This window comes from Shewanella sp. 0m-8, assembly GCF_052977265.1.
In genome coordinates, this window is sequence record NZ_JBRIMB010000002.1 from 115,344 (window position 1) to 230,686 (window position 115,343).

Annotated in this window: 91 protein-coding genes and 1 riboswitch (2 of these 92 cut by a window edge); of the genes, 39 read left to right on the forward strand and 52 right to left on the reverse strand. The window is 44.4% G+C overall.

Going from position 1 to position 115,343, the window contains the following annotated elements:
- Both pepN and ACVBIO_RS01720 read left to right on the forward strand, forming a co-directional pair.
- A protein-coding gene (gene pepN, locus ACVBIO_RS01715) for an aminopeptidase N (RefSeq protein WP_447171833.1) crosses the window boundary here: on the forward strand, window positions 1-2,620 show its 3' portion. 23 nt of this gene lie to the left of the window's left edge; only the last 2,620 of its 2,643 coding nucleotides appear in the window; its start codon lies beyond the left edge, outside the window; it ends in the stop codon at window positions 2,618-2,620.
- 189 nt (window positions 2,621-2,809) lie between these two features.
- Window positions 2,810-3,022, forward strand: coding sequence for a hypothetical protein (locus tag ACVBIO_RS01720; protein WP_447171834.1), 213 nt, complete (start codon window positions 2,810-2,812; stop codon window positions 3,020-3,022).
- Window positions 3,023-3,547: 525 nt separating this feature from the next.
- On the opposite strand, the gene ACVBIO_RS01725 is transcribed toward ACVBIO_RS01720, so the two are convergent.
- Window positions 3,548-4,108, reverse strand: a complete 561-nt coding sequence (locus ACVBIO_RS01725) for a phosphoribosyltransferase (RefSeq protein WP_447160223.1) — start codon at window positions 4,106-4,108, stop codon at window positions 3,548-3,550.
- Between the two features lie 494 nt (window positions 4,109-4,602).
- Window positions 4,603-6,366 (reverse strand): alkaline phosphatase D family protein, encoded by a 1,764-nt coding sequence (locus ACVBIO_RS01730; protein ID WP_447171835.1) that lies wholly within the window; start codon window positions 6,364-6,366, stop codon window positions 4,603-4,605.
- A gap of 228 nt (window positions 6,367-6,594) precedes the next feature.
- On the opposite strand from ACVBIO_RS01730, the gene ACVBIO_RS01735 reads away from it, so the two are divergent.
- Window positions 6,595-7,074, forward strand: coding sequence for a toxin-antitoxin system YwqK family antitoxin (locus tag ACVBIO_RS01735; protein ID WP_447160221.1), 480 nt, complete (start codon window positions 6,595-6,597; stop codon window positions 7,072-7,074).
- Between the two features lie 292 nt (window positions 7,075-7,366).
- On the opposite strand, the gene ACVBIO_RS01740 is transcribed toward ACVBIO_RS01735, so the two are convergent.
- Together ACVBIO_RS01740 and ACVBIO_RS01745 are read right to left on the reverse strand one after the other, a co-directional pair.
- Window positions 7,367-8,518, reverse strand: a complete 1,152-nt coding sequence (locus tag ACVBIO_RS01740; RefSeq protein ID WP_447171836.1) for an endonuclease/exonuclease/phosphatase family protein — start codon at window positions 8,516-8,518, stop codon at window positions 7,367-7,369.
- A gap of 68 nt (window positions 8,519-8,586) precedes the next feature.
- On the reverse strand, window positions 8,587-9,531 hold the full coding sequence (locus tag ACVBIO_RS01745; RefSeq protein ID WP_447163226.1) for a DUF808 domain-containing protein: 945 nt from the start codon (window positions 9,529-9,531) through the stop codon (window positions 8,587-8,589).
- A 288-nt stretch (window positions 9,532-9,819) separates the two neighbouring features.
- Here ACVBIO_RS01745 and rpiA point away from each other — a divergent pair, with 288 nt between their 5' ends.
- Together rpiA and ACVBIO_RS01755 are read left to right on the forward strand one after the other, a co-directional pair.
- Window positions 9,820-10,479 carry a ribose-5-phosphate isomerase RpiA gene (gene rpiA / locus ACVBIO_RS01750; RefSeq protein WP_447171837.1) on the forward strand — a complete coding sequence of 220 codons (660 nt, stop codon included), beginning with the start codon at window positions 9,820-9,822 and terminating at the stop codon, window positions 10,477-10,479.
- Between the two features lie 580 nt (window positions 10,480-11,059).
- A complete protein-coding gene (locus ACVBIO_RS01755) occupies window positions 11,060-11,491 on the forward strand; it encodes a hypothetical protein (RefSeq protein WP_447160217.1) in 432 nt (143 codons plus the stop codon).
- 521 nt (window positions 11,492-12,012) lie between these two features.
- Here ACVBIO_RS01755 and ACVBIO_RS01760 read toward each other — a convergent pair.
- Window positions 12,013-13,341 (reverse strand): hypothetical protein, encoded by a 1,329-nt coding sequence (locus tag ACVBIO_RS01760; RefSeq protein WP_447160215.1) that lies wholly within the window; start codon window positions 13,339-13,341, stop codon window positions 12,013-12,015.
- 908 nt (window positions 13,342-14,249) lie between these two features.
- Window positions 14,250-15,551: an L-cysteine desulfidase family protein gene (locus tag ACVBIO_RS01765; RefSeq protein ID WP_447160214.1), complete on the reverse strand. Its 1,302-nt coding sequence runs from the start codon at window positions 15,549-15,551 to the stop codon at window positions 14,250-14,252.
- Between the two features lie 207 nt (window positions 15,552-15,758).
- On the opposite strand from ACVBIO_RS01765, the gene ACVBIO_RS01770 reads away from it, so the two are divergent.
- Window positions 15,759-16,238 carry an Lrp/AsnC family transcriptional regulator gene (locus ACVBIO_RS01770; protein WP_345773631.1) on the forward strand — a complete coding sequence of 160 codons (480 nt, stop codon included), beginning with the start codon at window positions 15,759-15,761 and terminating at the stop codon, window positions 16,236-16,238.
- A 357-nt stretch (window positions 16,239-16,595) separates the two neighbouring features.
- On the opposite strand, the gene recJ is transcribed toward ACVBIO_RS01770, so the two are convergent.
- From recJ to brnQ, 4 genes are all read right to left on the reverse strand, one after another.
- On the reverse strand, window positions 16,596-18,320 hold the full coding sequence (recJ, locus tag ACVBIO_RS01775; protein WP_447160213.1) for a single-stranded-DNA-specific exonuclease RecJ: 1,725 nt from the start codon (window positions 18,318-18,320) through the stop codon (window positions 16,596-16,598).
- A gap of 139 nt (window positions 18,321-18,459) precedes the next feature.
- Entirely contained in the window at window positions 18,460-19,188 is a 729-nt protein-coding gene (gene dsbC, locus ACVBIO_RS01780; RefSeq protein ID WP_447171838.1) for a bifunctional protein-disulfide isomerase/oxidoreductase DsbC, read from the reverse strand.
- Window positions 19,189-19,534: 346 nt separating this feature from the next.
- Entirely contained in the window at window positions 19,535-20,437 is a 903-nt protein-coding gene (xerD, locus tag ACVBIO_RS01785) for a site-specific tyrosine recombinase XerD (protein ID WP_447171839.1), read from the reverse strand.
- 685 nt (window positions 20,438-21,122) lie between these two features.
- Window positions 21,123-22,466 carry a branched-chain amino acid transport system II carrier protein gene (gene brnQ, locus ACVBIO_RS01790; protein WP_447171840.1) on the reverse strand — a complete coding sequence of 448 codons (1,344 nt, stop codon included), beginning with the start codon at window positions 22,464-22,466 and terminating at the stop codon, window positions 21,123-21,125.
- Between the two features lie 518 nt (window positions 22,467-22,984).
- Here brnQ and ACVBIO_RS01795 point away from each other — a divergent pair.
- Complete coding sequence (locus ACVBIO_RS01795) at window positions 22,985-23,725, forward strand: tRNA1(Val) (adenine(37)-N6)-methyltransferase (protein ID WP_447171841.1); 741 nt, start codon at window positions 22,985-22,987, stop codon at window positions 23,723-23,725.
- A 78-nt stretch (window positions 23,726-23,803) separates the two neighbouring features.
- Window positions 23,804-25,030 carry an ATP-dependent RNA helicase SrmB gene (srmB, locus tag ACVBIO_RS01800; RefSeq protein WP_447160208.1) on the forward strand — a complete coding sequence of 409 codons (1,227 nt, stop codon included), beginning with the start codon at window positions 23,804-23,806 and terminating at the stop codon, window positions 25,028-25,030.
- A 71-nt stretch (window positions 25,031-25,101) separates the two neighbouring features.
- On the opposite strand, the gene ACVBIO_RS01805 is transcribed toward srmB, so the two are convergent.
- Window positions 25,102-25,680 (reverse strand): hypothetical protein, encoded by a 579-nt coding sequence (locus ACVBIO_RS01805; protein WP_447160207.1) that lies wholly within the window; start codon window positions 25,678-25,680, stop codon window positions 25,102-25,104.
- Window positions 25,681-26,036: 356 nt separating this feature from the next.
- Here ACVBIO_RS01805 and ACVBIO_RS01810 point away from each other — a divergent pair, with 356 nt between their 5' ends.
- The 4 genes from ACVBIO_RS01810 to ACVBIO_RS01825 all read left to right on the forward strand — a co-directional run bounded on the left by ACVBIO_RS01810 (window position 26,037) and on the right by ACVBIO_RS01825 (window position 33,653).
- A complete protein-coding gene (locus ACVBIO_RS01810) occupies window positions 26,037-27,266 on the forward strand; it encodes an efflux RND transporter periplasmic adaptor subunit (RefSeq protein ID WP_447169225.1) in 1,230 nt (409 codons plus the stop codon).
- Window positions 27,266-30,412: an efflux RND transporter permease subunit gene (locus tag ACVBIO_RS01815; RefSeq protein ID WP_447171842.1), complete on the forward strand. Its 3,147-nt coding sequence runs from the start codon at window positions 27,266-27,268 to the stop codon at window positions 30,410-30,412. The genes ACVBIO_RS01810 and ACVBIO_RS01815 overlap by 1 nt, the downstream gene beginning before the upstream one ends.
- 276 nt (window positions 30,413-30,688) lie before the next feature.
- The gene (locus tag ACVBIO_RS01820; protein WP_447160204.1) at window positions 30,689-31,297 is read left to right on the forward strand and encodes a TatD family nuclease-associated radical SAM protein; all 609 of its coding nucleotides are present in this window, start codon (window positions 30,689-30,691) and stop codon (window positions 31,295-31,297) included.
- A gap of 136 nt (window positions 31,298-31,433) precedes the next feature.
- Window positions 31,434-33,653: a PAS domain-containing protein gene (locus ACVBIO_RS01825; protein ID WP_447160203.1), complete on the forward strand. Its 2,220-nt coding sequence runs from the start codon at window positions 31,434-31,436 to the stop codon at window positions 33,651-33,653.
- A gap of 42 nt (window positions 33,654-33,695) precedes the next feature.
- Here ACVBIO_RS01825 and ACVBIO_RS01830 read toward each other — a convergent pair whose 3' ends face one another.
- The 8 genes from ACVBIO_RS01830 to tkt all read right to left on the reverse strand — a co-directional run bounded on the left by ACVBIO_RS01830 (window position 33,696) and on the right by tkt (window position 44,505).
- On the reverse strand, window positions 33,696-35,117 hold the full coding sequence (locus ACVBIO_RS01830; RefSeq protein ID WP_447160202.1) for a hypothetical protein: 1,422 nt from the start codon (window positions 35,115-35,117) through the stop codon (window positions 33,696-33,698).
- Window positions 35,118-35,519: 402 nt separating this feature from the next.
- Window positions 35,520-36,047, reverse strand: a complete 528-nt coding sequence (locus tag ACVBIO_RS01835; protein ID WP_447163199.1) for a hypothetical protein — start codon at window positions 36,045-36,047, stop codon at window positions 35,520-35,522.
- The gene (locus ACVBIO_RS01840; protein ID WP_447163198.1) at window positions 36,040-36,777 is read right to left on the reverse strand and encodes a winged helix-turn-helix domain-containing protein; all 738 of its coding nucleotides are present in this window, start codon (window positions 36,775-36,777) and stop codon (window positions 36,040-36,042) included. Before ACVBIO_RS01840 ends, ACVBIO_RS01835 begins: the two co-directional genes overlap by 8 nt.
- A gap of 327 nt (window positions 36,778-37,104) precedes the next feature.
- On the reverse strand, window positions 37,105-37,845 hold the full coding sequence (locus ACVBIO_RS01845) for a DUF481 domain-containing protein (protein ID WP_447160199.1): 741 nt from the start codon (window positions 37,843-37,845) through the stop codon (window positions 37,105-37,107).
- Between the two features lie 244 nt (window positions 37,846-38,089).
- Complete coding sequence (gene fba / locus ACVBIO_RS01850; RefSeq protein ID WP_447160198.1) at window positions 38,090-39,154, reverse strand: class II fructose-bisphosphate aldolase; 1,065 nt, start codon at window positions 39,152-39,154, stop codon at window positions 38,090-38,092.
- A gap of 292 nt (window positions 39,155-39,446) precedes the next feature.
- On the reverse strand, window positions 39,447-40,622 hold the full coding sequence (locus ACVBIO_RS01855; RefSeq protein WP_447163197.1) for a phosphoglycerate kinase: 1,176 nt from the start codon (window positions 40,620-40,622) through the stop codon (window positions 39,447-39,449).
- A 659-nt stretch (window positions 40,623-41,281) separates the two neighbouring features.
- Window positions 41,282-42,298, reverse strand: a complete 1,017-nt coding sequence (gene epd / locus ACVBIO_RS01860; RefSeq protein WP_447163196.1) for an erythrose-4-phosphate dehydrogenase — start codon at window positions 42,296-42,298, stop codon at window positions 41,282-41,284.
- A 215-nt stretch (window positions 42,299-42,513) separates the two neighbouring features.
- Window positions 42,514-44,505, reverse strand: a complete 1,992-nt coding sequence (gene tkt / locus ACVBIO_RS01865; RefSeq protein WP_447171843.1) for a transketolase — start codon at window positions 44,503-44,505, stop codon at window positions 42,514-42,516.
- Window positions 44,506-45,000: 495 nt separating this feature from the next.
- Between tkt and metK the strand changes: the two genes are divergently transcribed.
- The 5 genes from metK to ACVBIO_RS01890 all read left to right on the forward strand — a co-directional run bounded on the left by metK (window position 45,001) and on the right by ACVBIO_RS01890 (window position 49,516).
- The gene (metK, locus tag ACVBIO_RS01870) at window positions 45,001-46,155 is read left to right on the forward strand and encodes a methionine adenosyltransferase (protein ID WP_447162158.1); all 1,155 of its coding nucleotides are present in this window, start codon (window positions 45,001-45,003) and stop codon (window positions 46,153-46,155) included.
- Window positions 46,156-46,763: 608 nt separating this feature from the next.
- Window positions 46,764-47,243 carry a GNAT family N-acetyltransferase gene (locus ACVBIO_RS01875; RefSeq protein WP_447171844.1) on the forward strand — a complete coding sequence of 160 codons (480 nt, stop codon included), beginning with the start codon at window positions 46,764-46,766 and terminating at the stop codon, window positions 47,241-47,243.
- Window positions 47,244-47,822: 579 nt separating this feature from the next.
- A complete protein-coding gene (locus tag ACVBIO_RS01880; protein ID WP_447171845.1) occupies window positions 47,823-48,257 on the forward strand; it encodes a hypothetical protein in 435 nt (144 codons plus the stop codon).
- 79 nt (window positions 48,258-48,336) lie between these two features.
- Window positions 48,337-49,128: a hypothetical protein gene (locus ACVBIO_RS01885; protein ID WP_447171846.1), complete on the forward strand. Its 792-nt coding sequence runs from the start codon at window positions 48,337-48,339 to the stop codon at window positions 49,126-49,128.
- A 178-nt stretch (window positions 49,129-49,306) separates the two neighbouring features.
- A complete protein-coding gene (locus ACVBIO_RS01890) occupies window positions 49,307-49,516 on the forward strand; it encodes a hypothetical protein (protein ID WP_447171847.1) in 210 nt (69 codons plus the stop codon).
- Between the two features lie 80 nt (window positions 49,517-49,596).
- Here the strand turns inward: ACVBIO_RS01890 and ACVBIO_RS01895 are convergent, their stop codons facing one another.
- The 3 genes from ACVBIO_RS01895 to ACVBIO_RS01905 all read right to left on the reverse strand — a co-directional run bounded on the left by ACVBIO_RS01895 (window position 49,597) and on the right by ACVBIO_RS01905 (window position 51,611).
- Window positions 49,597-50,292 carry a VC0807 family protein gene (locus ACVBIO_RS01895; RefSeq protein WP_447171848.1) on the reverse strand — a complete coding sequence of 232 codons (696 nt, stop codon included), beginning with the start codon at window positions 50,290-50,292 and terminating at the stop codon, window positions 49,597-49,599.
- A 402-nt stretch (window positions 50,293-50,694) separates the two neighbouring features.
- Window positions 50,695-51,045 carry a hypothetical protein gene (locus ACVBIO_RS01900; protein WP_447171849.1) on the reverse strand — a complete coding sequence of 117 codons (351 nt, stop codon included), beginning with the start codon at window positions 51,043-51,045 and terminating at the stop codon, window positions 50,695-50,697.
- An 8-nt stretch (window positions 51,046-51,053) separates the two neighbouring features.
- Window positions 51,054-51,611, reverse strand: a complete 558-nt coding sequence (locus ACVBIO_RS01905; RefSeq protein ID WP_447162163.1) for an N-acetyltransferase family protein — start codon at window positions 51,609-51,611, stop codon at window positions 51,054-51,056.
- Between the two features lie 296 nt (window positions 51,612-51,907).
- Between ACVBIO_RS01905 and ACVBIO_RS01910 the strand changes: the two genes are divergently transcribed.
- The gene (locus ACVBIO_RS01910; RefSeq protein WP_447171850.1) at window positions 51,908-52,828 is read left to right on the forward strand and encodes a GGDEF domain-containing protein; all 921 of its coding nucleotides are present in this window, start codon (window positions 51,908-51,910) and stop codon (window positions 52,826-52,828) included.
- A 477-nt stretch (window positions 52,829-53,305) separates the two neighbouring features.
- Here ACVBIO_RS01910 and ACVBIO_RS01915 read toward each other — a convergent pair whose 3' ends face one another.
- Window positions 53,306-53,521 carry a hypothetical protein gene (locus ACVBIO_RS01915; RefSeq protein ID WP_447162165.1) on the reverse strand — a complete coding sequence of 72 codons (216 nt, stop codon included), beginning with the start codon at window positions 53,519-53,521 and terminating at the stop codon, window positions 53,306-53,308.
- Window positions 53,522-53,598: 77 nt separating this feature from the next.
- On the opposite strand from ACVBIO_RS01915, the gene ACVBIO_RS01920 reads away from it, so the two are divergent.
- Window positions 53,599-54,012, forward strand: coding sequence for an META domain-containing protein (locus ACVBIO_RS01920; protein ID WP_447162166.1), 414 nt, complete (start codon window positions 53,599-53,601; stop codon window positions 54,010-54,012).
- 215 nt (window positions 54,013-54,227) lie between these two features.
- On the opposite strand, the gene ACVBIO_RS01925 is transcribed toward ACVBIO_RS01920, so the two are convergent.
- Both ACVBIO_RS01925 and ACVBIO_RS01930 read right to left on the reverse strand, forming a co-directional pair.
- Complete coding sequence (locus tag ACVBIO_RS01925) at window positions 54,228-55,526, reverse strand: dicarboxylate/amino acid:cation symporter (RefSeq protein ID WP_447162167.1); 1,299 nt, start codon at window positions 55,524-55,526, stop codon at window positions 54,228-54,230.
- A 168-nt stretch (window positions 55,527-55,694) separates the two neighbouring features.
- Entirely contained in the window at window positions 55,695-55,928 is a 234-nt protein-coding gene (locus ACVBIO_RS01930; RefSeq protein ID WP_447162168.1) for a hypothetical protein, read from the reverse strand.
- 157 nt (window positions 55,929-56,085) lie between these two features.
- Here ACVBIO_RS01930 and ACVBIO_RS01935 point away from each other — a divergent pair, with 157 nt between their 5' ends.
- A complete protein-coding gene (locus ACVBIO_RS01935) occupies window positions 56,086-56,529 on the forward strand; it encodes an N-acetyltransferase family protein (protein WP_447162169.1) in 444 nt (147 codons plus the stop codon).
- Window positions 56,530-56,631: 102 nt separating this feature from the next.
- Here ACVBIO_RS01935 and ACVBIO_RS01940 read toward each other — a convergent pair whose 3' ends face one another.
- Entirely contained in the window at window positions 56,632-57,999 is a 1,368-nt protein-coding gene (locus tag ACVBIO_RS01940; RefSeq protein WP_447162170.1) for an L-serine ammonia-lyase, read from the reverse strand.
- 172 nt (window positions 58,000-58,171) lie between these two features.
- Window positions 58,172-59,458 carry an aromatic amino acid transport family protein gene (locus tag ACVBIO_RS01945; protein ID WP_447162171.1) on the reverse strand — a complete coding sequence of 429 codons (1,287 nt, stop codon included), beginning with the start codon at window positions 59,456-59,458 and terminating at the stop codon, window positions 58,172-58,174.
- Window positions 59,459-60,014: 556 nt separating this feature from the next.
- Between ACVBIO_RS01945 and yjjX the strand changes: the two genes are divergently transcribed.
- From yjjX to ACVBIO_RS01970, 5 genes are all read left to right on the forward strand, one after another.
- A complete protein-coding gene (gene yjjX / locus ACVBIO_RS01950) occupies window positions 60,015-60,554 on the forward strand; it encodes an inosine/xanthosine triphosphatase (protein WP_447162172.1) in 540 nt (179 codons plus the stop codon).
- A gap of 93 nt (window positions 60,555-60,647) precedes the next feature.
- Window positions 60,648-61,619: a bifunctional helix-turn-helix transcriptional regulator/GNAT family N-acetyltransferase gene (locus ACVBIO_RS01955; protein ID WP_447171851.1), complete on the forward strand. Its 972-nt coding sequence runs from the start codon at window positions 60,648-60,650 to the stop codon at window positions 61,617-61,619.
- Window positions 61,620-61,695: 76 nt separating this feature from the next.
- Window positions 61,696-62,739 (forward strand): NADP(H)-dependent aldo-keto reductase, encoded by a 1,044-nt coding sequence (locus ACVBIO_RS01960; protein ID WP_447162174.1) that lies wholly within the window; start codon window positions 61,696-61,698, stop codon window positions 62,737-62,739.
- 97 nt (window positions 62,740-62,836) lie between these two features.
- Complete coding sequence (locus ACVBIO_RS01965; RefSeq protein ID WP_447171852.1) at window positions 62,837-64,048, forward strand: aminotransferase class V-fold PLP-dependent enzyme; 1,212 nt, start codon at window positions 62,837-62,839, stop codon at window positions 64,046-64,048.
- A gap of 729 nt (window positions 64,049-64,777) precedes the next feature.
- Window positions 64,778-65,221, forward strand: a complete 444-nt coding sequence (locus ACVBIO_RS01970) for a SufE family protein (protein ID WP_447171853.1) — start codon at window positions 64,778-64,780, stop codon at window positions 65,219-65,221.
- An 11-nt stretch (window positions 65,222-65,232) separates the two neighbouring features.
- Here ACVBIO_RS01970 and ACVBIO_RS01975 read toward each other — a convergent pair whose 3' ends face one another.
- The 7 genes from ACVBIO_RS01975 to nagB all read right to left on the reverse strand — a co-directional run bounded on the left by ACVBIO_RS01975 (window position 65,233) and on the right by nagB (window position 71,197).
- Complete coding sequence (locus ACVBIO_RS01975) at window positions 65,233-65,655, reverse strand: HNH endonuclease (protein ID WP_447163187.1); 423 nt, start codon at window positions 65,653-65,655, stop codon at window positions 65,233-65,235.
- Between the two features lie 275 nt (window positions 65,656-65,930).
- The gene (locus ACVBIO_RS01980; protein ID WP_220759134.1) at window positions 65,931-66,305 is read right to left on the reverse strand and encodes a PH domain-containing protein; all 375 of its coding nucleotides are present in this window, start codon (window positions 66,303-66,305) and stop codon (window positions 65,931-65,933) included.
- 54 nt (window positions 66,306-66,359) lie between these two features.
- The gene (locus ACVBIO_RS01985; RefSeq protein ID WP_447171866.1) at window positions 66,360-68,231 is read right to left on the reverse strand and encodes a peptidase U32 family protein; all 1,872 of its coding nucleotides are present in this window, start codon (window positions 68,229-68,231) and stop codon (window positions 66,360-66,362) included.
- A gap of 275 nt (window positions 68,232-68,506) precedes the next feature.
- Entirely contained in the window at window positions 68,507-68,824 is a 318-nt protein-coding gene (locus tag ACVBIO_RS01990) for a cupin domain-containing protein (RefSeq protein WP_447162178.1), read from the reverse strand.
- 63 nt (window positions 68,825-68,887) lie between these two features.
- Window positions 68,888-69,559 carry a nitroreductase family protein gene (locus ACVBIO_RS01995; RefSeq protein ID WP_447170030.1) on the reverse strand — a complete coding sequence of 224 codons (672 nt, stop codon included), beginning with the start codon at window positions 69,557-69,559 and terminating at the stop codon, window positions 68,888-68,890.
- A gap of 43 nt (window positions 69,560-69,602) precedes the next feature.
- The gene (locus ACVBIO_RS02000; protein WP_447170029.1) at window positions 69,603-70,139 is read right to left on the reverse strand and encodes an SRPBCC family protein; all 537 of its coding nucleotides are present in this window, start codon (window positions 70,137-70,139) and stop codon (window positions 69,603-69,605) included.
- Between the two features lie 266 nt (window positions 70,140-70,405).
- On the reverse strand, window positions 70,406-71,197 hold the full coding sequence (nagB, locus tag ACVBIO_RS02005) for a glucosamine-6-phosphate deaminase (RefSeq protein WP_447162181.1): 792 nt from the start codon (window positions 71,195-71,197) through the stop codon (window positions 70,406-70,408).
- Window positions 71,198-71,372: 175 nt separating this feature from the next.
- Here nagB and ACVBIO_RS02010 point away from each other — a divergent pair, with 175 nt between their 5' ends.
- On the forward strand, window positions 71,373-71,978 hold the full coding sequence (locus tag ACVBIO_RS02010) for a pseudouridine synthase (RefSeq protein ID WP_447171854.1): 606 nt from the start codon (window positions 71,373-71,375) through the stop codon (window positions 71,976-71,978).
- 131 nt (window positions 71,979-72,109) lie between these two features.
- Here the strand turns inward: ACVBIO_RS02010 and ACVBIO_RS02015 are convergent, their stop codons facing one another.
- From ACVBIO_RS02015 to prfB, 3 genes are all read right to left on the reverse strand, one after another.
- Complete coding sequence (locus tag ACVBIO_RS02015; protein ID WP_447171855.1) at window positions 72,110-74,632, reverse strand: EAL domain-containing protein; 2,523 nt, start codon at window positions 74,630-74,632, stop codon at window positions 72,110-72,112.
- A 585-nt stretch (window positions 74,633-75,217) separates the two neighbouring features.
- Window positions 75,218-76,723: a lysine--tRNA ligase gene (lysS, locus tag ACVBIO_RS02020; RefSeq protein ID WP_447162184.1), complete on the reverse strand. Its 1,506-nt coding sequence runs from the start codon at window positions 76,721-76,723 to the stop codon at window positions 75,218-75,220.
- Window positions 76,724-76,735: 12 nt separating this feature from the next.
- Window positions 76,736-77,834 (reverse strand): peptide chain release factor 2 gene (prfB, locus tag ACVBIO_RS02025; RefSeq protein ID WP_447171856.1). Its coding sequence is split into 2 segments (ribosomal slippage): window positions 76,736-77,758 and window positions 77,760-77,834, totalling 1,098 coding nucleotides; the frame shifts between segments, so codons are not numbered across the junction.
- 733 nt (window positions 77,835-78,567) lie between these two features.
- On the opposite strand from prfB, the gene fdhF reads away from it, so the two are divergent.
- Window positions 78,568-82,887 (forward strand): formate dehydrogenase subunit alpha, encoded by a 4,320-nt coding sequence (gene fdhF, locus ACVBIO_RS02030; protein ID WP_447171857.1) that lies wholly within the window; start codon window positions 78,568-78,570, stop codon window positions 82,885-82,887.
- Window positions 82,888-82,965: 78 nt separating this feature from the next.
- Here the strand turns inward: fdhF and chrA are convergent, their stop codons facing one another.
- From chrA to ACVBIO_RS02045, 3 genes are all read right to left on the reverse strand, one after another.
- Window positions 82,966-84,144, reverse strand: a complete 1,179-nt coding sequence (gene chrA, locus ACVBIO_RS02035; protein ID WP_447170025.1) for a chromate efflux transporter — start codon at window positions 84,142-84,144, stop codon at window positions 82,966-82,968.
- 210 nt (window positions 84,145-84,354) lie between these two features.
- Complete coding sequence (locus ACVBIO_RS02040; protein WP_447163181.1) at window positions 84,355-85,530, reverse strand: glycerol-3-phosphate dehydrogenase/oxidase; 1,176 nt, start codon at window positions 85,528-85,530, stop codon at window positions 84,355-84,357.
- A 119-nt stretch (window positions 85,531-85,649) separates the two neighbouring features.
- Window positions 85,650-85,787 carry a hypothetical protein gene (locus ACVBIO_RS02045; protein ID WP_447171858.1) on the reverse strand — a complete coding sequence of 46 codons (138 nt, stop codon included), beginning with the start codon at window positions 85,785-85,787 and terminating at the stop codon, window positions 85,650-85,652.
- 434 nt (window positions 85,788-86,221) lie between these two features.
- Between ACVBIO_RS02045 and ACVBIO_RS02050 the strand changes: the two genes are divergently transcribed.
- From ACVBIO_RS02050 to ACVBIO_RS02060, 3 genes are all read left to right on the forward strand, one after another.
- Window positions 86,222-86,638, forward strand: a complete 417-nt coding sequence (locus tag ACVBIO_RS02050) for a hypothetical protein (RefSeq protein ID WP_447163180.1) — start codon at window positions 86,222-86,224, stop codon at window positions 86,636-86,638.
- 385 nt (window positions 86,639-87,023) lie between these two features.
- Window positions 87,024-88,475 (forward strand): cytochrome C biosynthesis protein, encoded by a 1,452-nt coding sequence (locus ACVBIO_RS02055; protein WP_447162192.1) that lies wholly within the window; start codon window positions 87,024-87,026, stop codon window positions 88,473-88,475.
- A gap of 1,406 nt (window positions 88,476-89,881) precedes the next feature.
- Window positions 89,882-90,079, forward strand: coding sequence for a hypothetical protein (locus ACVBIO_RS02060; RefSeq protein WP_439267985.1), 198 nt, complete (start codon window positions 89,882-89,884; stop codon window positions 90,077-90,079).
- On the opposite strand, the gene ACVBIO_RS02065 is transcribed toward ACVBIO_RS02060, so the two are convergent.
- The 4 genes from ACVBIO_RS02065 to ACVBIO_RS02080 form a co-directional block, all read right to left on the reverse strand.
- Entirely contained in the window at window positions 90,076-91,260 is a 1,185-nt protein-coding gene (locus ACVBIO_RS02065) for a GGDEF domain-containing protein (RefSeq protein ID WP_447162194.1), read from the reverse strand. The two genes, ACVBIO_RS02060 and ACVBIO_RS02065, sit on opposite strands and share 4 nt — an antisense overlap.
- An 81-nt stretch (window positions 91,261-91,341) precedes the next feature.
- Window positions 91,342-92,976, reverse strand: a complete 1,635-nt coding sequence (gene ahpF, locus ACVBIO_RS02070) for an alkyl hydroperoxide reductase subunit F (RefSeq protein WP_447171859.1) — start codon at window positions 92,974-92,976, stop codon at window positions 91,342-91,344.
- Between the two features lie 331 nt (window positions 92,977-93,307).
- A complete protein-coding gene (gene ahpC / locus ACVBIO_RS02075) occupies window positions 93,308-93,877 on the reverse strand; it encodes an alkyl hydroperoxide reductase subunit C (protein ID WP_447162195.1) in 570 nt (189 codons plus the stop codon).
- Window positions 93,878-94,272: 395 nt separating this feature from the next.
- Window positions 94,273-95,016: a spermidine synthase gene (locus ACVBIO_RS02080; RefSeq protein WP_447171860.1), complete on the reverse strand. Its 744-nt coding sequence runs from the start codon at window positions 95,014-95,016 to the stop codon at window positions 94,273-94,275.
- A 297-nt stretch (window positions 95,017-95,313) separates the two neighbouring features.
- Between ACVBIO_RS02080 and ACVBIO_RS02085 the strand changes: the two genes are divergently transcribed.
- Window positions 95,314-95,838 carry a DUF3332 domain-containing protein gene (locus tag ACVBIO_RS02085; protein WP_447171861.1) on the forward strand — a complete coding sequence of 175 codons (525 nt, stop codon included), beginning with the start codon at window positions 95,314-95,316 and terminating at the stop codon, window positions 95,836-95,838.
- A 133-nt stretch (window positions 95,839-95,971) separates the two neighbouring features.
- Here the strand turns inward: ACVBIO_RS02085 and ACVBIO_RS02090 are convergent, their stop codons facing one another.
- The gene (locus ACVBIO_RS02090) at window positions 95,972-96,709 is read right to left on the reverse strand and encodes a dienelactone hydrolase family protein (RefSeq protein ID WP_447163176.1); all 738 of its coding nucleotides are present in this window, start codon (window positions 96,707-96,709) and stop codon (window positions 95,972-95,974) included.
- Between the two features lie 60 nt (window positions 96,710-96,769).
- Window positions 96,770-97,759 (reverse strand): 2-hydroxyacid dehydrogenase, encoded by a 990-nt coding sequence (locus ACVBIO_RS02095; protein WP_447163175.1) that lies wholly within the window; start codon window positions 97,757-97,759, stop codon window positions 96,770-96,772.
- A 574-nt stretch (window positions 97,760-98,333) separates the two neighbouring features.
- On the opposite strand from ACVBIO_RS02095, the gene ACVBIO_RS02100 reads away from it, so the two are divergent.
- From ACVBIO_RS02100 to ACVBIO_RS02125, 6 genes are all read left to right on the forward strand, one after another.
- Window positions 98,334-98,744, forward strand: coding sequence for a hypothetical protein (locus tag ACVBIO_RS02100; protein WP_447160978.1), 411 nt, complete (start codon window positions 98,334-98,336; stop codon window positions 98,742-98,744).
- Entirely contained in the window at window positions 98,719-99,267 is a 549-nt protein-coding gene (locus ACVBIO_RS02105) for a class I SAM-dependent methyltransferase (protein WP_447163174.1), read from the forward strand. Before ACVBIO_RS02100 ends, ACVBIO_RS02105 begins: the two co-directional genes overlap by 26 nt.
- A gap of 23 nt (window positions 99,268-99,290) precedes the next feature.
- Window positions 99,291-99,581, forward strand: a complete 291-nt coding sequence (locus tag ACVBIO_RS02110) for a hypothetical protein (protein ID WP_447160976.1) — start codon at window positions 99,291-99,293, stop codon at window positions 99,579-99,581.
- A 148-nt stretch (window positions 99,582-99,729) separates the two neighbouring features.
- Window positions 99,730-100,407, forward strand: a complete 678-nt coding sequence (gene rluA / locus ACVBIO_RS02115; protein ID WP_447160975.1) for a bifunctional tRNA pseudouridine(32) synthase/23S rRNA pseudouridine(746) synthase RluA — start codon at window positions 99,730-99,732, stop codon at window positions 100,405-100,407.
- A 182-nt stretch (window positions 100,408-100,589) separates the two neighbouring features.
- Window positions 100,590-101,051 (forward strand): transcriptional regulator AsnC, encoded by a 462-nt coding sequence (gene asnC, locus ACVBIO_RS02120; protein WP_447160974.1) that lies wholly within the window; start codon window positions 100,590-100,592, stop codon window positions 101,049-101,051.
- Between the two features lie 214 nt (window positions 101,052-101,265).
- Window positions 101,266-105,198 (forward strand): rhombosortase-dependent M36 family metallopeptidase, encoded by a 3,933-nt coding sequence (locus ACVBIO_RS02125; protein WP_447171862.1) that lies wholly within the window; start codon window positions 101,266-101,268, stop codon window positions 105,196-105,198.
- A 98-nt stretch (window positions 105,199-105,296) separates the two neighbouring features.
- Here ACVBIO_RS02125 and ACVBIO_RS02130 read toward each other — a convergent pair whose 3' ends face one another.
- The 4 genes from ACVBIO_RS02130 to ACVBIO_RS02145 all read right to left on the reverse strand — a co-directional run bounded on the left by ACVBIO_RS02130 (window position 105,297) and on the right by ACVBIO_RS02145 (window position 109,391).
- Window positions 105,297-105,821, reverse strand: a complete 525-nt coding sequence (locus ACVBIO_RS02130) for a hypothetical protein (protein WP_447160972.1) — start codon at window positions 105,819-105,821, stop codon at window positions 105,297-105,299.
- A gap of 90 nt (window positions 105,822-105,911) precedes the next feature.
- On the reverse strand, window positions 105,912-107,018 hold the full coding sequence (locus ACVBIO_RS02135) for a succinylglutamate desuccinylase/aspartoacylase family protein (protein ID WP_447160971.1): 1,107 nt from the start codon (window positions 107,016-107,018) through the stop codon (window positions 105,912-105,914).
- A gap of 105 nt (window positions 107,019-107,123) precedes the next feature.
- Window positions 107,124-108,521: a lysine-sensitive aspartokinase 3 gene (gene lysC / locus ACVBIO_RS02140; protein WP_447171863.1), complete on the reverse strand. Its 1,398-nt coding sequence runs from the start codon at window positions 108,519-108,521 to the stop codon at window positions 107,124-107,126.
- Between the two features lie 145 nt (window positions 108,522-108,666).
- A riboswitch (Lysine riboswitch) is annotated at window positions 108,667-108,849 on the reverse strand.
- Between the two features lie 113 nt (window positions 108,850-108,962).
- Window positions 108,963-109,391, reverse strand: coding sequence for a DUF3293 domain-containing protein (locus ACVBIO_RS02145; RefSeq protein ID WP_447160969.1), 429 nt, complete (start codon window positions 109,389-109,391; stop codon window positions 108,963-108,965).
- Between the two features lie 562 nt (window positions 109,392-109,953).
- Between ACVBIO_RS02145 and arcA the strand changes: the two genes are divergently transcribed.
- Entirely contained in the window at window positions 109,954-110,670 is a 717-nt protein-coding gene (arcA, locus tag ACVBIO_RS02150; RefSeq protein WP_012153996.1) for a two-component system response regulator ArcA, read from the forward strand.
- A 405-nt stretch (window positions 110,671-111,075) separates the two neighbouring features.
- Here the strand turns inward: arcA and ACVBIO_RS02155 are convergent, their stop codons facing one another.
- Complete coding sequence (locus ACVBIO_RS02155) at window positions 111,076-113,316, reverse strand: DPP IV N-terminal domain-containing protein (protein WP_447171864.1); 2,241 nt, start codon at window positions 113,314-113,316, stop codon at window positions 111,076-111,078.
- Window positions 113,317-113,591: 275 nt separating this feature from the next.
- Here ACVBIO_RS02155 and ACVBIO_RS02160 point away from each other — a divergent pair, with 275 nt between their 5' ends.
- Window positions 113,592-114,581, forward strand: coding sequence for a class 1 fructose-bisphosphatase (locus ACVBIO_RS02160; RefSeq protein ID WP_447163168.1), 990 nt, complete (start codon window positions 113,592-113,594; stop codon window positions 114,579-114,581).
- Window positions 114,582-115,241: 660 nt separating this feature from the next.
- Here ACVBIO_RS02160 and ACVBIO_RS02165 read toward each other — a convergent pair.
- Window positions 115,242-115,343, reverse strand: part of the annotated coding region (locus ACVBIO_RS02165) for a transposase (RefSeq protein ID WP_447171865.1) (this coding region is incomplete at its 5' end). Its footprint extends 287 nt past the window's final position; 102 of its 389 annotated nt are in view.

The window sequence follows — 115,343 nt, forward strand, 5'->3', positions numbered from 1 at the left end:
AACCGCTTTATTTTGTTCTGTGATTGCCGGAAATGCCAGCAGTAAACAAGTCAATATCCCGCGGGATAATACGCCCTACATCAGCCAAGAGGTTGCTGCGCAGCGCTCTGCTGTCATATCTGATGTGCATTATGATCTCGATTTCACCTTAACCGATCAGCAAAGCTTTAGCGCTACAAGCAAAGTGAGTTTTGAGCTTAGCGATACAGATCAACCGCTGAGCTTAGATCTCAACCAAGCAACCATTAACAGCTTCATTATTAATGGTACTAAGGTCTACCCCAACTATAACAACAGCTACATCAGCCTAAATCCACGCTTACTCAACAGCGGTAGCAACACCATTGAAGTGGCATTCACGCGAGATTACAGCAGTAATGGCGAAGGCCTGCACCGCTTTGTCGACCCTGTCGATGGTCAGGTCTACCTCTATTCTCATTTTGAGCCCGCTGCTGCCCAGCAGATGTTTGCCGTTTTCGACCAGCCCGATCTTAAAGCCCGTTACACCTTAGCGGTGACAGCTCCAAAAGAGTGGACGGTGATCAGTGCGATGAGAGAAACCTCAGTTAGCGACCAAGGAAAGCTGCGCCGCTGGCTATTTCCAGAGTCTCCTAAACTTAGCCCCTATAACTTCTCCATGCACGCAGGCCCTTATCACGAATGGCAAGATAACTCAGGCAAGTATCCACTGCGCTTATTTGCTCGACAATCAGTGGCCAAACAAGTTGATGAAAAAGACTGGTTTACCTATACCCAGCAGGGACTCACTTTCTTTGATAACTACTTTGGGATCCCGTATCCATTTAAAAAATACGATCAAGTTTTAGTGCCAGATTTTCTTTATGGTGCAATGGAAAACGCCGCAGCAATTACCTTTAGTGAAAGTCGTTTTCTCACCGATGGTGAAATGAGCCGCGTGCAACAACAACGGCTAGCCAGCGTGATCATGCACGAAATGGCCCATCAATGGTTTGGTAATCTGGTCACCATGAAATGGTGGAACGGTTTATGGCTAAATGAAAGCTTTGCCTCATTTATGGGGACACTTGCCACCAGCCAAGCCACAGAATTTAGCCATGCCTGGCGCAGCTTTTACGCCAAAAACAAACAGAGTGCTTATCATCAAGATAGCTCTGCCAGCACCCACCCTATAGAAGTGCCCGTTGCATCGAGCCAAAACGCCTTCGATAATATCGACGCTATCACCTACTCCAAAGGCGCATCGACACTTAAGCAGCTCAACTACTTGTTAGGGGAAAAAACGTTCCAACAAGGGGTTCAACATTACTTAACTCAGTTCAGCTATCAAAATGCTGAGTTAAAAGACTTTATTACCAGCCTTGAACTGGCCGCTAAACGCGATCTTAGCCAATGGAGCCAAGATTGGTTGAATCATGCGGGAGTCAACACCCTGCAAGCTGAGTTTAGCTGCAACAATGGCCGCATTAGCCGTTTTAGCCTAAAACAAACGGCTCCGAGTGGATTACCCACCTTAAGAGAGCAAAAAGTGCTGCTTGGTCTATTTACCCAGGGCCGAGACCGCTTACACCACAACATTAGTGTTCCCGTGATCTACAGCGGTGAAACCACAGAGGTTAAACAGGTCATCGGCCTGCACTGCCCAGCTCTAGTTTATCCCAACTATCAAGACTGGGGCTTTGTCAAAGTCAGTCTTGATAAAACATCATTTAACACTTCGCGCACGAACTTATCATCCGTAGATGACCCATTACTTCGATCCATGTTGTGGCAAAGCCTATGGGACAGTGTTGAAAACGGCGACTTATCGCTAAAAGACTACATGGGCACGGTGCTCATCAACTTACCCGGCGAACGCGACCTGATCATCTTAGATCAAGTGTTAACAAGTCTGTCTGATACCCGAGTTTATCTTGATAAAATGGAGCCTAGCCACCAGCACTACGCCAAGATGGCCATACGAGCGATTGAACAGATGAGTCTGCGTAAAGTGATGGTCAATACAGGCAATCATGATATTCAGCGGCGCTGGCTTGATACCTACATCGAATTTAGCCGCAGCAACAGTGCCTTAAATCATATCGATTCACTATTAAAGCAAACCGCTAATATTAAAGGCATAAAGATAGACCAAGATCTTCGCTGGAAAATGGTCATCCACCTCAATCGCTATGGGCACCGTAACGCAGGCTATTGGCTCAACAAAGAACGCTCTGCCGATAACTCTGATAGCGGCCAAAAATCGGCAATCGCCGCAGAGGTCATTCGTCCAGAACCGGGGAGCAAGCAGCTATGGTTAAGCCGCACGCAAGGTGTTACCAACCTGCCTTTTGCTAAGGTGCGCAACGTTATGCAAAACCTATATCCAAGTGAGCAGAAACGCCTTAGCGCCACGACCGCAGAGCAGCGCTTAAGCGCACTTATAAAGCTCGACGTAAATAAAGGCCCAGTGTTTATGCGAAGCTATAGCGAGACACTGATCCCACAAGATTGTAGCTACGGCAATGTTGTCACATTAAAGCAGATTATCGAGTCTGAAACGTTACTGTCGGCGCTCGCTGTGCGGGCATTAAAAGATGCGGTGCAGCAAGAACAAACCTGTTTACGGATCAAAACTAAGTTAGCGTTGGACGGGAAATAAGGTTCTAGGGAAAGCTAAGACCAATCAGTATAAGACGATAAAAGCCGGAAAAGCCAAACGAAATCCAAGGCTAAGATGTAACGCTGATGGCTGCTATACCTAGGACCTGCTCTTCCAAAGTCCAAATCATACTAAGTCCTCTTTTAGCACTATAATTGAGTTGCACTATTACTCATCAAGGAGCGACATATGGGGCCCTTTACGGTTGCCGCGCTAGCTATTATAGGTGTTTTTTCTTTCGCCGCATTTAAGGAATACAACAAAAATAAAGGGCGGGTCGAACTCGATGAATTAACGATCGTTAAAGCCGAACTTATCGAGCTTAAAGAGCGAGTTGTCACCCTAGAAAAGATTGTCACCGATAAGTCTTATCAACTTAAAGATGAGATAGATAAGCTTTAGGTTTAGGAAAAGCAGGAGAATAAAGTCCTAGGTCCTAGGTCCTAGGAAAATGCTAAGACGGGATAAGCAGGAAAAACAAAAAAACCATCTATCCAGCTCAGCGAGTAACACTTTTGCCCTTTTTTACTCCTAGAACCTGCTTTCCTAAGGCCTTTTTTATAATGTAGGTCGGCATTTATGCCGTCATCTTTGATGGGCTAAAGCCCAACCTACATTAAAAAACACAATACCCTCTTTTGATTTTATAGCAGGACGAAGTCCACTCTCAACGCAAACCGTGCTAGGTGCTAGGTGCTAGGTGCTAGGAAAGTAAAAAATGGGAAAAACGGCAAAGCAAAAGATAACAGCTTGGCTTTTGCTGTACCTAGCAGGGCGAAGCCCGTCCTCGCAGCGAAGCGCCCTAGGATCTAGGTCCTTCTTTTAAAATAACAAAGCCACCTGTCGGTGGCTTTTTACTACTTATTCAAGCTAATGCAGCTCAGTTCAGTCCTGCTCAAGCTCTAGTGAACTGACACTGAAACAAGCTTAAACGAATAGGTGTTTAATGTTCTTTAAGTCACCCTTGCCTTCGGCAAGTTCTTCTGCCGACAGACCAGAGACTTCATGCGGGAATACCAACCATTCATCTGACTCATGAATGAAGTAGTCAGGCTTTAAAGGTACGGCGGTATTTTGAGGCTTATAGTATGGGCAGGCAATACGCACATCTTTTGGCATATTTAAGCGCATAAGGTCGCTCAAGTTTTCCATTAGTGCATGGATACTACGACCCGAATCAAACACATCATCAACAATCAATAGGCCATCACCGGCATTAGCGTTTTCTACAATGTAATGTAGGCCGTGCACCTTGATCTGCTTACTCTGCTTATTAATGCCATAGTAAGATGAAGTACGTACAGCAATATGGTCAGTTTCAACTTCCTTGAAATCGAAAAACTCTTGCACCGCAATACCGATTGGAGCACCACCACGCCAAATACCCACGATGAACTGTGGACGGAAGCCACTCTCGTAAACTTGTGCCGCTAAGCGAAAAGAATCTTCTAGCAACTCTTGCGCAGTAATAAAGCATTTCTCTGACATCTTACCGTCCCCATCTTGTTATTAATATCTAAATTAGGTCTTATACCTTTCATAACATCAATTGATCTATTTACAGCAACACTCTGACGAGGAGAGTTACAAATTAGATTATAAAAACAATAAGTTAATTTAAATAGTGTATTTCCACTAACTCACTGTCATCCAATAAGAATAGATCAAAAGTAGTTTAGCTGATTAGTACAAAAAGGCAGGTGATGACATCTATTCCAAGATCTGGAATGGGGCCTGTTAATCGTCAAAACGAATTAACCGCTCAAAGTCTAAGCACCCACCGGATTTTGGAGGCAAATTTTATACTAAATTAATCTGTATTGCTGCAAAAAAGCAGAAAACTTATATCGTTATCACTAAAAAAGGCCACCTTAAAAGGTTGGCCTTTTGTTTATCATTACAATTAAGACTCAATCAAATGCGAATGTTGACAGACTGAGCTCATAACGATTAACACCTTATCGCGTTAATGCTCAGCTCTGTTAAGCGTTAACCACTTCAAGTGCATGGCTACCCGCTTTCGTTACCATAGAGAAGTTTCGCTCGGTGTCTTCTGTAAAGTCGCGAGTATAGATCGTATCCACATAACGCCAATCGCTACGCACCTCTTCATGAGTAAAGGTCAGGGTCATTAAGCCTCGATTCATTAGATTCGCATAAGCAAGGTTATCGACTAAATCGATAATCGCCGCTTCAGTCGCTGGAATATCTTTAGCATCGATGCCAAGGTAATACTCAAGCCCAGGTGACGATACAGAACTTGTCGCGAACTCAACCCCCACACCATCTCCAGCGGCATCTTTTAGCTCATTCGCCCAGGCATTATGAGTATCACCAGCTATCACCACTAGGTTTTTGGCTTGTGACTTCGCGGTCGCCAAAATAACTTCACGCTCATAGGCATAACCGTCCCATGCATCGAGGTTATAAGGGATTGATGGCAGCTGTAACAGTGCCATCGCCTGCGGCGTTAACTTATCGCCGTAAAAGGCTAAGTACTTCAACTCATCTTCAGTCAGAGTCGGATCGCCCGCCGCTTTTCTGGCTGCAAACTGGGCTAATGCGGCTAACTGACCAAACTCAGGAATAGACAACTGCTGAGTCGCAATCGCCGCAGGTAGCATCATCTTCCCCATCAATACCTGTTGCCCCAAGACCTGCCATGTGGCCGTCGACGTCAGTAGCGCCGTTTGCAGCCAAGCCTGCTGTTCTTGGCCTAGCATAGTTCGATTTGTATCTGTGATATCTGCCATAAAGCGTGCGCTATCTAAGCCACCAGCACCATTCATATATTCAACGTAATCGAGCGGTTTATCACGGCCTATCAGGCGCGTATCTAGCATATGTAAATCGACTAAGTCGCCAAACTGGAATGAGCGGTAGATCTCTTCATGATTGCCTTCTCGCCACGGACGAATAGGCAGCCACTCGAAATAGGCTTGCAATGCCGCCTCTTTGCGCGCATCGAAATCCCCTTCGCCATCATTGTGATTTTCAGCGCCGTCACGCCAGCTATCATTCGCCACTTCATGGTCATCCCACACCGTAATAAACGGCGTTTTACCATGCAGCTTTTGCAAGCTAATATCACTACGGTATTGGCCATAACGAGTGCGATAGTCAGACAGACTCATAAGCTCGCCTTCAGGTAAGACTTCGCGTCCTAATGCCGCTTCGCGCTCGCTAGCATATTCACCACGGGCATACTCGTAAATGTAATCGCCAAGATGAATAACCGCATCAAGATCATCCATTCTTGAAGCCATCTCGTAGACATTAAAATAACCAGCTGGGAAGTTGGCGCAAGACACCACGGCAAACTTAGCACTATCGATAGCGCCCTGTGGTAAGGTTTTAGTCATTCCTGCTTGTGAAGTTTTATTGCCGGTTTTAAAGCGGTAAAAATACTGAGTACCAGCCTCGAGCCCCATGGCGTCGACCTTAACCGTATAGTCTCTATCGCTGTTAGTGATGGTTTCGCCATTACTCACTAACTGGGTAAATGCGGCATCGGTCGCCACCTCCCACGACACCTTAATGTCACCATCACTTTCTGGCGTAACGCGGGTCCAAAGTATCACCGCATCATGGCTAGGATCGCCACTAGCAAGGCCATGGAGAAACTCGGCATAGATGTCATTGTCATCATCGCTGCTACAGCCCATCAGGCCATAAGATACAACTGCAGCGCCCACACCTTTAGCAGACATGGCTAAAAAATATCTACGAGTAACTGGTCGTTTCATTGTTATTATTCCTTTAATATTACGTTCTAGTTCTACTTATGTGGTACGAGGTCTAATCAGATGGAATGCTAAAGCACCACCATGACACGAAGAAGACAAAGATGTAAACCGATTGTTAAATATCAATTAATTTAATCGGCAGGTTATTGCTGTCAGCAAAGCATCAAAAAAATTTAGTGGTCTTCCACCTAAAAAGAACAAAGGATAATGTGTAGGGCTATTTCAGTATTGGCAGTATTAATTACGTTACTTAGCGGCTGTAGCAGCACAGAGCAAAGCGTGATCTTTGACGAGTTAGAGCAAAGAGGTGGTGTTATCTACTATCAAGACGCTCTCTATACTGGGATATTTTTAGATAAGGACAGCCAGCAAAGAGTTAGGGCTAAAGGTTACCTTATCGACGGTCTACTCCAAGGAGAAGTCATAAGCTATGACATCTATGCCAGAGTAACAAGAACCGAACACTTTAAAGATGGCAAACCGCATGGGATCATAACCAAGTTTTATGAAGATGGCACAGTAGAAGAACAAGGCCAATTTGAGGCGGGCGAAGCAGTCGGGAAATGGCTGCTTTATTATGAAAGTGGCGCCTTAGCTCGTGAATCTTTTCACAAAAATGACCGACCTACTGGACAGTGGACATATTTTAATGAAGATGGAAAAATCAAAGAAACACGAGTCTATAAAGACGGTCAGTGGATAGAATAATACCAATAAGTATAAAGATTTGGTCGCTCAGCGAGAATTTAGCGGTTCTGATGCAAGGCAACGAGTGAAGAGCATAGTTGTTCTACGGTTTAGCTCGTTAACACAGCAGCTGAGCCGCTAAAACTCGCCATTCTGGAGCGTTTTTGGCTGCCTACTTCAGCGTTGAACAGCTTTACAAGGGAATAGCCATTCTTACAGCTATTCGCCTTGAATTAGTTTGCCAAAAACCGCTCTGAGTAGATCAACTTCTTATACTGATTGGTATAACATCTCTACAAAGCCAGCTTTAGCATTAGCGCCTAATGCGTAAGGTGCAAATAACCGGCGCGTGGTCGCTACTTTGGCTATCACGCTCAAAGCTTGGGTTCACTAAGTGCCTGTCTTCGGTGTGATAGTCACAAACTTCGGCAACACTATTATCAAAGCTTGGGTCAAAGTCTGCCGAAAGTAATATGTAATCCAGCACATTACCTGTAGCGCCGTAGTAATGAGTCGGCGCTCTCGATGCCCGTGCTTTAGCCAGCATTAACTCTTCCTCTACAGCGACATCAACAAGACTTTTATCTGCAGTCTCCACGCCAAATAGATCCTGCAAACCTTGTTGAAACAGTTTGTAAGCATCCGTCAGCGGGAAATTCGCTAGCTCGCCCAGCCCCTCTTTTTCAAAACGTAGTTCGCGGTTAGTTAATGGCGATAATACCGAGCTTGTGAGCTCTTCATTAAAATCGCCCATTAACACCATTGGCTGATTGGTCTCAATCCGTCTTTGTAGCATGGCATGCAACAGTAACGCTGCTTCACTGCCTCGCTGAATGCTCGATGCCCACTGACCTAGACTGTTACGCCCTAATAACTCACCAAAGTTAACCAAAGGTGCGCTAGAGCCAGCCTTCTGCAGTGAAAGCTTAGGTTCTGAAAGTTTTGGTTCTGAAAGTTTTGGTTCTGAAAATTTTGGCTGGGGCAATTCATCCAGGTGCGGGCGCTTAGATTTAAAGTGCACCACGTAAATGTCGCAAAGGCCAATCTGCGGCAACTGCACTGTCGCGCGAAGGGGTTTACGGCTAAATGCAAAGTTAGGGGTTAGCCCAAGCGCATGAATATACTCAGGCTCAGCTTCAATCGCGGTCACTTCTGTGAAAGGATATTTTGAGGCAAGAGCGACAACCGGATCGCGGCAAATATAATCGTCAATCACGGTTGGTTCACCCACTGTGGCAAAATGCGCATAGCCCACAGCTCGCATCTGCTCAGCCAAGGCTTGAGCCGAAAACACCTCTTGCAAGCCAATAATATCGGGCTGATGCTGCGCTAAAAACTCAGCTAACCAGCCCTGCTTTTTATGCCATTGTTCTTTGCTATAGATATTCTCAAAATCGTAATAAGCCAAAGGTGGCTCAATATAATTAAACAGGTTAAAGCTGGCGAGTTTGAGCCTGTTACTCATATTACTTGACCTACTCTTTGACATTGGGTTTTGTACCTAAAAATTACGTTATTTATCTGAGACACCCTCTATTTAACGGTTTTTTTATCGCCTTTTAGCTTCATAAACAGTTCCATCAGCAATACCGCTAACGCGCCAGCGATGACACCAAAAATCGCGTTTAAAATACTTGGTGTGATGAAGGCAACCACAGGTCCTACAAATTCAAAAGCCGCGATCCACTGCGCCGCATGAGTGATCTGCCCACCCACCCAATGCCAGCCATGGGTTAAGATCCCGCCGCCCACCATAAACATGGCAATAGTGCCGACAACCGATAAGGTTTTCATTAAGTAAGGGGCTGAATTTAATAACATCATGCCAAAGCGACGCTTAAAGCGTGCCCATACCCCCTCGCCAGGACGCTGACTTAAATAAAGCCCCGCATCATCGAGCTTAACAATCCCAGCCACTAAACCATAAACACCAATGGTCATAACTATCGCGATAAAGCTCAAGGTGAAAAACTGCGTACTTAGACTCTTTTCAGCCACAATACCTAAAGTAATCGCAATAATTTCGGCAGATAACACAAAGTCAGTGCGTATCGCGCCCTTAACCTTATTGGCTTCATATTCCTTGAGATCGACAATCTCCTCTGCACTTGCCTCGGCTTCATCTATTTGATGGTGTTTTTTGGCGTGATAGCTGTGGTAAATTTTTTCGAAACCTTCATAGCAAAGGTACAGACCGCCAAACATAAGCAGCGGAGTAACAGCCCACGGAATAAACGCACTGATCAGCATCGCCGCTGGCACTAAGATACACTTGTTTTTAAACGAGCCGACTGCCACAGCCCAAACAACCGGTAGCTCCCGGTCGGCACTCACGCCTGTCACCTGCTGTGCATTTAGTGCCAGGTCATCACCAAGCACACCAGCCGTTTTGCGGGCTGCAATTTTACTCATTGCGGCGACATCATCTAAAATCGTCGCGATATCATCTAACAAGGTTAATAAACTCGCCCCTGCCATATCGACTCCTTTAATTACCCAAGACACTCCAAGAATGCCAAAATTCCGTCTAATACCAATCTAAATCACACTCATACTCATACTATAGCGGCTATTGTGAATAAGCTCATGACAATAAACTGTTAACTGCATCGAAAACTGCCGTTTTATCCACGGCAAATAAACGCCTTACCAATTATGCGTCACTTTTAAAGTAAATTTCAGGCACGTTCAGTGGCTTAAACGAGTATACTATCAGCAATATTTTTAACCTTTTCTTTAACATTTTCTTTAACAAGGGATTTCATAATGACTCAAGATGAAATGAAAAAAGCCGCCGGATGGGCAGCACTACAGTATGTAGAGAAAGACAGTATTGTTGGTGTAGGTACTGGCTCAACGGTTAATCACTTTATCGATGCACTCGCCACCATGAAGTATGATATCCAAGGTGCGGTATCAAGCTCTGAAGCATCAACAGAGAAAATGAAAGCCTTAGGCATTGAGGTTTTTGATCTTAACAGTGTTAATGAGCTATCTGTATACGTTGACGGTGCAGATGAAATCAACAGCCAAATGCACATGATCAAAGGCGGTGGCGCTGCGCTGACTCGTGAGAAAATTGTAGCAGCAGTTGCTGAAAGGTTTATCTGCATTGTTGATAACACTAAGCAAGTTAGTATCTTAGGTGAGTTCCCACTGCCAGTCGAAGTGATCCCTATGGCACGTTCATACGTGGCTCGCCAAATTGTTAAGCTTGGCGGCGATCCTGTTTACCGCGAAGGCTGTGTGACCGATAACGGTAACATCATCTTAGATGTATACAACATGAAGATCATGAAGCCAACTGAGTTAGAACAGCAAATCGACGGTATTGTTGGTGTTGTCACTAACGGTCTATTCGCTAAGCGCCCTGCAGACGTATTGCTAGTCGGCACCCCTGAGGGCGTTAAAACCGTTACTTACTAACGGTTATATTAATACCTGAGGCATCAATACTTGGAACATTAATATCAACGATATTAATGTTCCAGACATGCAGCCCAGTTTAAAGCCACTCGATTGAGTGGCTTTTTTTCATTCTTAAACCGACATCAATCGCAACTCTATTAGCTAGCCTGCATGGCGCTTGGCTCGGTATTTATGCCTTAGAGCCGGTAACGCCTCAAGTGAGCACAGCAGTAATCCGGTCCAGATCAGCGCCAAGCTCATCGCTTTTATTTGGACAAAATACTCGTTAAACACCATAAAAAAACGAAAAATCAGCAAGCGCATAGCCTTTAAATGAAAGCGTAGCATGGGTAGCTGTTGAGGGTTGCAAAGAAAATTTACAAGAATGGATAGAAAATTAGAGTGGGACTATTGTCGCATTTCAGCGGCAATAAAGCGTGATATATCATCCTATTTACCTGATTAACTCAAAGTAGTCATATATCATTCCAACACTTTATTGTTCGCCTGCAACGAACAGTGATAGGTTAGAACAGTCTCTTACAAAGAGAGCAACACGGAAGATTTTATTTAAAGAAATCACTTAAAGGAGTAAACAGTGAAGCAGATTATTATTGGGCTCAGTATCGTCCTAGCAACAGCATTTACATCGACACAAGTGTCAGCCCACACCTATGAAGGTAATTGGTATTTTGTTGAGGGTGAATACAAAAAACCAGATGGCACCATTCTCAAAGCCGACAACAGCACTTTAGTCGCAGTCAAATCAATCAAGGGCGATATCTTCTCGCTAACCAACACCGAAGACGGCGTGTTTCTAGGTTACCTAGCAGGTGATTTCATAGTCGATGGCGACAACTACACCGAAGCGGTAAAAACCGGCACTCGCGCCAAGCACCACGGTAAAAACTACCACTTTAAAGGCTGGCTAGAAACCCGTGAAGAGAATGGCAAAACAGTCACCTACTGGCACCATGAAGGCGAAGTAGAAGGCATCAAAGAATACGAAGTATGGCGCAAGCTGCTCTAACCTATTCGCCGCGAGAGATATTAGATTTTATCTGAGCAAGCTAAAAGCTTGCTCTATTAGATGGTAAAGCCGCGTTGTTAAGCGTGTGCAATTTAGCCCTCTGACTCCATTAACAAGCTGTTGCGACTCAAGCCAGCCCATACAACATCATGTGCTTTTTATAGCCACTAATTTAGTGATGACCTCGGCGTAATGCAGAACTTATAGATGCCACAACTCCCCATCGAAGTTGCCGAAGTACGCAGATGAAAATGCCGTAGAACCATCATGGATGATGGTTCAGGCTCGGGGGGACATGGATGTCCCATCTGAGCCGTTAGGCGATTTTTATTGGAGTATGAGGCCCGTATTCAACGCATGTAACTTCGTCGGGGCGTCATGGTGGATGCAAGGAGGATAAGGACGAGCAGTCCTCCTTGCCCGGGTGTGGGATGGAATCCCACGACTTTAGTTGTTAGACGCAGTCTAACTCAGCCTTAAATAATTAAATTAAATCATTAATCCGTGATTTACCAAATCAATTACATAAATGCCAACAACGGTGAGATACACAACAAAACACCCGTCACAATAATCAGGTTAGTTGCCCAGCCCTTATATTTGTTCAAGTGTGGCACCTTGTACACCAAGTAAGCCGGAATTAAACAACCCACCAAACCAAAAATTGGGCTACAAATAGAGGTGAATGAAAGGATTGGCGCGTTTAACGCAATTGCAGACCAAGCCAGTAAAATAATGAACACAGTGATTAATTTATTCACTAGCTCTTTATTAATCTGTGACTCTTTACGGCTACGCAGTAGCACGTTCATCGCTAAACCGCGGCAAGCCTCTTGAAACGCTAAGAACACACCAAAGAATGATGTAACCACCGCAAAGATGTTAATCACAATACCGGTCACTGTCGCCCATGACCCAGGGAAGTACTGCGCAATAATCGCCAGTGCTGAGATATTTTGATTCATCGCCTCAGTTGCTTGCGCTTGGCTAATGGCAAAAGTAAACGATATCGCAAAGAAGAACACCACGACAAACAGAATAGAGAAAGCAATTTTCATTGCGCGCTCAGCCTTGTAACGTGCGACCTCAATCGATTTTTCGTGTGAGCGATATGAGATCACCATTGGGCTTAACGACTGGATAAACAGAATAGAGGTTAAGGTAAATGGCAGGGTAATAATGGCATTTTTCAGCATTGGGCCAAACTCACCCATGCTTGGAATATTCGCCATATCCCAACGAGCCATCAGTAACACAGCCATTACCGCCACCAGTGTCAGCACGGTCACCGCCATAAAACCTGACAGTTTAAATAGCAGCTTTTCGCCTTTTGAGCCGATAAAGGCTAGTACGCAGATTAAGCCTAAACCGTAGAATACGTTGTCACTTAGCTTGCCCTCTGTTACGCCAAATGAATGCAGGTAAGAGGCACTGTCGTTAGTCACGGCTAACGAATAAACCAGCACCCAAATAACCAACATCAAGAAGTACAGCACACCTAATGCAATACCCCAGTTTTTGCCAAGATAGTTTTCAATCACGCCTGGATAATCGGTACACTTTTTTGACTCAGCTAAGGTATTAATGAATAACTTTTGGAATAAATACATTGCTGGGTAGCCAATGATAGATGACAGCAAAAATACCCATAATCCCATTACGCCAACCTGAACAGGTAAAAATACAATACCGGCACCGATAGCCATACCTATGCTCATCACTATCCAGCCAAGGTCAACACTGTCAAACTTGGTTGCTTGCTGCCATTCGGCCTTAGTCATATTGGCGCGTTGGTGTAGGGGTTGCGCTTGAATATCACCACTTGGTGTGCCTTGAATTACTTCACTCATTAGTCAATTCCATTAAATTTGGCCATAGCCACTGACATGAAAAAATTATAATTATGTTTATAGGAAAACAGCATTTTTATAGTGTTTACTTGGCCTGAGCATACCCAAGGATGGAGAGAATATTTTTATTTAAATTCATCGCTATTGGCGTCGATTTAGCAAAAAATACTCTCAATCTAGCGATTTTTTCACATCGTTTTTTCGTACTGATCCAGATCAAGAGTTAATCACTTTTAAACGCTCAATAGTTTGATGTCCTTCACCTTATTAGTCATTAATCATCCGCTAACAAGCCTTTAAAAGTGTGATTTATTTCAATGTTTTAGATTTTAACTTAGAGAGGTGTGGCGCACATTTCTCGAATTAAAGTGATAACCACAACTAAATTAAATCGATGTGTGAGCTAAATCACTAGCCAGCAAACCATATAAATAAGTATAAAAATCAACCTACTAGATGAGTATTTAGTCTGATTATTTAAAGCGAGAGAGAGTTTGAGGCCCGTAGATGACGAAATGCTGACTTGATGAGCAGTTCAATCTATAGGGATAACATGTACAGATAAATAATCAAAAACAGAGAAGTTGAAAGGGAAAGAGAAAATCTTACGAGTGCTGCTAGCAATGATTGAGGTGAGCATTCTCTTGAAACTAGCGGTCTTAAAAATAGCCATCTTGAAAATGGCTTTCGTGTGTTGCTTTATCGCATAGAGAAACTAAAAAGCCAAATCGGCATTCTTAATTAAGAACCGATTTGGCTTGAATTTTTTACTTTAAGTTTAAGCTTCAGGCTTATGCTTTAGGTTTATGCTTTAAGCTTGAGCTTATTGATAAGGGCTATTGATAAGAGCCATTTCTAAGCGCTATTACTAAGCTTCATCGAATACTAGGCTTTATCAAAATCTTGTCTTATTTGTGCATCATAATCTCTAAGATTTGCACATCGGTTTGGGTCATAGAGCCATTGGCTAATGCTGCAAGATTTCGGATGGTTTGATCAACATCATCAGCAACTATACCTTCAGTGCCCGTTACCCGAATACCATCAATGGCCATTAAGGCAGATTTTACCGCAGCTCCTGCCGATGAAGACACTTTCATTGCACAGGCTGTCTTTGCACCATCACAAATAACACCACTCACATCACCAATCATGCTGCAAATGGCTGCACTGACTTGCTCAATCTCACCATCAAGCAAATAGGTTATACCTGCTGCGGCCCCCATAGCTGCAGTTGTTGCGCCGCATAAGGCTGAAAGCTTGTTTTGATAGCTTTTAATATAGATAGCCGTTAAGTGCGACAACATGAGTGCGCGGATGGTTTGCTCCTCAGTTGATTTAAGAAAATCTGCACTGACAACAACAGGCATGGTTGCCGCAATACCTTGGTTGCCAGAGCCTGAATTACTCATCGCAGGCATCATAGCGCCATCCATACGCGCATCAGACGCCCCAGCGGTACGAGTTAATACGTCGGTCAGTAAGCCACCAGATAATAGGCCTTTCTCTTGGTTTTTAACGAATGTCGCCCCAATTTTCAAACCATAATTACCACTTAGGCCTTCAATGGATAAAGCATCATTTAGGCTTTTAGCCTGCATAATAAAACGTATGTCATCCAAAGGTATATGCATGGAAAAATCATAAATATCTTGCAGTTTTGCCTCGGTAAACGGGTTAGTTTTATCGCTATTATCATTAACAGTCGCCACCTGTGGAACAGATAAACACTGCTTACCATTTATTTCTATCGCGACAACCTTGGTGTGGCTATCGGCAATGGTGACACTCGCCGTTTGCTGCTGATAATAAACCGTGACTTTGGCGTATAAGACATTAGCCACATCAGCGACACCGACTGTCACTTGATTGTTTTCAAGCATCAATTTAGCAACTTGAACGTCGCCATTGGTGAGATTTTTTAATACTTCAAGACCGGCATGACGTTCACCTGCTACCGCGCCAATTGCGGCCGCAATTGGCAGGCCAACCATCCCCGTACCCGGGATCCCCACACCCATGCCGTTTTTCATTAAGTTGGCAGAAACAGCAACCTCTAGCTTAATGCTACTGGCTTGGTCTTTTATCCCTAGCTCATCAATAGCAATTGCGGCAGCTAATGCCACAGAAATTGGCTCGGTACAGCCAAGGGCTGGGACGACATCGCGTTTAACTGCTTCAAGGAATAAAGGCCATAAGTGTTGTTTCATCGTTGTACTCACTTCTAGTAATCGACACTATTTGGAAAATAGTCATTGCAATCTTTGATTCATTGTAATGGATTAACTGAAGAATTATTTTTCCATTTTTTCTACCAACAAGGCAGAAAAGAGAAAGTTTTTCTATTAAAGTGCAATTGTAAACTATAAGAATGCTTAAATAAGCAACAGCAGATAATCTCAGTAAGGAATGACCTTGTGGTTGAAAAAGTAAAACTAGATAAAGTAGACCGACAGCTGCTCACCATGCTACAGCACGATGTCACCTTATCGCTTAACGAGTTAGCCAAAGCCGTTAATTTAACGACCACGCCTTGCTGGAAACGCTTAAAGCGTTTAGAAGAAGAGGGGGTTATTAACAAGCGAGTCGCCCTGCTCAACCCAAGTAAGATAGGCGTTGATTTCACCGCATTTGTGCAGGTTAAGACCTGTGACCACTCCCATGCTTGGTATGAGACATTTATTGAAGCGGTTTATGCCATGCCTGAAGTGATGGAGTTTTACCGCATGGCTGGGGAGTATGATTATATGATGCGGGTACAAGTTGAAGATATGGCGGCATTTGATCACTTTTATAAACGCTTGGTCAATCAAGTGGCAGGCTTAACCAATGTCACTTCAACCTTTGCGATGGAATCATTGAAATTCAGCACCGTTTTACCATTAAAGCCTGCGTAACTAGCGCTCATTGCCTACCCGCTTATTTAAACAAGTAAAGAGCCAGCCTTCGGAAGAAGGTGGTTCTCCTCTCAGTTGTGGCTCGGACTCACAGAAGGAATCTTTCCTACCGTGCTTTAGCAAGACGTCGTAAATATATCCCTATTGGCTCTGCTAAATCGTCCCTGATTTAGAAGCTTGCAAAGTACTTAAAGCAAACCTTCCATTAAACCCACTTAAGGTAAACCTACTCAAGACAAACCTACTCAAGGTAAACCTAATTAACGATACTGCCCTACAAAAGTTGAGGGTTAGGGCTAAAAACAAAAAGAATGCAACCAGTGCATCCTTTTTGTTCGGCTAGATAAGGGCAACTGCCTACTTAGGCTCTATCTGCTCAACCATCAGCTGCAAAGTCTGATTGCCTCTAAACTCATTCACATCAAGTTTGTACACCACCTGAGCATACTGAATCGTCGCATCGGGCCAGGTCTTCAAGTCCACATTAAACGCTATCGCATCGAGCATCACCCGGCCGCATTCGGTTTCTAGGATCAATTTTAAGTGCTTCTCACCCACAATGCGCTGTTGAATAACCCTAAAATAGCCATCAAATAACGGCTCCTGAAATGACTGCCCCCAAGGACCGGCATTTCTAAGCTCAGTGGCAAGCTCCAGCTTAAACTGCTCGGGAACCAGTTCGCCATCTGATACTAACTCACCGGTTAACAATTCTGGAGCTAAGATTTCACGTACAGCTTTATCATAAGCATCGGCAAACAAAGCAAACTGACCCGCTTGAATCGATAATCCTGCAGCCATAGCATGGCCACCGAACTTAATAATTAACCCTGGATGACGGCTATTAATTAGTTCTAACAGATCACGCATATGCAGACCTTTAATCGAGCGCGCCGAGCCTTTTATCTCGCCCTCGCCCGCTTCAGCAAAGGCGATCACTGGGCGGTGATATTTATCTTTAATGCGTGAGGCCAAGATACCAATCACGCCTTGATGCCAATCGGCTTGAAAAATAGCAATTCCCCACGGCAGCTCGGCTTCATTGAGCTCAATACTCTCTAAGCTCTTAAGCGCTTCTTGCTGCATATCGGCTTCTAAATCACGGCGCTCGGCATTGAGACCATCGAGCTCTGATGCCATACGACGAGCGAGCGAGATGTCGTCACACAATAAGGTTTCGACACCGAGTGCCATCTCATCGAGCCGGCCTGCGGCGTTAAGTCTTGGACCAACGGCAAAGCCAAAATCTGATGCGACAATACGTGACGGTGTTCGCTTAGCCACTTCCAGTAAAGCGGTAATACCAACGCGGCAGCGGCCAGCTTTAACTCGCTGCAGACCCGCCTCGACTAAAATACGGTTATTCGTGTCCAGCGATACCACATCGGCAACGGTACCCAACGCCACAATATCCAGTAGTTGAGCAAGATTAGGTTCGCTAATGCCTTGTTCTTGATACCAGTTACGGCGCCTTAGCTCAGCTCTCAGCGCCGACATCAAATAAAAAGCCACACCAACACCTGCGATGGATTTACTCGCAAAACCACAGCCATCTTGATTCGGGTTCACGATAGCGTCGGCATCCGGCAAGGTATGGCCCGGTAGATGATGGTCGGTGATAACAACTGTCATGCCCAGCGCTTTGGCTGCGGCGACACCTTCGATAGATGAAATGCCGTTATCAACGGTGATCAGCAGCTCTGCATTTCTACTGGCCGCAACCGCTACAATTTCAGGGCTTAAGCCGTAGCCATAGTCGAAGCGGTTTGGGATCAGGTAATCCACCTTTTGGGCGCCCATCATTCTCAGCGCAAGCACGCACACGCTGGTAGAGGTTGCGCCATCGGCATCGAAGTCACCCATAATGAGAATCGATTTTTGCGTCGCTATACCGTCAGCAATAATGTTAGCGGCCTGCTCAAGCCCAGCCATAGTGTCGGGGCGGAGTAATTTAGCTAAGCTTAATTCGCACTCAGATGCACTTACACCGCGGCTGGCATAGATCTGTTTTAAGATTGGCGAAAACGTATCAGGAAGGTGACTATCATCCACTCTCGGGCGGCGAACTATCTTATGGATCACGTTGGATTAAACCCTCATATAAATAATGTCAGCATATAAACCCTGCCAGCATAACAAAGACTGCTGCCAAAGGGGCACAAAAAAGGTGAGCCTAGACTCACCTTTTTGACTATAACTTTTTACACTCGCGGCTTTGAGATTACTGTGCCGACTCAAGCGTACGCAATAGTGCCTTAGGTGGCTGGTAACCTGGAATTAAGGTACCATCTTCAAGAATAATTGCAGGCGTACCATTAATCCCAAAGGCTTGTCCTAACTCATACTGCTCTTTGATTTTGGCGTCACATGAAGCTTGTTTAACCGCTTTGCCATTTTTCGCTGCGCCCATGGCTTTTAATGGGTCAGCTGCGCACCATACTGATTCCATTTCATCAGCATTGGCTGAGGGAATACCTGCACGTGGGAAAGCTAAGTAACGTACAGTAATACCTAGATCGTTATACTCTTGCATCTCGTTATGTAACTTACGGCAATAGCCACAGCTAACATCGGTAAAAATAGTCACCACGTGTTTTTCATTCTTAGCTTTATAAATCAACATGTTTTCTTCAAGAGGCTTCATCATACCAACGCGAGGACCAGCCATAGCCGCTTCAGTTAGGTTCTTCATGCCCTTATCAAGATCATAAAGATTACCGTGAAACAGTTTTGAGCCATCTTTAGTAATGTAAAGCACACCACGATCGGTAAAGGCTTCATAAAGCTCTGAGATAGGTGATTGCTTAATAGAGATCACTTCAACGCTTAGCGTGTCACTTAGTTTTTGCTTTAACGCAGCGGTTTCGTCACCAGCGCTGTTTGATGCTGCAAATGCAGCAGGCGCAATCATCATTGCAATCATCAAAGAAAATGTTCGGGTGAACTTCATTGGTATTCCTACTCTCTGTAAGGGTCAGACTTATGGGTATAAACGATTAGACCTAGTTTGGAGCTGAAAAGTTACAGACTCAGCCAAGTTAAAGCAAATTATTTGCTGTAACTAAATCATTCAGACGTGAAACCCATCATATATTTTAGGAAAGTTTAGAATTGTTGAAACAATTTAACCAGTCAACAACTCTCAGCCTCAGCTTAAATCCGATTGAACTTAACCCTTGATTTAAGTGTGTTACGGCGAAGATTTATGCACATGCTATTTAAAAAAATTACAACACTAATCCTGAAAACTAAGCCTGAAACTAAACCTGAAACTAAGCCTGAAACTAGGTCAGAAACTAGCCCCTTGGGTGATGCTCGCTATGAAGCGTCGCTAGCCTTGCCGTTGCCACATGGGTATAAATTTGCGTGGTCGACAAGTCGCTATGACCAAGTAGTAGCTGCACCACACGTAGATCTGCCCCATGATTAAGCAGATGGGTAGCAAATGCGTGTCTTAAGGTATGTGGCGATAGATCTGTACTAATTCCAGCCCTTAAGGCATATAGCTTGATGCGGTGCCAAAAGGTTTGTCGTGTCATCTGCTGCGCCCGTTTTGAGGGAAATAACACATCGCTTTGCTTGCCTTTTAATAGCTCGGCTCTGGTAAATTTAAGGTAGGCCTCAATCTCAGTCACGGCCAGCTCTCCAAGCGGCACTAAACGTTCCTTGCCACCTTTACCGGTAATGCGCACTAGCCCTTGGCGTAAACTTAACTGCTCCATGGTCAAACCCACCAACTCAGAGACACGAAGCCCTGTGGCGTATAACAGCTCTAGCATCGCTTTATCACGGCATTCGATTGGATCGTCATCAACGGGCTCAGCCAGTAAGCGGTCGATATCCTCTTCGCTTAATGAGTCCGGCAGTTTACGTGCCAGTTTAGGCGACTCTATTAATGCCATAGGATCGGTATCGATGCGCTTTTTGACGATAAGGTAACCATAGAAGCGTCTAAGGCTGCTCATCATGCGCGCGCTACTGGTTTTAGCGCAGCCCTTATCGAAACGCTCAGCAAGATAGTCTCGCACCTCAAGTTGCGAGCAAGTGAGTAACTCTGCGCCCTGTTTTTGTAAGTATCGGTCGAGGTGGCGCAGGTCGGTGCGATAAGCGCTTAAGGTATTATCGCTAAGCCCTTTGGTTGACCAAATGTCGTCTAAAAACAGATCGATTAAACTATCGGGCGTGTACTTATCGGCCACTTATTATTCCTATTTAAACCTAACTCGATATTATGTTTTTTATTGTAGGTTGGGCTTTAGCCCATCAAAGATGACGGCATAAGCGCATTATCGTTGCATTTCCGTCTTTTGTCTTTCTGGCTCTACCGTCTTAGCTTTTCCTTGCTCCTAGACCTAGATCCTAGGGCGCTCGCATACTCGCTGCGAGGACGCTTCGCGGCTAGAGCGGACTTCGTCCTGCTATACAGTCAAAAGACGGCATTGTGTATTTAATGTAAGTTGGGCTTTACCCATCATCAATGACGGTATAAATGTCGACCTATTTTTAGCAAAAGGGCCTAGATCCTAGCTCGCTTCGCTGCGAGGACGGGCTACGCCCTACTAGGAACAACAAAAGCGACGCTGTGTTTTATGTAAGTTGGGTTTTATGTAAGTTGGGTTTTACCCATCATCAATGACGGCATAAATGCCAACCTACAAAAGCATTATGCTGTGGCATTTCCGTCTTTTGCCTTTCAGCTTTACCCGTCTTGCATCGTCTCAGCTTGTACCGTCTCTGCTTTTCCTAGAACCTGCTTTTCCTAGAACCTTCTTTTAAACCTTCTTGCCATAAAAAAGGCGATGCTTCTTAGAAACATCGCCTCAATATTATGTCATCGAACCATTTTGCGCTATACGCAGTCGCTCGACAATCTGCTTTCTCGCTTTAATTAACCGCAAGCTGCTCAGCAGGCTTTTTTACAAACATACAAGCAATAATCACGATAGCTGTAGGCAGTAACCATGCCATACCTTCGTTGTGTAAAGGCATGAAATTAAAAATGCTTACATCAACTTTAGCCGCTTTAAAGCCATCAATAATACCGAAGAACAGCGCCACACTAACGACCAGGCGATGCGCGGTTTTTGGATAAGCAAAACGTTCAGTTAAGAAAGTTACTGCAACCAATGCAATTGCGACAGGGTAAACCGTCATCAATACTGGGACACTAATGTCGATTAACTGCGCTAAACCAACGTTAGCAACGGTTGCACAAACAACGCTCACCAATACAACAAAGCGGCGATAAGATACCTTGGGGGCTAACTCATTAAAGTACTCACCACAGGCACTGATAAGGCCTACTGAAGTTGTTAAACAAGCAAGAGTAACAACTGATGACAACAATACCATGCCGCTCGCGCCAAATTTAGCGATAACGTAGTTAGTTAAGATCACGCCACCATTTTCAGCACCGGCAGCTAAGTCACCCGCTGTCGCACCTAGATAGAATAATGATACATAAACAAATGCCAAACCACTTGCTGCAATCAAGGCCGCTTTAATCAAATAGTTAGTCTGTGCTTTTGGCTCTATAATGCCTTTCTTGCGTAGAATGTCGATGATCAACATACCGAAGATTAACGAAGCCAAGGTATCCATGGTGTTGTAGCCTTCCAAGATCCCTTTCGTTAGCGGGTTACTTTGATATTCACCAACCGCAGCGCCAATGTCGCTACCTGGGATCACAATAACTGAAACCGCTAGACCCATTAATAGTAAAATAAGGATCGGGGTTAATACTTTACCAACACTATCTAGTAGCTTACCAGGGAACAGTGCCAGCACCATTGAAAGCCCAAAAAACGCCAGCGTATAGAATAGTTGCGTGATGTTTAACGTTAAGCCTGCAAGCATAAAGGTTGCCGACGTATCTTCTAAAAATGGCTTAAAGCCAACTTCATAAGCAACTAGGCCGGTTCTTGGTGCTGCAAACGCAGGCCCTATAATGATGAAAATCGACACGGCGAGTGCAGTTGCTGCGATGGGAGGCAGCAACTGCATAATTTTACCGTTTGCTTTAGCGACAGCAATCAAAGTGATCAGTGGTAGGCCGACAGCTGTAATAAGGAAACCGAACATGGCAAGGGTGAGATTTTCACCAGCCATAAAGCCCGCTAAAGGCGGAAAAATTAGGTTGCCCGCGCCTAAGAAGAACGCGAAGGTCATGAAACCTAACCCTAACGTATCTGCGATACTCATTTGATTGTTTTGCACTTTATGCCCCATCTAGATTTTATTTTAGTTAACTATTTCATGCCATCACGCCACTAAGGCACCATATTTGGATGACAACAAAAATGCGTAATGATTAGTTTACACGGCTCCGTGGTAAATACGGCCTATACATGGCGAGTTTATGAACAGCAGCGGAAATATTATCGCTTAAATTGCTTTAAAACTGTTTTACCTTCTCTAAAACTGGGCTTTTACCGAGTAAAGAGGGGCATACTATTATCAGAGTAACTTCTAATAAACAAGCTGGCATACCTAATAAAACCCAATCTCGATACAGATGGCAACAAGGGGTTAACAGTTGATTTTCATAACTTACATTCACCCTATTAGCACCCACAAGCAGACACATTCGCGTTAATACCCAGCAAGCACTCTAAAGCTAGTAACCACTTACCAGCATGAATTCGCAACACATCCAAAAACATTAACAACAGATCACTTTTAGTAGATTACCGCAGAGGTTTGATTAGCGTACAATTAAGTTAACTGTTCAAACTGACCCTGTTGCAATGCCATTTACCTTTAAACAATTTCATATTGATGACAATCGCTGTGGTATGCCAGTAAGTACCGATGGAGTATTACTTGGTGCTTGGGCGCCCTTAAGTCAGGCACAGACTATTTTGGATATTGGGGCTGGCAGTGGCCTATTAAGTCTGATGGCCGCTCAGCGCAGCCAAGCTAAAATCACTGCAATTGAACTTGACGACCAAGCAGCACTCGACTGTCAGCACAATTTTAATGCCTCAGCCTGGTCAGATCGCTTAGAACTTATCTGTTGTGATATCCAGGCCTATTGCCAAAACGGCCACAGCAAGCAGTTTGAGCATATCATCTGCAATCCGCCCTATTTCGCTAACGGACCGCAGTCGAGTAACGCTTCGAGAGCGACGGCGCGCCATACTGACAGTTTAAGTTTTGAGGCTTTATTAGCAGCGATTAAGCAGCTATTAGCGCCCGAGGGGCAAGCTAGCCTCATATTACCGACTGAGTCAGTCAGTCTGCTGGAAGCCATTTTGGCGACGCATAACTTGAGGTTGTGCCACAAACTGCTAGCAGCCAGCGTTGAAGGTAAAGCGCCGAATCGTCAAATACTGGTGCTTACCCATGATTTAACAGCAAAAAATATTATCGATTGCGATACAGATATACAGACGGCTTCTCAACAGCAGCTTTATATCCGAGAGAAAAATGGTCAGTACAGCAAAGCCTTTAGTCAACTGAGTCAGGATTTTTATTTAAAGCTTTAAGGATCTGGCGATCTAATCGTTTAAAGTCTCTGCTATAAGCTTTATAATGTCCGGCTATTATTTATTGAGATGCCACGCATGCAATTTGAAGATCTCCAGCTTGACCCTCGTTTGTTAGAGTCACTGAAAGCAATGGGTCATAACAAGCCCACTACCATACAACAACAAACAATCCCAGTTGCCATGGAGCAAAGAGATATCTTAGCTCGTGCGCCAACGGGTACTGGCAAGACTGCAAGCTTTCTTCTGCCTGCGTTGCAACACCTTCTCGACTTTCCACGTCGATATGGCGGCCGCGCACGTGTATTGATCCTGACACCGACTCGTGAGCTTGCTAGCCAAATTCATCGCTATGCCAGCCACCTTGCTACAGGCCTAGGTTTAGACAGCGTCATCATCACAGGTGGTGTCCCTTACGGTCCTCAAGAAGAAGCGCTACAGAAGAACGTTGATATTTTAGTCGCCACTCCTGGCCGTTTAATGGAATACCTAGACAAAGGTCATTTCAACGCGGAAGAAGTAGAAGTACTGATTATTGATGAAGCCGACCGCATGCTAGATATGGGCTTCTCTGCCGTTGTTGAAACCATTGCAATCGAATCGGTCGGTCGTAAGCAAACCATGCTGTTTTCTGCCACGCTTGAAGGCAGTGACGTAGGTCGTTTCTCGCATCAGCTGTTAACGAATCCCGTTAAGCTTGAAGCTGAAGCACCACGTAGCGAAAAAGCCAAAATTCATCAGTGGATCCACTTAGCCGATGACAAAGCCCATAAATTTGCCCTGCTGTGCGCACTGTTAAAACAAGAAGATGTGCAACGCACCATCGTCTTCGTCAAGACACGTGAAGCGGTCGCTAGCCTTGAAGGCTTACTACAAAAAGAAGGGATTACTTGTGCATTTATGCGCGGTGATATGGAGCAAAAAGCGCGTTTCCAAGCACTGGGCCGTTTCACCAAAGGTGAAGTGAATATCTTGCTAGCAACAGACGTTGCTGCACGCGGTATCGACGTTGACGATATAACCCATGTTATTAACTTCGATATGCCACGCTCAGCAGATACTTACGTTCACCGTATCGGCCGTACTGGTCGCGCTGGCGCTAAAGGTACAGCTATTTCGCTAGTTGAAGCCCATGACATTCGTGTTGTTGGTAAAATCGAACGTTATATCGAGCAACCACTGAAGCGTCGTTTCGTTAAAGATCTGCGTCCAAAGAACAAAGAAGCGAAGCCGCCTGGAAAGAAAAAGCCGGGTCCAGTAGGCAAAAACTTCAGTAAGAAGAACAAAAAGAAAAAGAAGAAGTAATTCCCTTAGGGATAAGAGCGCTTCTTTCACATCTAAAGGGACACGTTTTCGTGGCCCTTTTTTTTATCCCTTTACACTGGTATATGCACACCTAAACTACGCAATAAATGGTAATACGCCGTAACGGTTACTGCCCCCATACCGACAACCAAAATTACCCGATATTTAAAGCCATGCTGATGGTGTTTTACTCGGTCTTTATGCGTCACGACATCCATCATCTCGTCGCCAAAATAAACCGATAAGAAGGTACCAACAGCGCTGATTGCGAGGATGCTCCAATAAGGAATAGGTTGAGTCAGAATATGTTCGAGTAATCGGGTGAGAAACGTCAGTTGATAAGTACTTTCAGAAAAGCTAATAAAGTAAACATTGACCCCTACAGCAATAAACCACAGCACGACTTGAGTCGTTGCCATCTTGACTTTAAACAGTAAACGCACAGGAAAGGCGATGAGAAACCCACCATCAGCAACGGGTGTGCACAGTACAAAAAAACTCCAGCTTAATATTGCTAATGCAAAACCTGTAGACGCATTATATTTCCAACTCATATACCCAAAATAAGCAACGATAATGACAAGTAAAGCCAGAAACTTTATCAGCGTTTCTTTGTGAGTTTCATGACTCGGATTAAATTTGTTGTTCATTGCGTTAACCATAATGACTCACTATTCATTGAGATCTAAATATTTAAGTATCTGAGTATCTATTTATCAATACCTCACTCACATCAAATAGAAGCTAAGCAAACTTGTGTTGTTGCTAGAGTCACCGCTAGATAATTTGACTTATACAATGTGAGTTGGATGATGCTACCCACAACTTTAGTCATTGGATCGACATGGCGCCAAGTATTCACGTTTGATGCTCGATGCCTTATTAAGCAATTACAGCGACACCCATAAAATGAAACAAATTTGTTACAAATAAAGATTCCACCTTAAGTCTGACTCTGGTAATTTATGCAATAAGAAGAAGTCTTTGCACGGAAAAGCAGGATCAGATGATAACTAAAATAAAAACCATTCTTCGGAGAATGACACCTCTCTTTATTCTTTTCGCCTTCGTTGTTGCGGCTCAGCTCTTGATCAACACCAAGGAAGCACCTGAGCAAAAAGATGATGAGATCCCGCTCCCGATTGTTGATGTCACCGAGGTTAAGGTGCAAACCGTTTCGTTAAACCTCCCCTCTTACGGTATCGTGAGCCCTAAATATAAAACTCAATTGGTCACCGAAGTCCAAGGGCGCATGCTGTCTATCTCAAATAACTTTGTTGCCGGTGGCGTAGTCAAGAAGGGTGAGGAGCTGGCCGTTATTGAGCCATCTGATTATGAAGCAGACTTAATGCAAGCTCAGGCATCACTCGCTCAAGCAAAAGCGGCGCTAGAAGAAGAGGTCGCTAAAGGTGAAGTGGCTAAGAATGACTGGAAAGGCTATGACGGTGGCATTCCACCTGAATTAGGCCTGCGTCTACCGCAACTAAAGCAAGAACAAGCTAACGTAAAGTTTCAGCAAGCCGCTCTCGCCCGCGCACAACGTAACTTAGAGCGCACCGTAATTCGCGCACCTTTCGATGGCATTATCAAGGGCCGTAACGTCGACCTTGGGCAATACGTCACTTTAGGCACAAACCTAGGTGAGCTCTACGATACTCGCATTGCCGAGGTGAGATTGCCGCTATCAAATAACGACCTTGCCTATCTTGAATCCGTCGATAACCCCGATACAGGCGTAACCTTAAGTGCTGACTTAGCGGGTAAGACCGTAACCTGGCAAGGACAAATTATTCGCAGCGAAGGCGTTATAGATGCTGAAAACCGCATGGTTTACTTGGTCGCTGAAGTCAAAGACCCTTACCTTCGAGGTCAACGCAGCGAAGGTCAGTTACCGCTTAAGTATGGTACTTTTGTTACCGCTATCATTAAAGGCCGCACTGTCGAGGGGATCGTCAAACTGCCTCGTCATTTGGTTCGTGACAATCAAGTGACTATAGTCACTGACGATAACAGCATTGAGATCAGAGACGTTAATGTTGTCAAAAGCGATCTCGAAAATGTCTACATTAAAGACAGCCTTGTCGACGGTGAGCGTGTATCACTGACTAATCTTACCAATCCTGAAAATGGTCAGGTGGTTAAAGTCTTAGGTGAAGAGGCTAATTCAACTCAAGATACTGATACCGATAGCAGTGACAACAGCGAAGAGCAACTTGCTAATGCAGGTGCACAATAATGACCACTGAAAATGAAAACCAAAAAGGCTTAATTGCCTGGTTTGCCAAAAACAATGTGGCATCCAACCTATTGATGTGGATTTTAATCATAGGCGGCTTATTCAGCACCTTAATTATCAATAAAGAAATTTTCCCATCATTTGAGCTTAACTATTTACAGATCTCTGTTGCCTATCCTGGCGCCGCCCCTCAAGAAATTGAGGAGGGGATCAATATAAAAATTGAAGAGGCCATTCAAGATATCAATGGTATTAAAAAGGTCACCTCTATCGCCAGTGAAGGCGTCGGTCTGGTAACCATTGAAGTCGAAGACAGCTACGATCCACAAGATATTTTAGATGAGGCCAAGCTGCGCATCGATGCCATCTCAACGTTTCCCGTTAATATCGAAAAACCTAATATTTCTCGTATAAAGCCAGAAAACAACGTCATTTGGATTTCAGTTTACGGTGATCAGTCTCTGCAAGAGATGAAGGAACTGGCGAAAACGATTCGTGACGAAGTCGCCGCACTCCCCGCCGTCACCCGCGCTCAGGTTACTGGCGTACGCGAATACGAAATTGCGATTGAGCTCTCAGAGAATAAGCTCAGAGAATATGGTCTGACGTTCTCGCAAGTGGCTCAAGCGGTACAAAACTCCTCTATCGATCTACCGGGTGGCTCTATTCGCGCTAAAGATGGTGATATCTTGCTGCGCACCAAAGGTCAAGCCTATACCGGCGAAGACTTCTCTAAGATAGTCGTCAGTACTCGCCCAGACGGTAGCCGAGTGATGTTGCCGCAAGTCGCGACCATTAACGACAGCTTTGAGGAGCGTCTTGAGTACACTCGCTTTAATGGTCAGCCAGCCGCAATTATCGAAATTCTCAGTGTCGACGACCAAAACGCACTGGATATTTCAGCGCAGATCAAACAATACATAGAGCAAAAGCGTGATGCATTACCAACAGGCGCAAAGCTCGATACCTGGGGCGACTTGACTCACTACCTTAAAGGTCGCTTGAACATGATGCTGTCTAACATGTTCTATGGTGCTTTGTTGGTGTTCCTCATTTTGGCGTTATTTTTAGAAATAAAGCTGGCGTTCTGGGTAATGATGGGGCTGCCTATTAGCTTCCTTGGCGCCATGTTATTTATGCCGCTAGAGCCTTTCTCGTTGTCAATCAACATGTTAACCCTATTTGCATTTATTCTAGTGCTAGGGATTGTGGTGGACGACGCTATTGTCATTGGCGAAAGTGCTTACAGTGAGATAGAGGAAAATGGTCACTCGCTGGATAATGTGATTAAAGGTGCCAAGAAAGTCGCCATGCCTGCCACCTTTGGTGTACTCACTACCATTGCCGCGTTTATGCCAATGCTGATGGTTTCTGGTCCGCAAGGGATTATCTGGAAATCCATCGGTATGGTAGTCGTTTTATGCCTAATATTTTCACTCATTGAATCAAAACTGATCTTACCTGCTCACTTAGCCCATATGAAACCGCGCAAACCCCGTGAGCAATTAGGTTTACTCGGCCGCTTAAAAGCGGGACTAAACGATAAAATGCAGTACTTTATTCATCATCAGTACCGGTCGTTTTTAGAACGTTGTATCGTGCAGCGCTACAATACGGTGGCGATTTTTGTCGGCGTGCTGATCCTGTCTTTCGCTTTGGTCATTAGTGGCCAGGTTCGTTGGGTGTTTATCCCTGACCTACCGTCTGATTTTATTCAGGTCAATCTTGAAATGGATGAAGGTAGCTCTGAAGAGAACACCTTAAAAGTGGTGCAGCAAGTCGAAGAAGCCCTCTATGCGATGAATGCCGATATGGAGCAAGAGCTCGGCTACCCAGTCGTAAAGCACAGCTTTATTAATATGAGTTCTCGTACCAGCGCTTTCCTTTTTGCGGAGTTAACCAAGGGCGAAGACCGCGACATTGATGGCGAAGCAATTGCTAATGCGTGGCGTAAAAAGTTGCCAGAGTTATTGGCGGTTAAAAAGCTCAATATTAATGCCAGTACCAATGATGCCGGTGGCGATATCTCTTTTAGATTAACCTCTAGCAATCTTGAACAGTTATCTAAAGCTTCTGAAGAGCTCAAGCAGAAACTACGCAGCTACGAGGGCGTTTATGATATAGCCGATAATTTCTCTTCTGGTAGCCAGGAAATTAAGCTGAAGATCCGCCCTGAAGCGGAGGCTCTAGGCTTAACCTTGTCAGATCTTGCTCGCCAAGTACGTTATGGCTTTTATGGCTATGAAGCTCAGCGGATCTTGCGCAACAAGGAAGAAGTTAAGGTGATGGTGCGCTATCCACTCGAGCAACGCCGCACTATTGGCCACCTTGAGAATATGCTAATTCGTACTCCAAATGGCGTGGCGGTACCGTTTTCTACCGTAGCAGAGCTACAGCTTGGAGACTCCTACTCATCGATCACCCGTGTCGATGGCCGACGAGCGATTAGCATTATCGCCAACGCCGATACCAATAAGGTTGAACCCTCTAAAGTGGTTGCAGAGATCCAAGAAGAGTTCTTACCTGCGCTACAGGCTAAGTATCCTAGTATCTCTACTGCACTCGATGGCGGTAGCGCCGATGAGCAAAGCGCGTTAGTGAGCCTGTTACAAGGTTTCTTCTTCGCACTGTTTACTATCTACGCGTTAATGGCCATTCCGCTAAAATCTTACAGCCAACCTTTGATCATTATGTCTGTTATCCCATTTGGTATGATTGGTGCGCTATTTGGTCATTTTATCTTAGGCTTAAACATGAGCATTTTAAGCTTGTGTGGCATCGTTGCATTAGCAGGGGTTGTGGTAAACGACTCATTGATCTTGGTCGATTTTGTTAACCGTGCGCGCGCCGAGGGCCACAGTATTGTGAGAGCGGCTGTCGACTCAGGTTGCTATCGCTTTAGAGCGATTATCCTGACCTCACTTACAACCTTTGTTGGCTTAGTCCCTATTCTGTTAGAGAAAAGCCTACAGGCGCAGATTGTGATCCCGATGGCGGCGTCTTTAGCCTTTGGTATTTTATTCTCTACCGTGGTAACACTGATTTTAGTGCCGATCCTTTACATCATCTTAGATGATGTTAGGCGCGGCCTAAGCCGCTTCTACCATTGGTGGTGGCAGCCAAAGTCAGACCAAGCATCGGTATAACCCATGTTTAATAAAAGGGAGGCGTTGAGCCTCCCTTTTTAATGCTCTGCTTCGCGCTGAACAGATCGTAAAGGGATGCCAAATACCACGCAAATACACCCAGTCTAAGGCCATCAATATAACAATCGGTATAAGCCATAAACAGCTAAATATTAGCCCTGTCGTGCTCAGCTAAAATTGACCACATACTGAGTTTAGATAACTCGATCCAGTAAACAGATTTAATTAGCCTAAAGCATTATCCTTAGCCGATAGCAATTCTAGATAGGCGCGATGATGACTGTTTGCCAGCCCACACTTGTGTATGATATCCGTAATAGCCGTTACCTTAATATTACCGGTCGCTGCACCTTAAGGTGTCAGTTTTGCCCTAAACACAATGGTAGTAAGCAGGTGCATGAGTATCAACTCGATCTTAACCGCCAACCCAAAGCCGACGAATTAATCGCGCAGCTTGGGAATGTGTCTCAATTTGATGAATATGTATTCTGCGGATATGGCGAGCCCACGCTAAACCTAACCACTTTGCTCGATGTCGCTAAAGAAATTAAGCTCCAAGGAGGTAAAGTGCGCGTCAATACGGATGGACTCGGTAACCTATTCCATAAACGCAATATTCTTCCCGAGCTAGCCACTTGTGTTGATAGCCTATCGATTTCACTCAATGCCGATACCGAAACACTTTACCAGCAACATTGCCGCCCCAAGTTAGCTGGAGCTTACTGGGCATTGCTTGATTTCATTAAGCTTGCACCTCAATTTGTTAACGACGTGCAAGTGTCAGCGATCAATGGTCTCGAAGGCGTCGATATCGAGGCATGCCGCAAACTGGTGGAAAACAGAGGCGCTCACTTTAAGCAAAGAGAGTTAGATATCGTCGGCTAGATAGCGGTTTAACTCTGGGGGAAAATACTGAATTAAATTGATGCTTTGCATTGCACAAACATGATTAACAAACATTATCTCAAATGTTAATTCATGTTAGTATGCGAGGCATAATAACTGTAATAAATATCAATACATGCTAACCCGCAAACAACCTTTATTAATCAGTGCTCAAGGGATCCGTTGGTCTCAAGCACGTATCTTAGCCGCCGCGAGCCAGCTCTGTATGCTGTTGGTTTCGATCATCATTCTGACTAATATCATTATCACCTTAGGTGAAAGGCGTTTGCAGGAAGACTGGGCAACCCAACGTTACAGTGAGCTACAAGCGGTTGGCGCACTAATCTCAGATAAAGTGTCATTCCAGCAGTTTAGAACGCAGATGTTTGCTAAAGCTGAACTGCTTAAACATTACCTGAATTTACCCTCTTCAGATAATCAGCAACAGCTGCTTAATAACTGGGACATTCTAGTCGATAACGTCCCTGAATTATTGGGTATTGCCCTTTACGATCCTCAAGGCCAACATAAGTTTGCCACCAGCAACGATTTTGGTAATGAAAGCCTGCCCCCCGCGTTACTCGGTGGAGCTAGAAATATGGGGGGAAATGAAATCTACACCTCGCCATTAGAATTTACTCCGATTGATGGCCAGCTTGAGCCCTTTCTATATCAATTTGCTTGGCTAGAAAATCCAGATCAGAGTATTCGTGGCTACCTTGTTACCTATAACTCTATGTCTAAAATGCTTAAAAGTATTAAACCTGCTTATTCGAGCAAGCAAGCCCCCTTGATGATGCTAGATACTCAAGGTTTGCTTTATGCCGGTGCACAACAGAGCACGGGCGTGACTCGCCTCCCCGAAACCATGGGCGGTAGCTTAAAGCAGTCTTACCCGGCCCTTTGGCGTAAAATGGCGATGAGTAATTTTGGTCAGTTCCATGGCGATGTGGCCACCTTCGTTTACTTGAAAGTAGAGCTAACCACGCAATATGAAACGCGCAGAGAATACTTTTTGGTGTCTTATATTAAAAATACGGACATCGCAGCTAACTTTTCTCAATGGCGTAATATTCTTATCATCGGGTCAGTCCTGATCACACTATTAGCCTCTTTAGTGATTTTCTTAACTCACTTATATCGTATAGAGCAACGTTCCCGAGAATTCAGTATTGATATGACTAATCGCCTATTTGATAGCGAACTAGGTTGTATCATCGCCAACGATAGTGGTCGCGTGTTAACGGCGAACTCTTCAGCATCAAAATTACTTGCCTTGCCTATCGATGAGCTCTCCGATCGTAGTTTGCAGCGCATTCTCAATTTGAATGATGACCAATATCTAGATTTTATTAAGACAGTTGATGAAACAGAGCATTGGCAAAGCGAGCTATATACAGATACCACTCCCCATATTTGGCTGAAAATCAGTGTGCGCATAGAAGTCAGTAAGGATGAAAATCGCCGCTTTATGCTGGTAACCTTTGAAGACATTAGCGAACTTAAACAGATCCAAGAAGAGGCGATGTTGAATCGTTTGCTCCACAATGGCCCAACAGCCAGCGTACTCACCGATGCAAAAGGCGTTGTGGTCAAATCAAACTCGGCTTTCAACACGCTATTGCAAGTGGAAGACAGCACCAAACTCAATGTTATCCATCTTTTAAGTGAAGAGTTTAGTCATCACTGGCCTCAAATTTCCCAACAGCTACAGATCCAAGGTAGCTGGAAAGGACAGGTTTTTGCGATGATGAATCATGTACAAGACAGTTGCTTACAAGCCACGTTACAAGGCTATTTAGATAATTCAGGAGAGCTTGAGTATATACAATGTAGCTTTGAACAAGCCATAGTTAAGCACTCAAATAAAGATGGCCTTAATTCAGTACCAAAGCGAAGTACCATCTTTAACCACAAAGATGATTTAGAAAGATACTTCAATAACTTAACTCAGCACTGCAAGGACTTTTCTAGCCTGCTCATGATAGATATCAGTGCCGAGGATATGCTAAGCCATATGAGTGATATGGGCCAAATTGAATCTCGCCAAAAAGAAGTGGAGATCCATTTGTTACGCGATCTGCCTCACCGCTACCAGATGTCCCATTGGCAGTTAGGCAAGTTAATCGTTGTATTACCCGATACCGACTCCGATCAGGCCCATTATTTTGCCATTGAGACCTTAAATAAGCTCAATGATAACGGTCTAGGTGAAGGGATCTGTATCGGTATTGCCTCTTATCAAGCAGAGCAAAGCCTTGAGCAACTGATTGCCAATGCTGAAGTCGCGCTAAAGCGTGCTAAGCAAACCGGTCAGCAGCAAATCTGCCAGGCTTATACAAGGCAGCTTATTTAGTCTTCGCGTTAACACTTTTGAGTTAATGCACAGCCCCTTCACTTACGCAGGGGCTTTAAGCTCCTCCTTAAAAGGCGCTTCCTCCATGGTCGTTACGCCTGACGGTAAATCACTCTCTGTGATCTCAATAATGGCCGAACGATTCATGGTGATTTTATAGCGTGCATATTGTGGCACCTGTTTACCATCTCGCAGAGCCAAGATCAGGTTTACTTGATAACGACGCTCAACGGATTCATTACTGATCTTTCCATCTTGCTCTTTATAGATCCTATCCTTACCACGCTCTAAGTTGCGGGCAAAAGGTGCAAAACTAAAGTTCACTTGCTCCTGAATAGTCGAGTATCCTGCTAAGAAGTCTTTCTGCGAAACCCGGGTATGGATGCCGTAGTGAAGAATCTCGGCATCGATTTTGTTTTGGCTATGTCGTTGAGTCAGGATCTGCGACACCATATCTGGCAGTTCTTTTTTACGCATAAACTCAAGCCAAACAAGTTGCCTAGCGACAATACTTTTACTGGTGGTATCACTTAGGAGCCGGCTCCAACGTGGTCGGCCTTTTTGGATAGCTCGCCACATGGCGTTACGAATATCGTCTTTAAAGATTTCACGAAAACCGTAAATCACCGCCAGCGTCAGCACTAAGGCGATGGTTAATCCGCTAAAGAAGCCTTGAGCTTTAATAATCAAGGCTGACACCACAAGCATCACCATGCCCGTGGCGATACCCGTGGTCATTTTCTTAAGCCCGACACCTAAGGTTTTTAAATCTTCTTTAAGGACGACACCTTGTTGTATAAGGCGTCTTAATAGCAGCATCTTATTGGCGATACGGTTTGGGTCTTTAACTGTTTGCGACGAGTTATAGCTACGCTCTTGACGATAAAGCGCCTCAGCGCGACAAAGTGCCACGACTCTATCGTTAATTTCATTAAAATCACTGGTTCTGGGCGCATGAGCGAGCAATTTTAGTAAGCGTTGCTCACATAACCAGGAAAGATAGTTATCGGCGTTTTCAAAGTAGGACTTCCACTTTTCATCACTGGGCTCATTACGTCTAAAACGCTTAAGCAAGCTCGTCACTTGTTCACTTAACTCATCGAGTGAACTATAAAACTTTTCAAAATCTTCAGTCTGAGCTAACTCTTTACTGTCGGTCTCAATGGCGACGGCAAACTGGTAGGCAAACAAGTTCAAGTAGAGCCTAAACTCCTCGACTGTACGTTTCTTTTGGCTGGCAAAGCGGCTTTGCACTAACGGCAGGTGCAAGCCGGAAGAATAATAGGAGCGACGACCAATTATCGAGGAGTGGAAATACTCCTCTTCATTTAGGCTTTGGGGATTAATCCCCATCTCTTTCGGAAGGAAAAAATACAGGTCCAGCCGGCGGCTATCACCCACCTCCATCTGGTGAAGAAATTTAATCGACAGTGCTTCTTCCTGTTTTATTCTGACTTTAGACACATACACCTTTTATATAACGAAGAAAATGACGCGGTACTGACAATATTGAACTTTCTGGTATGGGGAACGCAACTCGCATCGACACGATAGTGTTAACGCTATCACAATTAACAATGACCTGTAATCGTATTAGAAATCATGCTCAATAAGTAACATAGACCTTGTTAAGTCTAACCGATATTGACACTTGTTGTGATTAAGCTTAGCTATTAAGCTTTTTTATTAAAATTAGCCATTAAGATTGCTCGCTAAGATTGCTCACTAAAATTTCCACTCCTGCTTGGAAACTCTTATTTCCCCTCCAGACTAGCAAGTCTTATTGGCAACTCTTTTAGCAATGCAGCTTAGGGATAGCTCTCTTTAGACGCGCCGCAAGACAAACCTCACCTAAAAAGATAGTGATTAATCCAGTTTACAAGCCCATAGATGATTACCAGGATTGATTTGAATCGTCACGACTCCAGCCGCTTTATTCATCTCTAGCACCCTTATTTGAAAGGGTTTACTTTGCTCATCAACAAGGTGTTCTTGTGCTTGCGTTATCGCCGCTTGTAATGACTCACTATAATCAGTTTGCAATAAGCCTCGTAAATACTGACCCTGTGCCAATTCAACTTCATAGGTAAGAATAGGCGCCTTAATGGGGGTAACCGTCCCGTTCGCCATAACTTTATGGGTTAACTTATCCCCCTTGAAGAAGCTTAACGCTATATCAATACCCTTTTGAGTGTTAGTCATTTCGAGTCGTTGAGTCGCTTCAAAACCGGTGCCAACACGGTAGGAACCCGAGGTACAAGACAGGCTTGAATTATCATCAGGCTCAATGGCGTGATCAAGTAGCAGACATAAACCAAAGATAAAGGTTAATGTTGCTAGAATTGGCGTAGATTTGAAGCCTGAAAATGGCCCGCAATTTAATCCTTTACTCACAGAACCCAACCTCTTTTAGCCATGCTTCATCAATAAAGCGCCAATCATTAGCCACATTATTCACTTTTAAATTGTTACAAGCCTGGCCGTCATCGGCTAAATTATTCATCAAGAACTCAAGTCGACTGCCATCACTCGACGGCGCAATATAAACCCGTTGCCACTTAAGCTTGTCACAGCTCGCCAACTGCAGCGACAACTCCTTAACTCTACTGTGAAAATTGTCTTTATCTGTATCGCTTGTATATATAGGTACGAGTATCGACTCGGTTCCTGCAATTTTTATTCTATCGGGTATCGACAAGCTAATATCCGATGTTGTTTGCAGATTAGTCGCTAAGAAAATGATCAGTAAGATCCCAAGAATGATGCAAAGCACATAGTTTTTAATTGAAATAGAATTGAGAGTGCAATTAAACATCGGCTTTTCTTGTGCCTTAACATGCAATAGATAACCCTGCTTATTAATCGCTTCAATCCAGCTAGCATGTTCTGCACCAAGAAAGCGTTTAATGTTTTGTACCGCGGTAGCAATGTCGTGATGGGTCACTACTGTAGGCAAGCATTCTTCGCACATAAACTCAGTAGATACAACTTGGCCTCTTGATGACATCAATTGATGTAATACCAAAAACTCAATGTTGGATAACTTGAACCCGGGCGCTGACTTTAAGCGGCTATGAACCAACTCTTGCAGTGTGAGATCAAATCGGTATGGACCTATATACACGTTAACGACTCTTACCTAATAATTGTATCCAGTTTACTGTGAATCCTCGGCGGAGTCCGTGATTAAATAACGCTAAAGCAGAGCTGATGCTGCTTTCGTGAGTTCTAGCACATAAAAATTATCGTTATTTAACAAATGCAAGTAACAGTCTGTTACGTTAGTAAGTCGAAGGTTGCAATGACTGATATTTTAAATAAAATGCTGCGCAAAACATCACCAACAAAAAACAAAAAAGATACCGGATAGGTACCTTTATTGACAAATATTTACAGTTACTAAGCAGTAGTACTCATTTAAAGCATCGAGTTCAGTTGCTTGTCAACGCCTTTAAAAGGCATATAACAGAGTCATGTTTGTCTCAGTATCTGTACTTTCTTTATCATCTAACGGCTTATCGTTATAACGTACGATAACGGCAAATTTCATTGCCAAGGCACCGATAATATTAGCTGTAATAGCAGTTTCAGAACGACCTTCTAAGCTATCGCCATAATCAGCAACAAATAACTGCGTGAACTTAGAGCTTTCGCTAATATCATAAGTGAAGTTAACCGCACCATGGGCAATAACACTGTCTTCATTATCAAAACCTAATAATGCAGACTGTTCTTCGTCGAGCTTCTTAAAAATATAACCAGGACCGATTTCGGCACTGAGGAACATGTCGCTGCTATCGATGAACTTATGACCATAACCCGCCGAAGCGACAGCTTTATAATCGTAACCCGTAAATGGGTCAACTTCGTAGTTAGCAGTGATGTACATGTAGTTCTTTTCATCGAACTTGTAGTCTCCCTGAATACCGCCATAGTAACGCTCAGCGGTAACATCACCCGTATCTTCCTTGTACAACCCTTCGAACAGATACTGGTTTTCCCAGTTACCCAGCTCTTGAAGCATGTTCAAGCGACCTTTCACTGAAGACGTTTCAGTGTTACCCGTGGTTAAAGTCGCACCCAGCTCAGCTTCACCTGCGAAAGTCTTATCGCCTTCTACAAAGTCAGCACCTGCGTGCGCAGCAAAAGGAGCAGCCATTACCACTGCCAAAGCTGTAAGCATTTTTTTCATATTATTAGTACTCCGTTTACCTTATTCCCTAAAAATCGGCGCAATATTAACATTTTGTTCTAACAATTGAAAACGGGTAGTACACCATTCACCTAATAGCAAACTGAATATTTCTAACCATAGACTTAGCTGTTTAGATAGCGACTTAGATAGTGGGCTTAAATAGTTGGCTTAGTTGTACATTTCAGGCAAAAAAATACCTGCACATTGGCAGGTATTTTTAATCAAATTTATTCGTTAATGCTTACTTGATTTGTGGATCAAGCTCGCCAGACTGGTAAGCTTTATACATAGCTTGAAGTGACTTAGGCTTGATCTTAGAGGCCATTCCAGCACAACCAAAGGCTTCGTAACGTGTAGTACAGATATCAGCCATCGCTTCCATTGACGCCTTCAAGAATTTACGTGGATCAAATTCAGTAGGGTTCTCAGCAAGGAACTTACGTACTGCGCCAGTCGATGCTAAACGCAAGTCAGTATCGATGTTAACCTTACGCACACCGTGCTTAATGCCTTCGACGATCTCTTCTAGTGGTACGCCGTAAGTTTCAGGGATAGCACCACCATACTGGTTGATGATCTCTAGCCACTCTTGCGGTACTGAAGATGAACCGTGCATAACAAGGTGAGTGTTTGGAATACGTGCATGGATCTCTTTGATGCGATCGATTCGCAGCACATCACCGGTAGGCTTACGGCTAAACTTGTAAGCACCATGGCTTGTACCAATTGCAATCGCAAGTGCATCAACATGAGTGTCAGCAACAAAGCGCGCCGCTTCCTCTGGTGTTGTTAGCATCTGATCCATAGTCAGGATCCCAGCAGCGCCAATCCCATCTTCTTCGCCAGCTTCACCAGTTTCTAGGCTACCTAAACAACCGATTTCACCTTCTACTGACACACCACATGCGTGAGCAAAGGCCACTGTACGGCGAGTTACGTCAACGTTGTACTCGTATGATGCTGGCGTCTTACCATCAGCCATCAAAGAGCCGTCCATCATCACTGAAGACATACCTAACTGGATAGAACGCTGACAGATATCAGGGTCGGTACCATGGTCTTGGTGAATACATACAGGGATATCTGGATACTGCTCAAGTGCAGCAGCCATTAGGTACTTAAGGAACTGTGGACGAGCATACTTACGTGCACCAGCTGATGCCTGAACGATGACAGGGCTATCAGTTGCTTCAGCAGCTTGCATAATTGCACGCATCTGCTCAAGGTTATTCACGTTAAATGCAGGTACACCATAATCGTGTTCTGCTGCGTGATCTAACATTTGACGTAGGGAAATTAAGGCCATTTTTTACTCCAATAATAGGGTGAGTTGCCTCACCGAGGTCGCTATCGTTTGGATGGATTTTTATGCTCTAACGTTGCCAGTACCAAACCGACTAACATTAAAACGGTTACTGTTATTTATTATTTTTATATCAGTTGCTGTATCGGATTTTTAAACTGCTTGGATACACAACGTTTATCACTGTTTTATTGGCGGCTAGTGTAACTCCGACAAATGTCGATTTAAAGCCCGCCAACAAACAGTTTGGTAATTTTTTTGTTGCTTGGTCTAGATGAGTATCAAATCGTAACGATTACTCGCCTCGACTCTCAAGCATTGCCACAGCAGGAAGCTCTTTTCCTTCTAAAAATTCAAGGAATGCACCGCCACCCGTTGAAATGTAAGATACTTTATCTGCGATACCATACTTATCAACCGCCGCTAATGTGTCACCGCCACCAGCAATAGAGAAAGCATTAGATTCAGCAATCGCCTGCGCAATACGCTTAGTGCCTTCACCGAACTGATCAAACTCAAATACACCTACAGGGCCGTTCCAAACAACTGTACCGGCATTTTTGATGATTTCAGCAAGTGCTTCAGCGCTGTCTGGGCCGATATCGAAAATCATATCAGTGTCTGAAACATCGCTTACATCTTTCAGTGTTGCTGTCGCTGTAGGGCTAAACTCGCTTGCTACAACTACATCTGTAGGTACAGGAATATCGCCACCACGGCTTTGGGCATTAGCCACTAAACGCTTAGCTTCTTCAATCAAGTCTGCTTCATAAAGTGACTTACCGACTTGATGACCCGCAGCAGCAACGAAAGTGTTAGCAATACCGCCACCAACAACAAGTTGGTCAACTTTTGTCGATAGGCTTTCAAGTACAGTCAGTTTTGTTGACACTTTTGAGCCACCAACAATGGCCACCATTGGGCGTGCAGGGTTATCAAGCGCCTTGCCTAAAGCTTCTAGCTCACCGGCTAACAATGGGCCAGCACAGGCGATTGGTGCGTGTAGACCAACACCATGCGTCGATGCTTGTGCGCGGTGCGCAGTACCAAATGCATCCATCACGTACACGTCACAAAGTGCCGCCATCTTCTTAGCTAGCGCCTCATCGTTCTTCTTCTCACCGACGTTAAAACGCACGTTTTCAAATACAACCACTTCACCAACAGCAACTTCGATACCGTCTAGGTATTCGCTAGCAAGACGCACAGGGCAATCTAGCGCCTTTGTCAGGTAATCAACCACAGGTTGCATTGAGAACTCAGCGTTGAACTCGCCTTCAGTTGGACGGCCTAGGTGAGACATCACCATTACCGCGGCGCCTTTTTCAAGGGCTAGCTTAATCGTTGGCAATGATGCACGCAGACGGGCATCACTTGTCACTACGCCATTGCTTACTGGTACGTTAAGATCTTCACGAATAAGCACACGCTTACCTTGAAGGTCCAGATCTTTCATATTAAGAATCGCCATTTTCATGCTTCCTTACTATCTAAGTTAAAATTAAAGTTAAAAAATTTAAGTTGAGCAAAAATTCAATAAAACGGTATCGATAGACCGCCGGGACACAACACCAACGTTCTAGGTTCTAGGTTCTAGGTTCTGCATACCAAACAACACCAAGCTGGCTCTTTATAATCTTTCGTTTTCCGCTGCCGTTGATTCTCTGTCTATTCAGCTTTTGTTTTACCATCTTGCCTTTGCGGCCTTTGCCGTCTCAGCTTGTATCGTCTCAGCTATTCTCGACTTATCACCTGCTCTTTCGGCTTTATCTTCTTTAGAATCTAGAGCACTCGTAAACTCGCTGCGAGAGCGGGCTTCGCCCTGCTATACAATCAAAAGACGGCATTGTGTTTTTTATGTAGGTTGGGCTTTAGCCCATCAAAGGTGACGGCATAAATGCCGACCTACTTTAGAACAAGGACCTAGATCCTAGGACGCTTCGCTGCGAGGACGGGCTACGCCCTACTAGGAACAGCAAAGTCCCATCTTTGCCGTTTCTTAGCTTTTCCGTCTCTGCTCGCACCGTCTCAGCCTTTCCGGCCTTTCCCGTCTTCGCTTTTCCTAGGACCTAGAACCTTCTCAGCCTTTAACCTGCTTTTACCGTCTTTGACTTTCCTAGGACCTAGATCCTAGGACCTTCTTGCCTTAATCATCTCTAAACTGGTATCGAGCATACGGTTAGCAAAACCCCACTCGTTATCACACCAGAGTAATAGCTTTACCAAATGACCATCGCTGACTCGGGTCTGCGTGCCATCGACAATGCTTGAACGTGGGTCGTGGTTAAAGTCACACGATACTAACGGCTCATTGGTAAATCCGACCACGCCAGAATATGAACCTTCAGTTGCTTGTTTAAGCACTCGGTTCACGGTTTCGATATCGACGCGCTTATTGAGCGTAACGGAAAGGTCGATTGCGGTGACGTTAATGGTCGGCACGCGTACAGAGATAGCTTCAAACTTATCTTTCATGTGCGGCAAAATACGCTCAATACCCCGGGCAAGTTTAGTATCGACAGGGATGATTGATTGACCAGCGGCGCGGGTTCTACGTAAGTCGTCATGATAGGCATCGATCACTTGCTGATCATTCATTGCCGAATGGATAGTGGTAATCGCACCACTTTTAACTTCAAAATGCTTATCGAGCACGTCGATCACAGGTACGATACAGTTAGTCGTGCATGATGCATTCGACACTATGGTATGTTCGGCTTTGAGTAAATCTTGGTTAACACCATAAACAATGGTGGCGTCGACATCGCTAGATGACGGGTTACTGATTAGAACTTGTTTAGCACCCGCTTTTATATGCGCTTCACATTGCACTCTGTCATTAAGCACGCCCGTCGCTTCATAAACAATATCAATATCCAGTTCTTTCCAGGGCAGATTTTCAGGATTAGGTTCATGCAGCAATTTAATGGCGTCGTCACCAATAATCATATGCTGATTATCAAGTGACACTTGGGTGTGGAAGCGCCCGTGGGTGGTGTCGTACTGAGTTAAATGAAGCATCGCTTCAGGTTTGGCCAACTCATTAATCGCCACTATCTGAATGCGGTCACGTTTGGCAGATTCATACACTGCACGAAGAATTGAACGACCGATACGGCCATAACCATTGATAGCGACTCTGATCATGTAAGCTTTCTATTTCCTTTAACAGCTTAATTATTGATACGACAACGGCCTACCTCAATAGGTAAGCCGTTGTATCATAAATGCTTAAAGTAAAAAATACGTAAACAATTATTCTGTATCATAGAGCAAATTATTGATGCAATACACTGATTAATCTTTCGACTCGCGCCTAGGTTAACCGCCCATTGCATCATTAGCTCTGACACGTTAGCTGATTATAGTCCGTTAACGGTTGCTACAACGTTTTCAACAGTAAAGCCAAAGTACTTCAACAAGTCGCCACCAGGAGCAGACTCACCGAAGGTGCTCATGCCCACAACTGCGCCGCCAAAGCCAACATACTTGTGCCAGAAATCAACGTGAGCCGCTTCAATCGCAACACGCTTAGTCACAGAGGCTGGTAGTACAGACTCTTTATAAGCCGCATCTTGCTTATCGAACTCGTTAGTTGACGGCATAGACACAACGCGAACCTTTTGTCCTTGCTCAGTCAGTACTTTTGCAGAATCTAGTGCTAGCTGAACTTCAGAGCCTGTAGCAATCAGGATTAGGTCTGGTGTGCCAGCGCAATCACTTAGTACATAACCACCTTTAACAACGTTCGCTAACTGCTCTGCAGTACGTGTTTGCGCAGCAAGGTTTTGACGACTGAAGATTAGCGATGTTGGCGCGTTACGGCGCTCGATTGCATTCTTCCAAGAAACCGCAGTTTCAGCCGCATCACATGGACGCCATACCGTCATGTTTGGTGTCATACGTAGGTTTGCAAGCTGTTCAACTGGCTGGTGAGTTGGACCATCTTCACCTTGACCGATAGAGTCATGGGTATAAACGAAGATGTTCTGAATGCCCATCAATGCAGACATACGTACAGCATTACGTGCGTATTCCATAAACATCATGAACGTTGCGCCGTAGTTGATGAAACCACCGTGTAGAGAAGCACCGTTCATGATACCGCTCATGCCGAATTCACGTACACCGTAATAGATGTAGTTACCGGCTGGATCGTCTTGAATACCTTTAGAGCCTGACCAAAGCGTTAGGTTAGAACCGGCTAGATCTGCAGAGCCACCTAGCATTTCAGGTAGGATAGCGCCAAATGCACCAATAGCATTTTGTGATGCTTTACGGCTAGCAATGCCTTCTGCTTTATCTTGACACTCTTGAACGAAAGCTTGTGCTTTCTCTTCAAAGTCAGCAGGTAGGTCGCCAGAAATAACACGACGCTTGTATTCAGCCGCCAATTCTGGGAATGCTGCTTCATATGCTGCGAACTTATCGTTCCAGTTAGCTTCGTTAGCTTGACCCGCTTCTTTAGCATCCCAACCCGCGTAAACGTTTTCTGGGATTTCAAATGCACCGTGGTTCCAGCCAAGGAATTCACGAGCCGCTGCGATTTCAGCATCACCTAGTGGTGCGCCGTGACAGTCGTGGCTGCCAGACTTGTTTGGTGAACCAAAACCGATTGTGGTTTTGCAGCAAATCATTGTTGGCTTGTTAGTAACTGACTTAGCTTCTTCGATAGCTGCGCGGATTGCGTCGCTGTCGTGTCCGTCTACGTTAGCAATGACGTGCCAGCCGTAAGACTCAAAACGCTTAGGCGTATCGTCAGTGAACCAGCCTTCTACGTGACCATCGATAGAGATACCGTTGTCATCCCAGAACGCGACTAGCTTGCCAAGACCTAGGGTGCCGGCTAGTGAACATGCTTCATGAGAGATACCTTCCATCAAACAGCCATCGCCTAGGAAGCAGTATGTGAAGTGATCAACGATGTCGTGACCAGGCTGGTTGAACTGTGCAGCCAGTGTCTTTTCAGCAATCGCCATACCTACAGCGTTACTGATACCAGCGCCTAGTGGGCCAGTTGTCGTTTCAACACCGGGTGTGTAACCGTATTCTGGGTGTCCCGGTGTTTTAGAGTGAAGCTGACGGAAGTTTTTCAACTCTTCGATAGGTAATGCGTAACCTGTAAGGTGCAGCAAAGAGTAAATAAGCATAGAGCCGTGGCCGTTAGAAAGGATAAAGCGGTCACGATCAACCCAGTCTGGGTTGTTTGGGTTGTGCTTTAGGAAATCGTTCCATAGCACTTCAGCAATATCAGCCATCCCCATTGGTGCACCTGGGTGACCAGAATTGGCTTTTTGAACAGCATCCATGGTCAATGCGCGGATTGCGTTTGCGAGTTCTTTACGAGATGACATGCTCTCTCCTGCTTCGTTTTGAGGTATTGAGGCTTAGATTGAGAAAAGGGCCACAAATTTGTATTTGCTTTTCCCTTCCCTACAGCAAATTTTGGAGCCATATTTTCGCCTACTCGCCAGTAGGACGCAAATTTAATTCACCCAGAATGAAAAATATTGGCACTTTTAAGTGAGATGAATGAAGCTTGAGCAAATTAATGCCATCAAATAATAGCTTTTTTCTATTTCAGCGGTGAGTTTTTGGCAAAAATGGGCAAATTATTGATCATTCCTAAATCAGAACGCTGCGCATAAAACAGTAAAAATCACCTTTACTTACATAGATCTAATGTAAATCAAAAACCCTATTAAATATGTATCTAGCAAATAAAATGCGCGCGTGACTGCACAAAATTTAGTGAAAGGGGTGTCATCAACTCTGTTTTACACTAGAATAGCCGTCTAGATGTAGATACTTCTACACATTCAAATTGTTTAAAGACGAGATTTTCCATCATGGCAAAGCACTTGTTTACCTCTGAGTCGGTCTCAGAAGGTCATCCAGATAAAATCGCCGATCAGATTTCTGATGCGGTACTAGACGCAATTTTGGCGCAAGATCCAAAAGCTCGTGTAGCATGCGAAACTTATGTCAAAACTGGCATGGTTATGGTTGGCGGCGAAGTTACCACTTCAGCTTGGGTTGATATCGAAGAGATCACCCGTAAGACTGTACGTGACATTGGCTACACTCACTCAGATATGGGTTTTGATGCCGACTCTTGCGCCATCCTAAACGTAATTGGTAAGCAGTCTCCAGACATCAACCAAGGTGTTGACCGTGCTGACCCTAAAGAGCAAGGTGCTGGTGACCAAGGTTTAATGTTTGGCTATGCCAACAACGAAACCGACGTACTCATGCCTGCGCCTATTACTTATTCGCACAAGCTAGTTAAGCGTCAGTCTGAAGTACGTAAAGACAAGACACTTCCATGGTTACGTCCTGATGCGAAGAGTCAGGTTACTTTTGCTTATAACTCAGATGGCAGCATTGCTGGTATCGATGCAGTTGTTCTATCTACGCAGCACAGCGAAGATGTGACTCAAGCAGACCTCATTGAAGGTGTAATGGAAACCATCATCAAGCCAGTATTACCGGCTAAGTGGTTATCTAAAGACACTAAATACTTCATCAACCCAACTGGCCGTTTCGTTATCGGTGGTCCAGTAGGTGATTGTGGTCTAACGGGTCGTAAGATCATCGTTGACACATATGGTGGTATGGCTCGTCACGGTGGTGGTGCTTTCTCTGGTAAAGACCCATCAAAAGTTGACCGTAGTGCAGCATACGCAGCACGTTACGTTGCTAAGAACATCGTTGCAGCAGGTCTTGCAGACCGTTGTGAGCTTCAAGTGTCTTACGCTATTGGTGTTGCAGAGCCAACTTCAATCAGCATCGAAACATTTGGCACTGCTAAAGTTGGCGAAGAGCTATTGATTGACCTAGTACGTCGTCACTTCGACCTACGCCCATACGGTCTAACAGAGATGTTAAACCTAGCTCGCCCAATCTACCAAGCGACGGCTGCATATGGTCACTTTGGTCGTAACGAGTTCCCATGGGAAGCTACTGACAAAGTTGACGCACTACGCGCTGACGCAGGTCTTTAATCGTTATCGATTAGTTCGGCGTTGCTGGTTCAACGCTAATATAAAACCGCCTAAGGGCGGTTTTTTTATGTCTGGAACATTTATGACGATTTACCATGGATGACTTTTTCAAAATAATAAATCGTCGTTGTGTCCGGAACATTTATGACGATTTACCAAGGATGATTTCTAGCTTGGTTAGATATATGGAACCAAGTAAGTAACTTTATCTATTGTGGTTCCAACTGCCTGCGGCAAGCGTATGTGCAGATACAGCTTAGGCTCGCTACAAGCACGTCTGACCTCCATGGATGGAGGGAATGCCAAATTCTGTATGGAACAGAATCAGCCCTGTGAGCTCAACGAAAACAAAAAACATCCTTGTTAAAAAGCCAGTTCGGTATCCATACCTCTCGTTCAAGAGCCTGATAACTTCGTTATCTTTCACCCTGTTTTCGATGGCCTAATCCGCATCTACACTAGGTTTCAGACGCAACCATTTCGCTCCTTAGTACTGATTAAGAATAATTCGATTATTCCAGTCATCTACAACTAGCTGTAACTCCACTTTGGTGCGACAATCTTGCTTTGAAGACTAAGCCAAAACCATTTTGTTTATGACAACTGCAATGAATACAAAGCTGCAATTAACTTGGTTAGCGCCTGATGAGCGTATCGAGGTGAAGAAGTTCTATCGCCAGCATATGCCTTATGCACGCTTGTTGCAGAAAGAGTCTATCTGCGTGTTAACGCAAACTGACCCAAACCTTGATAGTGTTGGCGAATTCACTTCCTCTAAAACTATTTGCTCTGAGATAGTAGCCAGCGCCCGTATTCGGCCTATTGGTCAGTTAGCTATTTTAACCGGCATGTTGGTGCATCCCGATTTTCGCGGCCAAGGTGTGGGGGATAAGTTGATGGATGAACTTTCATCCGTTCTCAGTGATGGTAAGACGTATATTTTTGCTTTGGCGCATTTAGAAGGGTTTTATTCACAACATGGGTTTTGCGCTGTGTCATCAGCACCAAATGATATTCAACAATTGTTTTTGAAATATCAAGGTTCTGATAAGGAACTTGTTTTAATGGGTATTGTTCCCACTGTCTAGTGGGGATGAGGCCTTACGGCCTTTGACGCAATCAAGCTTCGTTTGACCTTATAGTTAGACTGCGTCTAACAACTAAAGTCGTGGCCATGCCACTTATCAGGCTGCACCTGACCAACGTCGTGGAATTCCATCCCACACCCGGGCAAGGAGGACTGCTCGTCCTTATCCTCCTTGCATCCACCATGACGCCCCGACGAAGTTACATGCATTAGATACGAGCCTCATACTCCAATAAAAATCGCCTAACGGCTCAGATGGGACATCCATGTCCCCCCGAGCCTGAGCCATCATCCATGATGCTCCACGGCATTTTCATCTACGTCTTTCGGCAACTCCGATGGGGAATAGGTGTTTTCTGTTAGTTTCATAAGTCACTTTTCCCTTTATAAGTATTGCTTCGAATCAGCATCAGTACCAATGTTCACTTTTCGGCCTTTTGCTCGTTTATCGTGCACGACTCTGGTAAAGTACTTATTAATCCATAACTTTACTTCGTCACAACTAAGATAACAGGGTTATTAAATGAGCATACGCGATGAGCAAATATACGTGTATGCCCACTATATAAATGGAGTTTTTTTGAACATCTCTAAATACAAAACAGAGATTTTAATTATATCTTTGGCAATTTTGTGTATTGCTAGCGGACTTTTAGTTTCAATCATAAGCTTAGATTGGTCATGGTTAGAAAGATCTGGCTCATTAGTTGTTATCATAGCTATTTCAACATTTTGGAAATTTGGTTTAGCTAGACGCAAGAAACTATCAGAGTCATTATTAAAGTATAATTCTGCAGTCGAAGAAATGGGCACGCAGGTCAGAGATATGAACGCTGAACCTTTTATTGCTTTAAAAGTTAATGTGCCTAACGTAGAACAATCGATTAAAAATAACGAAGAAAAGTATGAGCGATTAACTAAGCTTGAAATTATCTTGGGTGGCATAGGTACATTTATTTGGGGTTATGCCTCTCCAATATTTTGTTATTTAGCACCAATTCAGGCTTGTACCTAATAAGCCTTAAAACGAAACAAAAAATAGAAAGCTATTGTTCGTTTAATTTGACAATTAACAGCCATGGATGGAAGTGAGTTTGGATTCAACAAACATAAAAAAAATCATAAGTATAAACTTTATAGGTTCAAAAACTGCTGTTCTTTCAAGCTTAATCGAAGATATACCCAAAAGTGAAACCGAGATACCAGCAGGAACATTAGTTCTTGCCCCAGCTATACAGGGTAATTTTATCTTTCGTCGATTAGATAAACCTAAGTTATCAAAATATAGTGTTATCCCTTTCGTACTGTCTAAAAAGGGCATTGACCTTGGTATCACGGAAGAATATCTACAATGGTTTTTTACTCATGACTGCTTATCTGAACATTGGAACGATGTGGCAATAGGAGGGGTACTAAGACTGATTCCCACCAAAATTTTGCTAAATACAATAGTGCCGATACCTAAAAACAAAATTACTGGCTCGATCAAATCCGAAATTGCAGTAACAAGTCCCTTTTGCGATTACATTAAAACGTTCTATGAACAATATAGAATTAACTTCAAACATGAACAATACAGCACTTGTGCAATACTCGCAGGAGTAATTAGTGAAGCGATTTTATATCAGCTTTTGCTTGAAAATGACGTTAAACGAAACCTGTTGGACAACGATAGCAGTTTAGGTCTCGGTAAACTAGTTACTTATTTGGAACTTTTACAGCTGGATAAGTCGTTAGAGCTTAACTTACAAAATTTCAAAGCAATCAACAAATTACGTAACTCTAGCGTTCACTTCGGTAAGGCACGTCGAGCTAAAGAAGTTAGAACTATAATAAAATCTGATCTTCGCGTGTTTGATGAAGTTGTCAAACAGTTTGGGATCTAAGCACTAACGAACGACCATGGCTAAATACCATAGAGCTACTAATTCATTGGATAAGTGTGGTCAGATTAAACTTTCTACAAGACTCACAGAAAACGCCAAATCCCCATCGGAGTTGCCGAAGTGCGGAGATGAAAATGCCGTAGAACCATCATGGATGATGGTTCAGGCTCGGCGGGACATGGATGTCCCATCTGAGCCGTTAGGCAATTTTTATTGGAGCATGAGGCCCGTATCTAATGCATGTAACTTCGTCGGGGCGGCTCGGGTGATGCAAGAGGGGGAAGCTGTTGTCCCCCTTTTGCCCGAGTGTGAGCTGGAAGCTCACGACTTTTGTCAGGCGCAGCCTGATGCATTACCAATGTGGCAACGCCACGACGTTAATTGTTAGACGCAGTCTAACTCAAAGGTCAAACGAAGTTTGATTGCTTCCCGCTGTAAAGCGTAAAGTCAGACGCAACCTGACAACCATCACTGATTGGCCAAAACCTCTTCCAATTTAAGCCCGGTTAAATCTCGAATCGTGCGCCATAAATAATAAAAGGTGCCCATCATCATCAACATCGATGGCACGGCAATCATTGGGTAACTGTATAAGCTCAATTGCCCCAGCTGTTCATTGAACTCAGGGGTCCCAGTAGGGCTGGTGACTATCCATTTCGCCAATATGTAATTCATGGTGGCCGAGAACGCAAACGAGCCGGCAACAAAATAGGTGGCTGTCATGAGTCGCTTTTCAAACGCCGCCATACAATTGTTCTGTTGTAAGCGCTTCATGATCTTATCTACGTCCATCACCGCTGGATTAAAGACCAGGACTTTAATTAGTGGCTTAGAAGTAAAAGTCGAAATAAGCACTGCAATGCCGATAGCGGCTGGAATCGCGGCTTCTTTAATTGCCAACCATTTAAGGTCAAGCTCCAGTAAACCAATGCCGCCGGTTAGCAGCACATTGGCTAAGCCAAGCAGAGCAATAAAATTAAACTTTTTATACTTTATTAGCTCAAATATGCCCCACCCTAGCGGAAAGCTTAACGCCAACATTAATCCACCACTCGCCCCGAGCTGATCATCACCACTTAGCTTCATTAGAATAAAAGCGGGGATGACGATACTCACTAACAGGTCAACCATAGGCCGAGGTTTATGTGTCGATGTACTACTCATATGTTGTTTTCCAGCCGAAGCATATAAGCTTCGAAAAAATTTAAAGATAAACCAGCGCTGCTTCTATGATCTTAGACTAGCCACTCTATGATGCCAGCATTGATACTAAACCGCGTACAAGGGCGTAAAAATACCTTTTTCTACCTCAGGAGTCACTCTTGTTCAAACATAACTGAGACTCAGCATGTTAGCCGCTACAATGTCTGAAACTGTACAAAAGAAAGTTGGCGACTCTTCTATGCCGAATAACCATTCCGTTGAGCAAACTCCAATCGCCATAAAAAACAGCTGTTATCTATGGCGATTATCGAAATGGATTGGAAACTATTTATAAAAAGAGCGTAAACAGAGGAAGCCGTTGCCCCGCTTTATAGAGTGTGAACAAGAGGCTGACACTCTCTATCAACAATGATCAAAATGTGCGTTTTCCATGCACATAAACTCAACTTGTTGCATCGACAAGACTGGCGGTTGTAGAACCTGTATCGACTCTGGATTAATGTCATCTAAACTCGCTACTTCATCAATCGCATTGCCGTAAGAGTTAGTTCGACCACAATAGATAAAATGCGTGTGCCAACGCACTAAGTACGCAGTTTGTGTTTTACCTTCAAAGGTTAATTCTGCTTCTAGCGCATGACACTCTTGGCCTTGGGCCGTTAATACCGCAACCACCAACTTAAGGTTATCAAACCCAGATAAGTTTAATGTTAGATACGGAGAGAAAATGGCTGCTACTGATTCAGATAACATAAAAATCCTTAAAAAAAGCTTTCGCTGGTTGGCAATACAAGCAAGTAATAATCACGGCCATCATAACTAATATAATCGACAACTTGCATACCGCCTTTACGAGTATGTGCGGCAAACGAGCCTGCGTTGTCTTCTGCGATAAAGGTCAACATATAAGGCAGTTCATTAGCGACCAGTTTTTTAATATAGCTCACAAGTGCTTCAAATATGCCCTGGCCGCGATGACGACTATCAATCCATATTGGCCCATATTGACAGCAGTTCTTCTCGGTGAGTTTTGCGCGCTCATAATCAAGACGAGGTAAACGATTTAGCAAGTTACGATAGATAGGCCATTGCTTGAAGAAAGACCATCGCCCCGCAATAACATAACCGACTATAGCACCTTCAACTTCAGCCACAACCACCCAATGCTGATCCACCAATGTCGTTAAATCGGCCTGCGTGAACGATTGCCCCTCAAGTGAATTGTCGCGCTTATCGGCAACAAGCTCATCTTGTAAGTGTTCTTGCTCCAGTGCAACTAAGGTTGCGATATCGGCGGTTTTTGCACGTCTTATATTCATCTCTGTCTTCTACACTCAATCTTGGTTCTGTTGGAGTAAAAACACTAATTAACTAGCAATTATAACTGAATAATCGTGAGGGTCGTTAGGCTTCAAACTATCGTTATTTTTTAAGGAAGTGCATAAAACTGTAAATCCTTAACCAAAGTGACCAGATGAGCATTACTTAGCCAGATACAGATCAGGTTTTTACATATTTAACATTCAAATAACCCAGCAAAGCCCGTATAGTTATTTGGCGATATAAGCTTGATAAAAGCCTGTCTAGGCCTCCATAACAATAAGCGAGCTCACTCATGTTAGCGCAAAAAATCAATCATAACATTTGGATTAGGGAACAGGATCATCCTGCTATTAGCTTGCCGAGATGGCAACAACAAGTAGACTTAATTAACGACCTTTATCAATCTGAAGCCACAGTTATTCTTCAGTCTAATGGTGATAGAGGCCAAATAACATGTAGCAGTCCCCAGCAGACAGGTAACGCCTTTGCCGCTGGCGATATGCTCGAAAGAGAAGGGCTTATTGATGCCATTTGCGAAACAGTCAGCTACGGGTTAGTGCCATTTGAACCCGCTAAGCTCGGTGGCAGCTTTGCTGTTTTTAACACATTACTCGCTATCAAGCTCACTTGGCCTGATGGCAGACTATTTGGTTGCCTTGTGATCTGTAACCCCGCCAGTGATAAAATCAGTGCGACCTCTGCAGCGGTCTGCGAAACGGTAAAAGCACTTATTCAAGGTGAATTGAAGCAGATGTATATGATGGAGCAGCTGCAGAGAATGTCGGTTCAGGACGAACTTACCTGTATGCTCAATCCTTACGGCTTCAATTTAATGGCTCCTAGGCAGTTAAGCTTGAGTCGCCGCTTTGGCTCTCATGCCGGGATTATTATTCTAGAAGATGTCCCCTCTTCCCAACATCAGAAATACACCGAGACACAACGTATTCGAATTATGGCTAGGGTTATTTCAGAAAGCATGCGTGAAGCTGATATATCGGCGCGAATTCAAAACCAGCAATTTATTATTCTCGCCTTTGTTGATAACGAGTCTAACTTAGACAGTTTAATCGCCCGTTTGCGCAAACGACTCAGCAAGGAAGCACCAGAAATTAATCTTGTCACAGGCAAATGCTTTTTTACCCCAGACACTCAATTAACGTTAATTCCGATGCAGGAGCAAGCGACTGCAGATCTTGAAAGAAATCGGGGTTAATAGAAGGCCCTGGATGCAAGGAGAAGCAGGGTTAATAGAAGTTCCTAGGTTCTAGGTTCTAGGTCCTAGGTTCTAGGTTCTAGGTTCTAGAAAATGCTAAGACGGTAAAAGCTGAAAGGCAAAGACAAAAAAGAGCCGGAAAGACCACATAGACGCTTGTGTAGAACGGTATTTATGCCGTCATCTGTGATGGGCTAAAGCCCAACCTACATAAAAAACACAATGCCCTCTTTTGATTGTATAGCAGAACAAAGTCCGCTCTAGCCGCGACTTTACGAGTGTTCTTGGCTCCTGGCTCTTTAAAGCATTTTTGTAGGTCGGCATTTATGCCGTCATCTGTGATGGGCTAAAGCCCAACCTACATAAAAAACACAATGCCCTCTTCTGATTGTATAGCAGGACGAAGTCCGCTCTAGCCGCGAAGCGTCCTCGCAGCGAGTTTCGAGCGCTCTAGGTTCTAGGTTCAAAGTTAAACCGCTATTGTTGATTTTGCTTTTGTGCCCACTCTAAAAATAGTGCGATAGGAAACGGCGACATCATCACCATTCCTAATCCTGACAAACTCGCAATAATAACCATGCCTTCAACTTGTTGTGACATATTGGACATAAAATAGATACCAAGTGCACACAACAGCATGCTTAACCCTATCCAATGGAATATTTTTAGGGTTTTAATTACACTTTTTTGCACTGCCAACCGCCTTTTATTATCGATTTTAGACTAATATATTCACAAGATATTGATATTAACCACTTTGGATCAAGAACATGATAAAACAATCCTTAATCGTAGCAAGTTTGCTATTGGGTTTAGCAGCTTGTCAATCAACGCCTCAAACTCAAGTAGAGGATTTAGCCATTGAAGGTACATGGCACATTGAGTCAGCACAAGGTCAGCCTGTCATCGATTATAGCCCTGCAGAACTGATTTTTGATGCCGAAGGTAATCTAACCGGTAACAACAGTTGTAATAACTTTTTCGGTGGTTATGTACTATCTGGTCAATCACTGCAATTACAACCCGCTGGTAGCACAATGAAAGCCTGTGTCGATGCTTTGATGGCGCAAGAGCAACGTGTAATGCAAGCGATGCCTAAAGTCACTCAAGCTGAAATGGCAAAAGGTAAGTTAGTGTTAAAAGATGCTGATGACAATACAGTTATGGTACTCAGTAAAAAGTAAGACTCATTTTAAATCATTGCTGGGCGAGCTTTTGTTCGCAAGACGTTTCATGGCATGTTTCATGGGAGCCAGTTTGTTAGCAGTGAGATAAGACATTTATGACATAAAGACGATTTTTTACCGTCCTTGGTAAATCGTCATAAGTGTTCCAGACACAAAAAAACCGCCTGTAGGCGGTTTTTTTATACGTTAAAACTCATCTTGGCAAAGGCTACTTAAGACTTTAGCTTTTCTGCCATTTCAGCGCTGTCTTCAGCATTGGCGTTGTAATGTTCAACATCAATTTCACCTTCTGATTTTGCAATCACGGTCGTTGCCACTAGATCGCCAGACACGTTCACTACGGTACGTGCCATATCCAAGATACGGTCGATACCGGCAATTAGGGCGACACCTTCAAGTGGTAAACCAACGGTGGTCAATACTAACGTTAGCATTACAAGGCCCGCACCTGGCACACCTGCGGTGCCGATTGAGGCTAACGTTGCCGTTAAAATAATAGTGAGATAATCAACCCAGGTTAAATCGATACCAAAAGCTTGTGCAACAAACAATGCCGTTACGCCTTGATAAAGCGCTGTGCCGTCCATGTTAATCGTGGTGCCAAGTGGCAATACAAAGCTTGAGATTTTCTTGTTAACACCTAGGTATTCGCTAGCACACTTCATACTCGCAGGTAAGGTGCCCGCAGAGCTTGATGTTGTGAATGCCACCGCAAGTGCATTGCTAATACCTTTAAAAAATTGAATAGGATTGAGCTTAGCAAACACCACTAAAACAAAACTGTAGAAGCCCACAACATGCAAGAAGCAGCCAATGTAAACGGCAATAATCACCTTGATTAACGGCATCAACATATCAACGCCATATTCACCTGCTACCCAAGCCATCAAACCAAATACACCGTATGGTGCTAACTTCATCACCATATCAGTCAGCTTATACATAGCCTCGGCTAAGCTCTCAAACACCTTGATGGCAGGTTTGCCATGCTCACCAATCAACACCAAAGCAACGCCTAGCGCGACGGCAAACACAATCACTTGTAGAATTTGCCCATTTGCTAGCGCTGCAATCGGGTTAGTCGGTACGATATCAATCAAGGTTTGCATGATTGATGGCGCTTGCTTAACCACTTCCGTTGTTTCGTGAGCCACCATATCTAAGCCAACACCGGGCTGCATAAAGTGACCAACGGCTAAGCCTACTGTGATTGCAATAGAGGTTGTGCCTAAGTAGAAAGCGAACGACTTGAAACCAATGCGGCCCATCTTTGCAGTATCTTGCATTGAGGTCACGCCGACAATTAAAGAACAGAACACTAATGGCACAATCAACATCTTGATTGTATTTACAAATAGCGTTCCAATTGGTTTCAAGTAGGTCGCCTGCTCACCTAAGCCGATACCCGTTAAAATACCTAACAGCATACCTATCATTATCTGTAACCATAGCGGCACAGACATCCAGCTCGACCACACTTTTTTCACCAGTGAAGGTTGTTGACTTGACATATTTAAACCTTGAAACATTTAAAGGGAGGACTACCAGCACATGACTAGTTCAAAATAACGCGGCAGTTTAGCATAAGCTTTAGAAGTGAGAGATGATCTGTATCACGCCGATAAATCCCATGGATTAGCTACAACAATAACCGCTAACGCACTGAGGAATTCATAATTTTATGCATCAAATTTTGAGGTTTTCACATTTTTAGAGAAATGCATTTGATGAAGTGCAGCGGGAGGCTGATCTCGCTCAATAAGATAGCTCCAATAAGCATCATCGAAACCTGAAAATATCGCTTTACCTTCGGCACGTAAAATCAGCCACCACCAAACGATACCCCAAAGCCCTAGAGTGAGTAACGTCAGTACAAAATGCCACACATGTTTAATCTCTTGTTCCTTTTTCATCGCGACTCCACTTAGATGAGGGCCATAGAAAAAGTCTAGCAGAGTTCGACTTTAGTCGAATAACCATGGTTAGACTTTAGTCGAATAAGAATAGTTAAAAAAATATCTGAGAGGCTTAAACTTCATGTTAAAGTGAGCGAAAAAAGGAACCCGATAGATGATAATTCGTAAAGGTCAGATGGCAGATCTGCAAGCACTGGTTAACTTTAATCAAGCAATGGCAGAGGAAACAGAAAACTTAGTCTTAGATGCAACAACTCTGACAAAAGGGGTCAATACCCTGCTGACATCAGCCGAAAAAGGTTTCTACCTTGTTGCTGAAGTTGACGGTGAAATTGCAGGCTCACTCATGGTGACATTTGAATGGAGTGATTGGCGCGCTAAAGACTATTACTGGATCCAGAGTGTGTATATTCGCCCTGAAAATCGCCGCCAGGGGATCTATGGCAAACTCTATCAAGCCGTTAAAGATATCGCTGCAGAAAACGATGGCGCGGCCAGTTTTAGACTCTATGTTGAAAAAGAAAATACCAATGCTCAGCGCACCTATAGCGCCTTAGGTATGGAGCAAAGCTACTACTTGATGTACGAAGAAAAGTAAGCTTTTATCAAAAAAAATACATATGAAAAAGGCCATCATTTGATGGCCTTTTTGCTTTTTTGACAGCGATACTACATGTAAACGCCTAGCTCACTTCAAAAATTAACCGCAGATGCTAGTTACTTTGATTGCTAAACCGCCCTGGCTCGTTTCACGGTACTTAACGTGCATATCTTTGCCCGTCTCATACATAGTCGCGATAACTTTATCTAAGCTCACCTTTGGTGCGCAGTTACGGCGCATTGCCATACGTGATGAGTTAATGGCTTTAACAGCAGCAATCGCATTACGCTCAATACATGGTACTTGAACTTGGCCAGCAACTGGGTCACAAGTTAGACCTAAGTTATGCTCCATGCCAATTTCAGCAGCCATACAGACTTGCTCAGGGTTAGCCCCCATTATTTCAGCAAGACCCGCTGCAGCCATAGAACATGCCACGCCAACTTCACCCTGACAGCCAACTTCAGCGCCAGAGATTGAAGCGTTACGCTTATATAGCGAACCTACTGCAGCCGCAGCTAGGAAGAAGCGAGTGTACTCTTGCTTGCCAACAGGCTTAATGAACTTGTCATAGTAAGCAAGAACAGCTGGGATAATACCCGCTGCGCCGTTAGTTGGTGAAGTCACTACGCGGCCACCGGCAGCGTTTTCTTCACTCACTGCCATTGCAAATACGTTGATCCAATCAACGATTTCCATTGGGTCGCTAGATAGACGCTCACCCGTTTGTAACTGGCGGTAAAGTGCTGGAGCGCGACGAGCCACTCGTAGCGGACCGGCTAGTACGCCTTCAGTTTGACAGCCTTTTTCAATTGCTTGATGCATGGTTGCCCATACTGCACCAAAGCCATCGTAAATCGCTTCTTCACTGTTGAAACACAGTTCATTCTTGAACATGATAGTGCTGATGCTTAGGCCAGTCTCTTTACAGGTCGCTAGTAGCTCATCGGCAAAGTTAAACGGGTATGGCACTTCAACTGGGTTTTCAACTTCTTTGCCAAATTGTGATTCTTCAACAATAAAGCCACCGCCAACTGAATAGTATGTCTTGCTTAATACTACGTCGTCGCCACTGTATGCGTGCAACATCATGCCGTTTTCATGCAATGGTAATGCGTGGCTATGGAAGATAACCGCATCGTGACCAAAGTCGACTAACTGCTTTTCGATGCCCATTGGCAGTTTGTGCGTTTTTTCGACGTCAGCAATAAAGCTTGGGATCCCGTCAATATCTACATCGTGCGGTGAGTTACCACCTAGACCCACAATAATTGCGATATCGGTATGGTGCCCTTTACCGGTTAACGACAAAGAACCAAAAATCTCTACGCTCAAACGTGTCACTTGTTCAAACTGACCCGTTTGACGAACATCATCGATAAACTCTTTGGCGGCCTTCATCGGCCCGACAGTATGAGAGCTCGATGGACCCACACCTATCTTAAAAATATCAAATGCGCTAAACATAAAAACACCTCGGGAAAAAGAGGAAAAACCGGGAGAACTCCTGGCTTAGTCAAACAAATGGAATCATAAAACTTAATGGATAACGCCTAAGCAAGTGCTTAAACATTAAAAAGCCAGGCTATCTCAAAATGCTATCGCATAAAGAAACAACCCAGCTTTTAGCGTTATCTTTTTACATCATACCAAACAGAATCGCAGTCATAGCAAGTAGACCTGCAACCACAACAAAGATGTTGCTGAAACGACCACGGTATGCAGCTAGAGCTGGCACTTTGTGAATCGCATACATTGGCATTAGGTAAAGAATCGCAGCGATGATTGGACCACCTAGCGCTTCAATCATACCCAAAATGCTTGGGTTGATAATGGCCACGCCCCAGATAGTGAAGAACATGAAACCTAAAATAAACTTGTTCAGTTTAGAATCAGAAACTTCTTTTCCACTCGAACGTAGTTGCTTAGTGATTAACCCTTTCATGCCTTCAGTCGCACCCATGTAGTGACCGAAGAATGAAGAGATAATCGCAACGAAAGCAATGAATGGACCGAAGTAGCTTACAAAGCCACTTTCATGCACGTTTGCCAAGTAAGAAAGAATTGGCAAGTTCATCGATTTCGCTTCAGCAAGTTGCGCTGGCGATAGTGCTAATACGCATGAAATTACAAACATCATCACGAAACCAACCAACATAAATGTAGTGTTACGTAAGATCACGTCTGCTTTGCGTGCTGCATTTTTACCATGTTCACGCTTCAATGACACAGAGAACTGTGAGATCGCTGGCGAATGGTTAAAGGCAAAAATTAGTACTGGGATAGTCAACCAAACCGTACCTAAGAAGTCTACAGTGTCTGGCACAACTTGTAGCGCATCTGTTTTCCAATCAGGGATCAGATATACAGACATGAATGCTAAAATCGCAACTAATGGGTATACCAATAGCTGAGTCACTTTAAGCATCATTTTTTCACCCGCTACCATCACTGACATCATGCCAAGAATTAATACTCCTGATAAAATGAAGCGTGGTGGTGATGCCATGCCTAGCTGGTTTACAATAAAGCTATCAACAGTGTTGGTAATACCCACACCGTAGATTAAAACGATTGGGTAGATAGCAAAGAAGTAAAGCAAAGTAATTGCCTTGCCCGCACCCACACCAAAGTGCTCTTCCACTACGTGGGTGATGTCACTGCCTGGCTTGCTTGATGAGCAAACAAAACGCGACAAACCACGGTGAGCGAGGTAAGTCATTGGACCGATGATAGCAACCATCATCATTAGTGGCCAAAAACCGCCCATACCTGCGTTAATTGGTAGGAATAAAATTCCGGCACCGACAGCAGTACCGAACAAACTCAACATCCAAGTCGTATCTTGACGTGTCCAAGGCATTGACTTAGTCGTTGCCGTATCATTTTGTACCACTTCTTGTGTACAGATCGCGTCTTTTTGCATTCTTGTTACCTTAAAGGTGCTGACAGGCACCGTTTAATTTTGATCTCAGGAGTAATTTCGCGGTTAAGAGTATCCTAATGCATCCGCTAAATATTGATCTGGGTTCACATTCTGTAATTGATTTTCAAATCGTAATCAAATTGAGAGCTAGATCGCTTATTTGATGTAATAAGTTTTCATTTGTTCATCACAAACGCAACCGAATCGAACCTTAAACTAACATTAAGTTTACGTAAATCATGAAATACTCATGTACAGCCTCTAATCTTGAAAACTTCTGAACGGACATAGATCGCAAAAATACCAATTTACCGACACTGACCATCAACTCAATGTCGGTTTTTGAAGCGTGTCACAGCTTTAAAAGGCAAAATTCACCCTCTTATTAGGTAATCTAATGATAAATTTTGTTAATTTATATTGAACATTAGTTAACCAGCGTTAAATCCATACAATTAATCCTTTTTCAGGCCAATTATTTAATGGTGAAGATAAAGATAAATTACAATAAACTGGTGGGACAAAAGAGTTCCCTACTCGAGAAAAGATAACCAAAATGAAAGACACAATAACCATCATCGTGGGCTCAAAGAATCCCGTTAAAGTGGGTGCGGCTCAAAGCGCCTTAACCCGCCTTTTTCCCGATTGCCATATCGAGTGTCAAGGAGTGCATGCGCCGTCATTAGTGGCTGACCAACCGATGAGTGAAGCAGAAACAAAACTAGGCGCAATCAATCGAGCCAAATATTGCCAGGACAATTATCAAGCCGATTACTATATTGCGATGGAAGGCGGCGTTGACTTGTTTGATCATGGTCCTGCGACATTTGCCTATATCGCAATTGCACATAAAGCACAGGTGAGCGTGGGGCGCGGCGCACAACTGCCCTTACCCATGCAGGTTTATCAAGCGTTAACCCAAGGCCAAGAGCTAGGCCATGTGATGGATGACATGTTCAATACGGTCAATATTAAACAGAAAGGCGGCGCGATAGCCTTGCTCACTGAAGGTCATGCAACGCGTCAGGGGAACTATACCCAGGCGATCATTCTTGCCATGGCGCCTATGCTACACCCGCATCTGTACATTAATTAGTCATCGATTTATTATTTTTATCTTAAGATACTTGATTTTGAAAAGTAGTCCTCGTAAGTTAGGTGTTAATCGCAACTAAACAAGAACTGTTCGATGAATCAAGCTCAAGATAATAGCCCTTGTGTCGCTTCTCAATTACGCCGTCTCTCTAGGCAGCTTATCCGTCAACTAGGCATGTTAAATGCTGCCTGCGGTAATCAGCCTCTCTCCCCAGTTCAAGCTCATACGCTAATTGAGTTAGGCGAGAACACCTACTCTATTAAGCAATTGGCCGATATTCTCAATATCGACAAATCCAACGCGAGTCGAGCCGTCAGCCATCTGGTCGATAAAGGCTTTGCCAAGTCACAATCTAACCCAAGAGACAACCGCAGTTTAGTGGTGCAAATTAGCCCCAAAGGCAAAAAGCAGCTGGCCCTGTTAAATGAGCAGCAAAACCTACAGTTTAGTGAAATTATGGCCCAGCTCCCCGCTGAACATATTGCCGAGCTAGAGCTATCACTTAGACGTTATAACAAAGCTGTGATGCAATCTAAGTCGCAGCAAGGCTATTGCATTAGAAGCATTACAGCCCAGGACAATGAGCAGATCGCCCAGGTGATCCGCCAAGTCTCCGCCGAATATGGCCTAACAGCAGATAAAGGCTATGGCGTAGCCGATAAGACCCTAGATAGCTTGAGTGAGGTTTATCAGGCTCAAAACGCCCATTACTGGGTCATAGAGTTAGAGGGCAAGATCCTAGGCGGTGCAGGCATCGCCCCATTGGCAGGACACGCTGACACCTGTGAACTACAGAAGATGTATTTCTCCACCGAGCTGCGCGGCAAAGGGTTTGCTAAGCGCCTAGCCTTGCAGGCCATCCGTTTTGCTAGTGAGCAAGGTTATACCTCCTGTTATCTAGAAACCACTGCTAATCTTATTGAAGCGATTAAGCTCTATGAGTCGCTAGGCTTTAAGCATCTCGATAGGCCAATGGGTGATACTGGCCATGACGCCTGTGAGATAGCCATGCTGCGTTCGCTGTCAGTAGACGAATCGTTTTATATAAAAGAAACATTAAACTGACGATAAACTCATGGTTTTTATCGCTAAAGCTTGCTAGCCTCAAGTTAAAGTAGCCTTCGGGTATAAGAGAGTTTTTATGGAATATAGACGTCTTTCGCATTCAAGTTTACATGTTAGTCAAATCTGTTTAGGTACCATGACTTGGGGTGCACAAAACACCCAGGCACAAGCATTCGAACAACTCGATTATGCTATTGGTAAAGGCATTAACTTTATCGACACCGCTGAAATGTACCCAGTACCGCCCGAGGCTGAAACTCAAGGTGAAACTGAGCGCATTTTAGGTCAATACCTTAAACAAAGAGGTAATCGAGAGAACTTAGTGATTGCGACTAAGGTGGCCGCACCGGGTGGTAAGAGTGATTATATTCGCCCAGATATGGCGCTAGATTGGCGTAATATTCATGCCGCCGTTGACGCCTCTCTAGAGCGTCTGCAAATCGATACCATTGATTTATACCAAATCCACTGGCCAGACAGAAACACGAACTTTTTCGGTGAGCTGAGCTATAACCAGCAAGATGAGCACGAGCAACTTACACCGATTATCGATACCTTAGAGGCACTATCGGATCTCATCAATGCAGGCAAAATTCGCTACATAGGGATCTCTAATGAAACGCCTTGGGGCTTTATGGAGTATCTGCGCTTAGCCGAGAAGCATGACTTACCTAAAATAGTCTCGGTGCAAAACCCCTATAATCTGCTCAATCGCAGCTATGAAGTGGGGATGGCTGAAATTAGCCACCGCGAAGAAGTACCGCTACTGGCTTATTCACCGCTGGCTTTTGGCGCACTATCGGGCAAGTACCTTGATAACCAATGGCCAGAGGGTGCGAGAATGACGCTATTTAAGCGTTTTGCACGTTACAACGGTACAGAGCTAGCACTTGAGGCCACTAAAGCCTATGTTGAACTGGCGCGTGAATTTAATATGAACCCAGCACAAATGGCGCTAGCCTTTGTTAATTCAAGAAAATTTGTTGCTTCAAATATTATTGGTGCTACCAATCTTGAGCAGTTAAAACAGAATATCGACAGTATTAACTGCACTATTTCACCAGAGTTGATGCAACGCTTAGATGAGCTGGCATTGATTTATCGCCTACCTTGCCCATAAAAACAGGCTCTTTTAGCAGTCTAACCTTGCTTTAGGCGCTTAGATCTTACAAGATCTGAGCGCCTTTTTATTTTATCGATAACCTCGGATCGGATTAATGGATCTCTCAACGCTGCGGTCACAATTCCCAACTCTTGCTCAGTCTAATGATGGCTACCCACTGTGTTATTTAGACACGGCCGCCACCAGCCAGAAACCGCAGCAAGTGATTGATGCTATGAACCACTATTATCAGCATGATAATGCCAACGTGCACCGCGCAGCCCACCAACTGTCGGCCCGAGCCACCAGCCAATATGAAGCGGTGCGCGATAAGCTAAAGCAGTTTATTCATGCCAAGCAACGTGAAGAGATTATCTTTACTCACGGTGCCACTGAATCGATCAATATCGTCGCTAATGGCTTAACCAGCCAAATCAAAGCTGGCAGCGTGATTCTAATTGATAGCGCCGCCCATCACGCCAACATCGTGCCCTGGCAAGAGCTCGCCAAGCGCACTGGCGCGATTATCAAGCCGATTCCACTGACGGCAGATTGCCGGCTAGACATTGATGCTTTCGAGGCTTTGTTGACAGAAAAGCCTGCCATCGTGGCGCTGAGCCATGTATCTAATGCCTTAGGTACACGCAATCCGGTTAACGAGTTAGTAGCCAAAGCCAAACACGCGGGCGCCCTCACCCTGGTCGATGGCGCGCAGGCTATCGCCCATCTTCGGGTCGATGTACAAAGTATCGGTTGTGATTTTTATGTATTTTCGGGTCACAAGATGTATGGCCCTACCGGCATAGGTGTCTTATATGGTCGCTTTGATGCTTTAGATAGCTTAAGCCCATTAATGACAGGTGGTGAGATGATAAAAACCGTCAGCTTTGAGCTGACCGAGTTTAGTCAGTTACCTAATCGATTAGAGGCCGGCACGCCACCAATCGCTGAAGTGATAGGTTTAGGCGCCGCCATCGACTTTATTCAAGCACTACCAAAAGAGCAAGTACACGCCGCCGAGCAAGCACTGTTAAACTACCTGCAAGATGAGTTAACCGCGCTTGGTGATGTGGTACTTTATGGCGCTCACCGCGATAATATCGGCGCGGTAGCATTTAATCTTAGCGACGAGCACCATCAGGATGTGGGCATTTTACTCGACCAACAAGGCATCGCGGTGCGCTGCGGCCACCACTGCGCGATGCCCTTGATGCAAAATTTAGGCTTAAAAGGCTGCTGCCGTGCCTCCATTGGCGTTTATACTAATAAGGCTGATATCGACAGTTTTATTAACGCCATGAAATCGGTAAAAGAGTTGTTGATTTAAAAAAAGGTTCTAGCTCCTAGGAAAAGCAGGTTCTAGGAAAGGCCAAGACGGTACGAGCAGAGCCGGAAAGACAAAAGCAGAAGAGTGTAAGAAAGGTCACTGGTGTTGTTTTGCTTAATAGAAGGCGAACGCCCTAGAACCAAGGACCTTCTTCTAAAGTAGGTCGGCATTTATGCCGTCATCTTTGATGGGCTAAAGCCCAACCTACATTTAATACACAATGCCGTCTGTTGACTATATAGCAGGACGAAGTCCGCTCTAGCCGCGAAGCGTTCTCGCAGCGAGTATACGAGCGCTCTAGATTCTGCGAATAAGAAGGTTCTAGGTTCTAGGTTCTAGGTTTTAGGTTTTAGGTTCTAGGTGCAAGAAAAGGCTAAGACGGTAACAGTCGAGTTAAGCCGGAAAAGCGCTGCAATCGAAGGCACTATTGTAGGTCGGCATTTATGCCGTCATCTTTGATGGGCTAAAGCCCAACCTACATAAAAAACACAATGCCATCTTTTGACTATATAGCAGGACGAAGTCCGCTCTAGCCGCGAAGCGTTCTCGCAGCGAGTATACGAGCGTTCTAGATTCTGCGAATAAGAAGGTTCTAGGTTCTAGGTTCTAGGTTCTAGGTTCTAGGTTCTAGGTTCTAGGTTCTAGGTTCTAGGCAAAATCTAAGACGGAAAACAAAACCAAACACAGTTTTATTTATTGTTATATTAATCATTTCAAATTAGGTCGAGTATGAGTCAGCAAGTTAAGCCCACCCAAGCAGAGTTTTTAGCATTAACACTTGAAAGTGATGCTCAAACGACACTAAAGCTATTTGAACAAGCCGGTAACTGGCAAGAGCGTTATCGTCAGATAATGCTGCTGGGAAAAAGTCTGCCTAAACTCGATGACAGTTTTCGTGTCGAAAGCGCTAAGGTTCGCGGCTGTGAGAGCAATGCTTGGCTATATCATAGTGAAATTGATGGTAAACACTATTTTGTTGCAGACAGCGATGCTCGCATCGTCAAGGGCTTAATCGCACTGCTACTGATAGCCTGCAACGGTAAAACCAGCAGCGAAATCAGCGCGTTCGCCCCTGACAGCTACTTTACTCAACTTGGGCTACATGGCCAGCTAAGCCCCTCGCGTACCAATGGCCTACTGGCACTGGCTAAAGCGATAAAGTCTGCAGCGTAAACCAAAAGAGCTTAACGCCATTTCTTCTCAGAAAGATTCGACTTGCCTTTATTACATGCTGCGCAAAGGATCTGCAGATTCTCAATATCCAAAGCCAGTTCAGGATATTGAGAGCGAGGCTTAATGTGGTCTACGTGCATTATTGCGCCTTGGTCTGGCGTAATACCGCAACATGAGCAACGGCTACCGTACTTCATTAAGGCTTCATGCCTCAGCGTATGCCACTTACCTGAACTATAAAAATCTTGCTCAATTGGCTCACTAAAAGGTAGCTCATCACAATCATTAAAAATCTTCGGCTCAGACCCTGGAGCAAGAAATACAGCATGGCCATCGTTCACTTTAAGCCATTTCCATATCGCTTTTAATGCCCCTTTTTCAGTTTTATAAGACGCAGTTCGCCTCCTATCACTTCTAAAAGTAACCGACCACATGCAAATCCTTTTGTATCAATTAATCTTGCGAACAGGCTAACATTTCACTTATACAAGGGCAAAGTAGCCCTGTACTCGAAAGCACAAATTGTTGGGGAGAGTCTTGTCAAAAAGCAATCAATATCAGGAAGCTCATCTCAACATCGACAATGGCTCAAAGGCTAGCTGCTATTAAGCCGATGGAATGCCTTACCCGCCTGCGCTTTTACTACAAAACGCCGGAATTAAAGGCATTACACACACGAAACAGCTTGTCGAGACGCATGCCTACAAACTTACAGAGACAGATTAGCGATGGTCTTTTGAATACCGACTACGTCGGTGCCACGCTTTAGCTCTTTAACCAAGGGATCTTTTTGGCCTGAGATCCAAATTTTTAACTCTGCGTCCATATCAAACGTGCCGGCAGTTTCCACTTCAAAATGGGTTATCGACTTATATGGCACCGAGTGATAGCTGACCTTTTTACCCGTCACGCCTTGCTTATCAATTAAAATAAGCCGTTTATTGGTAAACACGAACATGTCGCGAATAACCTTATAAGCCAAGGTTAACGACTCATCGTCGGCCATAATAGGGCTTAATTCTTGGGTTAACTCCTCAAGGTTAACCTCTGAAGCATTACCCATTAGCGAATCTAATAATCCCATTGCTATTTTCCTTAATAGTGTGTGAGTGTTCGATTCGCCAACTTGTCGACGAACCTAATTCGTTGAGCGTACTTGTCTATTTTCGCCCACCACCATCATTTCACATTTCGGGCAGTCAAACACTAGCTTGAGTACATCTTTACCGATTTCTAACACCATAGGGTCGGCTTTAATCCCTGGTACCTCTTTCGGGCACAAGTTAAAGTTAAAGCGTAGGCAGTGTTTAGTCACCATTAATGGGACATCCTCAGAGATGCCGTTTTTCTCGTAGGTGTCTTGAATTTCAATCACGCCATGACGCTGGTAAAACGCTTTTGCTTGCTCGTTGGCCACATTGCCCAAATAGCTTAAGTGTCTAACCGGATAGACGGCGTCTTGATTATATTTCCACGCTTTAGGGCGCTGGTAATCGTTTACTCGTGTTAGCTCTAAAGCGGCCACAGTGTCACGACGCAGCCCGTTTAACTGTGAAGTTGGAATAAACCAGGTCTGTGCGGTGTCAATGCTGATGTTATGCGCTTTAAAGTCTGTGCTACCAAGCTTTGCTAGTTGCTTACGCAAACCTTGCTGCGTTTTTTCAATATCCGTCGCCGCCGTTTTTTCAACAACTAATGACTGCGTTGCACTGTGACCATAAACGTCGGTCATGGTTAGCGACACGCCATCAGCCGTATCCGCTAATACCAGATCAACGCCGATAATACGTTTAGATGACTCTTTAGCCAGTACAGATTCAAAGGCTTGGTTGTGGTTACGATAAATCGTCATGCCAACTTTTAGCTCTTTTGGCATACGTGCCACAAACAGCGTTAGCCCTTCGGCGCGGTTAACCCGCAGGCCCTTTAGCTTGTCATCAGACTGTTTGGCTTCGGCGTAATCACTTGGAAAGAAACACAAGCCATCGCCGTTATTGAATGTCTCATTTGAGGTCACTTCAATATAGTCATTGCCAATACGCTTAACCGTCGCCACTTCTTCACCAATATATTTAGGCGAGCGGAAGTCACTTACGCCCTGGCTGCGCTCATTAACGAAATAATCGGTGCGGCCACGGTTAAAGGTTTTTTCAGGATCAGGCGTAAAAGAATGTTCACAACGTCCGTGAGATGATGCGACAAACTCACTGCGACGCGCCATGATCTTGTCTAACTCTTGACGATAATGTGCTGTAACGTTTTTAACGTAGCTTAAATCTTTTAAACGCCCTTCGATTTTAAATGAGCGCACGCCCGCATCAATCAGGGCTTCAAGGTTGTCAGTTTGGTTATTATCTTTAAGTGATAACAAGTGCTCGTTTTGCGCTAGCACTTCGCCTTGGCGGGTTTTAAGCTCGCCCGGCAAGCGACACATTTGCGAGCATTCACCGCGGTTGGCACTGCGGTTGCTGAACGAGTGGCTCAAGTTACAAAGGCCGCTGTAGGCCACACATAATGCACCATGAATAAAGAACTCAATTTGCATATTGGTGTTAGCAGCGACATCGCGAATTTGGCTTAAACCGAGTTCACGGGCAAGTACCACTTGAGAGAAGCCAACTTGCTCTAAAAAAGCCACTTTTTCTGGGCTACGGTTATCCATTTGCGTACTGGCATGCAGTGCAATAGGAGGCAAGTCGAGCTGTAAGATCCCCATGTCCTGCACGATAAGTGCATCGGCACCTGCTTCGTAGACTTCCCAAATGAGTTTTTGCGCCGCATCGAGTTCGTCGTCCATCAAAATAGTATTGATAGCGACAAACACTTGGGCGTGATATTGATGAGCAAAGGTACATAAGCGCGCAATGTCTTCGACACTATTGCCAGCTGTGGCACGTGCACCAAACGCTGGACCACCGATGTAAACCGCGTCCGCGCCATGGCGAATGGCTTCGATACCATAGTCGGCATTTTTAGCCGGAGCCAGCAGCTCTAGACGATTATTTTGCATCTCTAATTGAGAATGCGTCTCGCCAGTAGGCTTGTCACCAGACTTATCGCTAGGGTTGTAGATGCCAACATTGCTCATAAAAATCACTCAAAAAAGGGAAATACAAATATTTTGGGCGAAGATTATAGCAAAAATGCCGAGCTTTGGCGTTAGCTAATATAAAATCAATTTTTGAGCGATTCGCTATAGGTCGGAGTGGCGATTATCACAGTAGCTAATATCTAAGGGCGATAATCACAGTGACAATTAGCCAAATGCAATTATCACAGTAGCAATTAATAGTGAACCGCTAACCAGATAGTCTCAACCTCTTCACTCGTCCACGCCACACGATGTTTTACATGGGCCGGAATATTAAGATATTCCCCCACACTTAGCTCAACCACTGCACCATCAATAAATTCCAGCCTAGCCGCGCCCTGCATCACCATCACCCACTCGCTGCGGTGTTGATCATACCATTCACCTAAAGGGGTAATATGCGCCTTAGAAATGATGCGTTCAATGAGCACATCGCCTTGCTCCACCAGCGGCTCAAACGCCTCTTCAATTAAGTCTTGTGGTAGTTTATTAAAGATATTGTGCTTTTCCATCCGGCCTCACTTTTGTCATTAACCGCAGCGCTAAGCGACTAGGATAATAATAGGCTACTACGATTATAAAATGGTGCAGATCTCCTCTAGCGACTTTTTCTGCAATGCATGTTCTGGCACGGTCGCATCATCACTTGGATAACCGGCAATAATCAACATATAGGGGCGCTCATTGCTGCTGTCGCGGCCACAGACTTTAGTTAAAAATGACATAGGTTTAGGCGTGTGAGTTAACGTACCGAGCCCTGCGTTATGTAGCGCCTGAATTAAAAAGCCTGTGGCAATCCCCACCGACTCATGTACGTAATAGTTAGCCTTTTGTTCGCCCTCTTCCTCTGAGCGTTTTTGACTAAAAATGGCAATCAACCAGGGGGCATGTTCAAGGTAAGGTTTGTCGGCATTGGTGCCTAGAGGCTTAAGCGCATCGAGCCACTCTGCACCTGCACGACCAGCGTAAAAGGCTTGCTCTAACGCCTCGGCCTCGTGACGAATTTGCGCTTTAATTTCTGGGCTATTAATCGCCACAAAGTGCCAGGGCTGATGATTGGCCCCATTAGGTGCGGTGCCCGCCGCAAGAATGCACTTTTCAATGATCTCCTTAGGCACTGCGCGGTCTGAAAACTTACGGATAGAGTGGCGGCGCTGCACCTCTTTATAGTTTTGTGTCGCGCGCTCGAGCATCTCTGTTTGAGGGTATTCGATAAAATCATTAAGTGGATGATGCGTATCTGTCATATCGGTTCCTTCACTTGCCCTTCAATTGATCTACCTGTCAGGCCTAGTGTGCCTCAACAACCGTTTTTAGCTTAGTCAGTCCTAGGCTTAAGTCATTCCCAATCATGCCCTCAAAGTCCATAAACAGGAACATCAAATTCATCGGGTACGCTAACTGTCCGTCAAAGCCCCATATCACTCGCGTTTGATCTGCAGAAATAGCCTGAGTTTCGATATAGGCCAAATCCGTTGACTCAAAGGGTTTAAAAAATCTCAGCTCATAATCGATTCGCTTATCGTCATCAATACGCATAATCTCTTGTTCACCCACGCCAACGTCTTCTTTGTCACTCGCCCAACCAGCAACAAAGCCCACCATACCGTCTGTGCCGCGGTAGTTTTTTTGCATATCAGGATCCATCTGCGCCCAAACACTAAAGTTATCTTGGTTTTTAAGCAACTTAACGTAATCGAACACTTCTGCAACGGGCTTGTCTATGGTGATTTGCGATGTCACCGAATAATGGTTAGTGACAAACAAAGCCACAATAAATGGCGCAGCGATGACCACTAATATCAAAAGCAGGAATCTTTTCAGCATTATCATTTACTCTTTTTGATAAGAAGCATGACCTATTTATACTGCTGTCGTGCGAGATGAATTAAGAATATACATATTATTAACACAATGACAATTTTGGCTGATTAATTGGGTTAACCTCTCGCAAGCCTCAAGGTATTAAAATAGGCTGGGAGAGGGTAAAAATGGCATAAAAAAAGACAAGCTATACTTGTCTCTTTTCTATGTTCAACTTTCTATTTGTTCTTTCTATTTATGTAAGTTGTTTAAACAAATAGCCGTAATCATTAAAGCCCTAATCTCGCCATCAGCTTTTGGTTTTCAGCTTCGATGTGTTTATAAAAATCACAATCTGTAAGCTTTGATGCGGCGGCTTCATCGATGACTAACACCGCATCTTGGTGCAATTGCAACGCAGAAGCTGGGCAAGCTGCGGTTAATGCCCCTTCCACGGTCGCTAAAATCGCATCAGCTTTATTTTCGCCTGTAGCCAATAACACCACCTTCTTGGCATCTAATATGGTGCCAATTCCCATGGTGATCGACAGGTGTGGCTGATACTCACCCGCGTCAAAAAAGCGCGCGTTATCATCAATCGTGGCCTTAGTTAAGGTTTTTACTCGTGTGCGCGACATCAAACCAGATGATGGTTCATTAAAGCCAATATGACCGTTACGGCCAATGCCGAGTAACTGGATATCGATGCCACCAGCCGCCTTAATTTGCGCTTCATAACCATGGCACGCTTCAATCGGGTTAGCTGCGTCACCTGGCGGCACAAAAGTGTGTGACTTATCAATATCGATATGGTCGAAAAGCTGCTCATTCATAAAATAGCGATAGCTTTGAGGGTGCGTTCCCTCAAGACCTAGATATTCATCTAGATTGAAAGTGGTGACATGTTTAAAGCTTATCTGCTCAGCCTTATTCGCCGCTATCAAGCCTTGATATAGCGAAACGGGTGTCGAGCCTGTTGCCAATCCCAATACCGAATCAGCCTTTTTCTGCAGCTGTTTAATAAAAATGTTGGCGCCGTATTCAGCAACCGAGGCACTGTCTTTTAATATTACGATTTGCATAAACTTGATCCAATATATGTGAGCGGCAGTTGACTATGTAACATAACTATAACCTCTAATGACAACGCTGTCATTAGCTATTATTTAGGCAAGTGACTCGCTCAACAGAACAGCTCGGAATCAAATGCTATCGATTCAGGTTATAATTGCGCGCTATTATTTGAGGAACATAATCATGACTGCAACGGGTTTACCGACAGAGCAAACACATTTCCACTATGTGATTTATAAGCCCTATCGATATTTAAGTCAGTTTGTACCAGAAACCCGTAAGAGCAAACCGCTACTTGGTGAGCTGTTCGACTTCCCTGAGAACACTATGGCGATTGGCCGACTGGATCATGACTCTGAAGGCCTATTACTGCTCACAACCGATGGGATGCAAAGTCACCTTATCCGCAGTAAAACCATTGAAAAAGAATACTATGTACAGGTAGATGGAGAGGTGACTCAGGCGCAAATTTTGCAGCTTAGCCAAGGAGTTGAAATTGGCATTAGCGGCGGAAAATACCAGACTTTACCTTGCAAGGTTAAACTGCTTGATCCTGAACCTGATTTGCCGACTAGAGGAAGAAAAATCCGCGATGCTCGCCATGGGCCTACTAGCTGGATTTCAATAACCATTGGCGAAGGAAAAAACCGTCAGGTAAGAAAGATGACGGCAGCGGTTGGGTTACCGACTTTAAGACTGGTTAGAGTTAGGATTGGGAATATTAAGCTTAATGCTATGCTTCCCGGTGATGTTATTCCTGTTGCCCAGTTCGTAACAGAACTGTCGTAACAAAACGGTTCACAGCAGCCAATTGACGTCGACTACCGTCTCTATTCATAGCCGCCTCTGTTAACGACCCTCTCCATTAATAATCGCTTCTCTTAATAGGGTATTAGAGGGGTTAAGCAGGATGTTAATACTTAAAAGAAATCAGTCAGATCTTCAGGCAGTTTTGGGCGACTATAAAGATAGCCCTGCGCTTCATCGCACTGGTTAGCTTTTAAGAAGTCTGCTTGCTCTTGCGTTTCAACCCCTTCGGCGACCACCTGCAAATTTAACGCATGTCCCATCGCGATAATGGCTTTTGCAATCGCGGTGTTGTGAGTATCAAGTGGCAAGCCCGCCACAAATGACTGGTCAATTTTGAGCTTATGGATAGGCAGTGTCTTAAGGTAGCTCAATGATGAATAGCCTGTACCAAAATCATCTACCGAGACTTCAATCCCCATATCCCCTAGCTTAGCTAAGCCTTGGCTGACCAGTTCGGGATCTGACATCATGCAACTTTCTGTGACCTCAAGCTCTAAACTCGTCGCAGCTAACCCCGTATCTTTAAGGATCTCTGTAACTTCATCGACAAAACTACGACGCTGAAGCTGCTGACCAGCAACATTCACCGCTATCCGTCCAAAGCAAATACCTTGCTCATGCCATTTTAGCCCCTGTTCGCAAGCCTTGATTAATACCCAGCGACCGATATCTTGAATTAAGCCGATCTTTTCCGCTAAAGGAATAAAAATCGCCGGGGAGATATTACCCAGTACCGGATCATTCCAGCGAAGCAAGGCTTCGAAACCAACCGTTTTACCCGTCACAAAGCTAATTTTAGGTTGGAACACCAAATAGAAAGCATCAAGTTCAAGTGCATCATGCAGTGCACTTTGAAGCTTAAGTTTTGCCACTGACTCCTGGGTTAAGGATTCGGTGTAAAAAGCATAATTATTACGCCCGTCATGTTTAGCTCTGTGCATCGCCACTTCAGCCCTGACCATTAAACTACTTGAATCTTGGCCATCATCAGGATACATCGCGACCCCCATACTCGCTGTTAAACGCGCTTGACCATGTTCACCTAAGGTGAAGGGTTGATCGAACATTTGTCTAAGTTTATTGACGCTGAGTAACAACATGTCACTGCTATCAATATTAGATAAAATTACCGCAAACTCATCGCTACCAAGCCTTGCCGCAGTAGCGAGGTTATTTAACCCTGAGCGAAATCGTTGACTCAGCTCAAGCAGGACTTCATCGCCGACAAGGTGACCATAGCTTTCGTTTACCTGCTTAAAAAGATCGACATCGATATAGACTAGCCCCAGACGATTTTGGCTATGACGCGCCTGTTTAAGCTCTTGCTCTAATCTTGCTGTAAGCGCCATGCGATTAGGTAACTTTGTCAGCGGATCATGAAATGCCACTTTAGCCAACTCTGCTTCACTTTGCTTTTGAGCCGAAATATCATTAAATACAGCCACAAAAAAACGGATCTTATATTCATCATCGTAAACGGCACTGATATTAAGTATTTGCGGAAATATGGCACCGTTTTTACGCCGATTCCAAACCTCCCCGTGCCATTTACCTTTTTTCAGCAAGTCATCCCACAGCGTAGTAAAAAATGTTTTCTTATGCCGGCCAGAGTTAAACACTCTTGGGTTTTGCCCTAAGAGCTCCTCTTTTTCATATCCGGTGATCTCCCTAAAAGCACCATGTGCATTGACTATAGTGCCGTCAATATCTGTGATGATCACGCCCTCGACCGAGTTTTCGAACACCCGTGAGGCTAACTCAAGCTGATCTTGCGCGGCTTTATGAGAAGATATATTACGTGAAATGCCGATAACGCCAGCCAGCTCCCCATTATCATTGATAACAGGAACCTTGGTGGTTTCCTGCCAGGACTCGGTATCACCAATATCTAAGCCTTCACATTCGCCAACCGAGACTTCTCTTCCTTTACGAATCGATTCAATATCGCTGGCAATAAAATGCTTGGCTAAACGGGATTCAAATAGTTCATCATCGGTATAATCAAGGATCTGCTCTCGTGGGCGATTCCAGGCAAGTTCTACACTTTGATTAACCAAAATATAGCGTCCAGATGTATCTTTCATCCACACATGCTCTTTCATACTGTCAATAAAGGCTTGTAAGCTAACCTCACTTGCTCTTTCACTTACCCTGCGAAGCTTATTCTGTTGCTGTTTAAATTGTCGATATACCTGACTTAGGCTTTGTTCGATACTGCTGCCGCATATTGCTAGTAGGCGTCGAATATCGGCTTGCTTTTCAGCGTGACAGGCCGCGCCTTGAGTTACATTTTGCTGACTATTGTCAGGTGATGTAATCAGGCAAATATAGCCAAACAAGGCTCCAGAAGGCCAGTTGATCGGAAATAAACACTGCAGTGAATCGTCTTCTGCCTTACTGATATCAAAGGACTTTTTAAACGGCGTGATGTCAGATTGGCCATACACTTGCTCATGGCTGGCTGGCAGCTGATTAAGCTGCTCTTCGGTCATATTGGCATAACTAATAGGAATAAGCTGGTCAGCTTGATCTATCTGTAATAACGCGGCCTTGCACTGGGCTATTCGTGCCAGCATATCGATAGATTGCTGCCACTCATCCCGTTGTGCTTGCGTTATATTGATATTAATCAAATCAATGCCCTATCAGTCTTTTAGAGGTAGTTCGAACACGCCTTATTCATGATTGATACATAAATGAGTCGTACGTTTGTTTTGCCCATCATCAAAAATTGAGCAATAAAACAGCCATAACACTAGTATTGTTAACGAAAAAAATAAAGATTAAGCCAATGACTAGCGCTAGGATATTCAATGCGCCTCAAAAGCCTTACCGAACTAATACTCTAATTGTCAGACACTTAAATCTATTTTTGATGACAGGACAAAATACAAGGGACCCAGTTAAATTTAGTTGACTTCAATCAACAAACTAGCGAGTTACCTCTCTAGTGCCCTATATACCTATCACTTATAACAATTAGTGATACCTATCACTGATACCAACTTGCATAAGAAAGTGACCAACCATAGCGTTTTTTGGCAAACTAAGCCGAAAAATGATGCCATGGTTGCTCTCTTATGAAGTCATTAATGCAGAAGTCGCCAAGCTTCCATTGGCAAACAGGCATAAAAAAACCAGCCCTAGAGCTGGTTTTTAAATCGTTACTAATGCAAGTTGGCGCAACAAACACGACTTTGCAGTAATATCCCGGTTATTTAGTTCGCTTGTGGGCGCATAGCTGGGAATAGGATAACGTCACGAATAGTATGCGTATTCGTAAATAGCATCACGAGACGGTCAATACCGATACCTTGACCAGCAGTTGGCGGTAAGCCGTGCTCTAGTGCAGTAATGTAGTCTGCATCGTAGAACATCGCTTCGTCATCACCCGCATCTTTTGCATCAACCTGCGCTTTAAAGCGGCTGTCTTGATCTTCTGCATCGTTAAGCTCAGAGAAACCGTTAGCCACTTCGCGGCCGCCGATGAAGAACTCGAAACGGTCAGTGATGAAATGGTTGTCATCGTTACGACGTGCTAGTGGAGAAATATCCGCTGGGTAGCCAGTGATGAACGTAGGTTGCATCAACTGAGTTTCAGCTGTTTCACCAAAGATCTCTTCTAGTAGCTGACCACAAGTCCAGAACTTCTCAACTGTCATGCCTAGGCTCTTAGCCAAGTCACGCATAAACTCAACATCTTTAACTTCTTCGTAAGTCATAGACTGAATGGTTGCGTTGTCAGGATTGTACTTCTTGATCGCATCCAACATGCTCAAACGTGCATATGGGCCACCAAAGTCAACTGTGTGCTCACCGTATGGAAGCTGTGGAGAACCACAAAGCTCAGTCGCGATAGAGCTTAGCATCTCTTCAGTCAGATCCATTAGATCGTTAAAGTCTGCATACGCCATATAGAATTCCATCATAGTGAATTCTGGGTTATGACGTGGAGACAGACCTTCGTTACGGAAGTTACGGTTAATTTCGAATACGCGCTCAAAACCACCGACCACTAAACGCTTAAGGTATAGCTCAGGAGCAATACGCAGGTACATAGCGATATCAAGCGCATTGTGATGCGTCTCGAATGGACGAGCAGAAGCGCCACCAGGGATGCTGTGCATCATTGGTGTTTCAACTTCCATGAACTCTTTCTTTACCATGAAGTTACGAATAGCCGAAACGACTTTAGAACGCATGATAAAGGCTGCACGAGAATCTTCGTTAACGATCAAGTCAACATAACGCTGACGGTAACGCGTCTCTTGGTCTGTTAGGCCGTGGAACTTTTCAGGCAGTGGACGCAGCGCTTTAGTTAGCAACTGGTACTGTTCCATGTTCACGTATAGATCGCCCTTACCTGAAAGGTGTAGCTGACCGGTCACACCGATGATGTCACCGATATCTAGACCCAGGAACTTCTCTTTAAGATCTTTTTGAACATCTTTACCCGCATAAGCTTGGATACGACCGCTCACATCTTGGATAACCAAGAAAGGACCACGCTTAGCCATAACACGGCCAGCGATAGAGCGCTCAATGCCCATGCCTTCAAGCTCTTCTTTGGTGTTTTGACCAAATTCAGCTTGAATGTCTGCCGCTTTGTGTTTGCGATCGAAGTTGTTCGGGTGACCGTTTGCAGGGCAGTTGGTACGAATGTGCTCTAATTTTGCACGACGCTCTGCAATTAACTTGTTCTCGTCTAGTGTTTGTTCAGTCATCTTCTTCTCTCGTTAAAGGCCAGATTTCAGGCTAGCTTCAATAAACTTGTCCAGATCGCCATCTAAAACGCTCTGGGTATTTCGGTTTTCAACGCCGGTACGTAGATCTTTAATACGTGCATCATCGAGCACGTATGAACGGATCTGGCTGCCCCAGCCAATATCTGACTTGGCATCTTCGGCGGCTTGCTTATCAGCATTCTGCTTAAGCATTTCTAGCTCATACAGTTTTGCTTTTAGCTGTTTCATCGCTGCATCACGGTTTTTATGCTGCGAACGGTCGTTCTGACATTGCACCACAGTGTTGGTCGGCAGATGCGTAATACGGATCGCTGACTCAGTTTTGTTAACGTGCTGACCACCCGCGCCTGATGCACGGTAGGTGTCAATTCTTAAGTCCGATGGATTGATATCAATCTCAATCGAGTCATCAATCTCTGGGTAAACGAATACCGAACAGAAAGAGGTGTGACGCTTACCTGATGAGTCAAATGGCGACTTACGGACTAAACGGTGTACACCGGTTTCCGTACGCAGTGAGCCAAAGGCATATTCGCCAGTAAACTTGATGGTTGCGCCTTTAATGCCGGCAACATCACCACCGGTCACTTCAATCAATTCAGGTTTGTAATCATGGGCATCACCCCAACGTAAAAACATACGCAGTACCATGTTTGCCCAGTCTTGAGCCTCTGTACCGCCAGAACCTGATTGAATATCTAAATAACAATCTGATGCATCATGTGGACCCGAGAACATGCGACGGAACTCAAGTTCCTCTAAGCGCTTCTCAAGATCTTGTAATTCAGCAGCGGCATCATTGAAGGTTTCTTCATCATCTTCTTCAACGGCAAGTTCGAGTAAACCCTCGATATCTTCTAGGCCACTGTCCATATCATCGATAGTTTTCACTACCGCTTCAAGGGCTGCACGCTCTTTGCCTAAGGCTTGGGCGTTATCTGGATCGTTCCAAACTTCAGAGCTTTCAAGCTCTCGGCTCACTTCTTCTAGACGCTCACTTTTGGCATCGTAGTCAAAGATACCCCCGAAGAAGGTCGGTACGGTCAGCGAGCTCCTTGAGCTTGAATTTAACTGGATTTACTTCAAACATGATTTAATCAACTTTTAAATGAGTTTTTGGCTAGGAAACAATGACGACACAACGCCATCGATTATCGGCTCAATTATTCACAGATAGAAAACCCGCTATTTTAACTCATGCTTTGCATGAAACATAGCGGCAAAAGCGCACAAAACAGCAATTTTATTCAACAAAGCTAACTCAAGTGCTAAAAACTAATATTTAACCAAATATTACTACTGCGCTAATCTCAATTGTTTTCATTTAACGCCATTTCGTGTCATTGCTCAACGGTATCTATTGCGCTTCCGTGACCTTTATCGCCCCGCCCTCCCGCTAACGTTATATCGGCAGTATTATCTAGCGCCACTGCGGCCTTCAACGCTTTCACTGAAGGTTTTTCGGCGCCTTGGGTGGGGTTTGCATTGAACAAAATCGCTGACTCGATAACCAAACCGCACTGTAATCACCGACAAACCACCGATGAACCAGGCCCAATGACCACAAAATGCCAACTGACGCAGCACTACCGTACACCAGTAAAACCAAGGTGCACATTTTAAGCTGCAAGTGTGAAATACCCCGCAGTTCCCACTGAAATCCAAGCTGCATTTTCTGCGTAAAAAAAGGCCACAGGTATACTCCAAGTTATAACTATTTCGCCAAGTCCGTTCTCTGTGAATGCTGATGTTGCGCCTAGGTTCTCAAAGCCTAATGAAGCGTATTCAATCAAGCTGCGACCCTATAAATAAAGGCCAATGCGATGAAACAAATAATAATTGATGGCAAGACCTTAGTTGCCAAACAACAAGACACTCTGTTAGATGTCGCGCTTAATGCCGATATTGCCATCCCCAATCTGTGTAAGAGCAATGCCCGTTATTTAGTAAAAAGCTCTTTAGTACACGATAGCAAGCAGCACTGTAATCTGTGCCATGTAGAGCTGCATACAGACGATAACAGCATTACCCATGTGCGCGCCTGCGAAACCCTTGTTAGCGATATTGCTGCGCAAAACATTCAAGTCATCACCCAATCAGCAGCGCTGAGTAAACAGCGAAAAGCGGCGCTGCAAGTGATCTTGTCTGATCACTTTGCCGACTGTGAGGCGCCTTGCCAAACGGCTTGCCCCGCGGGCGTTGACGTACAGTCTTACCTGTACCATATCGCTCAAGGCGATCACACTGAAGCCGTTAAAGTCATTAAGCAGACCTTACCTTTGCCACTCTCTATTGGCCGTGTCTGCCCCGCTTTTTGTGAATCTGAATGCCGCCGTGGCTTGGTCGATGAGCCTGTTGCTATCCGCCAATTAAAACGTCACGCCGCCGATTTAGATCTAGAAGGCGATGCGCCATATGTGCCGCCAAGACTTGCTGATACCAATAAAAAAGTTGCTATTATCGGTAGTGGCCCAGCGGGCATTTCAGCAGGGTATTACCTGTCGAATAATGGTCACAATGTCACTATTTTCGAGTCAATGCCGCAAGCTGGCGGCTGGTTAAGATATGGCATTCCAGAGTATCGTCTGCCTAAGGCTATTCTCGATAAAGAAATTGACCTGCTGTGTAAAAATGGTCTCAAGATTAAAACCGATACACGCCTTGGTCGTGACATTCACCTTAACGGTTTAATTGATGATTTTGATGCGGTTTGTTTAGCCATCGGCGCGCAAAAAGCCGTGCCAATGAACTACCCCGGTATCGAGCTAGACGGCTGTTATTTAGGCGTAGATTATTTAAAAGATTACTGCACCGACAAACAATACATCACAGGTAAAAAAGTCGCAGTGATTGGTGGTGGAAATACCGCCATAGATTGTGCCCGCACAGCCAAACGTGATGGCGCCGATGTCACGCTAATTTATCGTCGTACTCGTGACGAAATGCCAGCAGAAGACTATGAGATCCATGAAGCTGAGCAAGAAGGGATCAAGTTCCACTTCTTAACCAATCCGATTGAAAACCACTGCGATGATAATGGCCGCGTGGCACAAGTGACCTTTGAAGTGATGGCGCTTGGAGAACCAGACAGCTCTGGTCGTCGCAGCCCAACCCCAACGGGGGAGACCTTCACTGAAGCGTTCGATACCGTGATCCCTGCGGTTTCGCAAACCCCTGATATGGCGTTTCTTGAAGATCCACAAAGCCAACTTGCCACTGGTGAAGTCGCTCTTACTCGCTGGAATACCTTCGAGGGTTGCGAGCACACCATGTCGGCAGGGCAATCTGCTGGGCTCGATAAACTGTTTGTGATTGGTGACTCTCGTACAGGTCCAGCCACCGCGGTTGCTGCTGTGGCTGATGGTCGAAAAGCTGCCGATGCCATTGAGAAACTCCTTAACCAGGGTTTGACTTGTGAGCTAGTAAAACAGCCATTTAACTCAACTAAGGCCGCTAAGACTCGCGCACTAAAATCCCTTAAGGCAGATGCGCTTTATCCTGCTGCAAGTGTGCAATCTCGCAGCCTAATGCCTGAGCTTGATAAGCTACAGCGCGCCCTGAATTTTAGTGAGGTTGAACTTGGCTTTGCCGCCGATGAAGCGATGAAGGAAGCCGCGCGCTGCTTAGAATGTGCCTGTCAGGCAAACACCGACTGTAAGCTACGAGATTATGCGACCGAGTATAAGGTTAAAGCCAGCGAGCTTGATCTTAGCCAGGCGCAACATTTTAGCATTGATACCAGCGCGCCATTTATTACCTTTGATGCTAACCGCTGCATTAGCTGTGGTGCCTGTGTTGAAACCTGTAAAGGTGCCAGTGGCCACAACGCGATATCTTTTGCCAAAGATCATTACCACGCCCTGCCAATCTCATGTGCCAGCTCAAGTGAAAGTGACGAGCGCAAAGCCCCGCGTGTGGGCTTTAGCGTTAGCATGAACGACAGCGACTGCGTGCAATGTGGCAACTGTGTACAGGTGTGCCCAACAGGTGCATTAGTTGATGCTCGTGATAAGACTCAGGGCCTAACTCAAGCGCAAAAAGCACCGCTTAAGTGCGTCTCTACCATCTGTACCTATTGCGGCATTGGTTGCCGAGTTAACCTGCATGTGGATGAACAGAAAAACCAAATCCGCCATATCAGTGGTGATACATCATCGCCTGTAAATGAAGGCATGCTATGCGTTAAAGGTCGCTTTGGTTTTGACTTTGTTGGCAGCGACAAACGCCTAACCACGCCGCTTATCCGCAAAAATGGTCAATTAGTGCCTGCGAGTTGGGAAGAAGCCATCTCGGTTGTGGCGCAGCGCTTTGGCGAGATCAAACAAACCTATGGTGATAAAGCGCTAGCGGGTTTGTCTTCAGCTAAAGCCACTAACGAAGATAACTACGTTTTCCAAAAGTTCTTCCGCAGCGTTATTGGTAATAACAATATCGACCACTGCGCTCGCTTATGTCACGCCTCAACGGTTACCGCACTGCGCGAAAGCTTAGGCAGCGGTGCGATGACAAACGACATTCCAAGCATTAAAGACAGCGACCTTATCTTTATTCTTGGCTCAGATACCGAAAGCGCTCACCCGATTATCGCCTCTCGCATCAAGCAAGCAGTAAGCGAACATGGTGCTCGTTTAATCGTTGCCGATCCTAAGCGCGTCTCTATCGCCGATAAAGCCCAGCTTTATGTGGCACACAGACCGGGCTCAGATGTCATGCTACTGAATGCCATTATGCAGCAGATCATCAAAAATGATTGGCATGATCTTGATTACATTCAAGCTAGAGTCGAAGGTTTTAGTCAGCTCTATGATGAAGTGATGAGCACCGATTACAGCCCTAAGAATGCAGAGTTAATTACCGGCGTGAGCGCTAAAGATATTATCGAAATGGCTCACCTTATCGGTACTGCAGAAAAAACAGCAGTCTACTATGCCATGGGGATCACTCAACATACTTCTGGTCACGATAACGTCACCGCGATATCTAACCTGCAGTTACTGTGTGGCAATATTGGCGTAAAAGGAGCGGGAATTAACCCTCTGCGCGGCCAGAGTAACGTGCAAGGCGCCTGCGATATGGGCGCCCTGCCAAATTACTTTAGCGGCTATCAGAAACTTGACGACCCACTGGTCCAAATGCGCTTTCGCGAAGCTTGGGGCAAGCAGGATCTTTGCGCAGATATCGGTTTCTCCGCCACAGAGATGATGCACGCGTTATCTCACGGCGAGCTTAAAGGGCTATATGTCATGGGCGAAAACCCAGTGCTGAGCGATCCTGACCAAAAGCACGTATTGCAAGGCCTAGCTGCTGCAGAGTTTGTAGTGGTGCAAGATATCTTCTTAACAGAAACCGCCGAGCTAGCCGATGTGGTCTTGCCTGCGGCCGCGTTTGCCGAAAAGCTAGGGCATTTCACCAATACCGAGCGCCGAGTGCAGCAGTTACTCCCCGCTGTTACGCCACCGGGTCTTGCCAAGAATGATTGGCAAATAATCCAACTTATTGCCACCAAGATGGGTGAAGATTGGGGCTACCAAAATGAAAAGCAGATTTGGCATGAGATCACCGACGTCACGCCACAATATCGCGGCATTACCTGGAAAGTTATCGACAGCCTAACGAGCAATGGCCTCCAGGGTCTGCAGTGGCCCTGCCCAGCTGAAGGTCACCCTGGCACGCCTATTTTGCATACCAGAGAGTTTACTCATGGCAAAGGTAAGATGCGCGCTGTGCACTACCGTCTTCCCGCCGAAATGCCGTGTAAAGAGTATCCATTGGTCTTATCAACTGGACGCTTATTGGAGCAATTCCACACTGGCACCATGACTCGCAAAACCGAGGGACTCAATCAACTCGGTAGCGCTAGGGTGATGATTTCGGTATTTGATGCTGACAAGCTCGGCGTGAATAACGGTGATATGCTCAAACTCAGCACAAGGCGCGGAGAGATTGAAATTAAGGCATTTGTCACTAAACGTGCTCAGGCTGGGGTCTTGTTCCTGCCGTTCCACTTTGCAGAATCTGCCGCCAACAAGCTGACTAACAACGCCCTCGACCCAGTGGCTAAAATCCCAGAGTTCAAGGTGTGTGCGGTAAAAGCTGAAAAGGTAGCAGAAGAAGTAGCCGAAATGACAGCTGAACTAGCGTAACTAGCGTCAAAGTAGATCAAAAAAGGCCGTAAGCGCATGCGCTTACGGCCTTTTTGTTGGTTTTAGTTTAGCTAGCTGCTAACTCATAAACGCGCCCACTACCGCCCCTGCAACACCAAAACCTGTCACTAGGATAAATATATTTGGCTTAAAGATTTTAAACAGACCAAAACCTAACACCACCAAGGCCATATCAAGCGGAGATAGCACAGCACTGATAAATATAGGATTATAAAGCGCCGCCAACAAGAAACCGATCACACAAGCATTCACTCCCGCAACCGCGCCTACCACTTGCGGCCGCGCGCTGAGAGCATGCCAGCTTTTAAGTGCCACCAGCATAAGTAAGAATCCCGGCAGGAAAATAGCGAGTGTCGCAACCAAGGCCCCCATTAACGGCTGTTGCACCCAGATCTCTGCACCTAAAAATGCGGCTAAGGCAAACATAGGCCCCGGCACAGCTTGAGCTAACGCATACCCCGTTAAGAACTGATCGTTACTCATCGCATCGCCAACACTCGATTGCAGTAAAGGCAGCACCACATGCCCACCGCCAAAAACCATGCTACCCACTTGATAGAACTGGCTAAACAACTCAGTTAAATTCGATATCCCAGCATGCTTAGATAACCCTATGACCACCAAGGAAGCAATCAATAAGCCGCTGAAGATACTTAACCAAAAGAAGTTGAGTTTTATCGGTTGCTGCGCCGTTGCCTTAGGTTCATCATCCTCAGCAGATAAGTAATAGCGACCCACCATAGCGGCTACGATGAGCAAGCCAAACTGTACAAGCATCGAAGGCTGCAGCAAGATAATCACGCAACTTAAGACCATTAATAGCTTGGCTTGCTTACGCTGACAAAACTGCTTAAACATAATCCAAATGGCATCAGCAACCACGACCACAGCCAGTAGTTTAAGCCCGTGGATTATTCCTTGAGTAAATGAATAATCCAGCCACTGGCTACTGGTTACTGCGAGTAAAAATAATAGAATAAACGAAGGAAGGGTGAAGCCTAGAAAGGCGGAAATAGCCCCTAACAGCCCGCCGCGATGGTAACCAATCGCAAAACCCACCTGGCTCGAGCCCGGTCCAGGCATAAACTGGCTTAACGCCACCAAGCTGCCATAGTGTTTGTCATCGAGCCATTTCAGCTCCTGTACAAAAGTCTGCCTAAAGTAACCGATGTGCGCTGCTGGCCCGCCAAATGACACTAGGCCTAACGAAAAAAAACGAAGAAAAATTTGAAACATAACCATCCATCAATATGTGCGCCAAGACGCCTTTAAAATAAGTGCTTTAAATAAGCTGCTTAGAATAACAGATACAGAATATGACACTAACGTTACAAAATAATGAAACCTAAAAAAACGGCAGTAATCTGTCACAAGTTAAACCAAGCTTGCAGAGGCGATAAGCTAAAAACAATATAAATCTTTTAGTGCTTTGCTTTACCTGCTTAGCTAATCCAACATTAGTCGCTCAAAATCGGCTAATGGCTGGCGCTTACCGATAGAGTCTTCCACCCATTCGAGCACTTCTGTTGCCGTCGTCCTATAAGTTGTCAGCTTGCCTCCATAGAGGCTTAATAACTTAGGGTGGCTTAGCTGACTTTTTTGCAGGGTATCTCTTGGGCGATCAAATGAATTGCCAGCCTGTTTTGGTAGCACTCTAATTCCACAAAAGCTGTCAACCACCCGCGTTTTCAATGCCTCTACATCACCAAACTGGGCAAAGTAGTGTTGATAAATACCCAGTAAATACGCCTCCTCTTCGGCGGTTATCTGGGGTTTGCCGTTTAACTTATCAAGCACGACTTCAGTGGTGCCAATCAAGGTATTACCATTCCAAGGCATCACAAAAATCACCCGTTTGTCAAAGCAAGACTCAAGGTAAAGAATGCCGTCATTAGCCGGAATATCGAGCAGCAAATGACTGCCCTGCACCCATTCTATGGGCTCTGCTGCAATGGGCGGGACCACATTATCTAACACATGGTTCACCCAGGGACCCGCCGCGTTCACCACCGCCAACGCTTCTACCTCTTGCTCAGCACCGTCGGCTTGGTAACGCACGATACAATGACTTTGCAAATGCTCGATATGAGTACATTTTGCATGCTCAATAACATGGGCACCTAAAGAACGGGCATTTTTTACGACCGCCTGGGTCAGAAGTTTGTCGTCTGTTTGCGCATCCCAATATTGATAAACAGCCTTAAGCCCGTTGAGTTTGAGCCCTTTGATTTTCGACCAATGCACTGAGGGTATCGATTTAAACTGCCCTAGCGCATCGAAATCGCTAAGCATGGCATACAAACTCAGTCCCGCCCTGATCGCCCATGAACTGCGACGACTGGTGTCATATACGGGAATATAAAATGGGATTGGATTCACTAAAGAGGGAGCAAGCTGTAGCAAAGCTTTACGCTCGGCCAGTGACTTTCTCACTAACGGCAGTTGTCCGGACTCAAGATATCGTAGGCCACCGTGAATAAGCTTGCTAGAGTTGGCTGATGTTTGCGCAGCAATAGTGTCTCGTTCAAGTAATAGCACACTATAACCGGCCGCAGCCGCGCACTGAGCAATACCAGCACCGTTAATGCCACCGCCAATAATGATAAGATCAACTGTCGCCATTTGTGCTCCTTAAAGTGCATCTGTTATTTTTGCTACTGCTTTAACGGCTTTTCAATCAGTGTTTCAGCCACTATTACGACAGATTTATAAAGACTGAGTAAAGTCCATAATTACCGCCACTAAATACGCATATACGGCATTGCACAATAACCTTGGCTAATAGAGGCTGTCATTACGCAGTGGAGCGAGAAACAGATCTGTTTGTTTGGGCTCAATGGTGTTTCAACGCTGTCTTTTGTCATAATCAGAGTCATCATAAGAGTAACCCTACTTTGTCCCCCGATTTAAGGCTCTAGTTCAGGCTCTAACTCGCGCTAGAGTCTAGGGCAATAAACAAAACACCTAGCATATAACATACTTATGTTATTGATAAAATTCTAACCTTAAATTGAGCCGTAAAAATGCCCCTCTCTTGATGCACGCTCAGTATTTTGTTAGCTGTAACCTAACTCACATCATCCTAGGCGACATTGCGGCATCAATTTTATGAGCCTGGTTAATAGCATATTAGGTCGTGAAACTAGGTTGTGGGTTTGGCTCTAATATCCGCCAAAGCATCATTAGAATAATTGATCTAAAGATGATTGCTTTTCAGATACTAATAGCATAAATTGCTCTCGAATTTGAACGATCCAGCTGTTTTTACGCTGTTAGTTTTTAAAAAGTTTTCATGTTATCAAGGATGTACAAAATGAAGTCTATAGCCGTAGTTGGTTTATTGTTCGCAGGAAGCGTGGCCGCACAATGTGATAACCAAACCCATATAGTCGATATTCCTTATGCAAAGAATAGCTCTTATTTTGCAGGACATTACGCATCGCAACTCGATAAGTTAAGTAAAAACACCCAAGCCAATAGCGGTTATTTGCTGCTCGAATTTAAAGTCAATCAAACTCAAACCACTGAAGAAGCGCGCAAGTATAATAAGTGGTTAGCACAAAGGCGTATTGAAAGAGTAAAAACTTACCTTGATAATGCGGCTTACCCCGCCCCCGTGATCACTCGAATATTAACCGCAAGTACCGACGAGAACCGCAATGTGTCAGTGGTATGGTGCGCTGCAGAAACCGAGCAACTGCAGATTCAAATTGCCAGTAAAGATGAATAACCGATAAAGACTATAAAAAACGCTCAAACATTAGTCAGCCCGCAGCGTCTTTATCAACAAAATGCCAACATTGATCATAGGTGCCCCAAAACAGCAATCTAGCTATGCACAACACCTATCAAACTGTTTATAAAGCTTTTAGCGATCAAACCTATGTATAACGAGTGGCTCGTTATGACTAGTTAAACAACGGCTTAATCAAGCCATTACAATTATTGCTAAAAGTTTAATTCTATTACCTAAAACTAGTCATAGTTCCCAAAAGTAATTTATTCGAGATTCCAGTAGCAAAAACCACACATTAATTTAGCAAATGCTAACTATTACAGTAAAGTATCGGTAACCTAAGTCTCAATTCATGCCTAATTTGCCTTATGGAGTTCGCATGGTCAAATCAGCTCTATTATTCATCGCCATATTTCTCTCAAGCCTTTCTATGCCAAGCTTTGCAGCTGACAGCCCAGTTAATGGTAATTCCATTAATGACACTGCCATTAATGAAGCCAATATGTGGCATTACACTAATTCCCAAGGGGAGTTAAAGGTAAAACTGTATTTCTTCTGGTCTAAAACCTGCCCACACTGCGCCGAAGCGCATCCATTTATCGACAGTCTGCCAGAGCGTTACCCCTGGATCGAGGTGGAAGATCATATGATCACTGCTTCCGGTACCATGAAGATTTGGCAGCAAATAGCCAAACAAACAGGTACAGAAGCGCGTTCAGTGCCTTATTTTGCTAGCGGTGAAAAAGCGGTGGTAGGCTACAGTAGCCAAGCTGTTACTGGTGAGTTTTTAGTGCAACGCTTAAAGTCATATTATGTATCACTTGGTGGTCAGTTAGCCCCTGAAACCGAGGGCCAATACACTAGTGCTGCTCCCGTCTCTGCGGGCCTATTTGAAACCTGTAAAGAAAGCAGCAGTGACAGCGAAGGCACCTGTGATTTAGGTTTAGATAGTACCAGTGAAATAGCCTCTTCTGATGTGCAACCCGTTGAGTTGCCACTCGTTGGTGTTGTCCACCCTGAGCAGATGTCGCTACCGCTATTAACAGTGGTACTGGCTGGCGTCGATGCCTTTAATCCTTGCGCTTTCTTTGTATTGTTATTTCTACTTTCAATTATGGTTAACGCCAAGAGCCGCACTCGCATGTTAATTGTCGGTGGCATCTTCGTATTCTTCTCAGGCTTTATCTACTTCATCTTTATGAGCGCATGGCTGAATATCTTCCAACTACTTGGCGCTGGTAGCGACGGCGGCTGGATTATTCTCGGGGCGGGTATGTTGGCGCTCGTCGCAGGCGCGGTAAACATCAAAGACTACTTCTTTACTAAAGGCGAAGTCACTTTATCCATGTCTGCAGAGAACCGCACCGGGTTGATTAAACGTATGGGTAAACTCACCAGCGCCAGCAGCATGACCGCCATGATAGCCGGTACCGTGGTGTTATCGATTTTAGCCAACGCGTATGAGTTACTCTGCACAGCTGGCTTCCCGATGATCTACACCAGCGTATTGTCGATGCATGACCTAGACACATTTGAGCGTTACATGTACCTGGTGATGTACAACGTGGTGTATGTCATCCCACTCGCGGCGATTGTTATTGCCTTTAGTGTGTCACTTGGTAAACGCAAGCTCACCGAAAAAGAAGGCCAAACCCTTAAGCTCATGTCGGGCATTATGATGATGGGCCTAGGTGGTATGTTAGCTATCGACCCGACGGCGCTGCAAAATGTGGCCTTAGCGATTGGCCTTATCTTAAGCTCTATCGTGCTAACCTTTATCATTACCCTTATTCGCAAGGGGATTGAGAAATCACGGATTGCAAAATCATAGTTTTCTTAACTGAAGAGTTAAGCTTGTGAAAATCTAGGACAGACATAGCTCTTCAAAAAGCATGAATCTCACCACGAAGCGCTGCGCTTTCACGGAGAACACGGAGGTAAAGATGAAGAGCTTAACAGGCCTCGGCTGTGGCTCTTCTCCGTGATCTCCGTGTCCTTCGTGGTGAATTGCTTTTGCCCCAAAACGTGTTTACCTTCGAATGACGGATCATTATATTTTTTGTATCGTTGCTAATTGGTAGCGTGCTTGAACTTGTAGCTTCATGGCTATCAATCGCCTCCAGCGAGGGATGTGCAGATACTGCCGTGACACGCTGCAAGTCCATCCTTGGAAGCTCGACCATGACGTCCATGTCATGGACAGTCACGGCCGCATCTACACCGGATAATTGGTGCTCTCATTTAGCCATGGTGGTTCGATTTCTAAATTGAAAATGCCCCAAAGTGTGTTTACCTAACGTATAAATTTAGCGTTAACATCATTTTTTTTAAAGCACTGAACTCACCACGAAGCGCAGCGCTTTCACGAGGAGTACGCAGGTGAAGATCTTAAAAAGCTTAAGCCGTTGCCTTTGTTCGTGTCCTCCGTGTTCCAACAACATCCGTGTTTAACCGCCAGTTCGCTATCCCTAGCTCTCGCTTATTAGCACATGGCTTCACCATATTCGCCGTGGTGAGCCACATTTATCGCTTTTGCTTTTCCTGTAGCGAACAACGAAATTTGGCCCCTTCTTTTCCGTAGGTCGGTATTTATGCCGACAAATCTAGTATAAAACCAAGATTGATGGGCTAAAGCCCAACCTACAAAAGAGAATATGTTTTCTGGCTGCTCTTCTTTGCTTTTATCATCTTTACTCTTTCTTAGCTTTACCGCTTTTACCGTGAGCGCAGCGCTCCGTAAGTGACGCTGTCACGTTCCCTAGGCCGCTGGCCGTACGGCTCTTCCCGTCTTAGCTTGAACCGTCTTTGCTTTTCCTAGGACCTAGGGCCTGCTTTTCCTCAAACCTAGCCCCTTCTTTCCGTAGGTCGGTATTTATGCCGACAAATCTAGTATAAAACCAAGATTGATGGGCTAAAGCCCAACCTACAAAAGAGAATATGTTTTCTGGCTGCTCTTCTTTGCTTTTATCATCTTTACTCTTTCTTAGCTTTACCGCTTTTTCCGTGAGCGCAGCGCTCCGTAAGTGACGCTGTCACGTTCCCTAGGCCGCTGGCCGTCCGACTCTTCCCGTCTTAGCTTGTATCGGCTTTGCTTTTCCTAGGACCTAGAACCTGTTTTCCTAGAACCTTCTTTTCCGTCTTAGCTTTAAAACCGATACACTCTGTAACACGACTGACCTTAAGTCTTTAAAGTGCGCGCCGATAACCAAATAACATTCTTAATTAATCGAGCTACATATGGCAGTTACTATTTCTAGTGCGAATCTTCAACCTAACATGAGCCATGGCGATGTTGGCGTTAAAGTCGCGCAAATGGCTAAAGACCAACAAAAAATTGAAGGTGATATCGCATTAAGTTTGATCAATGCCGCGATACCCGATACCCCACAGGCGCCTGTCGGTAACACTGGCCACAATATCAATACTACGGCCTAACTCGCTTCATTTAGTGATTCTCGGCTCTGGTTACCACTGTCGATGGATTCATATATACCCACCTTTAGATCAGTTGGGTATAAGTACCTATCTCGTCCCGCTGACTTTGCTTGATACAACAAGCGGTCAGCTACCTGTAACAATTCAGCGGCCTCCATAGATATTTGCCACTGCGCCACACCTTGAGAAACGGTGACATATTTTGAGGCTGTAGAACTCGGATGCACGAGTTTAGCTTCAGCTAATGCACGTTGGATCTTTGCAGCGACCTTTACCGCGCCAGTTAAATCCGTATCAGGTAGAGCCACCACAAATTCTTCACCGCCATAACGCGCCACGAGATCCCTCGGCCTTTCAAGCGCACAGTTCAATACCTTAGCAACGTTAATCAAATACTCATCGCCCACTTGATGACCAAGACTATCATTAAGCGGCTTAAAGAAATCCACATCGACCATGATAATGGATAACGGTTTGTCACTTCGAAGTGACGCTTTCATCTCTTGAGTTAACACCTCATCAAAGTGACGGCGATTACTGATATTGGTCAACCCATCAATCAAAGCTAAGTGCTTAAACTGCTGCATTAATTTCTTATTCTCGATATTACGGGTCACAGCTTTAAATAACCAACCAGAGATAATTTTCTGGCCTGATAAGATAATGCCAAAAAAACATAAAAACTTGGTGATGGGATAAACCAACACTTGCGAATATTGCAGTGAATGGTAGCTCGCACTAAAAATCAAAAATGGCAGAATAGTCAGTAGCATTGCATGGCGATGGGGAAATAAGGCTAACGCAAAAACCAGTACTAGAACGTCAGCTAATGACTCTATTCCCGGCATATTCTGTGCAGATAACAAGGCAAGATTGATGAGAACGTAACACCAGCCAATAGTTAAAAACGCTAGGTAGGTATATGTTTTATTTACGCTAATACGGCCAAGCCCTTTAAGCTTTACCGTAATAATCCCGATAAAAACAACTGCAAACAATGGCAGCGTTTTTAATTGGAGTAACTGAATGTCATCATAAAGGCTATCAAAATAATACGTATTGGCCAGCACCACAAATAACAGCGCACAACTGACGTAAGTCGCCCATAAAATACCGCGCTTTAAAATGGTAAACGTTTCTCTTTTTATCTGCGCGTGATATCGATGTGAATTCAGGGCCATTCTCCATTACTTATTACAGCTCTATGACTCATCCACTAAAAAAGCCAGCTTTTGCTGGCTTTATAGTAACGACTAATCGCTTTAGGCTGCAACATTATCGCTGCTAGAGTCATCAACTTTCTTATGTGTAGAGTCTTCAACTTTACCGGTATGAGAGTCATCAACATTATGACGAATTAGGTAATCAAATGCGCCTAGCGAAGCCGTTGCACCACTGCCCATGGCGATAATTATCTGTTTATAAGCGGAGTTAGTGACATCACCTGCGGCAAACACACCTGGCAATGACGTTTCACCTTTAGCATCGACAGTAATTTCACCGCGAGCTGTCATATCAATAGTGTCTTTTAACCATTCTGAGTTTGGCACTAAACCAATCTGAACAAATATGCCAGCAAGTTCAACATGATGCGACTCACCTGTTGCTCTATCGGTGTAGTTAAGGCCATTAACGCGCTTACCATCACCGGTCACTTCTGTGGTCATCGCCTGTGTAATAATCTCGATATTGCCCATCGATTTTGCTTTACGCTGCAATACATCATCGGCACGTAAGCTTTTATCAAACTCAAGCACAGTAACGTGCTCAACGATATTAGCTAAATCAATCGCGGCTTCAATACCTGAGTTACCACCGCCAATCACAGCAACACGCTTACCTTTAAACAGTGGGCCATCGCAATGTGGACAGTATGCCACGCCACTACCACGATACTCTTGCTCACCCGGTACGTTCATTTCACGCCAACGAGCACCCATTGCTAATAAAATTGTTTTACTGCGCAGCACCGCGCCACTTTCAAGGGTTAACTCAAATAGCTCACCCGACTTTAAGCTCAAAGCGCGTTGGTTATCCATGATATCCACGTCATATTCATGCACGTGAGCTTCAAGATTAGCGACCAACTTTGGTCCTTCAGTCGCCTTAACCGAGATAAAGTTTTCAATACCTACCGTTTCAGCCACTTGACCACCAAACTTGTCGGCGACAATACCGGTACGTAAACCTTTACGCGCCGCATAAATGGCAGCCGATGCGCCAGCTGGGCCGCCCCCCACCACTAATACCTCAAACGGTTCTTTTTCATTTAACTGCTCGGCTTTTCTACCGGCAGCATTCACATCAAGCTTATTTAAGATCTCTACAGTACTAATGGCTCCCATAGAGAACTGCTCGCCATTAAGGTAAACAGAAGGTACGGCCATGATGTTACGTTCATTCACTTCATCCTGAAACAATGAACCATCAATCATCACGTTAGTAATGTTAGGGTTAATCGCCGCCATCATATTCAGTGCTTGCACTACTTCCGGGCATGTTTGGCAGCTTAGCGACACATAAGTCTCAAACTGATACTCGCCCGGCAGTTGACGGATTTGCTCAATCACATCGGCATCCAATTTTATTGGATGGCCGCCGCTGTGCAGTAAGGCAAGCACTAGTGATGTGAACTCATGCCCCATAGGCAGACCAGCAAAGGTAATTTGGCTGCCAATCCCTTGACCTAGATCCGGGTTAATCACCGACATTGACGGCGTGCGCTTACCCACTTGCTCAGTCACTGAAATAAGTGAAGATAGGCTATCAATATCTGCAGCTAAAGATTTAAGCTCTTGCGCTTTTGGGCTGTCATCAATAGATACAACCAGCTCAACTGGGTGCTTGAGGTTTTGCAAATAAGTGTTCAGTTGATTCTTGACGTTTGCATCTAACATGATGACTCCTAAATATTAAAAGCTAATCTGGTATAGGTGAGCAGGCAGTATTAGCCATAATGCGGTTTAGTGTTAACCAAAACAAAGAGTGCTCACAAAAAATAAAAAGTGGATACAGAAAATAAAAAATAAAACTGTTATATAAATCGTACTAACTCATTAAAAATAAAAAAGTAAAAAAAGGCTGTAGAAATAAGAGTTTGTTCAGCTTAGCTTGCAGGGGGGCACTAAGCTGAACAATGGAGAGAGCCTGGTGAAGATGGCTACCAAGCTAACCCGTTTGGGGGACAAGCTAGCGAGGTAAACACCTTACTTTCAACTCAATCTAGATTTAGATCTTACCGACTAGGTCGATTGATGGTGCAAGTGTTGCTTCACCTGGCTGCCACGCTGCCGGACAAACTTCACCGTCGTGTGTTGCAACATATTGTGCAGCCTGGATTTTACGAACTAACTCTGCTGCGCTACGACCAATACCTAGGTCATGTACTTCAGCCACTTTAATCTCGCCTTCTGGGTTGATAACAAATGTGCCGCGTAGTGCTAGACCGTCTTCTTCAATCATCACACCAAAATTACGTGTGATAGTGCCTGTTGGGTCACCAATCATTGGATACTGGATCTTGTTGATGGTGTCTGAACTTGCATGCCATGCTTTGTGAGTGAAGTGAGTGTCAGTAGATACTGAGTAAACTTCAACGCCCATAGCCTGTAGCTTCTCGTAATGGTCAGCCATGTCGCCTAGTTCAGTTGGGCATACAAAGGTAAAGTCAGCTGGGTAGAAGAATACGACTGACCACTTACCTAGTAGGTCTTGCTCTGTCACTGGGTGGAAGTCACCTTTGTGAAAAGCAGTTGCTGTGAATGGCTTGATTGTAGAGTTGATAATTGACTGATGCATGTAATGCTCCGTTTTATAATTAAAGTTGAAAATACTATTTCTTAAAATTCAACAAACTGAATGAGTGATGATGAGTCTCTTAACGCCAGTTCGTTTTCGATGGAAGAATAATAGCGGAGCCAATGAATTAATGATAACGGGTAAAAGCTATCATGCTAATCTGTTTTTCCGAACAAGATTAACAAGCCTGCGATATCAGGCTTTCGCCTGAAAAGTACGACGCATAAGTACGGTGCATAAGTACGATAAAAAATGGACTTAAAGGTTTTAAGTAAAAGAGGGCAAGCAAATTTGGATTTTGGCACAGAGAAGCTAAAAACTATAAGTAGAAAATAGACTCGCTAACACATCGATAAGTATTAGCGAGACTTTACTCTTACTCCCAGACTTTTACTTTACTCCCAAAGGTCGAAGCGGGTTAGCGATCTCGCCAACTGAAAATCAAGCTGCTGCGATAAGGACTGCGCCTTGGTCTTGAGTGCACTGGCGGTAATGTCGCGCTTGACCTTACCCGCAAACACCACCCAATTGCCACTGCCAGTTAGGCAAGCACGTACTTCTACAAAATGCATATTAAGGTAGGCAAGTAGCTCACGGTTTTGGCTATGCTCTTTCCAGCAATTGAGAACCAAGTAGCCATCGGCTTTAATTAAGGCCGCGCACTGGGCAATAAAGGCCTGTGACACCTGCGCGGCATCCACCCCTTCCGCGCTGTAGATATCAGCAAAAACAATATCCACCTTCTTATGATCGCTAGCCTCTAGAAATTGCTTGGCATCTTGATGAATGACTTTAAGCTTTTTACTCAGCGGCAACTGGAAATATCGCTTAGCCAGCGCTATCACGTCATCTCTTAACTCTACTGCCGTTAACTTAATACCCGCATCAAAGTGGCGCAGCGCATGAATAAGTCCACCACCACCGAGCCCAAGCACAATTGCACTTTTAGGTTGGCTATAGAGTAGAACCAGCAACATGGCTTGCACATAGGTGTGCTGCGGAATATGCGGAGTGGCCTTGAGCAATTTGCTTTGTTCGTCGTTATCGCCAAACGCGAGGATCCGTGTTTCCTTATCCTCTAATACAATAAGCGGACCATATTCGTCTTGGGTTTGGTGTAATACTTGATAATCTGACATGCGTTCTCCGATATTTGGAGCGCTATTATGCGTTAAATAGTACTTTAATAAAATGGTGACGTTCTAGATGTAACAAGCGCTGATACCGCGCATGAGCAGCAACAATTAACCCACATTACCAGACAAAAAACAGCACAAAACCAAACTTAAAAACAAATACCACACCAAGCAAACAAGCACCACTAAGATCGAGACAAACACTACAATTTACCAACCTGGATTTGCTAGCGCTGTCACATTTCATTTTTGGCTTATACATACAATCAGCGCCATTCTCAATTCAGTAAAATTAAACCAATGAAAAAGACAATCTCTGCCGTCGCGCTAACGGCAATTCTAAGCACTCAACTTACCGGTTGTATGGGCCAAATGGGCCTAAGTGCTATGGTAACTAAAGCTAACCTTAGCGCGGTTGATAACCGTTATGGCCGTGCTGGTCTATTTTTACTTATGAGCCCAATTTATGGCTTCGCTGCAACTGGCGATCTATTTATCCTTAACAGCATCGAGTTCTGGACGGGCACAAACCCTATCACTGGCCGTTCCCCAGCGGTAGTCGATATGCCAGTTGAAGCTATTTTCAAAGTGAACCAACACATTGATGGCGATCTAACTAGCGCCCCGCTAAAAAACATCAAGTTAACTAGCGCTTCAATGGTAGCGACTGATGACAATACTTTGGCCATGACATTGGTTTATGAAGATGGCAGCCAACAGGTAATGTCAGGTGTTAAGCAAGACGAGCATGTCGACTTCTACCTAGATAGCACTTTCATTGCTCGCGTGAGCACTGATGAGCTTGCTGCATACCAGCAAGGTTAATGATTAGTATTTACTCCGTGACATACAAAAGGGCCAGTAATACTGGCCCTTTTTTTATTCGCAGTCTTATTCTGGAATGTGATTACACCTTTTATTGTTAGCGTTTTATGCTTAGTGCTTTATTCTTAGTTCGTTACTTCAGCGTTCGCTGAAAAAACGCTACCGCTTGCAGATACATCTGAATCGCTAACGCTGGATCATACCTATCACCCTCATCTCGCATAAAGGCATGCTGGGCGTTCACCTCCAGCCAGTTAAACTTAACCTCTTTGGCTTCAAGCTGCTCATAGAGAAGCTTTCGCCCCTGCGCAGAAACATGGGGATCTTGCTTACCAAACACCATCACCAACTCTGCAGCAATATCACCCGTACGGCTCAATGAATCATTACCTTTATCACAAGGCAAGGTGTTGGAGTGTATGTCTGTTGGGTACAAACAAAATGCCCCCTGAATATCTGGATTAAGCGCCGCGCGATAAGCAAGGTGGCCACCAATACAGACGCCCATACTGCCGATATTGCTACTGCAAAAACTTAAGCTGCGAGCAAAGTCGACCAGGGCCTCGGTATCACTATCATGGTCTTCAAGGCGCTTAGCAAATTTGTCGGCATTGCCTTTATCTTTACCGATATCATCGTACTCAAGCACGGTACCGATAGGGTTTAGTTCATGAAACACTTCAGGCACGAGTACCACAAAGCCATGCCCAGCAAGAATCGCTGCAGCTCTTGCGATTGGGGCGGTTTGTTGAAATATCTCTGAGTAGAAAATAATACTGGCAAACTGCCCCTCACAATCGGGGCGATACAGGTAGGTTCGCATGATTCCTGTTGCGGTCGAGATATCATGAACTTCTTGAGTAATGATCATCGGCTTTCCTTAAGCGAGTCAGATAAATAAGTGCAATATCGATTACTTAACCTTTAAGCGTTAATACAACTCGTTAGGGCAATGTTCCCCTGCAAGTAACTGCTTAACATTACTTAAGGTTGTATGTGCAATTGCACCTAATGCTTCTTCGGTTAAAAATGCCTGGTGACCGGTAAATATCACATTGTGGCAGGCTGATAAGCGTCTAAATACGTCATCTTGAATGATTTCACTCGACTTATCTTCAAAGAAAAGCTCTTTCTCATTCTCGTATACGTCTAAACCGAGCGAACCCAGTTGTCCCGATTTCAGCGCTTCCATGGCATCGAGCGCATTAAGCAAACCACCACGGCTGGTGTTAATAACCATGACGCCGGGCTTCATTTTTGCAAAGCTACTCTCACTTAATAAATGGTGGTTCTCTTTTGTTAGCGGGCAATGCAGGCTAATAACATCACAAATAGGATATAGCTGCTCAAGCGTTATGTACTCAACGCCTAAATCAATAACCGCTTGGTTAGGATAAGGGTCATGAGCTACCACTTTACAGCCAAAACCTTGCAATACTTTAATGGTCGCTAGGCCTATTTTACCCGTGCCAATCACGCCCACTGTACGGCCGTGCATATTGAAGCCCACTAGGCCTTCTAAAGAAAAATTTGCATCTCGGGTACGCTGGTATGCTTTATGGATTTTACGATTAAGGGTTAGCATAAGTGCCACCGTGTGCTCTGCGACTGACTCAGGCGAGTAAGCGGGCACATTAACGACCTTCATCCCTAGGCGCTCTGCAGCCTGTAGGTCGACGTTATTAAAGCCTGCACAGCGCATAGCAATAATCTTTGTTCCGCCTTGAGCGAGTTCAACTAGCACTTCTTCACATAGGGAATCATTCACAAAGGCACAAACAACCTCAAAGCCTGCTGCTAATTTTACTGTTTGCATACAAAGACGATAATCGAAATATTCAATGCTGGCGCCGAATGCGGTATTGGTGCGGTCAAAATGCTGCATGTCGTAATGTTTGGCGCTAAAAAAGCCTATTTTCATTGTAGAAACCTTACCTTAGGAGGAGGGAAAACCAGAACAGTGTATACCAATCGGTATTATGATATTAGCAGATTTGTTTGAGGGCTATTACACGATACCTAAGCCAGTTGAAGATGCAGGATTCAGCGGGCATTTTCAAGTCGTTTGGGTATACACCTGATTGAAGATGGATGTCTTTGCGAGTAAATGATAAAAAAGCGAGAAAGAAAAAGTGATAAAGAAAAAGCGAGCTCCTGACAGCTCGCCTTTCCTGCTTGCTCTGAATTGATGGTAAGAAAAGGATACGTTCTCTTATCAATTCAGACCTTTTCTATTATTGACTGAGCATAAAAATATCAATAACAGCAAGGAGTAAGCTAATGAATATGAGATTATCATTAAGACTAAACAGGTATCGATATATGCTTCACAAATTTATGACATCAGTACTTAATTGGACATGATTTATACAGTCGTCCCCGCTATTTAACTTACATAACGTCATTAGTGTCTGAGCGTGTGATCCCTCAACACTTTTAAAATGGTTATTTCCTGATAAGATTTGCCACAATCAAACAGTATAAGACTCCTTAATATGGCCAGAAAAGAACTCACTGAAAAACAATTTATGATCCAACGTTTTTCTAAGACTGCACTACGTGCTTTACACATATTAGGGATCACTGGTGCAGGCGGTGGCATTTTGTTACATGTACCTCAAGAACAGTGGCAAATATATTGGATTATGGCCATGAGCACAGGCTCAGCCATGATGCTCTGGGAGATGGTGCGAGACTGGCGCTGGTTGATCCAGCTTAAAGGCGTTCTCACTATCGCCAAGCTTGGCTTGCTAGCACTGTTCATTCCTCTTGCCTCATATAAACCGGAACTGCTCATTTTTATCGTGTTACTATCTGTCGTCGTATCTCATGGCCCTGCAGGCTTGAGGCATTTTTCAGTTGTACACGGACGCAGAATTGATGGCAGAAAAGAAGTTAAAGGCTAATAGCGCAGAATTAATCACCCAGTTTGCTACTTTATCAGACTATCTAACACCCGCCTGCAAGGTGCTAGATCTTGCCTGCGGCAGTGGCCGTAATGGCCAGTGGTTTACCGATAGAAATTGCCAGGTTAGCTACCTTGATAAAGACCTGACAGGCCTTGATATTGCTCTGCCAGATAAAACCACTGTCATCGAACGACTCGAATGGAACCTCGAAGATGGCAGTGCTCCACTCCTCCCCCAAGCTCACTACGACATAATACTGGTATTCAATTACTTACACCGGCCTTTGCTTAACCAGATTATCGATAGCATTAAGCCTGGTGGTCTGATCATTTACGAGACGTTTACCGAGCAGCAGGCTCAAATTGGTCGACCTCGTAATCCTGACTTTCTACTTAAAGCGGGTGAATTAAAAGCAATATTTGCTAACTGGAGCTGCCTACATTACTCTGAAGATCTATTCGGAGAATTACTTAACGCCAGTTATAAAGCGCAAATTATTGCGCAAAAGCCGTTGGGATAAACAGGACTAATTAGAGGCACAATATGTTTCCATACCCAGAGCAGTATCGAATCGCACTCCCGCCGATAATCACAGGTTTAATGGTGGTATGGGCGCTTCTCAGTCGACTGGTATTTGGTGACGCCAGTGTTTTAAGCCTCTATCCACTGCTTGCTCTTTTTCCTATCGTAATCATTTTACACGGCTTACTCATTTGGGATGCCAGAAGCATGGGCCGCTTAGATCAATCCTTTTATGCGTTGATCCACTGTATATTGGCCTTTGTGGTTTGGACCTTTGCCATAATGCATGTCAACGGTAATGGATTTTCATAACGCTATTGCATCAGCTTTCAACTCTTTGCTAGGTCTGCATTGACGAATAACGATTGGTGTCGATTGTAGCCACAATTATCTTAAATCTGCTTGCATGAAGAACAGTCTAAGAGGTATCTTTGCCGCGCATTTTTAATAAGGTTCCATCATGACTGATTTCGTCTACTCACCTCCAACCACGCCCTGGCTTGAAATACTTTATCAAGATAAAGATATCATGGTAGTTAATAAGCCTTCAGGACTACTATCCGTTCCGGGACGAGATCCTGCTTACGCCGACAGTACCTATAACCGCGTACTTGCAGAGTTTCCTCATGCCAAAATAGTACACCGTTTGGATATGGCGACCTCAGGTGTCATCGTGGTGGCATTATTGCGCAGCGCTGAGTCTGAGCTAAAGCGTCAATTTAGAGACCGAGAAACCGAAAAAACCTATTATGCGCGTGTGGCTGGTTACGTTAAAGACACTCATGGCAGCGTTAATCTGCCGCTGATTTGTGACTGGCCTAATCGACCGAAACAAAAAGTCGACCATAAGGTAGGTAAGCCATCGCAGACCCATTATGAAGTGATCAGTCGTGGTAAACGCTCAACCTTGGTCAAGCTGACACCGATAACGGGTCGTTCACATCAGCTCCGCGTGCATATGATGGCCTTGGGTCATCCGATTTTAGGCGATAACTTTTATGCTGACCCATTAGCGAAAAGACTCGCACCCCGTTTACTGCTGCATGCTCAGTCACTCACGATTACCCATCCATATACTAAAGCAAGAATGACTTTCAGTTGCGATGTTCCCTTTATGGAAGCTAAGGGAGAGCAGTAGCCTTCTTAGCAACTAAGCTGAGCCCACTGAGCTGTTCCTACTGAACTGAATCAACTAAGCAGCACTATCTAACGATGCAAACAAGTGAGCCCCGTCACTGACTTATTTGATAAATTGGTAGAATATTCCTCAGAAAATACGTAGATTGTTTAACTAACCAATAAGCAATTGACGTATTTATTATGGAAACCCCATTTCAAAGAGACTCACTCGATAATCAAATCTTATCTGCATTAATGAAAGAAGCCAGAACCCCTTTCGCAGAGCTAGCTAAACGCTTCGGAGTGAGCGCTGGTACCATCCATGTGCGCGTCGAAAAAATGAAGCAAGCAGGGATCATCACAGGGGCACAGATCACCGTTAACCCTAAAGCGCTGGGTTACGACGTCTGCTGTTTTATCGGTATCAACTTAAAAAGTGCCGGTGACTACCCCGCAGCAATCTCCAAACTCAATGCCTTAGAAGAGGTGGTTGAAGCCTATTACACCACAGGTAATTACAGTGTATTTGTAAAGGTAATGTGCCAGTCTATTGATGGACTGCAGCATGTTCTGATTAATCGTATCCAATCAATCGATGAGATCCAATCTACTGAAACACTCATCAGTCTGCAAAACCCGATTGTACGGGCGGTTAAGCCTTAAAACTAATAAAAATAAGTTATAAGTTTTAGTCATTACACCTAAATGTATCGGAAAGAGTTATAAACACTTTTTTCGACACCTTTGTTACCAACAGTTGAATTATATGTTACAACCTTGTCAACCGACTTAGTTCGGGTAGCTATAAAAAGCAAGAAAATAAGAAAAATATGACCGCGACCCATGTAGGTTTAGGCAAATTGACAAGGAAAATGTTGTGAAAACTAAATTATCTATAGCGATTACTGCTGCACTCGTTTCTAACGCTGCACTTGCTGTCAGCCATGCTGATGAATCTCCAACTTACAAATCATTTGACGTGACTCAAACTGTCAAGCAACAAACAATGCACATTAATGCCCCCACCGTAAGCGGAATGCCTAACCAGTATGACGCGCAGCTAGCCAGAACAACTTTTCAATGGGCAAGTAAAACTCAGTCTGTACCGAGCTTAGCAGCTCTTTCTTTAGAGAATAAGGCTTCACATGCTGCTGAGTTTTATTTAGGAAAATTAACCGGAATATCTTCTTTAAAGCAGGGAGTAGCTCAAGCAGTTCTAGTTAATACACATGATCTAGGTCGCGGCCCTATCATTGCAAAATATAAACAAGAAGTTTCTGGAGTAGAAGTATTCAATCGTGAATTTAACATCATGATGGATCGTGACTTTAAACTTGTAGCATCTTCTGGTTATTTTGCGTCAGAAAGAGCAGCTAAATCTGTTTTTTCTGCTCTAAAGAACATTGATGGTGCATTTGGTGATGCAGCTAACTCTATCAGCGCAGCATTTAACGCAATGGGCGGCGACAAAAATGCTATTACGTTAAATGTAAAATCCTCAAATGATAAATATGAAAAATTTGCAGTCGTTAACTCTTCAAACAGCAAAGTAATCGTTGGCGAACCTAGAGCTAAAAAAGTATTTTTCGAACATAAAAACAAAATGGTAGCTGCTCACTACGTAGAAATAGAAACTGGTGAGTTTGACAGCCGTGATTCAGAATATTTTGGCTACGTCATTTCAGCTAAAACGGGTGAAGTGCTATTTAAGAAGAACCTCACTAGCCACGCCGCTGATTTTAATTACCGTGTCTATGCAGATGCAGACGGTAAACCCTGGGACAGCCCACACGGTAATGTTATGCCAGCCCCTGCTGGAAGTGATACTGACGCCTACCTAACAGCTCCTTATCTAGATGCACCAATGGTGTCATTAAAGTCTGGCCCTATCAGTACTAGGGATCCTTGGTTAGCGAGCGATGCAACTTCTACTCAAGGTAACAACGTCACCGCATATGTTGATGCAATTGCACCGCAAGGGCTTTCCAATGGCGATTATCTTGCCGATATAACAAGCAGCAATACATTCGATTACCCATACAATGATAAAGAAGCTGAATATTCAGTAAACAACCGTAAGGCTGCAATTGTTAACCTATTCTTCATGAATAACTATTTACATGATGACTTCTATGACCACGGTTTTGATGAAGTATCAGGTAATGCTCAAGCATCAAACTACGGCCGTGGTGGCGTTGAAGGTGATGCACTAAACGTAGAAGTCCAAGATAACTCAGGCTTTAATAATGCCAATATGAGTACACCTGCCGATGGCGGCTCTCCGCGCATGCAAATGTACCTATGGGAAACAACCCAAGCTGTAAATGGCGTTGATTTTGGTATCGCAGCTACATCCCATACCTCTATTGGTATGTTGGAAAATATTGGTTTTTCAGTATTTGGCCCGGATACATTCAAGGTTTCAGGAAGTGTCGTTCGTATTGATGATGGATCAACTGTAACCGATGGCGCTGCAGGCACTATTTATGACGGTTGTGAAGCAACAACCAATGCTGCTGATATAACCGGTAATATTGCAATAATCGATCGCGGCGCTTGTGCATTTACCCAAAAAGTTAAACATGCTCAAGATGCTGGCGCCATTGCTGTAATCATCGCGAATAATAAAGATGCTGATGCCGTAATTACTATGGCTGGAGATGATGAAAGCATCACCATTCCTGCCATGATGGTTTCGCAAAATGAAGCGGCGGCTATTTATGCGCTACTAGATGCAAATGAAACAGTGTCGATAGATATGTTCAAAAATGATTTATCCCGTGTTTTCAAGGATAGTTCATGGGATAACGCTATTGTTGCACATGAATGGGGACACTACATAAGTAACCGTTTAGTCGGTAATGGATCGGGTCTAAGCAGTAATCAAGCTCGCTCTATGGGTGAAGGTTTTGGTGACTTCCATGCCCTACTGTTCGGCTCTGACGCTGCGGATAACTTAATCACTGGCAATGAAAACTATGCCGGTGGATATGGTGATACTACTTATGTAGCTAGTTTTGTTAATGGTATTCGTGAGTTCCCATACTCGACTAATATGGAAATCAATCCATCGACCTTCGCTTATGTGGAACGCGACCCAGAAGTTCATGGCTCTGGTGCCGTTTATGCAGCCATGTTATGGGACGCATTCATTGGGCTAGCAAATGATGAGCGACATACTTTTGATGAAGCAAAAGAGCTGATGAAAGGCTACCTTGTTGCTGGTTATAAGATGATGCCTATGGCACCGACCTTTACTGAAGGTCGTGATGCGCTTTTAGCTGCCGCATTTGCAAATGATGAACAGGATTACAAAGTTATTCTCGGTGCCTTTGCTCGTCGTGGTATGGGGCTAGGAGCTAAATCGCCAAGCCGTTTCTCTACCGATCACGCAGGTGTTGTTGAGTCATACAAAACGACCTTATCTGCTTTTGAAGTAGCTGATCACCAGTTAGATACTGATTACGAAGGGTCGACACTAGGCTATTGCTCAAAAGATAGCATTTTAGATAAAGGCGAAACGGGTACAGTTAGTTTCACTATTGAAAATGGTGGAGACAGCCTGTTAACAGACTTAACGGGTACTATCGAAGTCGTCAGTGACCACGATATCACTTTTGCTAATGATGGTAAGGTCAGCTTTGCAGATATCAATTTATTTGCATCCGCTACAAGTGAGCCTATTGAATTTACGCTAAACGAAGCTGGTACGGGAGACGAGTTAGTACTTAAGTTTGTACCAAACCTTGCCGACGGCGTAGAAGCTGATGAGTACACGCTATCAACAACAGTCAATGTTGACTTTGAGACCCGTGAGCTAGTTGGTACCACTCAATATGAAGATTTGAATACACTTTCAAGGCTTAAAGATTTCACCGAAACTGTGTTGGTTGGTGGTGATATGGCAAAGGGTACCTTTGGTCTAGATCAGTGGGATGCAACGGATGGCTTTATCTCTGCTACCGGCAATAGCTTTACCTCTGATGTAGGATACCAAACACGTCCAACATCTGTAGGTTACGACGGCGAGTTTACTATTGCTTTCTGGCATTTATATAACTTAGAAGCGGGCTACGATGGAGCTGTTGTTGAAGTCAGTATTAATGGCGGAGATTGGGCTGATGTTACTAAAATGGGCGGAACATTCCTAGGTGATGGCTATACCGATACCGCTCTTGAAGAAACTGAAGCTGCAATTGCCGGACAAGATACTTTCTCAGGCCTAAATTATGGTTGGGAAACCATTAGCTTTGGTGAGTCTTTGAATGGTAACGAAGTCCAGTTCCGCTTCCGTATTGCAACTGACTCAGCTGTAGTGCCTGAACCTGAATTTGGTTTTGCCGCTGGTTGGTATATTGATGACATCACGTTCACGAATACACAAACCAGCATCTTCTCTAATGTTATAGCGGGTGATACATACGCCTGTGACAACCGTCTTCCAACCGTGACAGCAAGTGCTAGCGCAACGAGCGTAGATGAAGGTGAAGCTGTAACGCTGTCTTCTAAAGTTGTTGATCCTAACGCTGCAGATAGCCATACCTATAGCTGGAAGCAGCTCTCAGGAACGAGTGTAGAACTCATTGATGCAGACAAAGCCGTTGCGACCTTCAATGCACCTATGGTTGAAGAGAACGAAACTCTTGAGTTTGAAGTCACTGTCAACGATGGTACAGCTGATGTAACTAGTAAAGTTAGCGTTAAGGTTGAAGATGAAGTTGAAATCAACATTGTCGATACTAGCGGTGGCTCATTAGGTTGGTTATCACTAATACTACTTCCGCTTGCTGGACTTCGTCGCCGCAAATAACGCTTTTAGCGACATAAGATAGTGCTGTAAAAATGTACTTCACAATAAAAAAGCCATAACGAAAGTTATGGCTTTTTTATTCTGCTTTATTCGTCGTTTTAATAGTACTCAGCCTTGCTACGCCCGCTATAATCGATTTCTATTTCGACCAGGATCAGCTTTTCATGCCCCTTAAGCATTAGGTATAGCTCGTATAAATCAGCATTGTTATCTACAGGCGTTAGACGGTAAGTTTCAGAGGCAATAGTTTCAATTGTAAAGGACGGCTCTACAAAATCGACAGTTTGCTTACTTTGCACAACAAAGCTGCCTTTAAGTACACCAGATTCCGACATATTCGGGTTAAACACAGCTGTGCCTGTAACTAACCGGGGGGTGTCAGCAGTATATTTATCACCGTTTAATAAGTAACTTCTACCATTTGGCTTCAATGTTTCAGTTTGTCGTTTTAATGAGGATGTTACTAAAGGTTCTGCCGCAACGTCAGCAATTAAATTCGCATTGGAATTGGCGTTAGTATCTTCATTGCTAGGATTAACCCCTAGAGTTGTTACCGGAGTTGCTTTATCTGCAGTACAACCGGCACCTAGACACAATAGTGCCAGTAAGGGGATTAGTCTCATAAGATTGCTCCAAATAAAATCTTTATATGTACTTGCTCTTTGATTTGTACATTATCATAACATTAGACATTTTGAAGATTTTAGAATGATTTAAATCTCAAACAGGTTGGTCATCACCTTATAAAGTTCAGTGCCTTGGTACACAGAAGCTGAGGCAAAATGTAGGATAGGTACACAATCTTGCTGAAGGCTAAGCGGAGTTAACTCTTTATCTGTGCCATATAGATCCAGCCTTAATATATTTGCCAATGGACGACCCGCATCAAGCTTTTCACCGAGCACAGCTTGATACTCAACAAGGCCTGCCGTTGGTGCATGAAACTTTTTATAATCTTTCAGGTAACAGCCATACCTTGTCATTTTGGCAGGTTCAACCTTATCACTGACCACACCACGATGACTTAAATAAGCCAAAATACCCATCGCATCATTGGCCGCATCTTCCATATCGATACGTTCTTGGCTTCCAAGCTCTAAAGTAAACGCCCCAACAGGCACCTTAAAGCTGCGTCCTTGAGACTGTACAAATTCGGTTAATTGCCACCAGGGGCAAAATGCCGCTTCATCCATAGCGCCGCCAAAGTCATTAGGGATCACTAAGCTATAAGGAATAGAAAAGTAAGCCGCTGAAGCCACATCGTATTGTGGGCAATATAGATGTTTACACGATTTAGGCCCTGTATGTAGATCTATCACAATATCAGCTGCATGCGCTAAAGACTGCAAAGTCACCGCAAGGCGCTTTCCAGTTGTCACGCCCCATTCACTGTTTAGATGCAACTGGCAAGACTCTATTAGATGTAAACGAAAGGCTTGAGTAAGCGCCTCATTATCTAAATGAGAATGCTGCAGATACCAACTGGCAACATCAAGGTTATGATCTAAGTATTCGCGGTTCCAATTCACCCCAGTAATAGGGTCGAAACGTCCCAGGGTAAACTCACCGCTTTTCTGATTAATACCTAGAGGGTTGGCTAGCGGCAACAGAGTCACCTCACCTCTTACATCCATTTTTTCTAATCGTTTCATCAACTGAAAAATAACCGCGTTACCCTGCACCTCAGCGCCGTGTACATTGGCTTGAATAAAAACCTTAGGCGCTAATGGGTCTTTGCCTGCCATACGATAAACAGGAACATTCAGTTCCTGTCCTGTCGCCAATTCACCGACTTTCAGGCTCGATTGGGTAAATTCCATAAATTACCGTGTTCCTAGCAATTAGTTTAAATGAGGCTTCAAAGCTTTAGTTTTCACCTCATAGCTTTCAAATATTCAGCTTTCAAACATTTAGTTTTCCAGGCCTTAACTTTCAAATAAGTTTTCATGCAGGGCGCGGATCACATTAGCCGCCTCGGCCTCATCGACCAAAATACACAAGTTATGTGGACTCGCTCCTTGGCAGATCATACGTACATTATAAGTTTCCAGTACTTCAAATACCCTTCGGCACACGCCTGGCGTCGAGGCAATATTGTTGCCAATCACCGCAACCAAGGCTAAACCATCTTCAACACGCACGCGGCAATGCTGCGACAACTCTTGCAATAACGCCTCGCTAAGTAAGCCCTGCCCACTTGAGTCAGAGCCAGTTTTATCTAAGGTTAATGCCACATTGACCTCAGATGTGGTGATTAAATCAACACTGATCTTATGGCGGGCTAAGGTTGCAAATGTTTCAGCCAAGAAGCCTTGCGCATGCAGCATTTGTAAGCTGTGAAGATTAAGTAAAGTTTGATCGCGGCGCACGGCAACGGCGCGGTATACCGGCTCACTTTGCACCGTATGGCGGATCCAAGTGCCGCCCTGTTCAGGAGCCCAGCTTGAGCCAACAAACACCTGAATTTTTTGTCTTACGGCAGGCAATATTGTTGCAGGGTGTAAAACTTTAGCGCCAAAGGTCGCCATCTCAGCGGCTTCATTAAAGCTAATTTCGGCAATCGGACTGGCATTAGGCGCAAGTCTTGGGTCTGTGGTGTAAATGCCGGCTACATCGGTCCAGATCTCAACCGCTGTCGCTTGCAATGCTTCGGCCAGCAATGCGGCTGAATAGTCGCTACCACCACGGCCAAGGGTTGTGGTGTTGCCTTCACTATCTGCGCCCACAAAACCTTGAGTCACAATCACTTGCTCTGCAAGTAGTGGCTTAAGATGTGTTTGAGCAAGCTCAGCAATCTGTTCTATTTGGGGTTCGGCGCGGCCATGGTGGCTATCGGTGCGCAGTACTTGACGCACATCAAATGCTGAAGCGTTAGCGCCCTTCTCTCTTAACACTGCAGCAAAAAACACAGATGAGCACATCTCGCCCTGGGATAGGAGTTCATCCATCACGGCTTTGCTACGGGTAAGCTTTAAGCGTTCGCTTAGGGTCGCGATATGGCTCAAGGTACGATCAATTTGAGCCGCCACATCACTTGGGCTGCCTAGCTTATCTAGAATTTGATATTGAATAGAAGCGATCTTTTTAATCAGCGCCTTTGACTCTTCCGCGCTGGTTTCTGCCTGCGTGAGTGCCACTAACTGATTGGTCACGCCACTCGAGGCGCTAACAACTACCACTCGGGTTTGTGGATTAGCAATAATAATATCTGCACAGCGATGCATGGCGTCATAGTCAGCCACTGAAGTGCCACCAAACTTGGCGACGTTTAACTGTGTTTGCTCTTGCGAGCTTGTAGATAATGAAGCATCGACTAACGACATAGTACTGCCTCCACATTATATAGAGACGGCTGACACTGACTAAATTGGGTATTTTGAATAACTAACATGAATAAGCTCCGAACTAACTTCGTTCGAAGAGCCTGGTGCAATGATATGCACCCCATAAGATGGGGAAACAGCGATCGTCACCAGAAGCTCTCCACCATAAAAAACATTGGTGACAATCGACAGGATTCAGCCTGCACAACCAACATTCAAGCCTGACCAAATGGCATTGAATATCTCGGCGCTAATCTCCCTCATAAGCCATCATAGGAGTTTGGTCCCCTCCAACTTACTACCTAGTTAGCGCTCCTCTTCTGTACTTACCTTGTATGAAGCAAATTACTTTCGAAAAAGCTGCTTTGTATACAAAATAACAGGTTAAAAAATATCAAAAAATAACCAATTAAGTCAATGGAAATCTTAGATGATTTAATTTCATACCATATCTGGAAGCTCCATGACCCAATTGACCCGAGGAGAAAATGCGCCCAACAATGTTTCTTGGCAAGGCAACAAGCAAGGAACAAGTTGCAATTGATCCGCTTCAACATAATAAATGGCATTTTGATTAAACTGGTAGCCGAGTTTAATGGCCGAGGCCTTATCGGTTGATATTGCCCAACTCTTTTCCATATGCTTTCTATCTTGAGATGCGCCTATCATTGCTCGGTAGGGAAAGCCCGATCTGTGTATTTCATGTTGAAGTTTTCGGTCTAAAAGACCATTTTGGCAAGGAGTCAGCACGACTCCTTTTGGGTTGTACGCAGTGATGATAGCGAACGATAATTGAGAGGATAAGGTTTGAGTAAACAGAAATTCAGTTTGTTGATAAGTGTGCCAAAGGCTGTCGACTGAGTTGTTCATTGCTAACAAATTCTCCGATTTAGGTGGGATTATTATAGCAAACTCGTTAGCGCTTCCTAGTTACGTGATACAGGTCACACGCGACAAAAATATCAAAACTAATTAAATCAATACTATAGTTTGCAAATAGTGATCTAAATCATATCATCAAGTAATTTTGTTAACATTTCATTTGTTAACAAATGCCTAAAACGAGTACAATAGGGCTTGTTGATTGACTCACGCCGATACATGTAACGAACACATTTTGTTACATATATCTGAAACAGATAGAAGAGTAATCCACACAGCTGTATCAAATGTGATCTATGTTTGATTTAACATTTAAACTTCATAGAAAACGGTCGTTAAGGAACTTTTTCCTACAATTGTTAATCGAAGTTTATACAGTTCACGTTTTTCCATATGTGAGATACCCATACTTTGCTTATCATGCAGTGTGTTGCTGTTTCGAGCCAGTTTTGAAAGCACCTACGTGTATCAGTGATTTATCAGCATAACTAGATGGAGTATAAACTTTATTATACTCATGGTTAGAATTGACAGAGATTAGGTAATTAATATGCAAAACCCGCACATTCTTATTGTTGAAGATGAAGCAGTAACAAGAAACACACTTAGAAGTATTTTTGAAGCAGAAGGATATGTGGTCACTGAAGCCAATGACGGCGCTGAAATGCATAAGGCTATGCAAGACAACAAAGTTAACTTGGTCGTTATGGATATTAACTTACCAGGCAAAAACGGTCTTTTACTAGCTCGTGAACTTCGTGAAATTAATAATATCGGTCTAATCTTCCTAACAGGTCGTGATAACGAAGTTGATAAGATTCTAGGTCTTGAAATTGGTGCTGATGATTATATCACTAAGCCATTCAACCCACGTGAATTGACAATCCGTGCACGTAACCTATTAACTCGCGTTAATAGCACAGGTACAGATTCTGAAGAGAAAAGCGCAGTTGAGTTCTACCGTTTCAACGGTTGGAGCCTTGAAATCAACAGCCGTTCTCTTGTTAGCCCACAAGGTGAGTCATACAAGCTACCGCGCAGCGAATTCCGCGCTATGCTTCACTTTGTTGAGAACCCAGGTAAGATCTTAAGCCGTGCAGACCTTCTAATGAAGATGACTGGCCGCGAGCTTAAGCCACACGACCGTACTGTTGACGTAACAATCCGTCGTATCCGTAAGCACTTCGAAAGCTTACCTGATACGCCAGAAATCATCGCAACAATCCACGGTGAAGGTTACCGTTTTTGCGGTAGCTTAGAAGATTAATTCTAAGCTCCGTTTCAGTACTAATTGAAGTGCTGATAAATAAAAAGCCAGTCAATTGACTGGCTTTTTTTATGTTTATATTTAATCCACCGCTAAGAGTGAATGGCAGCGTCCAATAATTAGAGTATCTACTTAAATAAAATTGAGTTTAATTGAGGCTCAAGATTATTTTTCGAATAATAACAAAGCATCCCCCCAACAATTAACTACCTACAAAGTAGTAGTCGATTGATGCTATTCCATCGGTTGGCATAAATTGCACAAATACTATTGCGCCATCATTCAGCATCTAAGCTAACTATTAATCATATTTAATTTAAAATTCATCATTATTAAAAACGTAGCAATGATCATTAATAATTAATCACCACTACGCTTTACACTTAATAATCAAGAACAAACCAATTACTTTAGTTGACGGTCTAAAAAGTCTGCTAATGAGCGATATAGATGTACCCTCACCTTCTCACCGCGCATCGAGTGCTTAGAGCCCGGATAATCGATCATCTGAAACAACTTACCCTCATCCTGCAGCGCCTTATACACGCGCGTACTGTTCTCAAATAGGACATTATCATCAGCCATACCATGGTACATCAGCAAACCTGACTGATAGCCGGTCACATACGGCAGCACACTGCTGGCCTCATAACCTTCAGCATTCGTCTCAGGGTGGCCTAAGTAACGCTCAGTGTAGTGAGTATCGTAAAGTGACCAGTCTGATACTGGCGCACCTGAAATAGCCGCCTTAAAGTAATCCGGCGCCTTAAATAGGCTCATTAACGCCATATAACCGCCATAGCTATGGCCATAGATTGCGATATTATCAGAATCGACGAAAGGCAAAGTACGTAGGTAATCCACGCCCACCTTCTGATCGTTAACCTCTACCTCACCAAGCTGCTTATAAATCACATATTCAAACTTGGTGCCACGGTGCGCCGAGCCACGGTTATCGAGCTGATAAACAATATAGCCTTGTTGCAACAGGTGCTGAGTAAAGTAGTCTTGATGACTCCAGCTGTTCACCACCAGCTGCGCATGTGGGCCGCCATAAACGCGCACCACCACAGGATACTTCTTCGATGCATCAAAGTTCGTCGGTTTAAACAATCGGTATTGCAACATCTGGCCATCTTCAGCCTTTAGTTCACCAAATTCAGGTACCTGCCATAAACCAAAGTAGTTATATAGCGGGTGACCCTGTTTAACCTCATTTTGCTCAACCCAGGCTAGGCGCTCACCGCTACGGTCGTGCAGGCTCACCTGTGGCGGCTGTGAAAGACTACTAAAATAATCGAGGTACACTGGTTTATTGTCGGCAAATACCGCCTCGTGCATACCGCTACGCTGGCTGATGCTTTCAACCTTGCCACCACTGAGTGCCACGCGATAAAGTTGCTTCTCGGTGACCTTAGTCTTGCGACCGGTGAAGTAAATTTCGCCAGCTTTTTCGTCAACATATTCAACCGCATCGACCGCCCAATCACCAGAGGTTAGCTGGCGAAAAACCTTGCCATCTAGACCAATCAAATACAGATGATTAAAACCGTCTCGCTCTGACGCCCAGATAAATGCCTTTTGCTGCTTTAAAAAGTGCAAATCGTCATTGAGGTTGACCCAAGCTTTGCTGCGCTCTTTAACTAGGTCTTTACCGTTTTTAATATCATCAATTGCCACAACACGTAAGTCTAGCGCTTGCTGATCTCGGCTCTGCCACTGATACGACAAATGCTTACTATCAGGCAACCACTTAACTCGCGGCAAGTAGATATCGGTATCTTTACCTAAATCCACCCAAGCGACTCGTTTATCTTTAAGGGTCACTACGCCAAGCTCGACCTTGACGTTATTCTCGCCCGCATAGGGATAACGCTGCTCGGTCAGCTTAATTCCGTCGGCATAAATTTCATTGCGGGTAACCAATTCCACGCCCGATTCATCGATGCGAGTATAGGCAATCGCCGACTCATCCGGCGCCCACCAGTAACCCGTCATTCTGCCCATCTCTTCTTGAGCTACAAATTCGGCCATGCCATTTTTAATCGCGCCGCCGCCATCGGTAGTCAGCGCGGTGATCTTTTGCGTTTTTAAGTCCAACACATACAAGTTTTGCTCACGCACAAACGACACAAAATGCCCTTTAGGCGAGAGTCTCGCATCAGTCGCAAAGCCCTCACCCGTTTCAAGCAGTTTTACCTTGTTGTCATTGACCGAGTAGTAGTACAGCAAGCCCGCAGCGGGAATTAAAATCGCCTCACCATCGTCAGACCAAAAGTATTCCATGATCCCCTGACCATAAATACGCTGACGCTCACGGCGCGCCTTTTCTTCGTCAGACAATTCACCCGCTTCAAGCTTATCAGCATCAATCAATACGCTTTGCTTGCCGCTTGCTACGTCCATCTGCCATAAGTCATACAAATGTTGATTGTCTTTGCGTCCAGCAAGATAGGTAACACGCTTACCATCTGGTGACAGCTTTAGCCCGCGTGGGCTGCTGCCAGCAAGAGCAGGAGATGCGTACATACGCTCGATAGTGAGTGGCTCGATGCCACCGGGGAGTGATGATGCTTGAGCAGTTGCTGTAGAGCTCAGCACCAAAGGCAAAGAGGCTAGCAGTAAACTCATCCAATTCTTTTTCATTATTATTCCCTGGATTAATCGCGAAATCTTATTCAGTCGTTCCAAATTGAAAGTTAGACTGAAAATTCGCCTACATTGTGCCTTAATCATTAGCAAAACAAAAACTATGCACTCAAACCCTGCTTTAGTCCTACTTGAGAGCAATCAAGCAGAAAGCCAATCTTTACGGCTGAAAAAACTAGCGCACTGAGGTATCATCGCCACAATAATAAAGAATACACTTTTGTCCTGACCTCAAACTCAATTTACTCACGTAAAATTGTATAGGAAACAAGATGCAAACTCTGGCTGAAAACCTGACATCACAAGCAATTTCTCCTACTCTTGAAAAACTTATCCTTACCCTAGCTAACACCTCTAAAGAGATTAGCCACGCAGTACGCCACGGCGCACTAGCAGGCGTGTTAGGCGCAACAGAACAAGAAAACGTTCAAGGCGAGACTCAGAAGAAACTCGATATCATCACCAATGATATGCTCAAAGATGCCCTAAAGGCCGACGGCACAGTGCGTGGTATCGCATCGGAAGAAGAAGACTACGTGGTTGAAGCCGATGCTAACGGCGAGTTCCTAGTATGTTTTGACCCACTAGATGGCTCTTCTAACATCGATATCAACTCGCTTGTAGGTACTATCTTCTCTGTATTGCCAGCCCCTGCTGGCGAGCTAACTGAAAAAAGTTTCTTGCAAGCAGGTCGTAACCAGGTTGCGGCGGGTTATGTGCTATACGGTCCATCAACCATGTTGGCATTAACGACTGGTCAAGGCGTACAGCTATTTACCCTAAACCCAGAAACTAACGAGTTTTTGCTAACAGATGGCGCAATGGCTATCAGCAAAGACACTGGCGAGTTTGCGATTAACATGTCAAACCAACGCTTCTGGGAAGCGCCAATGCAGACTTACATCAGCGACTTGCTGCTAGGTCAAATTGGCCCACGTGAAAAGTCATTTAACATGCGCTGGATTGCAGCCATGGTTGGCGACGTACACCGCGTACTTTGTCGCGGCGGTATTTTCACTTATCCGACAGATAATAAGAACCCAGAAAAGCCATACAAGCTGCGTTTAATGTACGAAGCTAACCCAATGGCATTCTTGGTAGAGCAAGCAGGCGGTAAAGCGTCTACGGGTTATGAAACCATTATGGATATTGAGCCAACTGAGATTCACCAACGTGTAGCGGTTATCTTAGGCTCAGCCAATGAAGTTGATGCTTGTCTTGAATACCACGGTATTGATTACAGCGAAGAACCTGCTGTATAGGTAATAAGATAGGTCCTAGGGGTTGAGATAGGTCCTAGGTCCTAGGTCCTAGGTCCTAGGTTCTAGCAAAAGCCGAAGAAAAAGCGCAATCCTATGTTAGTAGGGTTGTGCTTTTTTTTGCGCCTAGCTTTTTGGCACAGGGAGCTTGTTGTTATCAGGCTGCGCCTGACTTTTAAGTTAGACTGCGTCTAACAACTGAAGCAATCAAGCTGCGCTTGATAAACGTCGTTGCTATGCAACCTATCAGGCTGCGCCTGAACTCTAAGTTAGACTGCGTCTAACAACTAAAGTCGTGAGCTTCCAGCTCACACACGGCCAAGAGGGGATCAGAAAGCCAACAGCAACACTCTCTTGGCTAATTCATTCAAAAGAGTCCCTGCCGCCCCGACGAAGTTGTTGATCCTCACTCATTTTCGAAAATATCTAACGCCTCATATTCGCCATTTGATAGGCAGGAAGCCTGAATGTCTTGAAGTGCATGGGTGCACGAGAAAGACCATGGCTCACCTAAGGCTATTTAGGCATCCATGCCTCAATCACGACATTTACTTCAATGACCTCGGCAACTCCGATGGGGAACTGGTGTTTTCTGTGAGCTAAACGGGGAATTGAGATTAGATATTTGAATATTTACTCTGACCCTGAGGGATCCCCAGGAATTTAATAGCATGCTTGTGGATCCCGAACTAAGCCTTGCAGTGTCTTAATGGCCGTTCGCCAATGCGACTTCAGCAGCCTCAACTTCCTGTCTTTGTATGCTCT

Excerpts from the sequence above, each read along its gene's own strand:
- ACVBIO_RS01720 (WP_447171834.1), top strand. The coding sequence starts at position 2,810 with ATGGGGCCCTTTACGGTTGCCGCGCTAGCTATTATAGGTGTTTTTTCT.
- ACVBIO_RS01725 (WP_447160223.1), bottom strand. The coding sequence starts at position 4,108 with ATGTCAGAGAAATGCTTTATTACTGCGCAAGAGTTGCTAGAAGATTCT.
- ACVBIO_RS01730 (WP_447171835.1), bottom strand. The coding sequence starts at position 6,366 with ATGAAACGACCAGTTACTCGTAGATATTTTTTAGCCATGTCTGCTAAA.
- ACVBIO_RS01740 (WP_447171836.1), bottom strand. The coding sequence starts at position 8,518 with ATGAGTAACAGGCTCAAACTCGCCAGCTTTAACCTGTTTAATTATATT.
- ACVBIO_RS01745 (WP_447163226.1), bottom strand. The coding sequence starts at position 9,531 with ATGGCAGGGGCGAGTTTATTAACCTTGTTAGATGATATCGCGACGATT.
- rpiA (WP_447171837.1), top strand. The coding sequence starts at position 9,820 with ATGACTCAAGATGAAATGAAAAAAGCCGCCGGATGGGCAGCACTACAG.
- ACVBIO_RS01760 (WP_447160215.1), bottom strand. The coding sequence starts at position 13,341 with ATGAGTGAAGTAATTCAAGGCACACCAAGTGGTGATATTCAAGCGCAA.
- ACVBIO_RS01765 (WP_447160214.1), bottom strand. The coding sequence starts at position 15,551 with ATGAAACAACACTTATGGCCTTTATTCCTTGAAGCAGTTAAACGCGAT.
- dsbC (WP_447171838.1), bottom strand. The coding sequence starts at position 19,188 with ATGAAGTTCACCCGAACATTTTCTTTGATGATTGCAATGATGATTGCG.
- brnQ (WP_447171840.1), bottom strand. The coding sequence starts at position 22,466 with ATGGGGCATAAAGTGCAAAACAATCAAATGAGTATCGCAGATACGTTA.
- ACVBIO_RS01795 (WP_447171841.1), top strand. The coding sequence starts at position 22,985 with ATGCCATTTACCTTTAAACAATTTCATATTGATGACAATCGCTGTGGT.
- srmB (WP_447160208.1), top strand. The coding sequence starts at position 23,804 with ATGCAATTTGAAGATCTCCAGCTTGACCCTCGTTTGTTAGAGTCACTG.
- ACVBIO_RS01805 (WP_447160207.1), bottom strand. The coding sequence starts at position 25,680 with ATGAACAACAAATTTAATCCGAGTCATGAAACTCACAAAGAAACGCTG.
- ACVBIO_RS01810 (WP_447169225.1), top strand. The coding sequence starts at position 26,037 with ATGATAACTAAAATAAAAACCATTCTTCGGAGAATGACACCTCTCTTT.
- ACVBIO_RS01815 (WP_447171842.1), top strand. The coding sequence starts at position 27,266 with ATGACCACTGAAAATGAAAACCAAAAAGGCTTAATTGCCTGGTTTGCC.
- ACVBIO_RS01820 (WP_447160204.1), top strand. The coding sequence starts at position 30,689 with ATGACTGTTTGCCAGCCCACACTTGTGTATGATATCCGTAATAGCCGT.
- ACVBIO_RS01825 (WP_447160203.1), top strand. The coding sequence starts at position 31,434 with ATGCTAACCCGCAAACAACCTTTATTAATCAGTGCTCAAGGGATCCGT.
- ACVBIO_RS01845 (WP_447160199.1), bottom strand. The coding sequence starts at position 37,845 with ATGAAAAAAATGCTTACAGCTTTGGCAGTGGTAATGGCTGCTCCTTTT.
- fba (WP_447160198.1), bottom strand. The coding sequence starts at position 39,154 with ATGGCCTTAATTTCCCTACGTCAAATGTTAGATCACGCAGCAGAACAC.
- ACVBIO_RS01855 (WP_447163197.1), bottom strand. The coding sequence starts at position 40,622 with ATGGCGATTCTTAATATGAAAGATCTGGACCTTCAAGGTAAGCGTGTG.
- epd (WP_447163196.1), bottom strand. The coding sequence starts at position 42,298 with ATGATCAGAGTCGCTATCAATGGTTATGGCCGTATCGGTCGTTCAATT.
- tkt (WP_447171843.1), bottom strand. The coding sequence starts at position 44,505 with ATGTCATCTCGTAAAGAACTCGCAAACGCAATCCGCGCATTGACCATG.
- metK (WP_447162158.1), top strand. The coding sequence starts at position 45,001 with ATGGCAAAGCACTTGTTTACCTCTGAGTCGGTCTCAGAAGGTCATCCA.
- ACVBIO_RS01875 (WP_447171844.1), top strand. The coding sequence starts at position 46,764 with ATGAATACAAAGCTGCAATTAACTTGGTTAGCGCCTGATGAGCGTATC.
- ACVBIO_RS01890 (WP_447171847.1), top strand. The coding sequence starts at position 49,307 with ATGGATGTCCCATCTGAGCCGTTAGGCAATTTTTATTGGAGCATGAGG.
- ACVBIO_RS01895 (WP_447171848.1), bottom strand. The coding sequence starts at position 50,292 with ATGAGTAGTACATCGACACATAAACCTCGGCCTATGGTTGACCTGTTA.
- ACVBIO_RS01900 (WP_447171849.1), bottom strand. The coding sequence starts at position 51,045 with ATGTTATCTGAATCAGTAGCAGCCATTTTCTCTCCGTATCTAACATTA.
- ACVBIO_RS01905 (WP_447162163.1), bottom strand. The coding sequence starts at position 51,611 with ATGAATATAAGACGTGCAAAAACCGCCGATATCGCAACCTTAGTTGCA.
- ACVBIO_RS01910 (WP_447171850.1), top strand. The coding sequence starts at position 51,908 with ATGTTAGCGCAAAAAATCAATCATAACATTTGGATTAGGGAACAGGAT.
- ACVBIO_RS01920 (WP_447162166.1), top strand. The coding sequence starts at position 53,599 with ATGATAAAACAATCCTTAATCGTAGCAAGTTTGCTATTGGGTTTAGCA.
- ACVBIO_RS01925 (WP_447162167.1), bottom strand. The coding sequence starts at position 55,526 with ATGTCAAGTCAACAACCTTCACTGGTGAAAAAAGTGTGGTCGAGCTGG.
- ACVBIO_RS01930 (WP_447162168.1), bottom strand. The coding sequence starts at position 55,928 with ATGAAAAAGGAACAAGAGATTAAACATGTGTGGCATTTTGTACTGACG.
- ACVBIO_RS01935 (WP_447162169.1), top strand. The coding sequence starts at position 56,086 with ATGATAATTCGTAAAGGTCAGATGGCAGATCTGCAAGCACTGGTTAAC.
- ACVBIO_RS01940 (WP_447162170.1), bottom strand. The coding sequence starts at position 57,999 with ATGTTTAGCGCATTTGATATTTTTAAGATAGGTGTGGGTCCATCGAGC.
- ACVBIO_RS01945 (WP_447162171.1), bottom strand. The coding sequence starts at position 59,458 with ATGCAAAAAGACGCGATCTGTACACAAGAAGTGGTACAAAATGATACG.
- yjjX (WP_447162172.1), top strand. The coding sequence starts at position 60,015 with ATGAAAGACACAATAACCATCATCGTGGGCTCAAAGAATCCCGTTAAA.
- ACVBIO_RS01955 (WP_447171851.1), top strand. The coding sequence starts at position 60,648 with ATGAATCAAGCTCAAGATAATAGCCCTTGTGTCGCTTCTCAATTACGC.
- ACVBIO_RS01960 (WP_447162174.1), top strand. The coding sequence starts at position 61,696 with ATGGAATATAGACGTCTTTCGCATTCAAGTTTACATGTTAGTCAAATC.
- ACVBIO_RS01965 (WP_447171852.1), top strand. The coding sequence starts at position 62,837 with ATGGATCTCTCAACGCTGCGGTCACAATTCCCAACTCTTGCTCAGTCT.
- ACVBIO_RS01970 (WP_447171853.1), top strand. The coding sequence starts at position 64,778 with ATGAGTCAGCAAGTTAAGCCCACCCAAGCAGAGTTTTTAGCATTAACA.
- ACVBIO_RS01975 (WP_447163187.1), bottom strand. The coding sequence starts at position 65,655 with ATGTGGTCGGTTACTTTTAGAAGTGATAGGAGGCGAACTGCGTCTTAT.
- ACVBIO_RS01980 (WP_220759134.1), bottom strand. The coding sequence starts at position 66,305 with ATGGGATTATTAGATTCGCTAATGGGTAATGCTTCAGAGGTTAACCTT.
- ACVBIO_RS01985 (WP_447171866.1), bottom strand. The coding sequence starts at position 68,231 with ATGCAAAATAATCGTCTAGAGCTGCTGGCTCCGGCTAAAAATGCCGAC.
- ACVBIO_RS01990 (WP_447162178.1), bottom strand. The coding sequence starts at position 68,824 with ATGGAAAAGCACAATATCTTTAATAAACTACCACAAGACTTAATTGAA.
- ACVBIO_RS01995 (WP_447170030.1), bottom strand. The coding sequence starts at position 69,559 with ATGACAGATACGCATCATCCACTTAATGATTTTATCGAATACCCTCAA.
- ACVBIO_RS02000 (WP_447170029.1), bottom strand. The coding sequence starts at position 70,139 with ATGCTGAAAAGATTCCTGCTTTTGATATTAGTGGTCATCGCTGCGCCA.
- nagB (WP_447162181.1), bottom strand. The coding sequence starts at position 71,197 with ATGCAAATCGTAATATTAAAAGACAGTGCCTCGGTTGCTGAATACGGC.
- ACVBIO_RS02010 (WP_447171854.1), top strand. The coding sequence starts at position 71,373 with ATGACTGCAACGGGTTTACCGACAGAGCAAACACATTTCCACTATGTG.
- lysS (WP_447162184.1), bottom strand. The coding sequence starts at position 76,723 with ATGACTGAACAAACACTAGACGAGAACAAGTTAATTGCAGAGCGTCGT.
- fdhF (WP_447171857.1), top strand. The coding sequence starts at position 78,568 with ATGAAACAAATAATAATTGATGGCAAGACCTTAGTTGCCAAACAACAA.
- chrA (WP_447170025.1), bottom strand. The coding sequence starts at position 84,144 with ATGTTTCAAATTTTTCTTCGTTTTTTTTCGTTAGGCCTAGTGTCATTT.
- ACVBIO_RS02040 (WP_447163181.1), bottom strand. The coding sequence starts at position 85,530 with ATGGCGACAGTTGATCTTATCATTATTGGCGGTGGCATTAACGGTGCT.
- ACVBIO_RS02045 (WP_447171858.1), bottom strand. The coding sequence starts at position 85,787 with ATGATGACTCTGATTATGACAAAAGACAGCGTTGAAACACCATTGAGC.
- ACVBIO_RS02050 (WP_447163180.1), top strand. The coding sequence starts at position 86,222 with ATGAAGTCTATAGCCGTAGTTGGTTTATTGTTCGCAGGAAGCGTGGCC.
- ACVBIO_RS02055 (WP_447162192.1), top strand. The coding sequence starts at position 87,024 with ATGGTCAAATCAGCTCTATTATTCATCGCCATATTTCTCTCAAGCCTT.
- ACVBIO_RS02060 (WP_439267985.1), top strand. The coding sequence starts at position 89,882 with ATGGCAGTTACTATTTCTAGTGCGAATCTTCAACCTAACATGAGCCAT.
- ACVBIO_RS02065 (WP_447162194.1), bottom strand. The coding sequence starts at position 91,260 with ATGGCCCTGAATTCACATCGATATCACGCGCAGATAAAAAGAGAAACG.
- ahpF (WP_447171859.1), bottom strand. The coding sequence starts at position 92,976 with ATGTTAGATGCAAACGTCAAGAATCAACTGAACACTTATTTGCAAAAC.
- ahpC (WP_447162195.1), bottom strand. The coding sequence starts at position 93,877 with ATGCATCAGTCAATTATCAACTCTACAATCAAGCCATTCACAGCAACT.
- ACVBIO_RS02080 (WP_447171860.1), bottom strand. The coding sequence starts at position 95,016 with ATGTCAGATTATCAAGTATTACACCAAACCCAAGACGAATATGGTCCG.
- ACVBIO_RS02085 (WP_447171861.1), top strand. The coding sequence starts at position 95,314 with ATGAAAAAGACAATCTCTGCCGTCGCGCTAACGGCAATTCTAAGCACT.
- ACVBIO_RS02090 (WP_447163176.1), bottom strand. The coding sequence starts at position 96,709 with ATGATCATTACTCAAGAAGTTCATGATATCTCGACCGCAACAGGAATC.
- ACVBIO_RS02095 (WP_447163175.1), bottom strand. The coding sequence starts at position 97,759 with ATGAAAATAGGCTTTTTTAGCGCCAAACATTACGACATGCAGCATTTT.
- ACVBIO_RS02100 (WP_447160978.1), top strand. The coding sequence starts at position 98,334 with ATGGCCAGAAAAGAACTCACTGAAAAACAATTTATGATCCAACGTTTT.
- ACVBIO_RS02105 (WP_447163174.1), top strand. The coding sequence starts at position 98,719 with ATGGCAGAAAAGAAGTTAAAGGCTAATAGCGCAGAATTAATCACCCAG.
- ACVBIO_RS02110 (WP_447160976.1), top strand. The coding sequence starts at position 99,291 with ATGTTTCCATACCCAGAGCAGTATCGAATCGCACTCCCGCCGATAATC.
- rluA (WP_447160975.1), top strand. The coding sequence starts at position 99,730 with ATGACTGATTTCGTCTACTCACCTCCAACCACGCCCTGGCTTGAAATA.
- asnC (WP_447160974.1), top strand. The coding sequence starts at position 100,590 with ATGGAAACCCCATTTCAAAGAGACTCACTCGATAATCAAATCTTATCT.
- ACVBIO_RS02130 (WP_447160972.1), bottom strand. The coding sequence starts at position 105,821 with ATGAGACTAATCCCCTTACTGGCACTATTGTGTCTAGGTGCCGGTTGT.
- ACVBIO_RS02135 (WP_447160971.1), bottom strand. The coding sequence starts at position 107,018 with ATGGAATTTACCCAATCGAGCCTGAAAGTCGGTGAATTGGCGACAGGA.
- lysC (WP_447171863.1), bottom strand. The coding sequence starts at position 108,521 with ATGTCGTTAGTCGATGCTTCATTATCTACAAGCTCGCAAGAGCAAACA.
- ACVBIO_RS02145 (WP_447160969.1), bottom strand. The coding sequence starts at position 109,391 with ATGAACAACTCAGTCGACAGCCTTTGGCACACTTATCAACAAACTGAA.
- arcA (WP_012153996.1), top strand. The coding sequence starts at position 109,954 with ATGCAAAACCCGCACATTCTTATTGTTGAAGATGAAGCAGTAACAAGA.
- ACVBIO_RS02155 (WP_447171864.1), bottom strand. The coding sequence starts at position 113,316 with ATGAAAAAGAATTGGATGAGTTTACTGCTAGCCTCTTTGCCTTTGGTG.
- ACVBIO_RS02160 (WP_447163168.1), top strand. The coding sequence starts at position 113,592 with ATGCAAACTCTGGCTGAAAACCTGACATCACAAGCAATTTCTCCTACT.